Source organism: Alishewanella sp. BS5-314, from assembly GCF_025377695.1.
Taxonomy (GTDB): domain Bacteria; phylum Pseudomonadota; class Gammaproteobacteria; order Enterobacterales; family Alteromonadaceae; genus Alishewanella; species Alishewanella aestuarii.
The window spans coordinates 1-115,343 of the sequence record NZ_JACEHJ010000002.1 but is presented as its reverse complement, the minus strand read 5'-3'; the positions used below and the strand labels follow the sequence as shown (position 1 = coordinate 115,343).

Genomic DNA, 115,343 nt, shown 5'->3' with positions numbered 1-115,343 from the left:
ACCATCGAAAGCGCTACTGCGGCGACCAGCGCGGGTTGTTTGCAGGCACCCGGACGGACCCGGGCCTGTCCGCATAAACTGTACCGGGCTATGCAATTACCCGGTATGACGGCCCCGGCCCTGCGCTGTATTTGCGTCACTGACTTTGCGCCCCTGCTGACAGAGCCCGAAACGCCCGAGCAACGCTTGGCACAGCTGCGTTTAAAACAACAATTATCCGCGCATTTGCAACATGATGTGGAGCCGGTACTGCAGATTATCCGGCGCTAGTGCGCCTGCTTCCCGACGGCCTAATCAGGCCGGTAACAACACCAAACGGCTGGCAAAACTTCCCAGATACTCTTCCTGACCAGCCAGCAGTACCGGGACTAGGTAAAGCTCATTGCGTTCCACCCAGTAAATCGCATTTTGGGTAAACTCTTCTGCCAAAGCAATGCCCAGCGCTTTATCACAAAACACCAACCAGCTTTTTTCCTGAAAACTGTAATCAGGTGCCGCCCCTATCACTGAGCGATAAGGACAACCCAGCTGCTGTAACCGCTGTTGCAGTTTCTTATCCAGTAATTGGTTAAATAGCGTATGGGTAATTTGACCGGCAGGATTCTGGCCGCTGATGATGGCAAAACTCACGCCGGGAGCCAGGCCCTGGTGACAGAGGAAAATCGTTTCTTTATAACTTTGCCATAAATTCATGCTCGGCCTCCGCCCGCCAGAACTGCAACTACTATAATATTGATGGATAAAATTTCCACTTTCCTTTGCGAAAAAGCTGAATTCTGTTTAGCATCTAGTAAGCAGATTGCGAAAGTAAGGACCATCTGGCCGAACATGAGTGGCATCAATCGCACCACTTCAATGAAAACAGCATTAATTTTTTTAGTCATGCTGATTTGCAGTTTAACTTTGGCTGTGGCCCTGATTTTATCCAATGGCCTGGATTTTAAACGCCAACAAAAGCAACTGGAGCAAGAGTTAGCGGCCTTGCTCAATATTATTGCCATCAATACACAGTCGACACTGTTAACCAATAACAGATTTCGCGAAGAACAGCGCCTGGCCGCTTTTGATGCTATTACCGCTATTAAGAATATTCATATCTATAAATACGATGAAGCCGGGCAACAGCTTAATTTCTTCGTCAGTTATAATCGTAAAGATATTGGCCCCTGGCCACTGCAGATTGACCGTATCAGCGAAATCATTACCCAAAAACAACCGATCCGTAAAGGCGATACGCTAGAGTTTGGTCGAGCCGTGGTACTGGATAATCAGTTGCTTGGTTATGTTTATGTTCGCGCCACCGCGGAAGAACTGACACAATCGCAACGTCAACAAACACTGGTCAGCATTCTGATCGCCATTCTCGCTTTACTACTCGGTTACATCCTGGTGTTACAGTTACAAAAGCGCTTTACCGGACCACTTAATGTGCTGCTCGATTTAGTACACCGCGTAGCGCGGGAAAGGGATTACTGTGTGCGGGCGCCGGCCGCTAAGGTGCAAGAGTTTAATCTACTCAGTCGGGCCTTTAATACGATGATGGATCGAATTGAGAGCCAACTGAATAAACGCGCACAGGCTGAAGACGAAATTAAGCAGTTAAATCAGAGTTTGGAGCAAAAAATTGCCGAGCGGACTGCCGCACTGCGGGAGTCGAATCAGGAATTATTAAATACCCTGGCCACCTTGCATCAATATCAAAACCAGATTGTTGAAACCGAAAAAATGGCCAGCCTGGGGCAGATGGTGGCTGGCATCGCCCACGAAGTAAACACCCCCATTGGCTTAGGGGTTACCGCCTCAACACTACTGCAGGACAAGGTTCAGGAAATTGAAAGCGCTTTTGAAAACAAAACGCTGAGCTCAAACCAGTTAGCGCGCTTTCTTAGTGACAGTAAAGAAAACCTGGGGATTATCTATCGCAACCTTGAGCGCGCCGCTGGCTTAATTAGCAGTTTCAAACAGGTCGCGGTTGATCAGTCGAATGAGAATCAGCGCCAATTTAATATGCTGCAGCTGATTAATGAAGTACTGCTGTCGCTGCGACCTAATCTGAAAAAGACGAATCATCAAATTCATATTGATTGCCCGCCGGAACTTACCATCAACAGTAAACCAGGGCCCATTAATCAAATCTTGATTAATCTGATTATGAATAGTCTGCTGCACGCCTTTGACGAGGGCAGCGCTGGTGAGATCAATATTCGGGTCGAGCTCAAACATCACCGCTGCCTGCTACATTACAGCGACAATGGCAAGGGAGTACCTGAGCATATCCGTAAGCGGATCTTTGACCCCTTCGTGACCACAAGACGTGGTGAAGGCGGCAGCGGCCTGGGAATGCACCTGGTCTATAATCTGGTCACTCTGGCGTTAAATGGCAAGATCCTCTTAGAAAGTAGTTTGGGTGAAGGCATTCAAATCGATATTGATTTCCCGGTGGGCAATCTAAGCCCAAGCAAACTAAATAATCGCTAGACTAACCACTTGAAAAATAAAGCAATCAACAAACCAGAAGCATTAGGAAAGACTAATTGTTAACAAAAATCTTGTTAACAATTGGCCGCTTGGATTATAATCAGCTTTAATTTGACACCTGTCAGACACAATGTCTACAGTCTAAATACCTACTTCTTACAACTCCCAAATAAGGTTTAACGCTAATGCAAACACCCGTGATTCTGGTCGTAGAAGACGAAGAAGTGACCCGTTTAAATCTGGTTAGTCTGTTTCAGGGAGAGGGCTATCAGGTTATCGAAGCCATAAATGGTGACGAAATGTATCAGAAACTGGAAACTAACCCAGTTAATCTGATTGTCATGGATATTAATTTACCCGGCAAAAACGGCCTGATCCTGGCAAGGGAATTACGGCAAAAGCAAAATATCGGACTGATATTCCTTACTGGCCGCGACAGCGAAGTTGATCGTATTCTCGGCCTGGAAATCGGTGCCGACGATTATCTGACCAAGCCATTTAATCCACGCGAACTCACTATTCGTGCCCGCAACCTGTTAAATCGTACAGTCGCGCAACCTGTAGTGGAAGAGCACAAGAGTGTAGTGAAGTTCAACGGCTGGACGCTGGATGAAAATAGCCGTAATTTGACCTCTCCAACCGGGATGGCACGTCGTTTACCTAAGGGTGAATATCGTGCGCTGCGCTTGATGCTGGATACACCGGGTAAGATCTTCACCCGTGAGCAATTGATCCGTCATATGACCGGCCGCGAGTTGCGTCCGAATGACCGTACTGTCGATGTCACCATTCGTCGTATTCGTAAACACTTCGAATCTGATGTCGAGAGCCCGGAGTTAATCAGCACCATCCATGGTGAGGGCTATCGCTTTGTCGGCAAGATCGATAAATAATTAAGCGTCTTTAATATATTGCTGCAGAGTAGCCAGATGCTGCTCTGCAGTAAAATGCAGCTCCAGTAATTGCCGTTCCAATAGCGCCCAGTCAGGCTCCTGTTCTTCCAGCTTTCGTGCTTGTTCCTGTAACCAAAGTAAACCGACCGCGGCTGCCGCCCCCTTTAGTTTATGCGCCATACTTTGCAACTCTTTGAATTGTTGCTGCACCGCAGCCTCGAGTAACTTATTAATATAGCCTGGTAATAACTGCGCAAATAACAACACACTACGCTGCATCGCATCCTTACCCAACGTCTGTAAATAATGCTGCAAAATATTGGTATCCAGCACAGCCGGAGCCTGCTCGCTACTCGCCGCCGTCGGCGCGGTTTGCTCCGAGTTTTGCTGCAGTTTAAGAGCACTGGGCGAAAACAGCTCAGCTAATAATAAGTCTAATTTTTCGGTATTCAGTGGTTTGGACAGCACCCCGTCCAGCTTGATATCCGCCAGTTTCTGCTGTGCTTTGCGCACATTAGCTGTCAGCATCACAATGGGCAGTGCCGATAAATGACTTTCACTGCGGATATAACGGGCGATCTGATCGCCATCCATATCAGGTAGCTGCATATCCAGAAGCACCAGATCAATATCGTCCTCTGTTTCAAGCAAGGCGAGCGCATCCTCTCCGGTTTCGGCCAGTAACACTGTATGACCTCGCTGTTCCAACAGCGCCATCGCAATATCGGCATTTAACGGCACATCTTCAATCAACAGAATCGTTAGCGCCGGACAGTTAATGGGCGCGGGTTGTGACGGTGCCTGAGCAAACACGACGGGTAAACTGACGGTAAAACAACTGCCAGCGCCGGGCGTACTCTTTACACTGATCTCACCGGCCATGGCTTCGATCAGCGAACGCGATACCGACAAGCCGATACCCGAACCAAGAATACTCAAGCGCTGGCCATCACGGGATTTATAGTACATATCAAAGATCCGTGGCAGATCATGATCGGCGATGCCAATACCGGTGTCGATCACCTGTAACTGCAGAAACTGCTGTGTTAGCTGACAGTGCAGGGTCACCTGCCCCTGCCGGGTGAATTTAACAGCATTACTTAACAGATTCCATAACACCTGACGTAAGCGCGTAGGATCCAGCAGCAGGTAGCAGGCGGTAGTGCCCTCTGTTTGCAACTGAAAACTCAACCCTTTTTGCTGACAGATTAACTGCGCAAAATTGCCAATATCATCCAGGAACTGCTGTAGCTGTACACCCTGGTAGACGATATCGAGCTCCTGACGGTCAATTTTATCCAGGTCAATAATATCGTTGAAGATATTACCCAGGGTTTCGGCACTGGTAAAAATGGTATTGGCCCAGCTGAACTGTTCCGGCGCCAGTTCACTGCCCAGCAGGCGCCGGCTTAAACCGACAATGCCATTTAGTGGGGTGCGCAGCTCATGACTGAGGGTTGCAATAAACTGGCCTTTGTCCTGATACGCTTTTTCTAACGCCTGTTCAGCCAATTTGCGTGACGTAATATCACGACCAAAGCCCAGTAAACCGATATAGCGTCCTTGTCTGTCATAAAAGGGTAAATGGCGCATTTCAAACCACAGTACATTGCCATCTTCTTTTTTAAACTCGACATCCAGCGTCAGCTCAGTCTCGGGTTCCGCCTGCTCATACTCAGATAAGATTGCCGCCTGCGGACTGTCTGCGGCATAGAGCTGGGTCAGATCCCGGCCGATCAACTCAGCCATTGGCCGCTCCATAATACTCTCGAACATCTTATTACAGCTGGCCAGTAAACCCTTTTCGTCGCGGTAATAAAACAGATCCGGCGAACTATCGACGATGGAGCGGATCAGCAAACTTTGCTCCGCCAATTCCTGCTCTGTTTTACGGCGCTCACTGATTTCTTTCCGCAGTTCTTCGATAGCCCGCCGCTTTGCCTGAAATGCCTTTTTCCGCTCCTCGATTTCAAAGTTAAGCTGCCGGATACTCTGCTGCATGGTCTGATTGAGTTGTTGTTCAGATTGCGTTGAGTTTTGTACAAATGACAAGGCCGCATCCAGCCTGACTACCAGATAACAAATCACAAACACCAGGCAAGCAAACAACGGCACCGTATAAACCAGCAGTAGTTGCAACTCATGAATGACCACTTCCCGGTTAAAAATCGCCGCATAACCGAGATAACTCAGTAGTACCAGCGCAGCCAGCAATAGCACCAGTAGGGTTGCCAACTGCCAACTGCCCCATTGCCGGATGCGGCGGGCCAGTGTTGTCAGCTGCGGTATTGAGGAAATTTGCATAGGTTAACCTTTGAATACTTGCCAATACCCGCCAAAGCCGCAGGCTTGATTCCTAACTAACGCCATGATTTTGCTAAGAGTACCCCTTTGCTGGCTGAGGCACAATCTGGTTGACGCACCGCCTATTGCGGCTTTATTCTGGCAGGCAAGATATAAACGCATAATTATTACTTTTTAATGTCAGCCAGAAATCGGTTCACTCTGGGCTACTCTGCTATTCAGATTTTGACCAAAGCGACTTATTGCCTGGATGCTGACAGCAAGACATTTTAATAGCGCCCGGCAAAAATGCGGCGGAATAGCACCATATACGCGAAAAACCCACTTGCATTTTCTGATAAATCTCGGTATACCTGATACCCTCTATAAGTATAGACGGCTAAAACCTTCGAGTTAAAGACCGCACCACGTTAACCTCTGAGAGACAACCTGGTTTTTGCTTTCAGCAGTAGCACAGACAACAACAAGAATAATAATTCAAATAATATTAATAATTATTTATTTCAGGATAAGTTTGGAGGCGTGTCATGGCGTTGTATCAGCATAGTCAGGCAAGAGAGAACTGTGGCTTTGGGCTGATTGCGCACCTGGAAGGGGTCGCCAGTCACCGCATAGTCAGAACAGCAATAAATGGTTTAGACCGCATGCAGCACCGCGGCGGTATTTCTGCCGACGGCAAAACCGGTGATGGCTGTGGTTTATTAATGCAAAAACCGGATAGCTTTTTCCGCGCGCTGGCCGAGGAACATGGCTGGAACCTGGCGAAAAAATATGGCGTCGGAATGATTTTTCTAAGTCAGGATCCAATTAAAGCGGCTCTGGCAAAAGACATTATTAATCAGGAAATTGCCCGCGAAACCCTGACCCTGGTTGCCTGGCGTAAGGTACCGATCGATGCCAGTGTGCTGGGGCCTTTGGCACTGAGCTCAATGCCACAAATTGAGCAGGTGATTGTTAATGCCCCCCATGGCTGGGGCGATCATGATCTGGAACGTCGCCTTTATATGGTGCGTCGCCGGGTCGAAAAGCAGCTGACCGAAGATAACGATTTCTATATTCCCAGCTTCTCCTCTCTGGTTACTGTGTTTAAAGGCTTAATGATGCCGGCGGATTTACCGGGTTATTATCTGGATCTCGCCGATATCCGGATGGAAACCGCCATTTGCGTGTTCCACCAGCGTTTTTCAACCAATACGATGCCGCGCTGGAAACTGGCACAGCCGTTCCGCTTTTTAGCCCATAACGGTGAAATCAATACCATTACCGGCAACCGGCAGTGGGCCCGCGCGCGTCAGTACAAGTTTGCCTCGCCGTTATTACCGGATTTACAGGATGCCGCGCCCTTTGTTGGTCAAACCGGCTCCGATTCCAGCTCATTAGATAATCAGCTCGAATTATTACTGGCCGGCGGTATGGATCTGTTCCGTGCCATGCGCTTATTAGTACCGCCTGCCTATCAGGGCAATAAGGTGATGGACGATAACCTGAAAGCCTTTTACGAGTTTAACTCCATGCATATGGAGCCCTGGGATGGTCCGGCGGGCATCGTACTGACTAACGGCCAGCATGTGGCCTGTAATCTGGATCGCAATGGTTTGCGCCCCGCCCGCTTTGTGATAACCCGCGACAAGTTGATTACCCTGGCCTCCGAGGTCGGGATCTGGGATTACACTCCGGACGAAGTGGTCGAAAAAGGCCGGGTTGGCCCCGGCGAGATGCTGGCGATTGATACCACCAGCGGCAAGATCTGGCGCTCGGATGAAATCGATCAGGATTTAATGCAGCGTCACCCATATCGCAGCTGGCTGACCGAAAACGTACAGCGGCTGGTGCCTTATGAAAAGTATGAAACCGATCTGATTGGCAAACGCGTCTTTACCGATGACGAAATGCTGGTGCTGCATAAGCTGTTTAACTACAGCTATGAAGAAATTGAGCAGGTGGTGACGGTACTGGCGAAAGATGCGCAGGAAGCCGTTGGCTCTATGGGTGACGATACGCCGATGGCGGTGCTGTCGCGTAAGCCGCGCACCCTGTTTGATTATTTCCGTCAGCAATTTGCCCAGGTTACCAACCCACCCATAGATCCGTTACGTGAAGCCCATGTGATGTCACTGGCCACCAGTATTGGCCGCGAACATAACGTCTTTAAAGAGACTGCAGGCTATGCGCGGCGGATCCAGTTTGAATCCCCAGTGCTGATGTATTCAGATTTAAAACAACTGAAACAGGCGGATGAGAAATACTATAAGCACCAGATCTTCTCATTGAATTTCGACCCGGCACAGCAGGATCTGCAGCAAGCTGTCAGCACCCTTTGTCAGCAAGTAGTGAGTGCGGTAAGAGATGACCAAGTGGTACTGGTTATCCTGACCGACCGGCGCATTGCGCAGGGGTTATTGCCCATTCCTGCAGCTATGGCCGTCGGTGCTGTGCAACAAGCACTGGTTAATGCTCAGCTGCGCTGTGATTCGAATATTATTATTGAAACCGCTGCCGCCCGCGATCCGCATCACTTCGCAGTATTGATTGGCCTGGGTGCCACGGCGATTTACCCGTTCCTGGTTTATGAGACCGTCGAACAGCTGGTCGAGAAAGGCAATATCGCCCTGACCGCCCGTCAGGCCGTGCTGAATTACCGCAAAGGCATCAATAAAGGCCTGTATAAAATCATGTCGAAGATGGGGATCTCCACGGTCGCCAGCTACCGTTGCTCTAACCTGTTTGAAGCGGTCGGTATTCATCCGGATGTGATGGCGCAGTGTTTTAGCGATGTGCCGTCACGGTTAAGCGGCGCTAACTTTGCCGATTTCCAGCAGGATCTGCAGCAACTGGCTAACGTGGCCTGGTTAAAGCGCAAACCGATGAATCATGGTGGTCTGTTAAAATATGTGCACGATGGCGAGTACCATGCCTATAACCCTGATGTGGTACAAAGCCTGCAAAAAGCGGTACGCAGCGGCAACTATGAAGACTACAAGGACTATAGCCGCTTTGTAAACGAGCGGCCGGTCGCACATATCCGCGATCTGTTCCAGTTAAAAGCGGGTACGCAAGCGGTGGCAGTGGCGCAGGTCGAGCCGGCAGAGCAGCTCTATCCGCGCTTTGACAGCGCAGCTATGTCTATCGGCGCCTTAAGTCCGGAAGCACACGAGGCGCTGGCCATTGCGATGAACCGCCTCGGTGGTCGCTCCAACTCCGGTGAGGGCGGCGAAGATCCGCGGCGCTTTGGTACCGAGAAAAACTCGAAAATCAAACAGGTCGCCTCCGGCCGTTTTGGAGTTACGCCGCATTATCTGGTCAACGCCGAAGTGATTCAGATCAAAGTGGCGCAGGGTGCCAAGCCTGGCGAAGGCGGTCAGTTACCCGGCGAGAAAGTCACCGCTGAAATTGCCCGGCTGCGTTATTCAGTGCCAGGCGTGACGCTGATTTCACCGCCGCCACACCATGATATCTACTCGATTGAAGATTTGGCGCAGCTGATTTTCGATTTAAAGCAGGTTAATCCAGAAGCGCTGATCTCAGTCAAACTGGTGTCAGAGCCGGGTATAGGTACTATCGCGACCGGTGTCGCCAAAGCCTATGCTGATCTAATCACCGTCTCTGGCTATGACGGTGGTACCGGCGCCAGCCCGCTGACGTCGGTAAAATACGCCGGTAGTCCGTGGGAGCTGGGCTTAGCTGAAGTACATCAGGCTCTGGTAGAAAACGGTCTGCGTGATCGGGTACGGCTACAGGTCGACGGCGGTCTGAAAACCGGCCTCGATGTGGTAAAGGCCGCTATTCTGGGCGCCGAAAGCTTTGGTTTTGGCACCGGCCCTATGGTTGCGCTGGGTTGTAAATTCCTGCGCATTTGCCATCTGAATAACTGTGCGACCGGTGTCGCTACTCAGGACGCCACCTTACGCCGCGACCACTTTAATGGCCTGCCGGAAATGGTAATGAACTATTTCAGCTTCCTGGCGCGCGAAGTGCGCGAGCTGATGGCAGAGTTGGGCGTGACCGAGTTAACCCAACTGATTGGCCGTACTGATCTGTTGGATTATCGCAGTGCGCAAACGCAAAAACAGGGCAAACTGGATTTAACGCCTATTTTGCAAGCCTCCGGCGTAAGCTCGGATAAACCGCTGTACTGTGTACAAAATAATACGCCTTTTGATCCGGGCGCCTTAAACCAATTGTTACTGCAAAAATGCGAGCAGGCGGTACTGAAAAAAACCGGTGGCCAGCTAAGCTTGCCGATACGTAATACCGATCGCTCGGTTGGCGCGGCCTTATCCGGCTTTATTGCCCGCCAGCATGGTAATCAGGGTATGGCAACCGATCCTATCCGCATTAAGTTTACCGGTACTGCCGGCCAGAGCTTTGGCGTTTGGAATGCCGGTGGCCTCTATCTGTCGCTGCAGGGTGATGCCAACGACTATGTTGGTAAAGGCATGACCGGTGGTCAGATCGCAATTTACCCGGCTAAAGGCGCCAGCTTTGCCAAAAATGGCTTTACCATCGCCGGTAATACCTGTCTGTATGGCGCCACCGGCGGTCGCTTGTTTGCGGCTGGCCAGGTCGGCGAACGTTTTGCGGTGCGTAACTCCGGCGCCGTCGCCGTGGTAGAAGGTACCGGGGATAACTGCTGTGAATATATGACGGGCGGTGTGGTCGTAGTGCTGGGCTGTACCGGGGTGAACTTTGGTGCCGGTATGACCGGTGGCTTTGCTTACCTGCTAGATGAGCAGGATGATTTGGCACTGCGCTTAAATGGCGAGCTGGTGGAAGCACTGGATGTCGAAATGCCGATTTTACAGGAGCATTTACGCAGCCTGCTACACCAGCATGTCGAGGAAACCGGCAGCGATAAAGCGCAGCGGATCCTGAATGATTTCCACAACTATTTAAGCAAATTTAAGCTGGTAAAACCAAAAACCAGCGATGTAAATACCTTGCTTGGTCACCGCGCCCGCTCGTCTGCCGAGCTGCGCGTGCAAGCGATGTAAGGGAGGCGTTATGGCACAGAATGTATACCAGTTTATTGACGTAAAACGGATTGATCCGCCAAAACGCTCACTAACCGAAAGAACGATCGAGTTTGTTGAAATTTATCAGCCATTAAGCGCCACCCAGGCCGAGGGGCAAGCTGACCGCTGCCTGGATTGCGGTAACCCCTACTGTGAGTGGAAATGCCCGGTACATAATTATATTCCCCAGTGGCTCAAGCTGGCGAATGAGGGCCGTATTGTCGAAGCGGCAGAACTGTCCCACAAAACCAATAGCCTGCCAGAGGTGTGTGGCAGGGTTTGCCCACAAGATCGGCTCTGTGAAGGCGCCTGCACCCTGAACGAAGGCTTCGGCGCTGTCACCATCGGCAGTATCGAAAAATATATCACCGACAAAGCCTTTGAAATGGGCTGGCGGCCTGACTTATCTGCAGTGGTCAAGACCGACCGCAAGGTCGCGGTGGTCGGCGCTGGTCCGGCTGGCTTAGCCTGCGCCGATGTACTGGTGCGTAACGGCGTTACCCCTGTGGTGTTTGACCGTTATCCGGAGATCGGCGGCCTGCTCACTTTCGGTATTCCACCGTTCAAGCTGGAAAAGGATGTGTTAAAACTGCGCCGGCAGATTTTCAGCGAAATGGGCATTGAGTTCCGGCTCAATACCACAGTCGGGGTGGATGTTAGCTTCGACAGTCTGCTGGAAGAGTATGATGCCGTCTTTCTGGCGCTGGGTACCTATACGCCGATGAAAGGTGGCCTGGTTAATGAAGACGCGCCCGGTGTTTACGAAGCCTTGCCGTTTTTAATTGGCAACGTCAATAACCTGATGGGCTGGCAAACTGAGCATCCCTTTGTCAGCATGGCCGGTAAAACCGTGGTGGTGTTAGGGGGTGGCGATACCGCTATGGACTGTGTCCGCACCTCGATTCGTCAGGGTGCAGCTAAAGTCAGCTGCGCTTACCGCCGCGATGAAGCCAATATGCCTGGCTCGCGCAAAGAAGTGCAAAATGCCCGCGAAGAAGGCGTTGAGTTTCTGTTTAATCTGCAACCACTGGGGATTGAATTAAACGATGCTGGCCAGGTCTGCGGCGTACGGGTGGTCACGACCGAATTGGGTGCGCCTGATGCCAAAGGGCGGCGCAGCCCACAGCCAGTGCCTGGCTCAGAACAAGTATTGCCGGCTGATGCGGTGATTATCGCCTTTGGTTTTCAGCCTAGTCCGCCAAAATGGTTAATCGACCAGGGCGTAGCGCTGGATAGTAAAGGCCGGGTTTTAGCCAGCGAGCAAAGCCCCTATGCGCTGCAAACCAATCAGCAAAAAATCTTTGCTGGTGGCGATATGGTGTTAGGCTCTGATCTGGTGGTCACGGCTATTGCCCAGGGCCGCAAGGCAGCTGAAGGGATCCTGGATTACTTGCAGGTTTAATTGACACTAGCTACCCTGCTTAATGCCCGCTTATCGCGGGCATTTTTATACCCTGCCCCCGCGGCGGCTGCGACGAAAAATCTGCAACTGCTGCTTGACAGTCTGCAGCTGCCGTCATATAACTGATATCAGATGGCGAAAAAGACATCTGCACTCGTTTCGTACCAGAACTTACAAAGAACGAACTTACAAAGAAGTAGCGATATGTTAAAAAAAGCAATCCAGCTTAGCTCATATCACTACTCGTCATACTACCTCTCTGAGTGGTTTAACGAGTAGAAACGCAACAGGTTGACCCGTCACTGATTGTTTTCGGTGCCGCGCTGCCTGCTTTTCTATTTGTTTGACCCAAAAAAACCAAATAACAATCATAAAGCAAAAATGAAGCCCCAGGCGGCTTCACAGTATCTTGCTATGCATTTTCTGATGCATAGGGCTGTGCGGCTGCCTGCTTATCCAAAGAAGGTGTAACCATGAAACGCTATGCTCCTCTCTCACTGGCTATTGCTACCGCTCTAGCTATGGCAGCACCAGCTGCTGCCCAACAAAGCACCGAACCAACTGACGAAGCGAAAAGCCTGGAGCGGATCGCCGTAACCGGCTCGCGCATTAAAGGCGTTGATCTCGAAGGGGCGCAACCGCTGGTAGTGTTGTCGGCCGAAGATATTAAAAATTCCGGCGCCGGCTCACTCTACGAATTACTGAAGGATCTTGGTCAGCTCCGAGGCGGTAACGGCACCTTCTCTACCTCAGAAAGTGGCGCCACCTCAACCGCAACGCCAGCCGGTCAGGCTGCCGCCTCATTACGTGGCTTAGGCCCGGCTTCAACCCTGACCCTGATTAACGGCCGCCGCGTTGCCGCCTCCTCTTTTGCGGCCGGTACGCAAAACTTTGTCGACATTAACAGTATTCCGATTGCTGCGATTGAGCGCATTGAAATTCTGGCCACCGGCGCCTCGGCCATTTATGGTGCCGATGCGGTCGCTGGCGTAATAAACTACATTCTGAAAAAAGATTATGACAAGGCCGAGGTCAATCTGTCCTATGCCAATAGCACCGCATCCAGTGACGAAGGCACAGCCAACCTGAATCTGATCTGGGGCCAACAGGTGGCGGGTGGCAACCTTACCCTGTTTGCCGATCTGTTTGATCGTAAAGCCTTCCGCGCCACAGATCGCGACTTTACCCGCACGCCAATTTTACAAAGTAATTATTCTTACCTGCCAAAGGGCACACCGAATATTTACTATTTCTCGACCCGCAGCGGCGATGAAATTGCCACACCGGGCTGTCCGACACCACTGGTGACTACTGAATTTGGTGAGCAGATCTGCGCCTATTATCCGAATGAAGATGATGTGCTGCGCAGCCCGATTAAGAGCGCGTCAGCCGGTTTAATGTTTAATAAAGACTTAAACGCTAACCTGAACTGGCAAACCGATTTGTTCTATACCCGTACCAAATCTACCGCTGTATCCAGCCCGGCGCCGATTAACCAGCTAAACGATGCCGAAGGTGCCTGGGTGCCGGAAAATGCGCTGGATATTTTTCCCGGTACCACCCGCGATAATGACTTTATCTACTTTGGCAACGAACGCATCTTTATCGATCCCTTTTTCTCCCCTACTGGTCGCCGGCTCTGGGGCTTCCAGTTCGACGCCCGCTTTACCGAGCCGCGCACCGTGGAAGTTACCACTGAAGCGCTGCGACTGGTATCGGCGCTATCCGGTACTTACCGCGACTGGGATTGGGAAAGCGCCGTCCTGGTGTCACGCTCCAAATCGACTCAGGAAGCCGTAGCCGGTATTTATAATCGCTATAAATATCATGCTGCTATCGCCGGTGAGCTCTGCTCAGATGGCAGTATCGCCAGCCGCAGCGGCAATACGCTAAGCTGTGCTACTGGCACTAATCTGGTCGGCTTGTATAATCCGTTTTTACAAAATGATGCCACGAATGACGCCAGACTGGCGTTAGCACAGGAAGTACCTACCCGTGATGGTTTAAGTACCCTCTATGGTTGGGATGCGCGGATTAGCGGTGACCTATTTGAATTCCGCGATAATATGGTGCGGGCGGCCTTTGGTGCTGAACTAAGACGCGAAAAAATCACCGACGAGCCATCCGAAAACGCCCAGGCCCGCTTCGATAATGGCTATCTGGTCGATGTCTTTGGTTTTGGCTCCAGCTTATCCGCAGCCAGTCGTAATCAGGCCGCGGTGTTTGGTGAGTTCTATGTACCCCTGACCAGTCAGTTAGAAATGCTGGCAGCTGGCCGTTACGACCACTATAACGACTTTGGTGGCACCTTTAATCCAAAGATCGGCTTTACCTACCGGCCAACCGATGAGCTGGTATTGCGCGCTTCCTGGGCCAGTTCGTTCCGTGCGCCTTCATTAACCCAGGCCGGTGTCAAGCTGCGTACCACTACCGCCCGCTATGATTGTTCGGCCAACGACGTGGTAAACCAGTTTTACTGTGGCGGCCAGGGCGGCACCGGCAGTCTGAACGTACTGGAACTGGGTAATCCTGAATTAAAAGCCGAAACCTCAGAATCGGTTAGCGTCGGTTTTGGCTGGAGCCCAAGCCGCAATACTACGGTGACCGTAGACTACTGGCAATTTGATCATAAGAAGCTGGTCGACACCGATATGACCGCTGCTTTGGCACGCAGTATTACTGACGTGAGTCAGCGTCACTGCGGTTTGGTGCCTGAAGGGGCCACTGGTATCGCGCTGAATCCGGATCTGGCCGTTGGCCGTGACCGCTTTAATATCTGTCAGGTACTGGATAGCGAGGGCCGTAACCTGACCAATCCGAATGCCAATATGCAGCAAATTCTGACCAATTGGGTCAACAGCACGCCAGCACGGGTTACCAGCTTGCCGTTATTCCGCGACCATGTGATCCTGCTGGAAAACGTTGGCCGGCAGCAAGTTAAGGGTATTGATACCCGTATCAGCCATACCTTTGACTTAACACAGGGACGGCTGGGGCTAGATCTGGACTGGACCCATTATCTGTCGTTTGAACGCAACAAAGCCGGCTCAGATGAGATTGAGTCGCTGGTAGGCACTTATCGCTATCCGCGCAATATCGCCAATCTGCGGCTGTCCTGGCGGGCAGAGGATTTCTTCACCGGCTTAGGTCTGAGCTATACCGCATCCTATGCCGATGATATCAGCCGCCTGCGTAGCCGTAATATTATTGAAATGGAAGATCTGGGTGTGCTGGATGACAACGGTGAGCGCAAAGTCGCCGCCTGGACCACAGTACGCGGCTATGTTGGCTACGACTTTAAAAACGCCACTGTCAGCTTTAACATCGACAACCTGTTCGACCGCGACCCGCCACGGGTTTATGGTTCAAGCCGGGGCTTCGATTCCATCAATCACAATGCACTGGGCCGTAACTATCGGTTATCCTTTAGCTACTTCTTCTAAACCCAGGGCTGCCGGCCACTGCCGGCAGCCTGTGCACACAGGTTAGTTGTATGACACCATCAACCAAACAACCGGCACAGATGCCGGATGCCTTTGTCATCCTGTTTTTCGTGATGATTTTGGCAGCACTGGCATCTTATCTGATCCCGGCTGGCAGCTTTAGCCTGACGGAATTGCCAGCCGCAACCGAGGGCGCGGTAAAAGCTAAGGGCAAACTCGATCCGCAAAGTTTTCAGTTTGCATCCGAGCAGCAACAAGGTGTACCGCTGTTTGCTGAAGGCGGCGGTATCGGCTTTTTTAACTATGCCTTTGAAGGCCTGGTTTCCGGCAATAAATGGGGCTCTGCCGTCGGAGTGGTAGCCTTTATTCTGTTAACCGGTGGTGCCTTTGGCATCATTATGAAAACCGGTGCTATCCATAATGGCATAGTGGCGCTGATCGAAAAAACCCGGCGTACCGAGTTTTTGTTTATCCCGCTGATGTTCGCGCTGTTCTCGCTCGGCGGCGCGGTCTTTGGCATGGGGGAAGAAGCTATCGCCTTTTGTATCATCCTGCTGCCGCTGATGCTGGCACTGGGCTATGATGCGATCACGACCGTGCTGGTGACCTATGTCGCCACCCAGATCGGTTTTGCTACCTCCTGGATGAACCCCTTTAATGTGGCCATCGCGCAGGGTATTGCCGAGATCCCGCTGTTATCAGGCGCTGAGTTACGCTATGGCATGTGGGCGGTATTTACGCTGTTCGGCATCATTTATACCATGCGCTATGCCGCCCGCATTAAAGCCACACCGGAAAGCTCATTGAGTTTTGCTACTGATCAGCGGTTACGGCAGCAGCAAAGTAGCAGCGTGCAACACCGCTATAACGGTCTGGACAGCGTGATCCTGTTGCTGTTTTTTGCCGGACTGTGCTGGATTATCTGGGGTGTGACTCAGCGCGAGTACTATATTCCGGAGATTGCCAGTCAGTTTTTCACCATAGGGGTGGTCATTGGCATAGTGGCGGTACTGGGTAACAGAATGCGCGTTAACGAAGTAGCCGATGGCTTTAAACAAGGTGCGGCCGAATTGTTGCCGGCAGCACTAATTGTTGGCATGGCTAAGGGTATAGTGCTGATCCTCGGTGGTGATAATGCCGAACAACCCTCAGTACTCAATACGCTGCTGTTTTACTCCGGGCAGGCACTGGGCGATTTTCCGGCTTGGTTATCTGCCTGGTTGATGCTGGTTTTACAATCTATTTTTAATTTCTTTGTCGCTTCCGGCTCCGGCCAAGCCGCGCTAACCATGCCACTGATTGCCCCGCTCTCCGATATGCTTGGCTTATCACGCCAAATCGCCGTACTGGCATTTCAGCTCGGTGATGGCCTAACCAACTGCATTATCCCCACCTCCGCCGCCTTGATTGGCTGCCTGGGTGTCGTCAGAGTGGACTGGAGTGTCTGGCTGAAATTTGCCTGGAAATTACAACTGTGGCTATTTGCGCTGGCGTCGGCTTTTATGCTGCTGGCGGTGGCGATTAATTACCAATAATGAGGTTATCTTGGAACAGATTATTCTGATTAAGGGCGCACAACTCTATGCCCCTACTGCGCTTGGCACTAAGGATCTGCTGCTGGCCGGTAATACGATAGCGGCGATTGCCGATAATTTAATGCTTAATGACACCAACTTACCGATCACGGTGATCGATGGCAGCGGCAAGTTACTGGTGCCCGGCTTTGTTGACTCGCTGGTGCATTATATCGGCGGCGGTGGAGAGGGTGGCTTTGCTACCCGTACCCCGGAAATGCAGCTGACCGATGCCACTTTGGCCGGCGTAACCACCGCCATTGGCGTGTTGGGTACCGATGCCACTACCCGTACCTTAAGCAACTTGCTGGCGAAGGCACATGCGTTGGAAATTGAGGGCATCAGTACCTATTGCCATACCGGCTCTTATGAAATCCCGTGCCGGACGCTGACCGGCAACATTACCGACGATCTGATCCTGATTGATAAAATTATCGGTGTCGGTGAAATTGCCATTAGCGACCACCGGTCGTCACAACCGACTATCAGCGAAATCCGCAAGGTCGCCGCTGCCGCCCGGGTTGGCGGTATGCTGGCAGGTAAAGGCGGCGTGGTCAGTGTGCATGTCGGCAGCGGCAACAGCTTACTGCAACCGCTGTTTGATGCGGTCGCCGGCACTGAGTTAAGCTTAAGCCAATTTTACCCGACCCATATCAACCGCAACGAAGCCTTGTTTAATGCGGGTTTGGACTTTGCGCGCGCCGGCGGTGTGATTGATTTTACCACCAGCACCACCACCTACGATTTGCAGCATGGCGAAGTGGCCGCCGCCGCCGCCGTCGCACGGGCCCTGGCTGCGGGTATCAGCCCAATGCAATTAACCATGAGCTCGGATGGCAATGCCAGTCTGCCGATTTTTAGCCCGGATGGTCGTTTACTCGGGTTGGAGGTCGGTGCAGTGTGTAGCCTGCATCATTCACTGCAAAGCGCAGTGCTGGAATTTCAGGTGCCACTGAGTGCCGCCCTGACCACGGTAACCCAGGCTCCGGCGCAGGTTTTAGGCCTAAAACAAAAAGGCCAGCTTGCAGTTGGCAAAGATGCTGATATGCTGCTGCTCAATAGCCATGATCTGAGTATCGACACCGTGATCGCCAAAGGCCGCTGCCTGGTAAAGGACGGACGGCCACGGGTGTATGGCACCTTCGAAAAACCGCAGCAATTCGCAACAGGAGGTTAGATGCGTCTTTCCTGCATAAAGCTGCTGCTTTTTAGCAGCCTGGTTGGCCTGGCAGTACCGGGCGCATTGGCGGTTGAGCCGCAGCCGGAACCCGCTCAGACAGAACAGCCGTTGGCAGCCGCTGATGCAGCGACGCCGGCAACCGAGGCTGAACCCAGCATTCTGGATATCGCCAGCACGCCGACGCAAGTACTACCGGAGCCTGAATACGATCTGATGTTAATGGGCGGCGGCCTTGCCACCTGTAGCTCAATGTCAAACCGCAGCTGCCTGGAACAAACTCAGTTCAGTGCCCTGGCAAAAACCGGTAATCTGTACTGGTTACAACAGAGTCTGCTGCAAAATTTCGCTACCGCGGAAGTTTTCAGCGCTGAACGTAAAACATTGCAGCAACAGCTGGTGCAGCTGTTTAATCAACTTGCTGCTGAACATAATGCGCTGCTAACCGAACAACAGTTGGTCGGGCTGTGGCGGGCGGCTCCGGCCACAGAGCAAGCGCCGGATGGTGAAACCCTGTGGCAACAGCTTTCTGACCGTGAGTTAAATGTCGTCTTCGATTATCTCGAAGTGCCGACCCTGAGCAGTGATGGTAAGTACCGGTTAACTGAACAAGTCGATTTGGCAAAGACTTCGGATCAACACTCGGCTGAACTGTACCGCGAGTTTGTGCGTCTGGCGGCAACGAAAGCCAGTAACAAAGGGCGCAGTGCGCCAAAACTGCTAATGGTTACCGCCTCATCACGGGATCCTTTTGCCGCGGTGGATTTTTATCTGGATGCCTTTCGCCAGGCTGGCGCAGAGGTAGAGTGGCTGCCGCTGACGGCAGCCTTGCAGGCGGCAATGCAGGCGCAAAATTGTCAGGCGCTGCCGCAATTTTTGTCTGAGATCCATGGTAGCTACCGCCGTGAACAGGTTTATGCCGATCTCTACGCCCTTAAACTGCAGGCCTGTCAGGCTGGCAGTAAAGCCCTGGTTGCAAAAATTGCTGCGGCTGATGGTATTTTCTTTAATGGCGGCGATCAAAGTCTGACCTATCAGGCGCTGCGCTTTACGGACGGCTCTGCCAGCCCGGAGCTGACCGCAATCTTCAGTGCCGTTGCCAACAAGCAGCTGCTGGTTGGTGGCACCAGCGCTGGTACCGCAGTGATGAGCGGCAATCAGTGGCTGGCACCTCAGCTGGCAGCGGTACCGATGATTTCCAACGGCGACAGCTATCACGCCTTACAATATGGCGCGGTAGCGGGCCCTGCGCCCTGGCCGGGATGTCGCAAAGAGAACCGCTGCCCGGATAATTTAAGTGAGCGCCAGCTGACCTACACCGCGGCCGGTGGCCTGGGATTATTCCCGCTCGGTGTGCTGGATACCCATTTTGCCGAGCGCGGCCGTCAGGCCCGGCTCTTAGTGCTACAGCAGGCAACGCAGACCAGACTGGCTTTTGGTGTTGATGAAGCCAGTGCCATGCTGGTCGATCTGGGTCACTATGCCACAGGGCTGGTGCAAATGGCTGCCCGCGGCGCGGGTGAGATCTATGTCAGCGAGTTACTGCCAGAGTCGAGCAAAGCGCAGTTACTGGCGCACACCTATACCCTGACAGCAGGAGATACTATAGTCTGGCAAGCGGAAGCCTTGCCCCAGGCGGAGACTTTGACCCCGGCTGAGGCCTCGCCCCAGGCTGAGAATGTGCCCCAACAGGTGACGCTAACTCTGGTGCCCGCCGCGGCTAAAGCGCCGCTGACCGAGCTGGCCGAGCCGCTGCATAGTAAGAGCCCGCTATTTAGCCGCGATCACTACCGTAGCCTTAGCCGTTCACTGTGCCGCAGCAACTTTCACAGTGCCACCGTCAGTGAGCCACCTTATCTGATCCGTCTGAGTAAAGACGGTGCTTGCAGTGCCGATGCCGAAGGTAACCTCAGTTATCGCCAGCAGCTACGCATTATCAGTCCGGCTGAATAACCGCCACTAAACCGGTCGCCCTGCTGCCTTTAGCGCAGGGCGACTGCACCGCTTGCCAATTCCCACACCTGCAGCAACAGCTACTTTAACACCTGAAACAGATTACTGTGTTGATCGGTCCAGCGCACCTCGGGTCTTAGTGGTGTTGGCCAGGGCCGACTGGCTTGCCGGATGCTGTCTTGTTGTAAAAAACGCTGATTGCGGCTTAGCAGTACCCACTCGGTCGCCGCCGGATTATCCGCATCGGCTGGCGTCGGGATAAAGACCGCTTCCAGTCCCAAGGCCGCAGCCTGATTACGTAACACACTACTGAGATCCAGATAGTTATTCGAAATATGCACAGCCAGCACGCCATCAGGCAACAAATGCTGCCAATACAATGCCAGCGCCTCTGTCGTTAACAGATGCTGCGGAATGGCATCACTGCTAAAAGCATCTAACACCAGCAGATCAAATTGCTGACTGCCCTGTTCTGCCAGTTGCTGCTGCAGCAGCTGTCTGGCATCGCCCAGCTGCAAGCGAATTTCCGCCGGGCTCTGCGCCAGATAACTAAAATGCTGCCGGGCAGCCTCGATCACCGCCGGATTAATTTCATAAAACTGCAGCAGATCGCCGCTGCGCCCATAGGCCGCCAAAGCGCCAGCGCCCAAGCCCACCAACCCCAGATGACGCCGGCTCAGCTGGCTGCTGCTACGTGTCGGATCGGCCGGTAAAAAGTGTGTTATTGCCAAAGCGACCCCAGTACCAGGCCGATAGTAGCTCAGCGGTTGCATGGCTTTACTCTCGTCCAGATACTGCGCACCGTGGCTGGTGGTGCCATCTATTAGTTGGCGCTGCCAGTGCCCGTTTAGCTCGACATCGCGCACAATCAGACTACCGTAAAAATTCCGGCTGCTGCTGATATCCTGGCGCCCCAGTTGCTGTTCAATCAGCAAAAAACTGCCAATAAAGATCCCACCTGCCAATAACGCCGTTGCCGTCTGCCACACCGCCTGTCGGCGCCAATTATGCAGCGTCACCAGCCAGAGGATCGCCAATAGCACCAGCGGAAACTCCCAGTAACGACTAAACAGCAACGGCGCCAGTAGATTAATCAACAGGCCGCCCAGCACCCCGCCGGCAGCCAACAACAGATAAAATGCCGTTAACTGCTCACGGGACGGCTTGCTGCGGGCCAGCTCACCATGACAGAGCATACAACCACTAAACAGCAACATCAGATACAGCAGCAGCTGTGACAGCCAGTCAAACTGCCGGCCCAGATAAAACAGCAGTAGCGCAACAACTAAGCAGATGGCGAACAAATACAACCAGATGGCGCGCTGATACCAGCTATCGCGGTTGAATACCAGGGTAAAACTGAGTAAGTAAAGTGCCAGCGGCACTACCCAGAGAAAGGGCACCGGCGGCACATTTTGCGTTAATTGCTGAGTTACTGCCAACAACAGCACCACCCCGGCGGCAGATAACGCCAGATAACGACCGCTATGGCCGCGCCGCAACGTCAGTGGCGCCGCGGGCAGCAGCTTGCTCTGCGCCAGTGAGTGCCACAGCAGCACCAGAATACAGCCGCTAAACAGGATAAAACCGCCAGTCCAGTATGCTTGCTGCTGCGGTAGCGCCAGATAGGGCTCGACTAAAAACGGATAACTGAGTAAGGCCGCAAAAGAGCCCAGGTTTGACAACGCATAAAGCCGGTACGGGCTTTGCTGTGGGTAACGGGCGGCAAACCAGTGCTGTACCAAAGGCGCGGTGGCGCTTAACAGCAGATAGGGTAAGCCGATCGCCAGTGCAAGATAGCTTAGAATTCCCGACAAGGGTGCAGCTTGCGGATCGGGTTTCGCATCGAGCAATAACAAACTGGCTACCGCCAGCAGCAGTAAACTGCTATGCCAGAAACGCTGCCACGTCAGATTGGCAAAGCGGCTTAGCAGGTGTGCATACAAATAACCACCAAGCAGAGCCGTTTGGAAAAACAATAATGCAGCGGTCCAGACTTGAGCGCCGCCACCAAAATACGGTAGTAGCAGCCGCGCCAGCATAGGTTGAACCAAAAACACCAGACTGGCGCTGAGCAGCACGGTCAGAGCAAATAACAAGGGCCTACTCCGCTTAAAAGGCGTCAGCCTACCCAAAGCGCGCTCTGCCAGCAAGGGTTATCCGCCGCGCTGTATGCTAGTTACGGTAAATTACGCCTGGGCATGTTGAGGTTTGCGGATTGAATTTTGTTGCTCTGGAGCCGCAGCCTTGTCTGATTTGTCGAACCGCGCGTCATAGGTTAGACTTGCAGCGCGCTGGCCGGTAGCAGTGGCGGTATCGCTAACCTGTTAAGCCCTGACGACCTGGCTTTCAGCCCAATATTACTATAACAACACCCTCTATCGCGCCCCGGCGCACTGCTAAGGTTTATTTATGGGAAAGTTTAAAGTTCCGCACACTCTCACGCTACTGTTTAGCATGATGGTGATTGCGATGATCGCCACCTGGATTGTTCCCCAGGGTTTCTTTGCTACCGAGACCATGGCCAACGGCCGGGCTGTGGTAGTGCCGGGCACCTTTAGTCTGGTTGACGAGCGCAGCTATCTGACACCCTGGCAATTATTAACGGCCATTCCACGGGCTTTTGCCTCCGCCCAGGATGTGATTTTCTTTGTGATGATTTTAGGCGGCGTGCTGGCAGTGGCCCGCGCAACCGGTACCGTGGATGCGCTGATTGGCCGCTTACTGGAGCGTTTTGGCTCCCGGCCACAGATGCTGATCTTTATGGTGATCTTCTGCTTTGCGATGGCATCCAGTTTTATTGGTACCGCCGGTGAATATATTCCCTTCGTATTAATTCTGGTGGCGCTGTGCAAAGCCATGCGGCTGGATGCGATGACGGCAGTCGGTATGACGGTGGCCGGTTATGGTATTGGCTACGGCATTTCTGCGGTCAATCCATTTACGCTGGTGATTGCCCAACAAATCGCCGATATTCCGATTTTATCCGGTTGGGAGCTGCGGGCAGCAATTTTTCTGCCCTTTGTGTTAATTGGTTTTCACCATGTCTGGAGTTATGCCAAAAAGGTCGCGCAAGACCCGAGCCAATCGATGGTAAAAGATTTGCCCTGCCCCCTGGGTGATAAGCATGCGGTCGATTATCCGAACTTAAACTGGCGGCATCGCCTGATCCTGGGCAGCTTTGTGCTGACTATCGGTGTGGTAGCCTACAATATCCGGATGAATGGCTGGTATCTGTATGAGCTGGGTGCCGCCTTTATCGCCTGGGGCTTATTTGTGGTATTGGTTGGCAATATCAGTACCGATACTGCCGCGAAAAAATTTATCGAGGGCGCGATGGAGCTCACCACCACCGCAGTATTAATCGGTGTCGCGCGCGGGATTTCACTGATTTTGGAAGATGGCCAGATCCTGCATTCGCTGGTGCATGGTATGTCAATGCCGTTGTCTTTTGTCGGCGCTGAAGTGGCGGCAGTGGGTATGCTGTTTATCCAGACCTTGCTGAACTTCTTTATCCCGTCCGGCAGTGGCCAGGCTTACGTCACTATGCCACTGATGGTACCACTGAGTGATCTGCTGGAAATTCCGCGCCAGGTTGCCGTATTGGCGTATCAGTTTGGCGATGGTTTCTCTAATATGATTATCCCAACCAATGCGATTCTAATGGGCATTATCGGTATTGCCGGTATCCCTTACGGTCACTGGTTCCGCTTCTGTTTACCGCTGATGGTCAAACTGATGCTGGCCTCCTCGGTGGTACTGGTATTGGCAGTGGTATTTAACTTTGGTGCTGATGTACAACCCGCCGATCTGCCATTGCAATCCAAGGTGCAGCAACACACTGAACAGGTTAACTAGCCGCGATACCAGCACAAAAAGGGCTCAATACGAGCCCTTTTTGCTTTTAGCGTTTGCCAGTGACTTAGCTTTCTCAGTAAAGTAGCCTTAGATTTTTTTGCAGCACAGCAGGGCTTATGCATCAAGCACGGCAAATTGCCGAGATTATTTTAAAGGGCTTTCGCAAACACTTTCGTCTGTTTCAGCAGGTCACGGCCCGTGCCCGGCAGCGCTTTGAGCAAGCCGACTGGCAGGCCTATCAGCAGGATAGCTCAGAGCGGATCCAGTTTTATGATTTGCGGGTCAATGAAACCATCAGCCTGCTGCGCCAGCAATTACCCGCCGAGTGTTTAAATGAACCCCTGTGGCAGCAGGTTAAGCAACACTATCTGGAATATTTGCTATTCCACCCGCAGGCAGAACTGGCAGAAACCTTTTATAACTCGGTATTTTGCCGGTTATTTGCCCGTAAATATTTTCATAACCAGAATATCTTTGTCGAATCAACCTTGGATAAGCAACATCTGCCGGCACCTATTGCCTCGGTGTACCAAAGTTATTTCCCGGCACAGGATGGCTTAAAGCAGTCAATTCGCAATATTATTGCCGCCTTTGGTTTTAGTACGCCCTTTATCGATCTGGAACATGATATCCGCTGTGTGCTACGCAGCTTTATCAGTCAGTCCAGTCATGGCGCTTTCCCGGTGCATCTGCTGCGGTTAGATATTCTGCACACCCCGTTTTTTCGCAATAAAGCCGCCTATCTGGTTGGCCGGGTGGTGACGCCGCAGGGCCAGCAACCTTTTATTATTCCGTTGCTGCACGCCGAAGGTAAAGGTCTGTATCTGGATACGCTGCTTACCGATCCGGAGCAAATGAGTATTATCTTCGGCTTCTCACGCGCCTACTTTATGGTGCAATGCCCGGTGCCCTCGGCATTGGTGCATTTTTTACGCGAATTGCTACCGCATAAAACGCTGGCAGAACTGTATGCTGCAATAGGTCTGCATAAACAAGGTAAAACCGAGTTTTATCGCGAACTACTGACCCATCTTGAGCGCTCGCGGGATCGCTTTGTTGCTGCACCGGGGATCCGGGGCATGGTAATGATGGTGTTTACCCTGCCCTCTTTTCCTTATGTGTTTAAAGTGATTCGCGATACCTTTAGCGAAACCAAACAATTTGACCGTGCCACGGTAAAAGCCCGCTATCAACTGGTGAAACAGCACGATCGGGTCGGCCGGATGGCCGATACGCTGGAATATTCCGATGTTGCCTTACCCAAGGCACGCTTTACGCCTGAGTTATTGCAGGAGCTACAGGACAGTATTGCCGGTTCACTGCAAATTGAGGACGAGCTGGTGGTGATTAAACATCTGTATATTGAACGGCGGATGACACCACTCAATCTCTATCTGGAGCAGGCCTCGACTGCCGATAAAGCCAGCATTATGGATGACTACGGCACCGCCATTAAAGAAATGATTGCCGCCAATATTTTCCCCGGCGATATGCTACTGAAAAACTTTGGTGTCACCCGGCATAAAAGGGTGGTGTTCTATGATTATGACGAGGTGCAATATCTGCTGGATGTGAATTTCCGCAGCCTGCCCAAGGTCGATAGTTTTGAAGCGGCGCTGGAAGCAGAGGCAAATTGCTGGGCCGCACCCGGTGATGTGTTTCCGGAGCAAATGGCGACCTTTGTCACACCGGGCGCCGAGATCCGCGATATGTTATTTAGTAAACATCCGGAGCTGTTGGATGCCGGCTACTGGCGACAAAAGCAGTACCGGATCCGCCAGGGCCAGGTGGAAGATATTTTCCCTTATCCGCAAGCCATGCGCTTTTGTCACCTTTATCCGGAATAACCTTATGCCTTTTACTATCTGGGTCGATGCCGATGCCTGCCCGGCCGTCATTAAAGAGATCCTGTACCGCGCCGCAGAGCGTAAGCAACTGCCGCTGGTGCTGGTGGCAAATCAGCCACTACGTACCCCACCCTCGCCCTTTATCAGCAGCCTGACGGTCAGCAAGGGTTTTGATGAAGCCGATAATGAGATTGTGCGCCGTTGTCACCAAGGCGATCTGGTGATTACCGGTGATATCCCGCTGGCGGCTGAGGTGCTGGCCAAGGGTGCGGAAGCGATTAATCCGCGCGGTGAGCGCTATGATCGCGATACCATCCGGCAGAAACTGACAATGCGGGATTTTATGGAGACGCTACGCGCCAGTGGGGTGCAAAGTGGCGGCCCGGCAGCCTTTAGCCAGGCCGATCGTCAGGCCTTTGCTAATCAGTTAGACCGGCTATTACAACAACTAGGCTAAACTGACCTTAAAATAGTGCCTGCTGCGAGACAAAATGCTGCCGGCGTTGACTAAGCGGATCGATAAAACTTAGCTGCTGTGCTAATAGCTGCAGGGGTCGGCTAAAATCACTGGTATTTTTCGGTAATAGCTCAGGATAGTAAGCATCATTTAAGATCGGCATGCCCAGACTCAGCATATGCAGCCTGAGCTGATGGGTTTTCCCCGTCAGCGGCTGCAGCTGAAACTGGCCGATATCCCCATCAACGCCGACCAGCTCGACAATAGACTGCGCATTGGCCTCACCCGGTACAATCTGATTAATAAACCGCGGCTGGGCTTTTTCAATCCGGTTACTCAACTGCCAGCTTAACGGCGGCTGTAAGTTTGTGCTTAAGCGGGCCCGGGCCTGATAGCGCTTTACCAGTTGCCCCTGCTGAAATAGCTGGTAATAGTGTGGCCGGCTTATGCTATTACAGCTAAACAACACTAAGCCGGCAGTATCCCGATCCAGCCGGTGCAGCGGCGCTAAATCGCTGATCCCGGTATCCTCTTTCAGCCGCTGCAACAGGCATTCGTTAACAAAGTCTCCGCCCGGTGTAACCGGTAAAAAATGCGGTTTATCCGCAACCAGCAGGTGCTCGTCCTGATACAGGATCTGATGCAAAAACGGAATTTTCGGCTCTGCCGCGACTTCGCGAAAATAACAGAGCCGGCGGCTGGGTAAAAAAGGCGTTTGCTCGGTAATCGCCTCACCCTGATACCAATAGACCTTGCCGTCGCGGATCCGCTGCTGCCAAAGCTCAGCCGGAATGCGCGGAAAATGAGCACACAAAAATGCCAGTACCGTCGGCCAGCCCTGATTATGCGCCGGCAAGGTAATTTCAGAAGGCTGTTTGGCAGTAATTAACATCACGACGTCTGGCTTAAGCCAACAAAGCAGCAAAAAAGTGGCGGCAGCTTAGCATAAAAGCCGCTAGAATACGCGCCCAAACAGCCAACGCCCGGAACTCCTGCCTATGCATCGCAATGCTATTCTGGCGCTACGACAGCGCGAATTGCAAAAAGCCACCCGCGTTTTTAATGCCAGAGGTAGCAAGGTGCGCCGCTGTGAGCACTGTTTGCTACCCCAAGCTGACTGTATCTGTGCAGCCACGCCAGTGCCGCAGGCAAAATCCGCGTTTTGCTTTATTATGTATACCGGCGAATGCTATAAGCCAAGTAATACCGGGCGCCTGATCTGCGATATTGCCGCCGATAGCCATGCCTTTGTCTGGGATCGCACCAGGCCGGATCCGGCGTTACTGGCGCTGCTGGCCGACCCACGCTATGCGCCCATCGTGGTTTTTCCTACCCAATACGCCGAAGCAGAACGTTGCCTGGCCGATGCAGCTGCGCTACAGCAGGCCAGCGCCGGGCGCACGCCGCTATTTGTGATGCTGGATGGTACCTGGCGCGAGGCGAAGAAAATGTTTAAAAGCCCTTATCTGGCTAACCTGCCGGTGCTGGGGATCCAGCCGACGCAACAAAGTGATTATCTGCTGCGCGAAGCGGCGCATTTGCATCAACTTTGTACCGCGGAAGTGGCGATTGAAGTGCTACGACTGGCTGCCGATCAACCGGCGGCAGAGCAGTTAGCGGAGTACTTTCAGGTATTTCGCAATGCCTATCTAAAGGGTAAGCCGCATTTACAGCTGCCCGATTAAGGCTAACTGTCAGTCGCTGTCACCCGGTCCAGCCAACGGGCCTGCCACTTTGACACAGGCAGGGGTTTATCAATATGGTAACCCTGCGACCAGAGCCCTTGCTGCTGACAAAACAGCGCCTGTGCTGCAGTCTCCACCCCTTCGGCAACCACTCTGAGATTAAGTTGCCGTGCTACAGCGATAATAGTCTCCACCATAGCGATATCATTGGCTTGATCCGGAATACCTTTGATAAAGCTCTGATCAATTTTCAGCTCTTGTACCGGTAAATTGCGAATATAGGACAGCGACGAATAGCCGGTACCAAAATCATCAATCGCAAAGCTAATCCCCAGGGCCGTCAGTTGCAGCATCTTATCAATACTGGCTTGCAAATCATCGACCAGAATACCTTCGGTAACCTCCAGCACCAGTGCTGCTGGTGCAAACTGATAACGCGCCAGCACCGCTTTCACATCCTCGACAAAGCTGGCATGCCGCACATGTCGCGGACTGATATTGACCGACAGGGTATAATTCAGGCCACGGCTGCGCCAGTTGGCTAACAATTCACCGGCTCTGGCCAGTACCCAGTTGTCCAATGCAATAATCAGATCGGAGCGTTCCGCCACCGGAATAAATAATGCCGGCGAGATCAGCCCTTGCTCCGGATGCTGCCAGCGAACCAAAGCTTCAGCGCCGGCCAGCACGCCATGCTGATCGCACTGGCTTTGCAAAAACAACTGTAATTCATCCTGATCCAGTGCCTGACGCAAGGCCTTCTCAATCTGAAACGCCTGTAACGCACTCTGGCTGTCAGTGGGCCGGTAACAGGCGTAGCGATTACCACCCTGATTTTTTGCAACATGCAGAGCAGTGTCAGCTTGCTGGAGTAATTGTTCCGGCAGCAGCACTTCCGCTGCCTGGCTAATGCCAATGCTTACCGACAAGACCAATTGCTCCTCGGCTACTTGTAGCGGCTGTTGTAGCTGTAATAACAGCCTTTGGGCAAGGTCTTCTACCTGCGTCAGACCGGGATAATCAGCTGCCGGTAGCACCAGGCAAAAGTTATCCGCACCTAAATGGCTTAGAAACAGCGATGTTTGCTGCTGTAAGTGCCGGGCGAAGGTAAGTAACACCTGATTACCGTACTCAAAACCACGGGCATCATTGATAAACTTCATCCGGTCAATATTTAATGCCAGTAAGCTGCATCCCCTGCCTTGCTGACGCAGACGTTCGAGCAACGACATCCGGTTAGGCAGGTGGGTTAACACATCATAAAATGCCAGAAAGTGCAGGCGTTGCTGCGCGGCCTTTTGCTCGGAAATATCGCGCTTGACACTCAGATAATGCGTTAGCCGTTCGTAGCGATCTTTAAGCGGCGTGATGGTTTGCAGTTCAGTATACTCACTTCCGTCTTTACGCCGGTTAATAAACTCCCCTGACCAGGCCTGGCCTGACTGCAAATGCTGCCACATCTGCTGATAAACAGTGTTCGCAGTTTTGCCGGCGCTTAACAGGCGTGGATTTTGGCCAATCAATTCGCTGCGGCTATAGCCGGTCAATTCAAGTAAGGACGAATTGACATAGACAATTTCTGCCTGCGGGTTAGTGATCAGGATCCCATCTTTACTCTGTTCTACCGCAGCCGATAATTTTCGTAGTTCTGCTTCATCCGCCATGCGCTGCTTGGCCATGCTCTCCAACGCTAACGTCAGCTGGCCAATTTCCGAACGCCGCTCACCGGGAGGTAGCTGTAAGGGTTTATCCGCAGCGACCTCATTTAGCGCTCTGACTAACTGCTCAACCGGTCTGGCCAGCGTCTGTTGTAAATAACGCCATAACAACACGCTGGTTAATGCCAGTAAAACTAACGCAATCAGTAGCGCGCGCCAGCGATGGTAAAGCGCGTCCTGCCAGCTGCTATGATGTTGGTATTCCAGCAGCAGCATCTGCCGCTGTGGCTGACTGTAAGTGGCACCGGGGGCGGTCAATGGTAAATACAGGACATAACGTTGTGCCTCTGGCAGATACTGATAGGCCAGTAACCCGCTGGCGGTTGTTTGCGCAAATAAGTCAGCTGAGAAGCGGGTTACCACTGCCGTGGCGGCTTGCCCGATATAATCCGGATTATAGGCATCCAAAACCTGACCTTGCTCACTGACCCGCAGCACCCGCAAAATACGACGATGCGCCTGTAGTTCGGTTTTTAGCTCTTCCACTACTTCCGGCAGTTGCATCCGCAGCGCGCGGTTAAAAGACGCCTGGGTTAAACTGCCGATACTGCGCAGCTCCTGCTCGCTACTTTGCAGCGCCTGGCGCTGATGTTCATTAACCAGCGCTATGGCAGCGATAAGGCCCAGTAGCAGAAAAACCGCGATCAGAATTAACGTGATACGGACCCGGATACTGTAGCGGTTAGTTTTCAGCAACTGAGCGATCATTGCGATATTACCTGCATACCTCAAGTTGAGCGGCTTTACTGATATGCGCAGTTTGCAATAAATACTGGTTCATGCTGTCGATTAGCGGTAATAGTTTAGCGGCCAACCGTTGATACTCCGGCTCTTTATCCGGAAATACCATCCCAGCCAATGCCTGCTGTAGTTCCTCTAACGATAACTCGGTGTTACGGCTAAGCAAAGCCAGAGCGGCGGTATCAGGTTGCTGCAACCTTGCCAGCCCCTTAGGCCAGATATCGTTCAGTAATAAGGTGAACAACTGTTGTCGCTGCTGCCACACCTGACGGCGTACCACCAAAATATCTATAATTTCGCCGGGTAACTGCCGGCTATCTAACAGCGTGACCGCACCCGCTTTTAGCAGTTGGCTGACATAGGGTTCATAGGTAATAACCACATCGATTTCAAGATCCAATAGCGCCTGAACATGTCGCCTTGGTACCAGAGTGCGGGCAGTAAACTGTTCTGGGGCCCACCCCTTTAACTCCAGGGTGCGCCTGAGCATATAACCGCCCAAAGCTGTCTCTTCATAACCGATTTGAAAGGCTTTGGCAGGGTCAAAATCCGGTAGCGTCAATACCGCATCGGCACCATTGGAATAACTCAGCACGCTGGCGATACAGATATCAATGCCTGTCTCGCTTTGAAAAGTGAGCGCCTCGTCCAGGGTTAACATAGCCGCATCCAGTTGCCCGGTGCTTAGCAAGCGCAATACCTGAGTGGTCGACGGTAGCATAGTCACTTGCAACTGCTGGTTATCAGCAAGTTCAAGGATACAGTCCGCACAGTCGCGCTCGGCCAGTGCCAGATACAGCGGCTGATAACCCAGCCAGGTATTCCCGGCCAGGTTAACCGGGGGCTGTGCCGGCTGACAGCCGGCTAACAGTATTAGCGCAACAAAAAAAAGTATCCGCATAGCTATTTTCCGTTTAAATGCCGGATTCCGATTATCAAATATTACAGCACAGCGCCTACCAGGCTCCAAATCACATCAACCACTTTAATGCGCCCGATCAATTCAGCTATTACTTAATCAGTCTATTCTTACGCGAAAAGGCCCTGGCAGGAAAGCATTAAATGACTGACCAACAACTGATCCGCGTATTGAAAGTTGTGATGTTTAGCGGCTTTGCCATTTTTATGTTTGGTCATTATTTATGGGCCTTTGCTGACCTACCCGCCAAAATGGGTATTAAAGGCATTATTATTGTCGCCGGCTGCTGTGCTTTCGGCCTGATTCTGTCGCTACCGACCAAAATTTATCTGACCATGCTGCTAATGAAATGGGAAGACGAGGTCAAAAAATCCAGCAAACCCTAAAACCTAAATCCATAAACCCACATACATTATTCGCAACAAAAAAGGGCAGCCGAGGCTGCCCAATGTCAGTTACCTGACCACGTTGCGAAAACTTAGAACTGATTCATGGTGTTATGGGTACCACCGGCTTTTAGTGCCGCTTCACCAGAGAAGTACTCTTTGTGATCATCACCGATATCTGAACCAGACATATTCTGATGCTTGACACAGGCGATGCCCTGACGGATTTCCTTACGCTGTACGCCAGCCACATAACCCAGCATACCGGCGGCGCCAAAGTATTCCTTAGCCAGATTGTCGGTAGACAGAGCCGCGGTATGATAAGTCGGTAGGGTGATCAGGTGGTGGAAAATCCCCGCCTCACGCGCCGCATCAGCCTGGAAGGTCTGAATCCGCTTATCGGCTTCCAGTGCCAACTCTGTCGTATCATACTCGGCGCTCATTAAGGCGGCGCGATCGTAAGCAGACACATCTTTGCCTGCCGCTTGCCAGGCATCAAATACCTGCTGGCGGAAATTCAGCGTCCAGTTAAAGGATGGGCTGTTGTTATAAACCAGCTTGGCACCCGGCACCACCTCACGAATACGGTCAACCATCTCTTTGATCTGACCGATATGTGGCTTCTCGGTCTCAATCCACAGTAAGTCAGCACCGTTTTGTAATGAGGTAATACAATCCAATACCACCCGATCGATACCACTGCCCGGTTTGAACTGGAATAACCCACTGGCCAAACGCTTCGGCTTTAACAGCTTACCATTGGCTTTTACCACCACGTCACCATTGGCAATATCATCGGCACTGCTAATGTAATCGCCATCCAGGAAGCTGTTATATTTATCGCCTAAATCGCCCGGCGCTTTGGTTACCGCGATTTGCTTGGTTAAACCAGCACCTAAAGAATCAGTACGGGCCACGATAACGCCATCATCGACGCCCAGCTCCAGGAAGGCGTAACGCACGGCATTAATTTTCGCCAGGAAATCCGCATGCGGTACTGTGACCTTACCATCCTGGTGACCACACTGCTTCTCATCCGAGACCTGGTTTTCAATCTGAATCGCACAGGCACCGGCTTCAATCATTTTCTTCGCCAGTAAGTAGGTGGCTTCTTCATTACCAAAGCCGGCATCAATATCGGCAATAATCGGCACCACGTGGGTTTCAAAGTTATCAATCTTGCTCTGTACCGCTGCGGCTTTGGCGCTGTCTCCGGCAGCACGGGCTGCATCCAGTTCGCGGAACAGACCGCCCAGCTCGCGGGCATCGGCTTGTTTTAAAAAGGTGTATAACTCAGCAATTAATGCCGGCACTGAGGTTTTCTCATGCATGGATTGGTCCGGCAGTGGGCCAAACTCAGAGCGCAGTGCGGCAATCATCCAACCAGACAGATACAGGTATTTACGCTTGGTGGTACCAAAGTGCTTTTTAATCGCAATCAGCTTTTGCTGGCCGATAAAACCATGCCAGCAACCTAATGACTGCGTGTACTGGCTGCTGTCGGCGTCATAAGCGGCCATATCGGCGCGCATCACCTTAGCGGTATATTTCGCAATATCTAAACCGGTATTAAAACGGTTTTGTAAACGCATCCGTGCCGCATACTCAGGACTGATAGCATTCCAGCCCTGGTTGCTGCCAACAACTTGCTCTAATGCGGCGATCTGATCTTGATAAGCTGTCATGGTAGTTTCCTCTTGGTTTTAACTGTAACCGCTGTGGTGTGCTTTCAATATAGTTAACAAAACAAAGATTCATAAAGCTGATTTTCATGATGCCCATCATTTTTTTAGTGAATGGCAAAAACGGCTATTGGGTTCGCTTTGCAGCAATGCTATGATTCAGCGCAATAATGTACTGACAGCTGAGCATTTCAGATATGAATATCAACAAAATGGACCTCAACCTGCTGGTTTACCTAGATGTGCTGCTACGGGAGAAGAATGTGACCCGTGCCGCCAACCAGCTGAATATCACCCAGCCGGCGATGAGTAATGGCTTAAAACGACTGCGGGATTTACTCAACGATCCGATCCTGGTGCGCACCTCTGAGGGGATGGTGCCTACCGAGCGGGCGCGCGAATTAGCCCCTGTGGTACGCGGTGTTTTGCTAACTCTGGAAGAAACCTTACAACCGAACAAAGATTTTGAGCCGTCACAAAGTCGGCGCGTGTTCCGGATCATGGCCAGCGATTATGCGGCCTCGACGCTGATCCCAGCGCTGTTAAAAAAATTGCGGGTACAGGCGCCCTATACCAGTCTGGATATTATGACCCCGTCCGATGTGACCTTTCATGATGTGGAAAATGGCAAGGTCGATATGGCGATTAACCGCTTTGATCAATTACCGCAGTCGTTTCATCAGAAAACCGTCTGGCGCGATAGTTTTTCCTGCCTGCTAAACCGGCAAAACCCGGTGCTCTCGCACTTTAATCTGGATAGCTATCTGAAAGCGCAGCATATCTGGGTCAGTAAAACCGGCTTTGGTGTCGGCGTCGGTATGGATCCGAAAGATGTGCAAAAGCTCGGCTGGGTAGACGAAGCCCTGGCCAAACTGGGCAAACAACGCAATATCACCGTCTTTACCCGTAACTACCATGTGGCGATGCATCTGGCGGTAGGTATTGACCTGATTGCGACGCTGCCCAGCCGCGCCGCCCGTTTATACGAAAAAGATCCGACGATGGCGATTATGGACCCACCTTTTGCCATTCCGTCAATTGAACTGAAAATGATCTGGAGCCCTCTGCTGCATCAGGATGCCAGCCATATCTGGTTTCGCCGTCTGATCACCGAAACGGCAGATGAACTGAACTGACCTGAACTGGGTTAGACATAACATCGAAAAAGGCGCCACAGGGGCGCCTTGCACATCAGGTTTTTTCAGGTCTTGTTACATCAATCCAGCAGTTGATAAGCTGGCAGGGTCAGGAAGTCCACCAGTTCATCTGCTGTGGTAATGTCCAGCAATAAGGCTTTGGCGCGTTCAAAATTCTGGCTATGCCAGACCTCGGCGCCCACCTCGGCGAACACTACTTCGGCTTCTTGCTCCAGTAAGGTAGCAAAAAATGCTTTGGTGACCAGCTGACCATTACTCAGCTGCTTACCATGTTTGATCCACTGCCAGATCGAGGTTCTGGAAATCTCCGCCGTCGCAGCGTCTTCCATCAAACCATAGATCGGTACGCAACCCTTGCCGCTGATCCAGGCGGCAAGATATTGTAGCGCCACCCGGATATTGGTGCGCATCCCCTGCTCAGTGCGTTCACCATCACAAGGCGCCAGTAACTCAGCGGCCGTGACCGGCGCATCCTGCTCGCGCAGCACATGCAGTTGATTGGTTTTACCGCCAGTTAACACCTGGTCAAAGACCGCATTGGCGGTAGCTGCCAGCCCCGGATGGGCTACCCAGGTACCGTCATGGCCATTACTGGCTTCCAGCGTTTTATCGGCAGTCACCCGCTCTAAAATCGCGGCATTAGCCGCCGGATCCTTAGCCGGAATAAAAGCCGCCATACCGCCCATCGCCAGCGCACCGCGCTTATGACAGGTTTTGATCAGCAGTCGCGAGTAAGCACTTAAAAACGGCTTATTCATGGTCACGACCTGCCGATCTGGTAATACCCGATCCGGATGGTTATTTAAGGTCTTGATATAGCTAAAAATGTAATCCCAGCGCCCACAGTTCAGCGCGGCAATATGATCTTTCATCATATACAGGATCTCGTCCATCTCGAATACGGCTGGCAGGGTTTCGATCAGGATAGTGGCGCGGATGGTACCTGTCGCCACAGCAAACTTACGCTCGGTAAAATGGAAGATATCATCCCACCATTTCGCTTCCAGATGGCTTTGTAATTTCGGCAGGTAATAATACACGCCGGTACCTTTCGCCAGGCGGGTCTGATAGTTATGGTAAAAATACAGTGCAAAATCCAAAATGCTGCCCGGAATTTGCTCACCATCCAGCTCAATATGCTTTTCCCATAAGTGCAAACCGCGGACCCGGGCAATTAACAACGCCGGGTTGTCTTTTAACGCATAGTGTTTACCGCTTTGTGGATCGGTATAGCTGATAGTACCCAGATTAGCATCGCGCAGGTTGATTTGGCCCTCAATCACACCATCCCAGCTTGGCGTTTGTGAGTCTTCAAAGTCCGCCATAAAGACTTTGACATCGGCATTCAGGGCGTTAATGATCATCTTGCGATCCACCGGACCGGTAATTTCCACCCGGCGATCCAGCAAATCGGCTGGTAAGGGCGCAACCTGCCAGGCGCCGTCGCGGATGGCTTGGGTTTCAGGCAGAAAATCAGGTAAGGCACCGGCATCAAATTGCGCCTGCCGCTCTGCCCGAGCTGCTAACAGGGCTTTTAACCGGGGCCGGAATAGCTGTACCAGCTCGCTGACAAATTGACAGGCCGGTTCAGTCAGGATCTGCTGATAGGCATCGCTGATCGGCGCTTTAATGGTTAAGCCGCCACGGGTAATCGCTGTTGTCATGTTGCTGCCTCTGTACTGTTTCAGATGAAGTTACTATAAGCCGGATTTCTCCATAAAAGCCATTAATGGCGACTATGACAAGCATTCTTACAGAAAATATCAAAATCGTGGCGGCAACAATAATTGTGGCACAGCTTATGCTTAGACATCACTACCTTACAGGTCTTGTCAATTTTTCGTCGGAGGATGCATGGAATTTGTCATGCTGTTATTAGTTTTGCTGGTGGTGCTGGTCGCCCTGGTCGCCAGCCGTTTTATTGACAATAGTAATCCATTTCAGGTGCAGGCTAAACCAAGCTTGTTTAGTCCGGTCGAGCGCTCCTTTCTGAGTTTGCTGGAAAAAGCCGCGGCAGCTGATTACAAAATATTGAATCGGGTGAAACTGGCCGATGTACTGGAAGTACGGGACAGTGCTAATGACAAAACCCGGCGCAGCACGCTGTTAAAATTAAATGCCAAGTATCTGGATTTTATCCTGTGTGAGCCTGAATCGATGAAAGTAATCGCCGTAGTCGATCTGGTCAATGTACAGCACAGGGATGGTCATAAGGCGGTACCTGACTGGTTTGTCAGCGGTGCCCTGGAGGCAGCTGGTATCCCCTATCTGCGTATTGCCATTAAATCCGGTTATACTGTGACTGAATTACAGGCTGCGCTGGCGCAAAAACTAGGCAAGCCAGCGCCCAAGGTCGAACCGACGTTAAAGGGTTTAGTGAAAAAGGGGCCAACCCGACCAATCCGCTCGTTAAAGCCCACTACCGCAACCTTAGCAGCGCCTGCCTTGAGGGCAGTACCGGCGCTTTCACACTCACAAATTAAAGCGCAGTCTACTGCGCTGATCCAAGCTTCTTAACGCACAGGAGAAATGAGTCACTCCGCGCTAAGATCGAATGCCGCCTGCTGCAACAGGCGGCATTCACCCTTTTATTCAGCCTGCTATTGTCCCTGCCGCTAAAAATAACTAAAGTTAAAAACAACAACGCCGATATAAGATCGCCGTTAAGCTAACCGGAGGGAAAAATGAGTCAATCCGTTGGCGCCCTGGCGTCTGCTCAGGCCTTTGAGGTACTGGGTGCTGTTATGGCCAAGAAACAACAGAATCAGCAAGCACAAATGACCAATTTATTGGTGCAAAGTGCAATGCAAACTGTTGAACAAACCTCAATGGCACAGCCGGTGGGGAATCTGGGTCAAAATATCAATATCTCGGTATAGTCACCGACAGGTCACGGCGACAGTAAGCTCAGTTTACTGTCGCCGCCCTTTTTACCGGCGTTTAAAGCGCACCACTAATTCGTGTAACTCGCGCGCAATATGCTGCATTTGCACTGTCGTTGCGGCTGATGCATCAGCCTGTTGCAGGCTTTGCGTGGAAAGATCGGCAATATTTACCACCTGCTGATTAACACTTTCTGCAACATGCGCCTGTTGCTCGACCGCTGTCGCCATCTGCAGCGCCATCTGGGTAATCGCATTAACCGCTTCTGAGATACCATTTAGCATTTCGGCCGTTTGCCTGACTTGCTGTAAGCCACTTTCGGCGCCTTCCGTACCCGCAGCCGCCACCCGTACCGCATTGGTCGCTCTGCTACCAAGCTCATTGATAATGCTATGAATTTCTTTGGTAGAATGCTGGGTGCGCTGTGCCAGATTACGCACCTCATCGGCCACAACAGCAAAACCCCGTCCTTGCTCCCCGGCGCGAGCCGCCTCGATAGCGGCATTAAGTGCTAACAAATTGGTCTGCTCGGCAATTTGCTCAATCATTTGCGCCACCGAGGCAATTTTTTGGGTTTGCTCTGATACCTCCGCCACCGAGCTGGCAATCTCAGCCACCGTTTGCCGCAAATCCTCAATCACTTTGCGCGTGGTGCGGGCAGCATCCCGTCCCAGTGCCGCCAACTCATTAGCATGCTCAGCCCGGCCCGCCGTTTCCTGCACGTGCCCGGACACTTCATTGATGGTGGTGGTCATCTGATGCATCGCCGCAGCAGTCTGATCCGTTTCCTGCTGTTGTAAACGGATTTTCTGCCGACTGGCATCGGCTTGTTGTTGCCCCAGCTCCGCTTGCCCGGCAACAGATTTAGCCGCGTCTTCAATCCGGGTTAACACCGCCCCCAAATGCGCTTCCGAACTCATAATGCTGACTTTCAGTGCCCCGAGATCCGGCTCATCATCAGTAAAGGTTAACACCGCTAATTCATGCTTAAAGGCGTTGTGTAACAGGGTCTCCAGACTATGTAACGCGCTTTTTCGACTGTAGTGCGCTACCACGAAATGGCCTACCAACAAGGCCAGCAACAATACCGGGAGACCGACACCCGGCATCAGCCAGTAGCCAAGACCGACCGCGACCAGCGTTAGCAACATATAGGCTTTTTCGGCATTAAAATGCCAATGCCGGGTCGAATATTTGCCGGCATTGATCGCCCGGTAAAGCTTATCAGCGCGCTCAACATTTTGCCGGCTGGGACAGGAGCGAACCGACTCATACCCCACCACCTTACCCTGTTCAGTCACTGGCGTCACATAGGCATCGACCCAGTAATAATCGCCATTTTTACTGCGGTTTTTCACCAGCCCCATCCAGGGCCGGCCGGCTTTTAAATGCTCCCACATAATTTTATAGGCCAGCGGCGGCATATCCGGATGCCGCACTATATTATGCGGTTGGCCAATCAGTTCTTCGCGGGTAAAACCACTGATTTTGACAAAGTCATCATTACAGTGCTGTATCATGCCACGTAAATCGGTGGTGGAGATCAGTTTAACATCGGGGCTAAAGGTACGTTCGTGCTGGGTGACGGGTTGATTGATACGCATTAGTGCTCCTGCTTGCTTAACATCCTGATACCAAGCATAGCAAGCAGGTTTGGCTTCGCCAGTAAAAGCGAGAAAGATTATAGCGTTAAGTTTGTTTTAGCTGCAAAGCCGGCGCCGAAAAGCTCACCCCGGCCCAACCACTACGCTGAAAGTTGCGGATATTCTGGTGGTCAGTACCAGCCGGAGATTCCATTACCTGCCGGTAGTACTCACCGAATAATTGCAGCGTTTGCGCTTCCGACAATTGATGTAATTGTGCAAAGGCCAGAATTTTACAAGAACCGGTATTTTCGCCGGCAGCATTACTAAGCTCACCGTTTTGGAAGGCGACCGGTGTGAAATAATAATGTTGTTCAATTACCGCAATACTTTGCGCAAAACTGATACTATCCGGCTCAGTACTGAGTTGAATAAAAAAATCATCTAGCATGTGGCCCCTCCCGGCAACAATTGCAGAGGGCTCATCTTAAAAGCCTGCCCCACCAACTGCAATGCCCTTGACACTACCTTGGCAAATAAAATCTGGCACCAGCTGACAGAGCAGCAGAGGCTGCTGTCAGTCTGGCGCGGCTTAACTCAGAATTGATAAGAAACGCCAAGACGAAATTCGTTCTTTGCTGCACCACTGTTTAGTGCCAGGCTGCTGCGCACTGCCCAGTCGCGACTAAGATAAAACGCAATACCCGCCCCCAGGCTACCGTAATTATCGGCAATAGTATGATAACTGGCTTCGGTAAAGAGTTCGGCCTGGGGTGTCAGGGCATGTTTAACGCCGGCACCAAAGTAGAGACCGCTTTCATCCGCATCGCCGGAATAAGAATTCACACCCGCCAGCAGATAGGTTTGGCTTTGCGGTGAGAAATCCAGCTTAAAGCCGGTTAAATAGGCCACCCCCAGATCGACAACATTGAAATCAGCCCGGCCCCGTGATTGCCGGCTATAATCAGCACGCAAGACCCAGTTTGGCGCAAACTGCACTGAGCCACCGATATAAGGGCCATCGCCGCCAGCGTCAGTATAGCCGGCACCAATATAATTCCAGCGGACATTTGCTTCAGCGGGCACCAGCGTCAGTGTGCTAAGCACAGTAAGAGCAATAAACGTCTTGTTCATATCACAACTCCAGATAAAGGTTGCTGCGCTAAATTAGCGCTTTACACAGGGACCTAATTTAGCCGGCTAGCCTTAACCGGCTATGAATCGCGGCTAAGTGGCGAGATAGTTCTAGATAAGCGAACAAAGAGTGCCGAATTTTGCACTTATCTTTCGAACGATTATCAGATTTAATAGCACCAACAACTTAACCGGAGGTGACTATGCGTAGCATCAAACAACTGATCCCAGCCGTTACTGTATCGGACGGTGCTGGAGTAAAAATCAAACGTAGCCTGGGACAACAACCGCAACTGCGGTTAGATCCCTTCCTGATGCTGGATTGTTTTGGCTCTGAACAAGCCAGTGACTATATTGCCGGCTTTCCGGCCCACCCACACCGGGGCTTTGAAACGGTCACCTATATGCTGGATGGTCATATGTTGCATGAAGATCACCTGGGTAATAAAGGCCATCTGAAGAGTGGTGGTGTGCAATGGATGACGGCCGGCCGCGGTATTATCCACTCCGAAATGCCACAGCAGGAATCAGGCCTGATGCGCGGTTTTCAGTTATGGCTGAATTTACCCGCCGCTGAAAAAATGAAAGACGCAGCTTATGTCGATATTGCTCCTGAGCAGATCCCGACAGCTCAGCTTGCAGCAGGGATCAGCGCAAAAGTTATCGCAGGAGTCCTTGAACAGCCAGGGCAGCAATGGGCTGGTCCAATTCAAGGCCTGAGCACAGCACCGCTGTATTTTGATTTTACTGTCGAGGCTGGCGCTAGCCTCAGTATTCCGGTACCGGATGGCCACAATGTGTTGCTTTACCCTTTTAGTGGCGAAATTAACGTGGCGGGTAGTAAAGTCAAAGAGCATCATGCTGCGGTGCTGGGAACCTCAGGCGACGTCGAGTTCACGGCACTGACATCCTGCCGGGTATTGTTGCTGGCCGCAAAGCCGCTGAACGAGCCCGTCGTGCAATATGGTCCCTTTGTTATGAATAGTGTGGAGGAAATTGAACAAGCTATCCGCGACTATCAGAGTGGCCGTTTAACGTCCGGCAAGCCGGCGCAGAGCATCCGCTTACATCAATAGACCGTTTAGAAAGCCGGTGCTTTTCCGGGGCACTGGCTTTATAATGTTGTTTTCGACTAATCCGGATTCAACACATGCAACTGATTGGTATTATTGGGGCGATGGAGCAGGAAGTCGCCCTGCTAAAACAACAAATTAACCAGGTTCGTACCGAGCAGCTGGGCGGCTATACCTTTTATTTGGGTGAACTGGCCGGCAAACAGGTGGTGCTGGTGCAATCAGGGATCGGTAAAGTTGCTGCGGCTGTGGCGACGACCCTGATGATTTGTCAGTTCAAACCCGACTGTATTATTAACACTGGCTCAGCAGGCGGTTTTGATCCGGAGTTGAATGTCGGCGATGTGGTGATCAGTACCGAGGTCCGGCATCATGATGTCGATGTCACTGCCTTTGGTTACGAGTTAGGTCAGGTGCCACAGATGCCACCGGCCTTTAGCGCGCATCCGGCGCTGGTGCGGGCCGCAGAGCAAAGCATCAGTACCCTGGGTTTTTGTAAAACCAAGAAAGGGCTGATTGCTACCGGTGACAGTTTTATGTGCGATCCGGAGCGGATTGCCCGCACCCGCACACAATTTCCAGAGATGCTGGCAGTAGAAATGGAAGGCGCCGCCATTGCACAAAGCTGTTATATGCTGCAAACCCCCTTCGTTGTGATCCGCAGCCTCAGCGATATTGCCGGCAAAGAATCGCCGCAATCCTTTGATGCCTATCTTGAAGTTGCCTCCAAGCACAGCTCTGCCATGGTGCTGGAGTTACTGGCAGCAGTTGGCGACTTAACGTTGTAACTGACGGATGGCCGAATCGCTGCTGTTTGCCGCAGCACTTTGCGCGGTCAGTTTGCAGGCTGCCTGGCTGCTGCCGGTCAGCCTGCAACTGCACCCGGTTAGCCTGGTCGCCCGCTTCTGTCAAAAACTGGCGCTGAAAGTCCATCCCGATGCCCGGCGTCCCGCAGCACAACAGCGTCTTGCCGGTTTGCTGGCGCTGTTGTTAGTGCTGAGTCTGCCCCTGCTATTGTGGTATGGCTTCTATCTGATGTCATCCTGGCCCCTGTTACTGGATGCCATTATCTTACTCTGCTGTTTTAGCTGGGCCGGCTACCGCCAGCTGGGACTATCGTTGTGCCGCCAGCTGGAGCAAGGGCAATTGGCCCAAGCCAGGCAACAAGCTCAACTACTGCTATTGCGCGATAGCAAAGCGCTCAGTCAGTTAGGGTTGGTAAAGGCCGCGCTGGAGAGCCTGACCGTACGCTTTCAGCAACAGGTTGTGGCGATCATCTTCTGGTACCTTATTGCCGGTGCCGCCGGCGCCCTGTGCTGTCGCTTATGCCAGATAGCCAGTCAGCAGTGGTCAGTTAAACGGCCTGAGTTCCGGGAATTTGGCCGTGCCGCGGCGCTGTGCAGCCGCCTGTTTAATGTGCCAGCTTATCTACTCGGCGCCATTTTGTTGCACCTGCAAAGTATTGGCCGTCAGGCACAAGCACCGGTCGAACGGACTGAGGGTAAAGCCTTTCCTGTTAGCCGCCGCCTGTTGTTACAGCAACTTAGCCGTACCCTGAAGGTAAGTCTGGGCGGTCCGGCTCGTTATCAGCAACATGAGGTTCGCCGGCCACGCCTACAACAACGCTATGAGCCGGTGGTCGCAGATGTCAGACGGCTGCTGACCCTGCTCGATTATCAGCTCTATATCTGGCTGCTGTTACTGTGCCTGTGCTGTTGCCTGCTATGGTTTGTCGCAATGCCAGGCTAAACCTCTGCGCCGACAGATCACTGAGCGTATCGCGACAGACTGGACAAACCCTGTCTGCTCGTTATATGTTGCTTAGCCGACTCAGGTAGCTTTGCTATCAGCCTGAGTTCGCCGGCGCTGTCTTTTCAACACAATAGCCAGATATCAGAGCAGTGACGCAGCGCCGACCTGACCAGTGAAAGGAACAATTAGTGCGAACAGTCTTTGTTGCCTTGCTACTGCTGATCTGCAGCCAGCTGAGCGTGCAAGCGCAAACAACATTATTGCCATTAACGCCGGAACAAGGCTTATCCAACGGCATGGTCAGAGATCTGCATCTGGATCGCCATGGTTTCCTGTGGATCGCCACGGCCGGCGGTATTAACCGTTATGATGGCAATCAGTTAATCGAACTGCACAGCAAAGACCATCGTCTGTCGGAAATTGCCTTTAACGATATTCTGGAAGATAGCCAGGGCCGGCTCTGGCTAAGTGCGGATCATACCGGTTTGTACCTCTATGACGTGCAAAGCGGTGATTTTGAGCTGTTTGTAAAAGCGCCGCGTGAACCCGGACATCCGGTAGAAGCCACCATCCTCACAGTTACTGAATTAGATGCTGAGCATTTACTATTTGTGGTGAATCAGGCCGTGTACCGGCTGCGTATTAAAGATCGGCAACTGGACAAGGTGTTCGATCTGGCGAATATTGGTTACCCTGCAGGCTGGATCCGTCATCTGCTGGTGCAACAGCAGCAGCTGTTTATCGCCGCTTTTAATGGCCTGATCCACCTGGATCTCAGCAGTGGCGAGCATCGGTATCTGCCACATTTACCAGCAGAGATCGCTACACCAAGCACCGCACAACAACATACCAAATACTTGCTGGCAACAAACGAGCAGCTATACGTTGGTACTGTCAGTGGCCTCTACCGTATAGCGCGGCAGGATATCGACAATTTTCTGCACCATGGTACGCCATATCAGGCACAAACCCTGGTGGCAGAACGGAATATCTGGCATCTACGCTACCGCGGCGATAATCTGCTACTCGCGACAGATAGCGGACTCTGGCAACTGACCTCCAGCCAAAGCGTCCCTGAATTATTACTGTGTTTTAGCCAAAGCAATCAGCAATTACAGGATAATACGCTGGTTGATATCGCCCTGGATAACGAAGGGGGGTTCTGGCTGGCAAACCGGGGGGAAGGCGTATTTTATTATCATCCGCAAACCGATGCCTTCCAGAGCTGGTCTGCGAACACCGGTTTTGCACTTAGCCACCCCAATGTACAGTCAATGACTGAATTGCAAGGTGATATCTGGCTGGCAACCCAGAATGGTTTAAACCGGCTTAATCCGCAAACTGCTGAAGTTAAACAGTACCTGGTGAATACGAATGCCACACCCAGTCTGCACCAGGGCCGGATCCAGAAACTGGTCGCACATGCCGACAAACTGTATTTGCAGAGTTATTATGCCGGCTTGCAACGCTTTAACCCGGCCAGTGGTGAACTAGAACCCATTGCCATTGCCCAGGCCGATCTGCTCGGTCCGGGGTTACATTCACTGTTTTATTTTCAGCGCACTTTTTACTTTGTGCAAAACAAGGCAATTTACCGGTACAACCCTGAACAAAACCAGATCACCGCGCTGGAACAGCTGACTGCCGCGCTACCAATGGAATACTTTGGTGAGTTTCTGGGTTCGGCCGACAATGGCAAAACCCTGTTACTCAGCACCTCAGACAAGCTGTGGCGTTATGACCCTGCCAGCGGAGAGGTAGAACTGGTGTTCAGCCTGCCGGATCAGCGTCCGCAGTTAAACCGCTATGCCTCGACACTGCACCTCAGCGCCAATGGCGTGTTATGGCTTGGGATCAAGGGCGCAGGCTTATATGCTTTTCAACCCGATACTTTTGAGTTACTGAAACATTTCTCAGTGCAATCCCAATTACGCAGTGACGAAATTCTGGCATTGACCAGTGATGCTGTGGGCGATCTCTGGTTTTCCTCACGCCATGGCCTGGCCAGAGTGGATACCACCAATCTACAAGTTGAGTATTTTGGTAAAGCTGATGGCCTGGCATTCTACGATTTTAACCCGGATGCAGTGTTAAAATTGAGTGATGGTCGTCTGGCCTTTGGCGCCAAAAATGGCGTCATGCTGCTCTCCCCGGCGCAGGTGAATTACCAGCAGGTGCCACTTCGAGTCGTTATCACTGAGTTCGCCAACCTCAGTTTGCAACAACCGCTAGCTCAGGGTTTTCTGAACAATCGCAGCTTTACTCTGCCCTATAATCAAAGTGGCGTTCGTTTACAGTTCAGCGCTATGAGCTTTCAGCAAAATCACCGGCTGCGCTACCGTTTCTGGCTCAGCGGTCAACAGCAACAACATACTGCCGAGCAACAAGGCAACCAGGTGATTTTTCCGCAACTGGCACCGGGTCACTATCAGTTTAATGTGCTGGCAATCTCCCCCCTTACCGGTGAACAAAGTGAAGTGGCCAGCCTGTGGCTGACCATCACCCCGCCCTTATGGCGCTCTGTGCCGGCTTACCTGTTGTATACCTTAGTATTGATGCTGACAGCCTTACTGGTTTGGCAGCGCCGGCGCCAGCAGCAACTATTACTAAGACGCGCTCATAAAGAACTGTTAAGCAGCGAACAGCGGCTCAATCAGGCGCTATCGTCGATTAACAGCGGCGCCTTTGAATGGCAGGCCGGTAATAACAGCCTGGAATCTAACCGCCTGCCCAGAATGCTCGGTACCTCAGAGCTGATGAACCGCATTACCTGGCAACAACATTGCTCACTGATCCACCCCGACGATCTGGCCAATGTTGAACAACAGTGGCAAAGAGTGCTGGCCCAACCTGAGCTAATGCTGGATATCACCTATCGGATGCGGCATCAGGATGGCCGCTGGTTATGGTTCCGTGACCGGGGCCGGGTGATCGAACTGGACAGTGCTTTGCAGCCCAGCCGTGTCACCGGCACCTACAGCAACATTACCGAAACCAAGGCCAACGAAGAAAAAGCCCGGCTGTTTGGTGAAGCCTTCCAGCAAACCCGCGACTGGGTGGTGATCCTGGATACCCGGCAACGGGTGTTGGCGGCAAACCAGTCGTTCTGCCAGGCCTTTGGCGGTATCGAACCTTATCTTGACAGCCCGCGGGTGCATCATCTTGGGATCAGTCTGGTACGTCGCCGCTATTACACCCAGTTGCTGAAAACCATGGCCAAAGGCGATCACTGGCAGGGCGAAGAGCAGGTGATCACGCCTGATGGCCGCGAACGTCCGACCTTGATTAATATCAGCGCAGTCGGCGAACAGGACGTCAGTTTCTTTGTACTGGTATTTACTGATATCACCGCGCAAAAGGCAGCCGAAGACGAGTTACGCTATCTGGCCAACTATGATGCATTAACCGGCTTACCGAACCGGGCCCTGCTGATGGACCGCATTCTGCATGCTATCGAGCAGGCCAAACGCGAGCGGCGCTCACTGGCATTGTGCTTCCTTGATTTAGATAAGTTCAAACATATCAATGACTCCCTGGGCCATGATATCGGCGATCTGATGTTAAAAGAGGTTGCCCGGCGCCTGAAACTAACACTGCGCGACAGTGATACGGTTGCCCGTTTGGGTGGCGATGAGTTTGTTGTACTGCTCGAAGGTTATAAGAGTAATGACAATATCAGTCATGTCGCCCGCAAAATGTTGCATACCATCAGTGAGCCGATGCAGCTTGGCTCCGAGACCGTCGCCGTCTCACCCAGTATTGGCATCGCCATTTACCCGGATGATGCGTTAAATGGCACTGAGCTGATGAAGCATGCCGACGTCGCCATGTACCATGCCAAAGAAGCGGGTCGCAATAACTTCCAGTTCTTTATCCGGGAAATGAACGAAAAAGCCCATATGCAACTGGCGCGGGAAACCCGCTTACGTAGAGCCATAGCGCAGCAGGAGTTTGTGAACTTCTACCAGCCGATTATCGACAGCCGCGAGCATAGTATTGTCGGTGCGGAAGTACTGTTACGCTGGCAAAGTAGTGACGGCATGATTTCGCCGGCGGAATTTATTCCGTTAGCCGAAGATTTACGACTGATCGTCAATATGACACAACAGCTACTGGAACGGGCGCTGTCAGATCTGCAGCAATGGCGCCAGGCCGGTTATGCACTCTATTTATCAGTCAATCTGACCACCCAACACTTGGAACAACCGGCACTGGCGGAAACCGTGCTGGCACTACTGAAAAAATACCGGTTACCAGCCCATGCACTGCGTTTTGAAATTACCGAAAGTGCGCTGATGCGCGATCAGCAAAGCGCAATCCGCACCATGCAATCACTGAGTGATGCCGGTATTAAGCTGGCGCTCGATGATTTTGGTACCGGCTACTCTTCACTGAAATACCTAAAAGAGCTGCCACTGGATGCAATTAAAATTGATCGTAGCTTTGTGCAGGACATCGGTATCGACCATAACGACGAAACCATTATTGATGCCATGCTTAGCATGGCCGGCAGTCTCGGCCTGTATTGCGTGGCGGAAGGGGTAGAAACCGAACAGCAGTTGGCATTCTTTAATAAACGCCATTGCTATCTGATCCAGGGCTTCCTGTTTAGCAAACCCTTACCTGCCGAGGCCCTGCTGGCGTTGCTGCAATCAGAACAATTTGCACCAGCGCCTTACAGTGAAAACGAAAACTGGCAGATTTAAACGCTGTTTAGTCGCTGGTTCAGGCTTTTGTCACGATTCAGCGGTATACTGGCGGCTTTGTAATTCGCCGGATGCATTATGGCTCCCCATCTCGTTAAAGGTGCCCTGCTGTTATTGCTGGCCGAGGCCTGTTTTGCCGGCATTGGCGCCGTAGTAAAGTTTACCAGCGCCACCGCCAGTGAAGCCCAGGTGGTGTTTTTCCGTAATTTCTTTGCCTTGCTGCTAATGCTGCCGTTTTTGTTTAAACACGGTTTTAGCCTGCTGAAAACAAGGCGTTGGTATCTGCATGCCAGCCGGGCCCTGACCGGCATTATTTCGATGTACTGTTTTTTCTATGTACTGGCCCGCTTGCCACTGGCACAGGGCATGCTGGTGCTGCTGCTTTCCCCCTTTGTGGTGCCAATCATCGCCCGCTTCTGGCTAAAAGAGCGGCCCTCGCGCATCACGCTGGCCGGCATTGTGCTCGGCTTTGCCGGCGTGGTACTGGCATTACCCACCCCGGATCCCAATCTGAATCTGATCTTACTGGTGGCGCTGGCGTCTGCGATCCTGGTCGCGGTGACCAAAACCACTATCCGCTATATGTCTGATACCGAGCCGGCGGTGCGTATCGTCTTTTATTTTTCGCTGTTAACCGCTGTGCTGTCGGCGGTGCCGGTGCCTTTTTACTGGCAGCCGCTAAATACCGAAGTCTGGCTGGCATTTTTGGGTATGGGGGTGTTGGCAGCGGTGGGCCAGTTAGCGATGACCCGTGCCTATGCCATCGCGCCGGCCAGTGATATTGGCATGTGGACTTACAGCAGTGTGATCTTTGCCGGCGCCTTTGGTTACCTGTTCTGGCAGGAGCCGGTCACCATGAGCTGGGCTGCCGGGGTGCTGGTGATTTTCTATGCTGGTTATATTACGACGCGCCAGCGCTTACTCTGAATGGAATACTTTAGCGTCCCGCTCTGGTACTGCGTCGTCAGACAGGCTAAAATACGCTCCCTTTTTTACAGGCGACAACACAGGCAAGAATAATGGGTAAGAAGCTGCATATTAAAACCTGGGGCTGCCAGATGAACGAATACGATTCATCGAAAATGGCGGACCTGCTGGATGCCACACATGGCTATACGCTGACCGAAGAGGCAGAAGAGGCCGATGTGATCTTGCTGAATACCTGCTCGATTCGTGAAAAGGCTCAGGAAAAGGTGTTTCACCAGTTGGGCCGTTGGCGGCCACTGAAAGAAAAGAATCCGGAGCTGATTATCGGTGTTGGCGGCTGCGTGGCGTCACAGGAAGGCAGTGCCATCCGTGAGCGGGCCCCCTTTGTTGATATCGTATTTGGCCCGCAAACCCTGCACCGGTTACCGGAAATGATCAATTCCGTGCGCGGTGACCGCTCACCGGTAGTTGATGTCTCCTTCCCGGAAATCGAGAAATTTGACCGTCTGCCAGAGCCAAAGGCCGAAGGTCCGACTGCTTTTGTCTCCATTATGGAAGGCTGTTCGAAATACTGTACCTTCTGCGTGGTGCCCTATACCCGCGGTGAAGAAGTCAGCCGGCCACTGGATGATGTGTTATTTGAAATTGCCCAACTGGCCCAACAAGGGGTACGTGAAGTCAATCTGCTGGGGCAGAACGTTAATGCCTATCGTGGTGCCACCCATGATGGCGGTATTTGTCATTTCTCCGAATTACTGCGCTTAGTGGCCGCCATCGACGGTATTGACCGTATTCGTTATACCACCTCGCATCCGGTGGAATTTACTGACGATATTATTGAAGTGTATCGTGATGTGCCGGAGCTGGTAGACCATTTACACCTGCCGGTGCAGTCTGGCTCGGATCGGATTTTAACGCTGATGAAGCGCGGTCATACCGCGCTGGAATATAAAGCGCAGATCCGTAAACTGAAGAAGATCCGCCCTCACCTCAGCATGTCATCCGATTTTATTATCGGCTTCCCCGGTGAAAGCGATGAAGATTTTCAGGCGACCATGGATCTGATCCAGGCGATTGACTTTGATATGAGCTTTAGTTTTATCTATAGCGCCCGCCCCGGTACGCCGGCCGCCGATCTGCCGGATGATGTCAGCGAAGACACCAAAAAGCAGCGCCTTTATATTCTGCAGGACCGGATTAACCAGCAGGCATTGAAAATCGCCCGTGGTATGCTGGGCACGGAGCAGCGGATCCTGGTAGAAGGACCGTCGAAAAAGAATATTATGGAGCTGACCGGCCGCACCGAAAATAACCGGGTGGTAAATTTCGAAGGCTCACCCGAGATGATTGGTCAGTTTGTTGATGTCAAAATCACCGATGTATTCAGTAACTCATTGCGTGGTACTGTATTGCGAACTGAGCAACAAATGGAACTGCGCCGCCAGACTGCCCCGGCACAAATTCTGGCCCGGCAGCCAAAAACCGATGAGTTAGGCGTGACGGCATACGTCCCCTAAGCCTGCGTCTGAACCAATAGAGAGAGCCAGCTTGAACAGCGACAGTAGCAGTATTGAATTACAACTTGAGCCTGCCGACCACCGGCGGCTCACCTTACTCTGCGGCCCCTATGACGATAATCTGAAGCATCTGGAACGGCGCTTACTGGTCGAGATCAGCCATCGCGCCGGCCAGATCCGCATCGACGGTCCCACAGCTAATATTGACGCCGCCGCCCTGATCCTGCGCGAGCTGTATCAGCAAACGCTGAATGGCCAGCAACAAGTGCAAGCTATCAGCCCGGAGCAGGTACATCTGACCATTAGTGAACACTTTGATATTCAGTATCAGGGGCAGGAAGGCACCCAGCGCGAATTTTCACTAAAAACCAAAAAAGGCTTAATCAAACCCCGCAACCCGAATCAGGCTGCCTATGTGGCAAACGTGCTGCAACATGATGTTAGTTTCGGCATTGGCCCGGCTGGTACCGGTAAAACCTATCTGGCCGTGGCCTGTGCGGTGGATGCGCTGGAAAGTGGCCAGGTCAAACGGATAGTGTTAACCCGTCCGGCGGTAGAAGCCGGCGAAAAACTGGGCTTTTTACCCGGTGATCTGGCGCAAAAAGTCGACCCTTACCTGCGCCCGCTGTACGACGCCCTGTTTGAAATGCTCGGTTTTGAAAAGGTCGAGAAGTATCTGGAACGTGGCGTGATTGAGATAGCGCCGCTGGCCTATATGCGCGGCCGTACTCTGAACGATGCCTTTATTATTCTGGATGAAAGCCAGAACACCACCATCGAGCAGATGAAGATGTTTCTAACCCGCATCGGGTTTAGCGCTAAAGCCGTGATCACCGGTGATGTCACGCAGGTCGACTTGCCTCGCGGTCAGTATTCAGGCCTGAAACATGCGATTGATGTGCTTAGTGCTGTGCCGGAAATCAGCTTTAACTTCTTTAATGCCAAAGATGTCGTGCGCCACCCGATAGTACAGCGTATTGTGATGGCCTATGAAGCCTATGAAGCGGCGCAGCCAAAAACTGATGAGCCAGCACGTAGCGGGAGTCGCCGATGAGTATTATCCTGGATTTACAACTGGCCAGCAGTGCCCACGACTTGCCTGACGCAGCCCAGTTTCAAACCTGGCTGGACGCGGCCATCCTGCCGTTTCAGGAGCAGGCTGAGGTCACAATCCGGGTTGTGGATGCCGCAGAGAGCCAGCAACTGAATCTGCAATACCGCGGCAAAGACAAACCGACTAATGTGCTGAGTTTTCCGTTTCAATGCCCTCCCGGTATTGAGCTGCCGCTGCTTGGCGATCTGGTGATTTGTGCGCAAGTCGTTGCTACGGAAGCAGCTGAGCAGGGCAAGCCGCTGGCGTCACACTGGGCACATATGGTGGTGCACGGCTGCTTGCATTTATTGGGATTTGACCATATAAATGACGCTGATGCTGAGCAGATGGAAGCAGAAGAAATTCAGATTCTGCAGCAACTTGGTATCAGCAACCCCTATTTACTGGATGAAATCTGATGTTCAATTGTTATGGAGCTAAAGTTCACTGATGAGTGACGACAATCCCCACTCTAGTCGCGGCTCTGCGTCGCGTAGCTGGTTAGAACGTATTGCCAGCATTTTTAGCGCAGAGCCACAGGATATCTCGGATCTGGAAGACATTATCAGCGAAGCCGCCGTACGCGAGCTGATTGATACCGATACCAAGAATATGTTGCAGGGTGTATTGGACGTATCCAATATGCGGGCCCGCGACATTATGATCCCCCGCTCCCAGATGGCCACGCTGGATATCGAGCAACCGCTGGCCGAAGTCCTACCCATTCTGCTGGAAAACAATCACAGCCGTTATCCGGTGGTAAATGAAGATAAAGACCATATCGAAGGCATTCTGATAGTCAAAGATCTGCTGCAGTATGCACTGGACCCCAGCAATACCGATTGGCAGTGGCGCGATCTGGTGCGCCCGGCGGTCATCATCCCGGAAAGTAAGAAAGTCGATGCCCTGCTGCGGGAATTCCGGCAAAAACGCTACCATATGGCAATCGTCGTGGATGAATACGGTGGCGTTTCCGGCCTGCTGACGATTGAAGATATTCTGGAGCAAATTGTCGGCGAGATTGAAGATGAGCACGACGATGAAGAAGAGCACGATATCAAGAAGATGGCTTCGCGGGTTTTTCAGGTGAGCGCTCTGACGCCACTGGATGAATTTAACGAAACCTTTGGTACCCAGTTTGACGAGGAAGATGCCGATACCATTGGCGGTATTGTGTTGCATGCCTTTGGCCATATGCCAGCAAAGGGCGAAGCGATTACGCTGGGCGATCTGACCTTTAAAGTCAGTAAAGCCAATAGCCGCCGCCTGATGCAGTTACAGGTGATCCGCTCGCGCCCGAGCGAAGCAGAAGGAAGCTAATCATCAAAGCGCTGTGGTCCCGGCCCTGGTTGGTTGCCGTCAGTTTACTGCTGGCCGGTTTAGCCAATACTCTGGCCTTCGCTCCCTATACCCTCTGGTGGTTGCCGCTATTAACGCTGGCCTGGTTTAGCGCAGCCATTGCCAACAGCACCACCCCGCGCCAGGCCGCGGGCTATGGCTTTAGCTATGGTGTCGGTTGGTTTGGGCTAGGCATCAGCTGGGTACATGTCAGTATCGACCAGTTTGGCGGTTTGCCGCTGGCTGGCAGTCTGAGTTTAATGGCGCTATTAGTCGCCTATCTGGCACTGTTTCCGGCCTATACCGCCTGGCTCAGTCGTCGCCTGCTGGGCACTCTCTCCTTACCACTGCTGCTAATGGCGTGCTGGACCCTTAGTGAGTGGCTGCGCAGCGTATTGCTTACTGGCTTTCCCTGGTTATCGCTCGGCTACAGTCAAACGGATTCACTGTTCAGGCACTATGCGCCGCTGCTGGGTGAAATCGGTATCAGCGCCGTGCTGGTTTTTATCGCCGCCAGTCTGGCCAATCTGCTGCAGCGTCTCTCCTGGCCTGCGCGCTGCTGGCCAGCCGTAGTCAGTGTACTACTTTGCCTGCTGAGCCCACTGCTGGTGCAGTTTAAAGGCTGGCACCACAATAACGAGCAGTTAAGTGTGTTGCTGGTACAGGGCAATGTGCAGCAGGAGCTGCGCTGGGTGCCGGAGCAGGAATGGCCGACTATGCTGAAGTATCTGGATCTGACCCGGCCGCATCTGAGTCAACACCAACTGGTGATCTGGCCGGAAGCCGCCGTGCCGCGTATTGAACCTCTGGCCGATGACTTTCTAGAGAACCTGGATAAATCAGCATTCTATAGCGATACCGCGGTGATCACCGGCATTATCGATTACAACCTGAAAACCCAGGAAGCCTGGAATAATCTGATTGTATTGGGTAAACAAACTGCCGACGCCAATAGTGGTCACTATTTCCATGGCCATGCCAACCGCTTTAGCAAACATCATTTACTGCCGATTGGCGAATTCGTGCCGTTTGAGAGCTTTCTGCGCCAGCTGGCACCGATTTTCGATTTACCGATGAGCTCTTTTAACCGCGGCAGCTATGTGCAGCCTAACCTGACTGCCAATGGCTTTCATTTATTGCCCGCGATCTGCTTTGAAATTGCCTTCCCGGCGCAGATCCGCGCCAATCTGACCAGCGAGACCCAGCTGTTACTGACCGTCAGTAATGATGCCTGGTTTGGCGACAGTATAGGCCCGCATCAGCACCTGCAAATTGCCCGCATGCGGGCGCTGGAATTCGGTTTACCGCTGTTACGCGCCACCAATAATGGCATCACCGCGACCATAGATGCCGATGGCCGGATCCGGCAACGCGCGCCGCAGTTTACTGAAGCAGTATTAAGTGACCAGCTGCTGCTGACAGACGCTGCAACCCTTTACCAAAAGCTGGGAAACTTACCGGTTTTCTCCTTTAGTACTTTGCTACTACTGCTCGCCGCTTTGCGCCATTATCGCTCACGCCGTTAAGCCCAGCGGTATCCGGTGAGCGGCCTGTTCGATTATTTTTTTCTGCTGTACCCAGTTTGCCGGTTGCAATTATTGGCAATTCATGACAAAACTTCTGCAGCAAAGTCATTTGCGATAAGTCGCCACTTAGATGCGACAAAAATAATAATAAGGCCCAAGGCCATTACCACAGCAATGAAGGAAGTCTCATGAAAAAAAATCACCTTACCCCTCTGGCACTGGCAACCCTGGTTGCTCTGGGTTTAGCCGGTCAGGCGGTGGCGTCAGATCGTTTTATTATTCAGGTCGATAACGATAAAAAAGGCATCGTAAAAGCGCTGGCAGTACAACTGGGCGGCGAGATCCATGTTGACTCTGACGGCTTTATCGCCGCTACCTTTAGCGGTAAAGATCTGTCCCAGGTTAAAGGCTTGCTCAGAAATCCACATATTAAGCTGATTGAAGAGGACGCCAAGCGTTACCCAATGGCGCTGTATAACGATACCGCCGGCGATCCGACAGTGCAACAATTAACCCCCTATGCTTATCTGCAGTCACAGGCACATCAGACCCCGTTTAACCTGGGCGCCTCACCCAAGGTTTGTGTAATCGACTCTGGTATCGCGCGCGATAGCGGTGAAACCGGTGGTTATAATGCTGACTTTGACTGGGGCAGTATTAGCGGCACCAGTAACTCCGGCACCGGTGACTGGTTCCGCGATGGCGGCCCGCACGGCACCCACGTTGCCGGTACTATCGGCGCCGCGGACAACGGCTTTGGTGTGATCGGGATGGCACCAGGCACGCCGATGCATATTATCAAAGTCTTTAATAACAGTGGCTGGGGCTATTCTTCTGATTTAGCCCATGCAGCTAATCTTTGTGCACAAAATGGCGCCAAAGTTATCAATATGAGTCTGGGTGGCGGTCGTGCCAATAGCACTGAAGAAAATGCCTTTATCAACTTTACCAATAATGGGGGCCTGGTACTGGCGGCAGCTGGTAACAGCGGTAATAACGTTCGCTCTTTCCCGGCCGGTTATCCATCGGTAATGATGGTCGGAGCTAATGATGCCAATGATCAGATTGCCTCATTTTCACAGTATCCATCCTGCACTACCGGCGTTGGCAAAAATCAGACTACGAATGAAGGCCTCTGTGTCGAAGTGACTGCTGGTGGCGTGGATACCTTATCCACTTACCCCTCTGGCGGCGCTGCCTTTGCAGCACTCACTGCAGGGAATAATGGCTACGCCGCATCAGCAATGGAAAACACCGGCGATGCCTCAGGCAGCACCTATTTTATGGGTCTGGCCACCAGCACCAACAGCGCCGCAGCCGGTAAGATCTGTGTTATTGATCGTGGTACTATCTCATTCCATGACAAGGTACGTAACTGTCAGTTATCGGGTGGTATTGGCGCTATCCTGATTAATAACGAACCCGGTATGCTGTATGGCACCCTTGGCACCAGCAATCAAACCAGCATCCCCGCTGTTGGCGCCGCCTTTGAAGATCGCAGCGCTCTGGTCGCTGCAACCTCGGCTTCGATCAGTATCGGTGCATCAGATTATGGTTATATGAGCGGTACCTCGATGGCAACACCAGCTGTTGCGGGTCTGGCGGCGCGGGTATGGTCTAATTTCCCGCAGTGTACCGGTACTGAAATTCGCAATGCCTTAAAAGCGACCGCAGTGCGGCCGGCGGGCGGCGATGCGGTGAAATTTGGTAAAGGTATTGTCAAAGCGAAAGCGGCGCATGATTACCTGACCACCCACGGTTGTGCCGGTGGCGGTTCAGGCGGTGGTGACACTGGCGGCGGCAGCGGCGGTGGCAGCTGTAAGGGTAAAAAGTGCAGCTGATCGCTGTGCCAGCAATTAACTGAACCTGATAATAGAAAGCCGCGATATCGCGGCTTTGTTTTTTACAGGCTTGTTGCAACTCGCCGTTTATTCCTCACTTCCGCCATTAACCAGCTCAGCGATTTCCGCCAGGCGCAGTAACGCCCGACCATTAAGTGATTTTTTCGGATACTGACCGCGGTTATTACGTTCACCTGCGACTTCACCGGTTAATAGCTCCAACGCCTGATCCACGGTTTTGACGGTGTAAATATGGAACTGCCCGGCAGCAACCGCAGTCACCACGTCCTGATCCAGCACCAGATTTAACTGATTACTGGCCGGAATAATCACCCCTTGCTCACCAGTCAGGCCTCGTGACTGACAGAGCCGGAAATAACCTTCAATTTTTTCATTCACGCCGCCTATTGCCTGTACCTGACCATATTGGTTAATCGAGCCGGTCACTGCCAGACTTTGCCGGATTGGAATCTCGGTAATGGCCGAGATCAGGGCACAGACTTCAGCCAGTGAGGCGCTGTCACCGTCAATGTGGCCGTAGGACTGCTCCATTGCAATATTCGCGCTTAAGGTCAGCGGAAAATCGCGGGCATATTTGGCCCCCAGATAACCGGTTAGTAATAATACACCCTTGGAGTGGATCGCTTTACCCAGCTCCACCTCACGTTCGATATCCACTACGCCGCTGGAACCGGCGAATACCGTCGCGCTGATCCGCGCTGGGGTACCAAAGGCGGTATCACCGATTTCCAGTACCGTCAGGCCATTGATCTTACCGACTGCCAGGCCGTCGGTATCGATCAGAATATGTCCTTCCTGAATATCTTCTAAAAACGCCTCACTGATGCGGCCGGTACGGTATTTTTTTCCTGCCAGCGCCTGGCGGACATGCTCACTGGTTAATTGTTCAGCCTGCTGCTGCCGCGCAAAAAAGCAGGCTTCACGCACTAACTCCAGTACATCGGCAAAACGGGCAGACAGCTTACGCTGATGTTCAGCCTGGCGGAAACTAAACTGTAATAGCTGCTGCAAGCCACAGCTACTTAGCGACTGTAAACCCATTTCCCGCAATTGCAGCTGAATTTGCGCTGCCATATCGCTTAAGGTTTGCGGCAAATAAGGCAAATAATGCTCGAAATCGGCTAGTACCCGGAATAACTCATTAAATTCGTCATCGAAATCCTGCACTAAATAATACAGATCACGCGACCCCAGCAACACCACCTTAACGCTGAGCGGGATGGCGCGCGGCGTAATAATAGTCGAGTTCGTTACTGCATGATCGCTAAGGGTATCAATCACCACTTCACCGGCCTTTAATGCCAGCTTTAATGCATCCCACACTGCGGGCTGGGTTAAAAGCCGATCGGCATCCAGGATCAGATAACCGCCATTGGCTTTGTGCAAAGCGCCGGGGCGGATCATCCGGTAATTGGTAAATAAGGAACCACCGGCCGAGCTATATTCCACCCGGCCAAACAGGTTGCCATAGCTGGGGTTGGGTTCAAAAATAATCGGCGCGCCAGACATCGTTTCATGATGTACCAGCACATTAGGCACAAATTCCTCGATAAAGATTTCGCGGCTAACCGGCTCCTCGCCCTTCTCGCCTTCCGACTCATCCGGCAGCAGTTCCATTACCGCTTTCACCAGTTCCGGTCGCATCTCACGCAGGTATTTTAAGACCCCCAACTCGGCATTGTAGTGATGCTCCAGCTTTTTCAGCATCGGCTTAATCGCTTGCTCAATGGTATCTTTGCGCAGCGCCCGCAAATTCTCCGACAATTCCCGCTTCCACTGCGGCAACTCCAACAGCTGTTCGTTGAGGATGGTTTCCAGCTCCGATACCAAATCATAGAAATACTGCCGCTGCTCTTCAGATAGCTTAGTAAATTCCTGATCATCCAAAGGCTTGCCATCAATGATTGGCGAAAAGCTCACCGCACCGTTTTCTTCGTATAACACAACCTGCTTTTCCAGCGCTTTCTTTTCAACCTGTTCGATAGCCTGTTCATAACGTTCGTCAAAGGCCCGGTGAATGGCTTTTTTCTTGCGTTGATAGCCAGGGTTATCAAAGGCGGCCGGAAAGGTATCCAGCAAATCATCAATCAGACTTTCCAGCTTTTTGACCAGTACCCGGCCTTCACCCGGTAGTAAACGCAGCGTAATGGGTACCCGTTCGTCATCAAAATTGTTCAGGTAGCACCACTCTTCCGGCGTGGCTTTTTCACTGGCGGCCAGCTGCAGAATTTCCTGTACCAGCGTAAAGCGCCCCAAAGCCGGCTCCCCCATCACATAGAGGTTATAGCCCGGCATATCCATCCCAATGGCAAACTCCAATGCAGTTCGGGCGCGGTCCTGGCCGATAAAGGCGGCGGGAACAGCAGGTTGCTGCAGAATATCGGAGACCAGTGCTGAATCCAGTTGCGGGCCAAGTTGTGCCGGCGTCAATGCCAGTTGCTGCTCTAATTGCGTCATTTAGTGCCTTAACAATAAAGGTAAGTTTTTTATATAGTAACAAAAAGCCGGTTACTGCGCTGTAGGCTGTGGCTAAAGTTTTCTGCGTTAACGCCGATAAGCTGGTAAGTGCGATAACTGTAAACCGGAGTATCAGATGAACGAGCGCGACTGCCTGCAAAAAATCCGTAACCTGGGGGTTCGCCTGCAGGAGCTGGAGCTGGCCAGACCGCAGCCTGGCAAATCCTATACCTCGTTAGCGCTGGACTTTTTGTTTAAAGAGCACCAGTTAGAGCGGCCGACCGGTGCACCACTGGAGTATACGCTCAGAACCCTGGGTAAGGCGCTGATGGAGCGGCATCAGCTGAAGTTTCAACGCCTGGATGCAACGGCCATCGTCGACTATTTTTGCCGTTTTTATCGCGTGCATTAAACCGTATAACACTAACTGCTACCAATGCCAGAGCCGTCGGCTCAAGCCATAGCCAATGCTGACAACCAGCAGCATAGCCAACAGATAGGCCGTGCTTAAATAGGCCAGCGCATCCACCGGACAATGTAAAGAGTAAACCGTGGCGGCCAGAAAACCCGCTAAACCGCTACAACTCAGCACCAAACGCCAACGATAAAGTGGTTTAGCCCGGCGTAGTAAACGGAACAAACCCAGCAGGCAAAACGATGCCACAACACCAATCCACGCTACGCAGCTCCAGAATGATGGCTCAGCAAGGGCGTCAGTCAGCGACAGCTCTGGTGCTAGCCAACCAATAGCCAGCAAAGCCGCCCCTCCCGCCAACGCACTCAGCGCCGCACCCTGATATTCTCTATAGGAATACTCGGCTGGCTGACTGCTTAATTGGGTGCAGCGCAGCAGCGCAAAGGTGAACGCGAAAAGCGCAACCGTTTTTAACAGCGCCAATACTGACCACTGCGCTCTGAAACCCAAAGGTGCTAACAGCAAAAGTGCCAGCGAAAATGACAATAACAACCCTATCATTATCAGTCTGTCGGTTAGCATTGGGACAACGGCGCTGTGCCGCACCAGCAGCTGGTTGATTAACTGCTCTGTTTTATCCTTCATCTGCGCTCTCCCCCGGTGCTACCGGCTTTTATTTCGTTGCGTAGCAGCACTAACGCGCGATGCACATTGACTTTTACCCATGCCACACTGCGTTGCATCATATTTGCCGTTTCCGCCACTGACATTTCCTCGACCTTGGTTGCGTAAAGAACCTCCGCTTGCAGCTCTGTTAGCGGTAATAATAATCGCTGCAATGCCTCCGCCTGATCCTCGTGATCTGCCACGACTGTTGGATGCCAGGAGTCATCCTCCGGGTAAGTCTCTGCTTGCTGGCGGATCTGTTGGCGCCGGTTCTCGTAAAATTTATGCCGTAAAATACCGCTAATCCAGGGTTCAACCGGCAAACCCGGCTGATAGCTGTGTAACACCCGATGTATCGTTAACAAGCTTTCCTGAACCAGGTCGTCAAGTTGGTCGCTATTCACATAACGTCGCCCACGACGCTTGATAAAGGGTACTGCCTGGCGCAAAAAGCGCTCATAGGCTGCGTTATCCCCTTGTTGTGCTCTAACTAGCAAAGTCGACCACTCATCCATCAGATTTCTCTATTCATTCCCGTGGCATATCTGCCTGTATCGGAGTATTGACCGGTAAACAGCAAAAGGTTACAGACCCGCATAAAATAATTTTCGCTTTTTTTTGTAACCTTTTACTTAGCGTCAGGCAATAACTAGCGACCAGAGCGTGTTCTGGCACATTTAATCTGACTTTCTAAAAGGAACATAGTATGAAGACTTCGTTACTGACCGCGGCTTTAATCAGCACCGTCATCACTCTGACATTCGCTCAGTTGCCTGCTGCATACGCTGGCACTCTGAGTTTACCCGCTTATTCCGCAGACAGTTTTCAGCTGGCTGAAGCAAAAGGCAGTTTTGTGCTGGTTGCGACCAAGCCAGGCTGTCCGGTGTGTAGCAAACAAATTCCAGTCATCGAAAGCACGCTGCAACTGCCCGAGTTCGCTAATCTCACCGTACTGCAATATAACCAGGTTACCGAAAAAGCATTGAACAAACGCTTTGGTGTAACCGGCCAGAGCACCATTATTGTCTACCGGGACGGGGTTGAAGTATCAAGAACCCGAGGGCTGACCGAGGCTGATGCGATCAAAACTGAACTGATGAAAGCGCTGTAAGCGGAGGCACCATGTTACCTGACGTCTCCGTTTTACCTTTGCTGTTTTTGGCTGGCATGCTGATTACACTGTCCCCTTGTATTCTGCCGGTGCTGCCTGTAATGGCGGCGTCAGGGTTAGCTAAACACCGTTATGCACCAGTATTGACCGGACTGGGTTTAGCGATTGGATTTGCATTAATGGGCGCAAGCCTAAATGGCTTACTCCAGTTACTCGATATTAGCATTGCGCAAAGCAGACCTGTCTTTGCCATTATTATCTTATTGCTGGGTGTGATGCTGGTGGTGCCGGCATTTAAAAGCGGCTCTTCTTCACTACTGGCGCCATTAGCGGCAAAAGCGGATAACCTGGCAAGCCGCCTGGAACAGAAGCCCGGTGGGGCCTTGTGGTTGGGGTTGTTGTTAGGTGCCATCTGGAGCCCCTGTGCCGGACCTGTGTTAGGTGCAGCATTAAGTTTTACTCACACCTCGGCATCGATAGTAAGCGCGACGCTACAGATGTTTGTCTTTGGCTTAGGTGCAGCCCTGCCGCTGATTATCGTTGCTTATCTGATGGCAGGCTCAGCACATCGCTTTTTACCCAAGTTTGCTGCCAAAGGTGAGCGCGGCCGCCAGATTTTGGGTTATAGTTTAATTTTGGTGGCGTTGTTAATCTTAACCAACCTTGATCAAACCCTATTGGTGCTCGCGACTGAAAATTTGCCGGCGAGTTGGTTGGAACTGATTACCCGTTATTAACTACGTCGTAACAGCAAACTAAACCGGCGCTGTATTACCGGGTACTGAACAGACTTTTATTTTCTGATGATGGCCAGCGGAAATGCTGGCCAGTTGAACAAACGAGGAAAACGTGATGAATACATTAACCAAAACGCAATTAACTCTGGCGCTGGGCGCCCTTACACTGGGCTCAGGTAATGCCCTGGCGGATAGCAACCCATTTCAGGCGCAACAACTGAGTATGGCCTATCAAGTGACCACTCAGGACAATACCGGGGTTAAAGTTAAGGTAAAAGAGCAAGCCACCGATAAAGCCAAAGAAATGAAATGCGGTGAAGGTAAGTGTGGTGAAGGCAAATGCGGCGCCGAAATGCAGAAAAAAATGGCTGATGCCAAAAAGCAGGCTGCCGACAAAGCCAAAGAAATGAAATGTGGCGAAGGTAAATGCGGTGAAGGCAAGTGCGGTGCCGAGATGCATAAAGCCGATGCCAAAGCTAAGGCCGCTGAAGCTAAAGCTGCCGGTCAGGAAAAAGCCGCTGATGCCAAGAAAAAAGCCAGTGATAAAGCCAAAGAAATGAAGTGCGGCGAAGGTAAATGCGGCTCTATCTAACGCCAAATGAAACCACTCGCTCACTTTAGTAGCAGCAGCGCAGGCCTGGGCCTGCGCCGCGAATTGCTGCCAGAACTGTTAGCAGATAAGCCAGCTATCATCGATTTCTTTGAGGTTGCGCCAGAGAACTGGTTACCTTATGGCGGTAAACTGGCGAAGGATTTCCGGCAACTGACCGAACGCTATGCGTTTTTTTGTCATGGCCTGTCGTTAAATATTGGTGGCCCGGATCCGCTGGATCTGGATTTTTTGCAGCAGCTAAAACACTTTCTCGACCAGCATCAGATCCTGCGCTATAGCGAACATCTGAGTTATTGTGCTGCCGACGGTCATCTGTATGACCTGATGCCGATCCCCTTTACTGAGGAAGCGGTACATTATGTGGCGGCACGGATTAAACAGGTGCAGCAGATCCTGGAGCGGCCATTGATTATCGAGAATGTCTCCTACTATGCTGCGCCAGCACAGCAATTAAGTGAACTGGAATTTCTGTTGGCGGTGCTTACGGAAGCCGACTGCCCGCTGCTGCTGGACGTAAATAATATCTATGTCAATTCCATCAACCATGGCTACGATGCCAGAGCCTTTTTAGCTGCGATGCCAAGCGAGCGCATTGCCTACTACCATATTGCCGGACATTACCAGCAAGCGGCCGACTTACTGATTGATACCCATGGCGCTGCCATTCCTGATCCGGTTTGGCAATTGTTGCGTCTTAGCTATCAGCAGCATGGTGTAAAACCGACCTTATACGAGCGGGACTTTAATATCCCGCCGCTGGCCGACCTTTGCCAGGAACTGTCGCAGATTAAGCAATTGCAGCAAGTTGCCAGCCCGAGACCAGCAGCAGTATGACTGAGCCGACAGCCCCTAACTTACAGCAAACCCAACTGGCGTTCGCCCGGGCCATTCGCCACCCCCAAGAGCCCTATGCGGAGCAGACGGTGCCAGCAGCACGGCTGCAGATCTATCAGCAGCTGTTCTTCAATAATGTCAGCGGCTTTATCGATAATGCCTTCCCGGTGCTCAGTGCGCTATATCAGCCCGATGCCTGGCTAAGCCTGAAACAACGTTTTTTTGCCGATTACCGCTGTCACTCGCCTTATTTCTTGCATATTGCCCAGCAGTTTGTCGATTTTCTGCAGCAATATCAGCCCGCTGCCGCCGATCCGCCGTTTTTAGCCGAACTTGCCCATTACGAATGGGCTGAGCTTTATGTCGGGACACTAGCTGTCACGTCAGCACAGCAGGCCGTGACACCGGCACAACTAACGTCGGCCAGGTTAAAGCTAACCGAAGCCAGCCTGTTAGCCGTATACCAGTATCCGGTGCAGCACCTGAGCCCGGATTATCAGGTTAACGAACCCGGACCAGGCCAGGCCTTTCTGATCTACCGCGATTGGCAGGATGAAGTGATCTTTGTGCAGTTAAATCAGGCCAGCTTACTGCTGTTACATCAGCTGACGGAGCAACCGGGACAAACCTTGCCACAACTGACTGCCAGCCTGGCACCACAACTCGCGCCCTACAGCGCAGCGCAACTGACCGAATTTGCGCTACCCTTACTGACAGAGTTGGCCGTTAAGGGCGCACTGCTGCACGATGGCGGCTAAGTTGGCCTTGTCGCCTTAGCCGGCTCAACTTGAATTTTTTTCATCTTGATTGGAAAAACTTTCACACCAAATGGATAGCTAGACGTCTAAATAGCTGTATACTTATGCTATCAGGTTTTGGAGTAACAGCATTATGGCATTATCACTGGCAGAGAAAATTGCAGATCCACAGCAAGGGGTATATCTGATTGGTACTACTCCACCCAAAGCCGGCACCGCCGCTGATAAAAGCTTGCGGATCGCGGGTAAGTTGTTAGGCCGTTTGCAACAGCTCGAATACGATGGCCTGATTGTCTATGATATTCAGGATGAAAGTAGCCGGGTTGCCACCGAGCGTCCTTTCCCGTTTCAGAGCACTCTGGACCCGCGCGAATACAGCCGGTTGTTACGCGAGCTATCGGCGCAGGATGTCATTACCTATAAAAGTGTGGCTCAGCGTGATAGCAGCGAATTTGAGCACTGGCTTAGTGAAAGTGCCGCAACCTTTGCCCTGAAAAATCTGGTGTTAGTGGGTAGCCCTTCATCACATGGCCAGATCAAGCTCAGTTTACCGCATGCCTATCAGCAGCTCGCCGCCCATCCGGCAAGCTTCTTTTTGGGTGGAGTTGCCATTGCCGAACGCCATGCCAAAAAAGGCGATGAACATTTACGCTTAATTGATAAAGCGGCCCAGGGCTGTCAATTCTTTATTTCGCAGGCGGTATATAACGCCCAGGCGACCATTGATCTGATCACCAGCTATGCCCGCAGCTGCAAACAGCAGGGCCTGACGCCAAAACGTGTGATTTTAACCTTTACCCCGTGCGGCAGTGAACAGACACTGGATTTTATGCAATGGCTCGGTATTTCGGTGCCACAGGCCTCGCGTTATCGTATTCTGGATGCCGAAAACCCACTGAACGAATCGATTAAGATCTGCCGCGATAATCTGACACAGATCTTAACCCACTGCGCGAATTTGGAGGTGCCGCTGGGCCTCAACGTTGAAAGCCTGACTAACCGCAAGGAAGAAATCGATGCCTCTATCCGCTTGTTCCGGCTATTAAAGGCGCTGATGGAGTTACATCTGGCAGAAAAGCAGGTTGCTTAAGCGACCTGCTTTGGCGGCATTTGCTGCGTGCCGTGCTTAACCCAACTTGGGCGCATCGTAGTTGGCAGGTTCATCGCTATAGATACAAACATTCCACTCTGCAGCCAGCCCATCCTCCGCTAAGCAATATTGCGCAAAAAAGGCTTGAATTTCCGCGCGCTGACAGTGAGCTTCAAAGCTGGCCAAATCCGCCCAGATTTCATTAAAGGCAATCGGGAAACTCTTACCGTCAGCAAAAGGACTCTGGATTTGCCGGGTCACCACATACTGTAGACAGCCGTCCTCACGTAAGGTATTTGGCTCCAGGCTTTGCAATACCCGGAATAACTCGGCTTCTTTTCCCACCTTAGGCAAAAATTGGGCAACACAATAGACTTTCTTTGACATCAGCATCCCTTATTAAGCGAGCCTGCCGCATATAGCGGCAGGCAACAGAGTATTAATGGCGGCCAAATACCGTAAACAGCTCGGCATTAAGCCATAAATGACAGAGTACACTGGCGGCGTAGCCCAGTAAAATCACCGGTGCCCATTTTAAATGGCCAACGAAGGTATAGTAGCCTCTGGCCTGCCCCATCAACGCCACCCCAGCGGCAGAGCCGATAGACAGCAGACTGCCGCCAACACCAGCAGTAAGCGTAATCAGCAGCCAGTGACCATGAGACATCTCCGGGTTCATCGTTAATACCGCAAACATCACTGGGATATTATCTACCACCGCCGACATCAGTCCCAGCACCACATTGGCTGCAGTCGGGTTCCAGTTGGTATATAACGCAGTCGAGAGCAGCTCGAGATAGCCGATAAAGCCCAGCCCGCCGACGCAAACCACCACACCGTAGAAAAACAGTAAGGTATCCCACTCAGCCCGCGCTACCCGGCTAAACACATCAAAAGGCACCACTTGCCCCAGTGCACGGATCCGCTCCATATCACCGGCGCGCTCAGCCAGTGCCCGCTTGCGCGCCAGACTGCCCGGTAAGGTTTTACGCAGGAAGAAGCCGAAGAACTGCAGGTAACCCAGTCCGGTCATCATCCCCAAGACCGGCGGTAAGCCGAGATAAGAGTGAAAGGCCACGGCAGTGGCAATGGTTAATAAAAATAAGGTCAGGATCCTCAGTGCGCCGCGTTTTAACTCAACTTCTTCCGCATGACCACCCGGTGAGCGCTTCTCCACAAAAAAGCTCATAATCAGCGCCGGCACACCAAAGTTGACCACAGCCGGTAAGAACAGCGTGAAGAACTCATTAAAGGTGACGATACCGGCCTGCCAGACCATCAGGGTAGTAATATCACCAAAGGGGATAAAGGCACCGCCGGCATTGGCCGCCACGACGATATTGACACAGGTCAGGTTGATAAAGCGCTTATCGCCTTCAGCCACTTTCATCACCACAGCACACATCAGCATGGCCGTGGTCATATTGTTGGCAAAAGACGAAATTGCAAAGGCCAGCACGCCGCTGATCCAGAATAAGCTGCGATAACTAAAGCCAGTGCGGATCAACCAGGCGCGCAGGGCATCGAATAAACGCCGCTCCTCCAGAGCGTTGATATAGGTCATCGCCACCAATAAAAATAACATCAGCTCGGAGAATTCCAGCAGCGTATGGCGAAAGGCCGATTCCGCCTCGGTCGGCATGCCGGCCTGCATATAATGCCAGCCAATCATCGCCCAGATGATGCCAGCGGCCACCAGCACCGGTTTGGATTTACGTAAATGAATTTTCTCTTCGGCCATGACCAGCAAATAAGCCAGCAGGAAAATAACGATGGCAGTGATGCCAAGGGCACTGTCGGTTAACGGCAACGGACCGGTTGCCGCCATAGCAATATTCGGCCAGCACAACAGGCTGAGCAACAAGATAGACGCAACTTTTAAATAAGACATGGTAATCACTGGGATTGGATTAGGCAGAAAGGTCTCTATCGGGCTGATGCCTGATATTGAGCGCATATGATACGCCCTTTTTTGCGCTTTAATAGCACTAACTGCAACAGAATTTGCAGTTAGTCTGATGACTTTAGTCGAATGCGCTCAGCAACCACTAACAACATGCAGCAATAAACAACTAGCAATCACAACAGCAGCTGCCAGCGCCGACTGATTTAGCGCAGTACCAGCATCGCGCAGCGTGCCTTACTTAGCATCGCCGTGGTGGTACTGCCCAAAATAAACTGCCGGATCCGCGAATGGCCGTAGGCGCCCATTACCAGCAGATCAATGACTTGTTCCTGCTGGTACTGGTGCAGCGCCTCGTCCGGCTCGCCGGTCACTATCGCGGTACGGGTATCAAAACCGGCCAGCGTTAGCACACTGGCGGCTTCGGCCAGCTGTTTTTCGGCTTGTTCACTGGGTACTGCGGCCATCACCAGATGTACCGGTAGGCCACGACACAACGGGCTGGCGGCCAGCATTTCCAGACTCTTTTGCGCGGTAGCGCTGCCATCATAGGCCAGCATCACCCGCTTCGGCGCGGAAAAACGCTGCTGCGTCAGTAAAATAGGCTTTTGCATACTGCGGATAATCATCTCGATATGCATCCCCAGTTGCCCATGCGCATCGGTACTGCTTAAGCCTCGCTTACCCAATACCAATAACCGGGTTTCCTCCTGCAGTGCCTTTAATGACTCCAGTAACGGACCGTGCCGCATCAGTTCGCTGATTTCAGCGACTGCGGCGGCAGTAGCCCGGGCATGCGCTGCATCCAGAATATGATGGCCGCGCTGCAATGCCAGCTTGCTGTGTTGTTCATCCAGCTCTGCCAGTTGTTGCAGTAACACTTCCTGCGATCCCAAACCGATACTGCCACTTAAATCCGGCGTTTGGGTATGCTGAGCCCGGTCAATCACATGCACCAGACTAAGGGGCGCGGTCAGCGCCTTCGCGGCCCAGATCGCACCATCACAAACCGCCTCAGCATAGGGTGAGGCATCAATACAGGCGTAGACATGCTTTGTCATCGTTAGTGTCCCATCAATTTTTCGACTGCGTCAGGCTGTTGATGCACAGCAAATTTATCCACCAGGGTAGCGCTGGCTTCATTTAACCCCAGCAGCTCAACCATGGTACCTTCACGGCGGAACTTTAGTACGACCTTATCCAATGAACTAACGGCGGTAATATCCCAGAAATGCGCCCGACTTAAATCAATCTGCACCTTATCCAGTGCTTCCTTAAAGTCAAAGGCGGCGACAAATTGCTCCGCCGAGGTAAAAAAGACCTGCCCGACCACCTGATAATGCCGCTCGCGGCCACCGGCTTGCAGGCTAGAACTGATGTAGAGGATCTGGCCCACTTTATTGGCGAAAAACAAGGCACTGAGTAACACACCAAGCAGTACACCATAAGCCAGATTATGCGTAAAGACCACTACCACCACCGTCGCGATCATCACGATACTGGAACTTAGCGGGTTTTTACGTAAGTCCCGCACCGAGCTCCAGCTAAAGGTGCCAATAGACACCATAATCATCACAGCAACCAGCGCCGCCATCGGGATCATGCCGACATAGTCACTTAAAAATACAATAAACAGCAGCAAGAAAATACCGGCCAGTAGGGTCGAGAGGCGGGTGCGGCCACCGGATTTCACATTAATCACCGACTGCCCGATCATGGCACAGCCAGCCATGCCGCCCAGTAAACCAGAACCAATATTGGCGATACCCTGGCCGACACATTCCCGATTCTTATCGCTGCTGGTATCTGTCAGATCATCAACAATGGTTGCGGTCATCAGTGACTCGAGTAAACCTACCACGGCCAGCGCCAACGCATAAGGGAAAATAATTTTTAGCGTGTCCAGATTTAACGGCACATCCGGCCATAAAAAGACTGGTAAGCTATCAGGCAGCTCACCCATATCGGCGACAGTACGCAGATCGAGCTGGAAATAAACGGCGATAGCGGTTAACACTACTATACACACCAGAGGGGATGGAATGGTTTTGGTGATATACGGAAACAAATAGATAATGGCCAGGCCCGCCGCGGTCATGCCATACACCAGCAAGGTACCATGTTGCCCACTTAATTCCGGCAGTTGTGCCATAAAAATCAGGATCGCCAGTGCATTAACAAAGCCGGTAACCACAGAGCGTGACACAAAACGCATCAGCTCGCCCAGCTTTAGTAAACCAAACAGGATTTGTAGTAACCCGGTTAATAAGGTTGCGGCCAGTAAATATTCGAGACCATGTTCCCGCACCAGCGTAATCATCAGTATCGCCATGGCGCCGGTTGCCGCCGAAATCATCGCCGGCCGACCACCAGCAAAGGCGGTAATCACCGCGATACAAAAAGAGGCATAAAGGCCGACCTTAGGATCGACGCCAGCAATAATCGAAAAGGCAATGGCTTCAGGAATTAAGGCCAGCGCGACCACCAAGGCAGAAAGCACATCGCCCCGCACATTGGAAAACCAGGTTTGGCGTAAGGAATTTAACATAGAGCATCCAACAAGAGTCTGACAGTATCGATAACAACAAAATGGCAGTTGCCTGTCGGCAGTGACTTTACTGTTACCACAGAAATGGCTGCCGGTAGCGACCAGCGAATAACAGCTTTTTCGCTTTAGTGCGTTACAGACATAAAAAATAACTGCACCAGGCAAATTATCCAGATATTGCGTTATTTACACCGGCCCACCCTCGTTGTATTTCAATCAATTAGAAGAGATTCTGCTCGTGCTTATTAGCAGCCGCCTTATAAAATGACGGGGGATTATAGCAGTTTTAACCTCTGAAAACGATTGAAAATCGCCATCTTAGCTTACTCACTGCAACTAAGTGTCCTTTAGCGCAATTATCCCCTGCTTGGCTCTAGCCTGCTAAACCGGCAAGCCGTCGCGGAAAAATTGTACGCCACCACAGTGGCTGCAACTTAACAGCTCGGCCGGGTGCGTATAATCGATACTGTGCTGACATTGACTGCAGCGATAGCGGCCCATGCCAACATATTCGCCCTGATAATACACGCCCTGATGTTGGAAATCGTCAATCAGCTCGGCCCACTCTACTTGCGTCCGGTCGGTAATTTGACTTAATTGCTCCCACAGCTCCTCAGTCCACATCGAAGGTTGCTGCTCCTCGGCAGCTGCTTGCTGCCACTGACTTTTCAGCGTTTCTAGAAACAGTTGCGTCTCATAGGCACTGAGCTCCTTACCAGCTTTCAGATAAGCTTTCAGGGTGTCGGCAACATCCAGCATACTTTGCAGCTGTTCTTGCCCTGCCTGTTGCAGTGTCTGACTCAGGTCTTTAAGCCAGTTGCGGTATTTCGCGTTAAAGTCTGCCATCTTGTACTCCACTGGTAATTTAGCAACGCTATTCTGAGTATAGACAAAGGGTAGCTTATTGTTGTCAAACCGCGGCTAAGGTATGCTATAGCCACTTTTTTTACCCATTTCAGCCTGAGGCTGACGCCGGGTCATCCCCGACTTTTCTGGAAGAGCTCAATGCAACAGCAATATAACCCGCAGCAGATTGAAACCGCCCTGCAGCAGCAGTGGCAGGATCAGAATGTTTTTAAAGTAACTGAAGATCCAAACAAAGAGAAATTTTACTGTTTATCGATGTTCCCTTATCCAAGTGGCCGCCTGCATATGGGCCATGTGCGCAATTACACCATCGGTGATGTGATCAGCCGCTTTCAGCGGATGCAGGGTAAAAATGTGCTGCAACCTATGGGTTGGGATGCCTTTGGTTTACCGGCTGAAAACGCTGCGATTAATAACAAGACCGCGCCAGCTAAGTGGACCTACGCCAATATCGATTATATGAAAACACAGCTAAAACGGCTGGGTTTTGGTTACGACTGGGATCGGGAAATTGCCACCTGCAAACCGGATTACTATCGCTGGGAACAATGGTTCTTCACCAAGCTGTATGAAAAAGGCCTGGTTTATAAAAAGATGGCAACGGTAAACTGGGACCCGGTGGATCAGTGCGTACTGGCGAACGAACAAGTGATTGATGGCCGCGGCTGGCGCTCCGGCGCCTTAGTTGAGCAGCGCGAGCTGGCACAGTGGTTTATTCGTATTACTCAATATGCCGAAGAGTTATTAGAGGATCTGGAACAGTTAACCGAGTGGCCGGAACAAGTCCGCACCATGCAGAAAAACTGGATTGGACGCTCCGAGGGCGTCAATATCCGTTTTGGCGTCGCTGACAGCGACACTGAGCTGGAAGTCTATACTACCCGTCCGGATACGCTGTATGGTGTGACCTATGTCGCGGTAGCCGCCCAGCACCCGCTGGCGCAGCAAGCGGCACTGAGCAACAGCACTCTGGCCGCCTTTATCGAAGATATTAAAGGCAGCAAGGTCAGCGAAGCCGAAATGGCAACGATGGAGAAAAAAGGCTGTGCCACCGGCCTGTACGCCATTCATCCGCTGACAGGTGAGCAGGTACCGATCTGGGTCGCCAACTTTGTCCTGATGGACTACGGTTCAGGTGCCGTGATGGCGGTGCCGGGCCACGACCAACGTGATTATGAGTTTGCCACCAAGTATCAGTTGCCGATTAAGCAAGTGGTTACCGCAGCGGATGGCAGCAGTGTCACACTGGAGCACGCGGCTTATACCGAAAAAGGTCTGCTGATTAACTCAGCCGAATTTAACGGCCTGGACTTTGCCGCCGCCTTTAGCGCTATTGCAGCCAAGCTGCAACAGCTGGGCAAGGGCGAAGTTAAAGTGAACTACCGCTTACGCGATTGGGGTGTATCACGCCAGCGCTACTGGGGTACACCGATCCCAATGTTAAATCTGGCAGATGGCAGCGTGGTGCCGGTTCCGGCCGAGCAGCTGCCGGTACGTTTACCGGAAGATGTGGTGATGAACGGCGTGACTTCGCCGATTAAAGCTGATCCGGAATGGGCGAAAACCCAATATCAGGGCGCAGCCGCGTTCCATGAAACCGATACCTTCGATACCTTTATGGAATCAAGCTGGTATTATGCCCGCTACTGCAGCCCGGATTATGATCAGGCGATGCTGGATCCGGAGAAAGCCAACTACTGGTTACCGGTTGATCAGTATATCGGTGGCATTGAACACGCCATCCTGCACCTGCTGTATGCCCGCTTTTTCCATAAACTGTTACGCGATGTCGGTCTGGTGCAAAGCGACGAACCGTTTAAACGCTTGTTATGTCAGGGCATGGTATTGGCCGAAACTTTCTACCGCGAAACCGACAATGGCGGCAAAGAATGGTTCTCGCCGCAAGACGTACAGGTTGAGCGCGATGAGAAGGGCCGCATTACCCAGGCCATCCTGAAAACCGACGGCCAGCCGGTGTTATCTGCCGGCATGAGCAAGATGTCGAAATCGAAAAACAACGGTATCGACCCGCAAAAAGTTATCGATCTGTACGGTGCCGATACCGTGCGCTTGTTTATGATGTTTACTGCGCCGCCAGAGCAAACGCTGGAATGGTCAGATTCCGCCGTTGAGGGCGCGCACCGCTTTATCAAGCGGATCTATACGCTGATCCATGATGTGCTGGCAGCGGGTGTGCCAGGCGAACTGCAGCTAGACGCGCTAAATGACGAGCAAAAAACCCTGCGCCGCGAGCTACATAAAACCATTGCTAAGGTTACCGACGATATCGGTCGTCGCTATACCTTTAACACTGCTATCGCGGCGGTAATGGAGCTGAGTAACAAGCTGCAAAAAGCCAGTCTGGCCACGCCGCTGGACCGTGCTGTGATGCACGAGGCCTGCAATGCGCTGCTGCAGTTATTAAACCCGATCGTGCCCCATGTAGCGCAGTATCTGTGGGCCGAGCTGGGTAACAGCAGCCTGATTGAACAGGTCGCCTGGCCTGGCGTCGACGAGAGCGCCCTGGTCGAAGACGAGAAACTGGTGGTGGTGCAAATCAACGGTAAGGTGCGCGCTAAAATTACCGTACCGGCTGCTGCAGAGCAGGATGCGGTACTGGCTATCGCCAAACTGGATGAGAATGTGCAGCGTTATCTGGACGGCGTCGCCATGAAAAAGGTGATTTACGTACCGGGTAAACTGCTTAATCTGGTGGTGGGCTAAGATGGCCTGGCGCCTGACACTGCTGGCGCTGCTGTTCAGTCTGCTGAGCAGCTGCGGCTTTCACCTGCGCGGCAATCTGCCGCTCAGTCAGTTTCCGGCCATCTATGTGCAAAGCGAAGCGCACTCTGAGTTGGCAGCGCTGTTAAAACAGCGCTTTAGTCAAAATCAGGTCGAGTTACTGGGCAGTTACCAGCAAGACAGACCGGCGCTGCAGCTGGTGCGCGATACGCTGGAGCGGCGCACCCTGTCGCTGTTTGCCAATGGCCAGGTTGCCGAATATGAGCTGATTTACAAAGTCGAGTATCGGATCCAATTACCCGGCGAGCAGGAACAGTTTTATCAGTTCGAGTTATACCGTGATTATCAGGATGATCCGAATCAGGCCCTGGCGAAAGCCCAGGAACTGGAGCTGCTGTTAAGCGAATTACGCCAGCAGGCTGCCAACCGTATTATCCGCCAACTGGCTCGCCTGGGCTGATGCAGAAGCTGTACGCCAATCAATTGCCAGCCCAGCTGCAACAGGGGCTGGCGCCCTGTTATCTGATTTTTGGCGAAGAGCCACTGCAAAAACTGGAAGCCATCGAAGCGATCCGGCACGCGGCCAAACCGCAAGGCTTTTTGGAGCGGCTGAGCTTTAGCGCTGATGCCCAGTTCGACTGGCAGCAGCTGGATAACGAACTCAGTGCCATGTCCTTGTTTGCCGAGCGGCGGCTGATTGAACTGGAACTGGCACAAGCCAAACCGCCGGCTGCCGTCAACGAACAACTGAAGCAACTGGCTGCCAAACTGCATCCCGATATCGTGCTGGTGGTGCATGGCAGTCGCAGCTTTAGTGAAGTCAGCAAACTGGCCTGGTTTAAACAACTGTCAGAGCAGGCCGTGCAAGTGGCCATTTACCCACTGGATGAGCGGCAACAACTGCAATGGCTGCAGCAACGCGCCCGCCAGTTACAGTTGCAGCTAAGCTCTGATGCGCTGAATTTGCTGCAACAACACTGTGCCGGCAACCTGCTGGCCGCCCGGCAGGAGCTGGAAAAGCTGGCACTGACCCATCCGGATAGCCGCATTGATGCCGAGACCTTTAGCCGCTTTTTAGCCGATCATTCCAGCTACAACGTGTTTCAACTGACCGATTCGGTATTGGCCGGGCATAGTGCCGAAGCCGCACACCGGCTGCAGCGCTTGCTGGAACAGGACACTGAGCCGGTGATTATCGCCTGGCAATTACATAAAGAGCTGAGCATCCTGCAACAGCTGGCCCAGGCGGAGCAACAAGGCCAACTGAGCGCACAGTTTAAACAATTGGCGATCTGGCCGAAACGCCAGCCATTATATCAACAAGCCCTGCAGCGACTTAGCCGGGGTTGGCAAAACTATTTGTTACAGGAACTGGCGGCCTTTGATCGCTTATTTAAAGCCGGCCGGCTGACTAACACCACGCTGGCGTTATTACATCTGGTGACCTTATTCTGCCATCCGGTAGCCAAAACCTTTGCTTTGCAACAGTATGACGCAGACTAAACTAGTAGGGATTTTTGGCGGCACCTTCGATCCGATCCATCTTGGCCATCTGGCAGTTGCACGTTATGTGCTGACGCACTGCGCTTTAGATAGCGTTAAGCTGATGCCCTGCCATCTGCCGCCGCACCGTGCCAGTCCGGGCGTCAGCAGTGTCGAGCGGGCACGGATGGTCGAGCTGGCTATCAGTGCAGAGCCAAAGCTGCAGCTCGAACCGCTGGAACTGAGCCTGCAACAACCGTCTTACACGGTAAATAGCCTGACGCTGCTAAAGCAGCAAGATCCTGCTGCGCACTTGTGTTTTATTATTGGCATGGACTCACTGCAGTATTTTCGCAGCTGGCATCAGTGGCAGCAGATCCTGACATTGGCCCATCTGATCGTACTTAAGCGCCCCGGCTATAGCGCACAGGATGGCGACGCACCAGCGCTACTCACCCAATACGGCATCAGCCTGCCAGAGCTCAGCACACTGCCAGCCGGTGGCATCCTGCTGTTGGATAATCCGGATTTTCCACAAAGCGCAACCTTTGTCCGTGCGCAGTTAGCCGTGGACCCAGCCGTGCAGGCCATGCTACCGCCAGCGGTACTTAGTTATATTCAGCAACACGGGCTCTATGGTTGCGCTGTTTCCGCTGCCAAAGTGTGATAAAATAGCGCCCTTTTAGCTTGCATGAGGAATAAGGGTGCAAACAAACGAACTGGTCGCCTTTGTCGTAGACAAGGTTGATGACATGAAAGCCCGCGATATCGTGACCTTAGATGTCCGGGGTAAATCCAGCGTCACCGAATTTATGGTGATCTGCTCTGGAACTTCCAGCCGCCACGCGAAGTCTATTGCCGGGTACCTGGCGCAAGAAGTGAAAAAACAAGGCGTTCAACCACTGGGCATCGAAGGTGAAGCCTCGGGGGAATGGGTATTACTGGATCTGGACAGTGTTGTCGTGCATGTGATGCAGGAAGAAAGCCGGCATTTTTATCAGTTGGAAAAGCTCTGGGGCGGTTAAGTAGTTATGAAGTTGATCCTGATTGCCGTGGGTACCAAGATGCCTGCCTGGGTACAAACCGGCTTTGAGGAATATGCCCGTCGCTTTCCCCGTGATCTGCCGTTTGAACTGATTGAAATTGCCGCTGGTAAGCGCGGTAAAAATGCGGATATCAAACGCATTTTAGAGCAAGAAGGCGAAAAAATGCTGGCGGCAGTGCCCAAAGGTAGCCGCATCGTGACGCTGGAAGTGCTGGGTCAAAACTGGACCAGCCCGCAGCTGGCCGGCAAGTTACAGGAATGGCAACAGGATGGCCGTGATGTCTGCTTACTGGTGGGCGGCCCGGAAGGTTTGGCGCCAGCCTGTATTGCAGCCAGCGAAGCCAAATGGTCACTCTCGGCGCTGACGCTGCCGCATCCGCTGGTCAGGGTGGTGATGGCAGAAGCCCTGTACCGCGCCTGGAGTATTAGTACCAATCACCCTTATCACCGCGAGTAGGCATGCTGAAAAAACGCGTCACTATGCAGGATGTTGCTGCCGAAGCCCGCTTGTTCAGCCGGCGGGCGCTGACCGCTATGCTGGTAGTCAGCCTGCTGTTTTGCGTGTTAATTGTTAATATGTATCACCTGCAGGTGAAATCCTATCAGATCTACCAAACCCGCTCCGAGGGTAACCGGATTAAAGTGGTGCCACTGGCGCCAAACCGCGGCATGATCACTGACCGTAACGGTATTTTGCTGGCTGAGAACCGGCCGGTGTTCTCCCTCGAGTTGGTACCGGAGCAGGTCGAAAATATGACCGAAACGGTGGCAGAGCTGGCGCTGCTAATCGAGATCCCGGACGAGTTACAACAAAGCTTCCTGCGTGATGTGCGCCAACAGCGTCGCTTTAATAGCATAGCGCTGAAAGAGCAGCTCAATGATGAAGAAGTGGCAATCATCTCGGTTAACCTGCACCGTTTTCCCGGCGTCACTGTCGAAGCCCGTCTTAGCCGCCACTACCCGTTCGGTAATTTGTTTACCCATGCGCTGGGCTATATCGGCCGCATCAATACCAACGACCTGAAACGGCTGGAAGAGAGCGACCAACTGGCAAATTACGCCGCCACCCGCGATATCGGCAAAATTGGCTTAGAGCGCTACTACGAAACCGAATTACACGGAACCATGGGTTATCAGGAAGTTGAGGTGAATAACCGCGGCCGCCTGATCCGGGTATTACGCTCGGTACCGGCGCAATCGGGTAAAAATATTCAGCTTAATCTGGATGTGGGCCTGCAACTCACCGCCCAGCAGTTACTGGAAGGTAAGCGCGGGGCTATTGTTGCAATGGATCCCCGCGATGGTGCCGTGATGGCGTTTTACAGTAATCCCAGCTACGACCCTAACCTCTTTGTGCACGGTATCAGCAGTACCAATTACAATGCGTTGTTAAATTCACCGGACCGGCCGCTGATTAACCGGGTGACGCAAGGCGTATATCCGCCAGCCTCTACCATTAAGCCGCATCTGGCATTGCTGGGGCTGGAAACCAATACTATAACCCCCAGCACCCGGATCTGGGATCCGGGCTTCTTTCAGCTACCCGGCGTCGAGCATCGTTACCGCGACTGGAAACGCTGGGGGCATGGCTGGGTCGATGTTTACAGTGCCATTATCGAGAGCTGTGATACCTTCTTTTATGATATGGGGGTCAAACTCGGGATTGACCGTATTTCTGATTATATGAACAAGCTTGGTTTTGGTGAAAAAACCGGTATTGATATTCTGGAAGAGTCCAACACCAATATGCCGTCACGCGGTTGGAAACGCGCCCGGCATAACCAGCCCTGGTATCACGGTGACACCGTCGCGGTCAGTATCGGCCAAGGCTACTGGACTTCTACACCAATCCAGCTGATGACCACCACCGCCGCCTTACTGAATAATGGCATGCTGCCGATCCCCCATATGGCGAAAACTCTGACGAATGATGCCGGCACCGAGCAGGTCAGTACCGAATTGCAACCGACCGTCAATGTGGTTAACCCACGCAACTGGCAAGTGATCCGCGATGCGATGGAGCAAACCGTCAGTACGCAAAAGGGTACCGCCTTTAACGCCTTTCGTGGCGCCAGTTATAGCTCAGGCGGCAAAACCGGTACTGCCCAGCTGGTAAAAATTGCGCAGGATGCCAAATACGATGCCAATGCACTGGATGAGCGGCTGCGCGATAATGCCATGTATGTCGGTTATGCACCGGCGGTTGATCCAACCATTATTGTCGCCGTTACCGTAGAAAATATTGGCGGTGGTGGCAGCACAGCCGCGCCCATTGCCCGTCAGTTGATGGATTATTATTTCAGTGCCGGAGTCAATAGCAATGAATGACAGTCTGGTTAACCCGAAAACCCGCATCAGCCGGCTGGCGTTTTTTCATATCGATACGCCGCTGTTACTGGGCCTACTGGCGCTGATCGGCTATGGTCTGCTGGTGCTTTACAGCGCCTCTGGCCAGAGCGAGCGGATGGTCGAAGCGCAGATTATCCGCCTGGGTCTGGCCTTTGCGGTAATGATCGGGGTAGCGCAAATCAACCCGCTCACTATCCGGCGTTGGTCATTGCCGCTGTTTATTGTCGGTACCCTGCTATTGGTGGCGGTATTGCTGTTTGGTCATGTCGGTAAAGGTGCCCAACGCTGGCTGGACCTGGGTTTTATGAAGTTTCAGCCGTCCGAAATTATGAAGCTGGCAGTACCAATGGCGATTGCCTGGTTTATTGCCTCGCATAACCTGCCGCCGAAAAAGCGCCATCTGACGGTTGGTTTCTTAATGTGTGTGATCCCGACGCTGCTGATTGCCAAGCAACCGGATCTGGGCACTGCTATTCTGATTGCCGCGGCCGGCATTTTCGTCTTATTTCTGGCCGGGATGAGCTGGAAGCTCATCACCTTTATCGTGGCACTGGTATCTGCCTTTGCGCCCGTGCTCTGGCTGTTTGGCATGCACGATTATCAGCGGCGCCGGGTACTGACCTTTCTCAACCCGGAAAGTGACCCGCTGGGCTCAGGCTATCATATTATCCAATCCAAGATCGCCATTGGCTCTGGTGGCGTGCATGGTAAAGGCTGGTTGCAGGGTACCCAGTCGCAGCTGGAGTTTTTGCCAGAGCGTCATACCGATTTTATTTTCTCAGTGCTAAGTGAAGAATTTGGCCTGGTCGGCGTATTGTTTTTACTGGCTATCTATTTGTTTATTATTGGCCGGGGCTTGCTTATCGCCACCCGGGCACAGGATAATTATGGCAAATTGGTTGCCGGCAGCTTTACCCTGACATTTTTCGTCTATGTGTTCGTCAATATAGGCATGGTTTCCGGGCTGTTACCGGTTGTTGGGGTGCCGTTACCGCTGGTCAGTTATGGTGGCACCTCGATGGTGACCATGATGGCCGCTTTTGGCATTATTATGTCGGTAAGTACACATAAACGCAGTATGGCCCAAACCTGATATGACTAAATTACGCCTCAGCCTGATCACCCTGCTTGCTGCCGCTACCCTGGCGGCCTGTAGCAGCAAACCACCAGCCCCGGGTACACCGGCGGCAAAACCACCATCGATGGTATCACCGAATGCCGGTCGCTATCGTGATGAAACCGACAGCAAACCGCCCCGCTTACCGACCTTGCTGGAAATGACCGACCCGGTACCCAAGGCCGAGCCGTTGAGCCGCGGTGGTAATAACCCATACAATATCTTCGGCCAGGATTACCTGCCGTTACAACAGCTGACCGAGCATACCGAAGTCGGTATTGCCTCCTGGTATGGCAATAAATTTCACGGTTACCATACCTCGAATGGCGAGATCTACAATATGTTCGCCATGACCGCGGCCCATAAAACCCTGCCGTTGCCGTCTTATGTGCGGGTAACCAATCTGGATAATAACCAAAGCGCTATTGTGCGGGTCAATGACCGCGGCCCTTTCCACCAGGACCGGATTATTGATCTCTCTTATTCAGCAGCCCATAAAATCGGCATGCTACAACGCGGTACAGCCAGGGTTAAGGTTGAGCTGATAAAATCGCCGGCGATGCTGGCGCAGCAACAAGGGCAACAAGGCATTCCGATGCAGCGCGCGGCGCCGCCCAGTGCCGGTGAAACACGGATTAGAAGTGCTGAACTACCGAACAGACAATGCTATATCCAACTGTTTGCGATCAGTGACAACAACAGAGCGCGTCAGTTGCAGCAACAAATTGCCAGCCAGTGGTCAGTACCAACGGAGATCCGCTCCGGTAACGGCTTACACCGGCTGTTAATAGGTCCAACCTCGGATAGCCAACTGGCGCAACAATGGCTGAATCAGTTCCGCACCGGCAGCTATCCGCAGGCATTTTTTGTCGATGGTGGTCAGTGCGGCTGATCACTCCAGCTAGTCCCGAACTTATAAGAAAGGTGCTATGAACAGTTATTATCAGGTTTTTGGTGCGGCAACCTTAGCCGTAAGCAGTGCATTTCTGGTAGCGCAAGCCAGCGCACAAAGTGTGATGCCACAGGCACCGCAAGTGGCCGCGAAAGGGCATATTCTGGTCGATTATGATACCGGCGCGGTACTGTCGGAAGAAAATGCCGATATGTCGCTGGCCCCTGCCAGTTTAACCAAGATGATGACCATCTATGTTATCGGTATGGAGCTGAAACAGGGCAATATCAGTCTGGACGATATGGTTACAGTTAGCGAGCGCGCCTGGTCGAGAAACTTCCCCGGCTCTTCGCTGATGTTTATTGAAGTGGGCGCTCAGGTCAAAGTCGCAGATCTGGCGCGTGGTATTATGATCCAGTCAGGCAATGATGCCTGTGTTGCCATGGCAGAACATATCGCCGGCACCGAAAGTGCCTTTGTCGATCTGATGAATGCGCACGCCGAGCGTCTGGGCATGGTCAATACCCGCTTTGGCAATAGTCATGGTTTACATCTGGACGAGCAGTACACTACGCCGCGTGATATGGCCGTACTGTCGCGGGCACTGATCCGGGATGTACCAGACTTATACGCCCTGTATTCTGAGCGGCAGTTCACCTTTAATAACATTACCCAGCACAACCGTAACTCCCTGCTGTGGGATCGCAGCCTGGAAGTAGATGGCATTAAAACCGGTTATACTAAAGAAGCCGGCTTTAGCCTGATCACCTCAGCCACCCGTGAAGGTATGCGGCTGGTGTCGGTGGTCATGGGCACGGCTAATGAGCGCGCCCGCGCCGCCGAAAATAAAAAGTTACTGACCTATGGTTTCCGTTTTTTTGAAACCGTCACTACCCATCAGGCCGGTGAAAAACTGGCCGACGAGCGACTGTGGAAAGGTCAGCAGCCAACGGTTGCGGTCGGTCTGGCGGAAAATGCGACTGTGACCTTACAACGTGGTCAGCGTCGGAATTTAAAAGCAGACATCCAGTTGGATCAGCAACTGATCGCCCCCATTAACAAGGGCGATGTGGTTGGCAAGGTGGTGCTGCAGCTGAACAATGAACAGCTTGGCAGCTACCCGCTTGTGGCCCTGGAAAGTATTGAACAGGCAGGCTTTTTCAGCCGGCTGGTTGATGCTGTGAAGTTAAAGTTTCAATAACGCCACACCGAGATTAAGCTAAGTCCCGGCCTGGCCGGGACTTTTTTATTTTTACTGAGTAAAGCAGATGGTCACTGAAGTTAAAAATACCCGTTTTGATGAGTTTCTGGAATTTCCCTGCCAGTTTAATTTTAAAGTACTGGGTCTGGCCGATGCACGGCTGGTTGACGAGGTGATGATGGTGATCCGCCAACATGCCGACGCCGCCGATTATAGCCCCAGTGTTAAGCCCAGCGGCAAGGGAACCTACCATTCGGTGACAGTACAGGTGACAGTCACCAGTAAGTCGCATATTGAATTACTGTACACTGAGCTTGGCAAAATTGAGCTGGTGCGCTACGTACTCTGAGCAGTTTACGCCGCCAGAGGTACTCGAAATCCGCGACTTATCCAGTATAATGCCCGCTTAAATCAGCACGGAGCTTACCTTGTCTATTACCGAGCAACTGGTGATCCGCCAGCTGGGTCTGCAGGACTACAGCCGGATCTGGCAGGCCATGCAGCAGTTTACCGATCTGCGCGACAGTAACACGCCGGACGAAATCTGGTTGTTAGAGCATCCACCGGTCTTTACCCAGGGGCAGGCCGGTAAAGCCGAACATCTGCTGTTTCCGGGAGACATTCCGGTGGTACAGGTGGATCGCGGCGGTCAGGTCACCTACCACGGCCCGGGCCAGTTGGTGGCTTATGTACTATTGGATATCAAGCGCCGTAATCTGGGCGTGCGCCAGCTGGTCAGCATGCTGGAAAATATTCTGATTGAGCTGTTGCGCCGTTATAACATCAACGCCGAAGCCCGACCCGATGCACCTGGCGTCTATGTTGCGGGAGCGAAGATCGCCTCGCTCGGGCTGCGGGTACGTAAAGGCTGTACCTTTCACGGTCTGGCCTTGAATGTGCAGATGGATATGGAACCCTTTAGCCGGATCAACCCGTGCGGTTATGCCGGTATGCAAATGGTACAATGTAGTGAGCTGGGCGGACCGCTTCAAGTCTCTGAGGCCGCAACCGTCATGGCCGAACTTTTTCAACAACATCTGGCAATTAGCAGCCCGGTGGTTAAAACAGGGTTAGAGAACTAAAATGACCAAAACAGCACGTATGGAACCCGGCGTTAAGCTGCGCGATGCGGAGAAAATGGCATTAATCCCGGTAAAGGTACTGCCCACCGAGCGCGACGAGATGTTACGCAAGCCAGAATGGCTGAAGATCAAACTGCCGAAAAGCACCGAGCGGATCGACGAAATCAAAGGCGCACTGCGCAAACACGGCCTGCATTCTGTGTGCGAAGAAGCCTCCTGTCCCAATTTATCCGAGTGTTTTAACCACGGTACCGCCACCTTTATGATTTTGGGTGCCATCTGTACCCGTCGCTGCCCGTTCTGTGACGTCGCCCATGGCCGGCCGCTGCCACCCAGTGCTGAAGAGCCAAAAAAGCTGGCACTGACCATTCGCGATATGAAGTTAAAGTATGTGGTGATTACCTCAGTAGACCGCGACGACTTACGTGATGGCGGTGCCCAGCATTTTGCCGACTGTATTGCAGCCATTCGTAAATATAGCCCGGAGATTAAAATTGAAGTACTGGTACCGGACTTCCGTGGTCGGATGGATGTGGCACTGGAGATCTTAAGTAAAAACCCACCTGATGTGTTTAACCACAATCTGGAGACGGCACCGCGTCTGTATAAGCTGGCACGGCCTGGAGCGGACTATAAATGGTCACTGACCCTGCTACAGCGCTTTAAGCAATTACACCCGCAGGTGGCGACCAAGTCTGGCCTAATGGTGGGTTTGGGTGAAACCACTGAAGAGTTATTAGAAGTGCTGCGCGATCTACGCGAACATCAGGTAGATATGTTAACCGTGGGGCAGTATCTGCAACCAAGTAAGCACCACCTGCCGGTAAAACGCTATATGCCACCGGCAGAGTTTGCAGAGATCAAAGCCTATGCCGATGAGTTAGGTTTTAAACATGCTGCCTGCGGCCCTTTTGTCCGCTCCAGCTATCATGCAGACCGTCAGGCAGCAGGTGAAGATATCTGCTAAGCTCTGACTTACAACGCTAAATAGTACTCTACAATGCTATTTTGTACTGTACATCGCTATTTTGTAACGCCACTTCGTTGTAATAGCGGAGTGGCTTAATGAAGGGGATTCCACGGATCAAGGAATTCCCATCCGATAATCGTTACTGGCGGCTTGAGTGGTTCGGTGCCGTTCAGCTTGAACCAGACTTGCCCGTGAACCTGCCCCGCAGGTTATCATCCCCCCTTTAAAACGCCTGGTAGCTAAGTGCTCAAGCAAGTTAAGCTTGCTTTAACAGCATCCAGCTTCGGCTTTTGGTTTTAAAGGAACATCTCGCCAAACATCAATAAATTGTAATACTATTACTTTAAATGTAAGCATAATTATACTTTGGATATCTACATATGAAGTTTTTTATAATGTTATTATTGATATCAATGATATCCGGTTGTACTGAACGGCCCGATATCGATGAGCTAAGCCAGATTTTTACAACTCATCGCTCCTCTTTTAATCAGCTGGCCGATACGGGTTGCCAGCTAAAATCTATGCTCAATACTAAGTTTCATCATTATAAAATAGATACCGCCTCAGAGTATCCGGAGCATTTAGCCGAACATGTTTTAAAAATTAATACTTTACTGCACAATATTGATGCAAAAAGCCTGGTTATTCATCAGGACGGTCAACCAGAATGCTCACTTTACGTACCACAATGGTCTTACGGGTTCGCTGGAGATGGCACTGAAATGGGATTTAGCTATCAACCAGCAGCATTGGCCGAGTACCGCCCAGCTATTCATTTAAGAGAGAATCGTAATTTCAGAGAGAAAATGCATTTTACCAAGCCGTTAGCAGACGGCTGGTATATAGAATATGTTAACCAGCCTTAATCAGCATGCTGCTTAGTAATTTATAGTCACGTTGTACTGACGCTACTGCCACGCACAGATCCAGTACAAATGAGCTTTGTAATTCGAAGATATCTGCTAAGCTAATTAAAAACTTAGGGGGTAGTATGGAGCAGAGACATTATAAAAGAGTGCGCTTTTTCAGCAGAGCTCATTTGGACGTTGCTGGCCATAGCTACCCGACCGAAGTACTGGACTTGTCGCTGAAAGGCGCCCTGGTCCGCAGCCCGGCGCAGAGCCTGCCGCTAACGACAGAGCCGATGCTATTGCGGCTGCAGCTAAGTGATAGTGTAGAGGAAATCTCGATGCAGGTGTTAATCGCGCATCAGCATCAGGACCTGCTGGGTCTGTACTGCCAGAAAATCGATATTGATAGTATCAGTCATCTGCGCCGTTTACTGGAGCTAAACCTGGGTGATGCGGCCTTGCTGGAACGTGAGCTGGCCGAGTTAAGCAGTCACGATTAGTCTTCTGCTGCTGCGGCAGCGGCTGTTGTCGTCTGATTAAGCTTACTCAAAGCCCGGATCGCCGGCGGATAACCGAACCCCGCCGCTGTGTGCATCAACTGATACCAATCCAGCCACGCCTCCTGCTGCCGTGCCAGATAAGCAAAATAATACTGTACTGGCATTAACAACGCTGCCTGCTCTAACTCTTGTTGCAACAAGTCAAAATACAGTTGGGGTAACGGGGCTTCAAAATGCCGCATACTGTTTACCGCCGCCACCGGCCGATAAGCCTGCAAGCCCACGGCCTGGCAGGTGTCAACAGCGGTCAGCTCGATATCCTGCGCAGCAACCCGATACCGCTGCCGATAGCGCGCTAATGTGCTGTTATCCGCGCCGACTAACAGATTAGGCGCGATCCGCCCGCTCTGGCAAACGGCGCGGGCAGCCAGCGCAGAGAGCGCATATTCGTCAAGAAAACCGGCAATATGTAAAAACTCATGCCGTAGTAAAGCCAGATTGGCATCTTCTGGCAGTTGGATAATGCCATTATTAAAACTGGCAATACCGCGCCCCCCAAGTAATAACAGCTGTTGAAACTGGCCTTGCTGCACCAGCTGCCGCAATTGCTGATACTCACAATGGATGCGGCTGGCTGCTTGTTCGCTGCAATTTAGCAAGGTTGACTGCACTCTGACCACAGCGGCGAAACAAACCGGCAGTTGGCTGAGTTGCGGATCCTGCTGCCACTGCTGCGCTAACAGTTGATAGGTACGCTCAGCCGCGGCTGAGGTCACCACCGGCTGGATCCTTAAACTACAACTGGCGCCCGCCAGATTTTCCGCCGCGCTAAACTCGGTTTGCGGTGGCATAGCCCAGAGCCCGAGCTCCGCCAGTAACTGGGGTTGCAGCTGATGAGTATAGTCTTGCCCCGCAGCTTGCTGCGCAGTAAGCCAATGAGCCGTCGCCAGTTTACCTTCGAGCCGGACTTGCAGCATCAGCGCATGCTCCAGCGCACCGGGGGCATCCAACGCAGCAGCCTGACGCCACCACTGTAACGCCGCAGTCAGATCATTCTCGGCCAGTCGTAAGCGGGCTAATTGCGCAGCAGCGGCGCCGTCAGTGCTGGCGCGGGAAAGTAGCTGTTGTTCGGTCGTGAGCGCGTCCTGACAGGCGACAACACCAAGCAAAAGAAAAAAGCCAGCAAGCCGGCTTTTTTTAAATACAGTCGCAGCGCTAGTGCTGCTCATGCTGTTCATGGCTCGGCTCATCGCCGCGGATCCTGGCTATTTCCATTCTGGCATAGCGATGTTCGACAAACTCGTAGACATTGGTCGACAGCGTTTTATGGTAATAAATCAGTGCCTGCTCCAGATTACCCCGCGCCTGATGCCACTTCGCCAGGTAAAAATACGCTTCGCATAAACGCTCTGCCAGATGACGCGGATTATTCAGTCCCTGCAGAATGGATTGCAGCAGCGCCTGCTCTGACAGTTGTCCGGCGTAGAAACGCACCAGATTGGTGGCCCAATCATCCGGATCCAGCAAACTCAGCTGTTGCCGCAGCTGCTGCTGCGCCTGCTCAGGTCTGCTTTCTGCCACGCCAATGTACCACCATAACACCCGGTAGGGATCATTGGGTTTTAACTGATAAAACTGGGCAAAGTCAGCTTCTGCCAAATCCAGCCGGCCTGCATAGTAAAAGGCAATGGCACGATTCAGATACGGGAAATCATAATCCGGCGCCAACTCCAGCGCAGAATCAAAGGCTTCGTACGCTTCGCTGAATTGACCGCTCAGGGTGTAATGAATACCCAGTAGATTATAAACTTCCGGCATATCCGGCTTTAAACGCAGGGCGCGCATAAAGTCGAGCCGGGCCAGTGAGCGCAGGCCTACACTGTCGTACATCACGCCACGGTCATAAAATAACTGGGCACTTTGTGCTTCAGTCAGTTCAGCCCGTTGCAGAATTTCAGATAAGCGGGCGATCGCCAACTCATTACGGTAAGGCACCTGCAGTGGCTCTGGCGTCAGCCAGGCCTCTGCCGGTGTTACCGGCCGCTGTGCGCAGCCGGTTAGGGTAATAAGCCCTGCAAGCAGGGCTAGCTTATACAGCGTTTTGGTCACATTAAGCTTCTGTAGCCGCTTCTGCAGCTGGTTTCGCCGTGGCTTCTTTGATGCTCAGACGCACGCGGCCTTGCTTATCCACTTCCAGTACTTTCACTGCCACTTTCTGGCCAACCTGCAGATGATCAGCAACATTCGCTACGCGCTCATCAGAGATTTGTGAAATATGCACCAGACCATCTTTACCTGGCAGCACATTAACGAAAGCACCGAAATCAACGATCCGCACCACTTCACCCTGGTAGATAGCACCAACTTCAATCTCAGCAGTAATAGCATTGATCTTATCGATAGCAATCTGCGCCGCTTTCGCGGTGGTGGCAGCAATCTTGATGCTACCGTCATCTTCCAGCTCGATGGTGGTACCGGACTCTTCAGTGATTTGACGGATTACGGCGCCACCTTTACCGATAACTTCACGGATTTTCTCCGGATTAATCTTCATGGTGTAGATGCGCGGTGCATACTCAGACATCTCTGAGCGGTGCGAGCTAATCGCCTGATCCATCACATTCAGAATATGCAGACGAGCCGCTTTCGCTTGCTTCAGCGCGATTTGCATAATTTCCTGAGTGATACCATCGATCTTGATATCCATCTGCAGTGCTGTGATACCTTCAGCTGTACCGGCCACTTTAAAGTCCATATCACCCAGGTGATCTTCATCGCCCAGAATGTCAGACAGCACGACGAAGTCATCACCTTCTTTAACCAGACCCATGGCAATACCGGCCACTGAGGCTTTGATTGGTACACCGGCATCCATCAGTGCCAGTGACGAACCACAGACTGAGGCCATTGAGCTTGAACCGTTCGATTCAGTAATTTCTGATACCACACGCACCGTGTACGGGAACTCGTCAAACGATGGCATTACCGCCTGCACACCACGCTTAGCCAGACGACCGTGGCCGATTTCACGACGCTTCGGTGAACCCATCATGCCGGTTTCGCCCACTGAGTACGGAGGGAAGTTGTAGTGCAGCATAAAGGTATCGTTTTTGGCACTCAGCAAGTCATCAACGCTTTGCGCATCGCGCGCCGTACCTAAGGTCGCAGTCACCAGCGCCTGAGTTTCCCCCCGGGTGAACAGGGCTGAACCGTGAGTACGTGGTAACACACCGGTCATCACGCTTAAACCACGGATCATTTCCGGATCACGGCCATCGATACGCGGCTCACCTTTGGTAATGCGGCCACGCACCACTTTCGATTCTAAATTGTGGAAAATTTCACCGACTTCCGTCAGGTTCAACGCTTCGCCTTCTGCCAGCTCAGCGGATAATTTCTCAATCAGAGCGGCTTTAATTTCACCAATGCGCTCATAGCGTTTGGCTTTCTCGGTAATGCGGTAAGCATCGCCTAAATCGGCAGTCGCCAGCTCAGCGATTTTTGCGATCAGGGCGTCGTTCTTCGCAGGGGCAACCCAGTTCCAGGCTGGCTTAGCAGCTTCGCCGGCAAATTCAACGATGGCATTGATTGCAGTTTGCATTTGCTGGTGACCGTACATAACGGCGCCTAACATCACGTCTTCTGACAGGATACCGGCTTCCGATTCCACCATTAATACCGCGTTTTGCGTACCGGCAACCACTAAGTCCAGCTTAGAGGTTTTCAGTTCTTCTTCTGATGGGTTTAACACGTACTGGTTATTGATATAACCAACACGGGCCGCACCGATAGGGCCACTGAACGGAATACCAGAGATGGCTAAAGCAGCAGAGGTACCAATCAGCGCCACGATATCCGGTTGAATTTCTGGCTGTACTGACACCACAGTAGCAACAACTTGCACTTCGTTAGTGAAGCCTTCCGGGAACAGTGGGCGAATTGGCCGGTCGATTAAACGTGAGGTTAACGTCTCGCCTTCGCTTGGCCGGCCTTCACGTTTGAAAAAGCCACCCGGGATCCGGCCAGCTGCATACATTTTTTCCTGGTAGTTTACGGTTAACGGAAAGAAGTCCTGACCAGGCTTAGCTTCTTTTTTGCCCACTACTGTTACTAAAACAGCAGTATCTCCCAGGCTGGCCAGCACTGCGGCATCTGCCTGACGGGCGATAACGCCGGTTTCTAAAGTAAAGGTGTGTTGGCCGAACTGGAATGATTTTACGATGGGAGTCACGTGGTGTTTTCCTTTGTCTTAATCGCCGAATTGCGATGTGTTGCTCTGTTTTATTTGCTTGCTTAGTATACTCTGTAAGCTGTGACAAAAGATAGTTCCGTTCTTTTGCCAGAAAAAATTTTGGCCATAAAAAAAGAGGCCCGAAAGCCTCTTCTTTTACTGACGTCGATTAACGACGTAAGCCTAAACGCTCGATCAGGCTGCTGTAACGCGCCAGATCTTTGCCTTTCAGGTAGTCTAACAGTTTACGGCGCTGGCTAACCATGCGCAGCAGACCACGACGTGAGTGGAAGTCATGCTTGTGCTCGGCAAAGTGGCCTTGCAGGTGGTTGATAGAAGCGGTTAACAGAGCAACCTGTACTTCTGGTGAACCGGTGTCGCCCGCTTTAACAGCGTATTCAGCAACGATTTGTGCTTTTTGAGCAGCGCTTAATGACATGGTATGTCTCCAAATGTGAGTGAACTAAGATACGCTAGCCGCCGATCACTCATCCAGCGGCAGCAAAACTGCCGACGCATTGTACAGGGCCGGCCTGTTTTAAGCAAGTAAACTGCTGTCGTCGGCAACTGTCGGTGCTAACGCCGCCAGATTAATCAGCCGCCGGCTACTCAGTTCGCCAGACACAATTTCACCAATACCCAACAACTGACCTGATTCGGCATAAAGCTTTACCACTTCGGCATCAGCGGCGGCAACCTGACAACTCTGGCCATGCATAATGGCTTTTTGCTGCGCAGCATCCAGAACCTGGCTGGGTAAGCCCTGTAACCCGGCATCCATCGGTAACAGTAATGCATCCAACGCCGCCCAGTCCTGCTGTTCATTAAGCGCTTCCAACTGTGCCGGGCTCACCATCTGTGCTGCCTGAAAAGGCCCTACCTGCACCCGGTGCAACCGGCTGACATGGGCACCACAGCCCAGTAGTTCGCCCAGATCATCAATCAGCGTGCGGATATAGGTGCCTTTGGAGCAATGCACAATAAAATCTGCGGTCTGTGCCGTACGTGACAGCAACTCGAATCGATAGATGCTGATCGGCCGCGCTTCGCGTGGCACCTCAATGCCCTGCCGGGCATATTTGTACAGGGGCTGGCCCTGATACTTCAACGCCGAAAACATCGTCGGCACCTGTAAAATATCCCCGCTCAGCTGCTGCATCGCTGTGGTCAGCTCAGGCTCGCTAAAACTGACTGCTTTTTCACTAACGACCTCGCCCTCGGCATCACTGGTGGTGGTACGGATACCAAAGGTGGCGGTCACCTGATAGGTTTTATCGGTATCCAGCAAAAATTGGCTAAACTTAGTCGCTTCACCAAAACAAATAGGCAGTAAGCCAGACGCCATCGGATCCAGCGCGCCGGTATGACCGGCTTTTTGCGCCTGATATAACCAGCGTACCCGTTGTAAAATACCGTTACTACTGACCTCTAACGGCTTATCCAACAGCAAGATGCCATGTACCGGCCGGGCATTCTTACGGGCGCGCATTATTCCAGTTCTTCCGCTTCCGGATTCGGGCCAGCTTGCTGGCGCTTACGCTCGTCATCTTTACGAACTGTATCTACCAGATTGGCCATCCGAATCCCCTCATTCAGCGACTGATCAAAGGCAAAGCGAATATGCGGCACAATGCGGGTTTGGATCCTTTTGCCAATTAAGCTGCGGATAAAACCTGAGGCTTCATTCAGGATCTTCAGGTTGTCTTCAACCTTACTATCATCCATACCAAGGAAGGTCACAAACACCTTGGCATGCGATAAGTCGCGCGATACTTCAACATCGGAGACGGTGATCATGGTATGCAGCCGTGGATCTTTAATTTCACGTTGCAGGATCACCGCCATTTCTTTTTTCATCTGTTGTGACAGACGGTCAACACGAGAAAATTCTTTCATTATCTTATCCTTAGTCTCATGTCGCAGCGCAGCGCTGCCGAGACTTAAACACAACAGGGGCAACCTGTGCCCCTGTTTATCGGTAAGCCGTTGCTATTATAGCGTACGTTCTACCTGGATCGTTTCAAACACTTCGATCTGGTCGCCTTCGCGCACATCGTTGTAGTTCTTCACACCGATACCACATTCAAAGCCCTGGCGTACTTCGCTAACGTCATCTTTAAAGCGACGCAGTGACTCCAGTTCACCTTCGTAAATCACCACGTTATCACGCAGTACGCGGATTGGCGCATTGCGCTTGATGATACCTTCGGTAACCATACAGCCGGCGATAGCGCCAAACTTCGGTGAGCGGAACACATCGCGAACCTGAGCCAGACCAATGATCTGTTGCTTAAACTCTGGCGCCAACATACCGGTCATTGCCTGTTTCACTTCGTCTAACAGCTCATAAATAATGCTGTAGTAACGCAGATCCAGACCTTCGTCCTCAACCAGTTTACGAGCCGAACCATCAGCACGAACGTTGAAGCCGATAATAATGGCAGAAGAGGCCGCAGCCAGCGAGACGTCAGTTTCAGTAATACCGCCTACGCCTGAGCCGACAATCTTCACTTTTACTTCGTCCGTCGACAGCTTCATCAGAGATTCAGTGATCGCTTCCACCGAACCTTGTACGTCCGCTTTCAGCACGATATTCAGCTCAGATACATCGCCTTCAGACATGTTGGCGAACATATTCTCCAGCTTGGCTTTCTGCTGCCGCGCCAGTTTCACATCGCGGAACTTGCCCTGACGGTACAGCGCAACTTCACGGGCTTTACGCTCGTCTTTCACCACTGTGACTTCGTCACCAGCTTGCGGTACACCGGACAGACCTAAAATTTCTACCGGAATAGATGGGCCGGCAACTTTAACTTCTTTACCGTTCTCATCACGCATTGCACGCACCCGGCCGTATTCGAAGCCACACAGCACTACATCACCCTGACTCAGAGTACCTTCTTGTACCAGGATAGAGGCAACTGGGCCGCGACCTTTGTCTAAGCGGGATTCAATCACCACACCACGGGCCAGACCTTTGTGTACCGCTTTTAATTCCAGCAGTTCAGCCTGGTTCAGAATGGCTTCCAGCAGATCATCGATACCCTGACCGGTTTTCGCAGATACCGGTACAAACTGGGTTTCACCGCCCCACTCTTCTGAGATAACACCGTACTGCGACAACTCGTTACGTACCCGATCGGCATCCGCTGTCGGCTTGTCAATCTTGTTCACCGCAACAACCAGCGGTACATTACCGGCTTTGGCATGCTGGATCGCTTCTTTGGTTTGTGGCATCACACCGTCGTCGGCGGCCACGACCAGAATAACGATATCTGTTGCTTTGGCACCACGTGCCCGCATCGAGGTAAAGGCGGCGTGACCCGGTGTATCCAGGAAAGTTACCATACCGCGTGGCGTTTCTACGTGGTAAGCACCGATATGCTGGGTAATACCACCGGCTTCACCGGCTGCAACCTTGGCTTTACGGATATAGTCCAGTAATGAGGTCTTACCGTGGTCAACGTGACCCATAACGGTCACAACAGGTGCGCGTGGCTCCAGCTCGCCCTGACCTTCACGGTCTGACATCACCGCTTCTTCCAGTTCGTTTTCCTTGGTCAGAATAAACTTATGGCCCATTTCTTCACAGACAATAGCCGCAGTTTCCTGATCAATGACCTGGTTGATGGTGGCCATGGCGCCCATCTTCATCATGACTTTGATCACTTCAGACGCTTTGACTGCCATCTTCGCTGCCAATTCGGCAACGGTGATGGTTTCACCAATCTTAACTTCACGCTCTACCGGCTGTGCTGGCTTGTTAAAGCCGTGCTGCATGCTGGTAGGGGTTTTCTTTTTCTTGGCATGCCGGTTGGCGCGGTTAAAGGCCTCTTTATCATTAGCCTCATCTTTACCTTTCTTCGCTTTTGCTACCGGGGCTTTTTTACCTACGCCGCGACGACCCGCACGCTCTTCTTTAGCATCGACTTCATCTTCAGCCTGCTTGGCGAATTTATTGCTGGTCAGATGGTAATCGTCGGCATCAGAACGGGTTGTTTCCTGCTGTGACCAGCGCTCACCATTTTCTTCGGCCAGCTTGCGGGCGGCTTCAACCTGACGCGCAGCTTCTTCTTCCAGCTTACGCAGCGCTTCCGCTTCCTGCTGCTTACGAATACGCTCTGCTTCTTTGCGGGCTTCTTCTTTCGCAGCACGGCGAGCCGCTTCTTCCGGGTCATCTTTATTGACCGGAGCTACCGTTTTTTGCTCTTCGCGCTTCTTCGCTTCAGCAGCACGACGCTCGGCTTCTTCTTTCGCCTTTAACTGGGCGGCTTCACGCGCTTTACGTTCTGCTTCCAGTCGTGCGGCTTCGGCCTGCTCTTCGGCGATACGGGCTTCTTCCTGCGCTTTCAGCGTGGCTTCATCCAGCAATGGCTTTTTGATATAGGTTTTTTGCTTACGAACTTCCACCTGGATTTCACGGTTACGGCCAGCGCCGCCCGCAACGCTCAGGGTGGTTTTTTCTTTGCGCTTTAACGTCAGCTTTGCCGGCTCAGCTGGCTTGCCGCCATGCTGCTTGCTCAGGTGCTCTAATAACGCTTTTTTCTCGTCTTCGGTTACCGTCTGGCCCTGGGCCTTGGTAATACCTGCATCAGCAAATTGTTGCACTAACCGATCAACAGTAGTACCGACATCACTGGCCAGTTTTTCTATGGTGACTTCTGCCATTTGTGTTGTTACCTCCGTTGACTACTTAGTTACTTTCATTAAACCAGACGATATTACGGGCAGCCATAATCAGGGCTGCAGCTTTTTCTTCAGGCATTTCTACAATTTCTAACAAATCGTCGGTTCCTAATTCTGCCAGGTCATCCAGCGTGGTGACACCTTTGCTGGCAATAACATAAGCAGTATGGGTATCTAAACCTTCCAGTGCCAGTAACGCCTCTGACGGCTTAGCACCTTCCAGTGATTCTTCATTGGCCAGGGCGCGGGTAGTTAACACGTCCTTGGCACGACTACGCAGCAACTCAACGGTTTCTTCGTCCAGACCGTCAATCGATAACAGCTCACTGATCGGCACGTAGGCGATCTCTTCCAGTGTTGAGAAGCCTTCTTCAACCAGCACTTCTGCGAAATCTTCATCGATTTCCAGCGCGTCCATAAACTGCTGGCGGACTTTTTCGGTTTCTTCCTGATGCTTTTTCTTCATGTCAGAAACCGACATCACATTCAGCTCCCAACCGGTTAACTGGCTGGCTAAGCGCACGTTCTGGCCGCTGCGACCGATAGCCATCGCCAGGTTAGAATCCTCAACCGCGATATCCATCGAGTGGGCGTCTTCATCAACAATAATGGAGGCCACTTCCGCCGGTGCCATCGCATTAATCACAAACTGGGCGTCATTATCGTCATACAGTACGATATCCACCCGCTCGCCACCCAGCTCATTAGACACGGCCTGCACCCGGGAACCGCGCATACCTACGCAGGCACCGACAGGATCAATGCGGCGGTCATTGCTCTTCACCGCGATCTTGGCGCGTGAACCCGGGTCGCGGGCGGCACCGCGCAGTTCAATCATTTCTTCGCCGATTTCCGGCACTTCGATGCGGAATAATTCCAGCAGCATTTCCGGTTTGGCACGGCTTAAAAACAGCTGCGCACCGCGGGCTTCCGGCTTCACATCAAATAATAAGGCGCGAATACGATCACCCGGACGGTAGGTTTCGCGTGGTAACATTTCTTCGCGCGGTAACATGGCTTCCGCATTGTTACCCAGGTCAACGATGATGCTGTCACGGTTAACTTTTTTCACCACACCAGTCACCAGCTCGCCGACCTGGTCCAGGTAAGCCTCTACCACTTGTGAACGTTCTGCTTCGCGGACTTTCTGCACAATCACCTGCTTGGCCATCTGGGTGGTGATGCGGTCAAACTCAATTGATGGAATTTGCTCTTCGACAAAATCACCAATTTTCAGATTCGGTTCGTCGTACTGTGCTGCAGATAAAGTGATTTCGCGGTACGGATGTTCCATTACAGCGTCATCGGCAACCACTTCCCAACGGCGGAAAGTTTCATAAGAGCCGGTTTTGCGGTCAATGCTAACGCGAACTTCGATATCGCCTTCATTTTTCTTTTTGGTGGCTGCGGCTAATGCGAATTCCAGCGCCTGGAAAATTTTTTCCCGCGGCACGGATTTTTCATTCGACACCGCATCAACAACTAATAATATTTCTTTTGCCATGGTCTATGCCTCGTTCTGATGCTACCCGGGCCAGTTAGAAAACCGGCACCACGTTTGCTTTATCAATGTTATCGACAAGCAAACTAAAGGGTTTGCCATCTACTTCCATTACCAACATATCGCCATCGAGCGCTGTCAGTATGCCTTTGAATTTGCGTCGGCCTTCCTGAGGGACTGTCAGTTTCACCTCGATCTTTTGCCCGACATAGAGTGCGAACTGTGCTTCGGTAAATAACGGTCGATCTAAACCTGGTGAAGACACTTCCAGCGTGTATTCAGTAGGAATAGGATCTTCAACATCCAGCAGAGCACTGACTTCACGACTGACAATGGCGCAGTCGTCAACATTGACGCCATCTGCTTTGTCGATAAAGATCCGTAAGGTGGTATGGCGGCCAGCACGGACCAGCTCGATACCCCATAATTGATAACCGGCTGCTTCCACAGTCGGTGTCAGCAGCTCAGTTAGTTGCTGTTCTTGTTTAGCCAAAAAAGACCTCCGAAACACAAATAAAAAATGGGCGAAGCGCCCATTACTACTTAAAACACGGACTCCAGATGCGAAAACGCCCCGAACGAGCGGGGCGAATCAGTATCCAGACACTAACCATATCGCCAATGATTAATGTTTTAAATTTGGTTGCGTTAGCCGGATTTCGACCTTCGCCCCGCGGTTATAGAGAGGAGCCCGAGGGCTGTCATCTATAACTTGGTATTCCAATTAAGTTGGTTGCGGGAGCCGGATTTGAACCGACGACCTTCGGGTTATGAGCCCGACGAGCTACCAGGCTGCTCCATCCCGCGTCCGTAACTGGCGCACATTATACCGTGCCTGAACTATGTCCGCAAGGCATGCTTGCGTTAATTTGGTGCCGAGAGCGGGACTTGAACCCGCACGTCCGAAGACACTACCCCCTCAAGATAGCGTGTCTACCAATTTCACCACCTCGGCTTGAAAACTTAGGCTTTAAAACTAGTTGCCTACCGGGATGTCGTTCTCGTCATCTTTCTTGGCAGGAGCCTGCTCGGTCGAAACCGGCACAGAGCGGAAGAACTCAGAACCGTCGTCTGGCTTGCTTTGTTTGGCGGTATAATTACCCAGCACAATACTCAGCACGAAAAACAGTGTAGCCAGCACAGTTGTGGTTTTAGTAAGGAAATTACCGGTACCGGAAGAACCGAACACCGTCGCTGACGCGCCCGCACCAAAGGCAGCACCCATGCTGGCACCTTTACCATGCTGGATCAACACCAGGCCGATCAGGGCTAAGGCAACCAGCAGATATAACACGATAAAAATCTCGTACATATTTAATCCTTTGCACTCAGGCAAATCTGGACAAATTCATCCGGCTTTAAGCTGGCTCCGCCAACTAAAGCACCATTAATATCGGGTTGTGCAAATAACGCAGCGCAGTTCTCTGCGTTCACACTACCACCATATAAAATTCTAAGCTGCATCGCAGCGACGGCGTCGTAACGCCCAAGCTCAGCCCGGATAAAAGCATGCGTCTGTTGCGCTTGCTCCGGCGTGGCCGACTCCCCGGTGCCAATGGCCCAAACCGGTTCATAAGCGACCACGGATTTGCTAAGCAATTCGGGCTGCGAAGCATACACCGCAGCTAACTGTTTCGCAAGAACCTGTTCGGTTTTTTCTTGCTGTCGCTCAGTCAACGTCTCGCCAATACAGAGTATCGGAGTTAACCCCTGGCGAATTGCCGAGGCCAGTTTTTCTGCCACCAACTGGTCTGATTCAAACTGGTACTGCCGACGCTCGGAATGCCCGACTAAGCAATAACTGGCACCAGCCTCTTGTAGCAGAGCGCCACTGAGCTGACCGGTATAAGCTCCCGCTTCAGCAACGCTAATATCCTGGCCACCTAACATAAAGTTACGCTGCGCCGGGAAAGCCATTAACAGGGTCGCCGGCGGACAAACCAGCAGATCGGCATCAACCGTCAGTGCGGACAGAGCATCTGTTACTGCCGCAACCAATGCCAGATTACCATTCATCTTCCAGTTGGCCGCGATCAGAGGTTTAAGCGCCATTATGCGTATCCTTTGCTAAAACGCGCCGATAGTAACCAAGCTTGCCGCTAAGGACAAGCTTTTCAGGGTTTAAAACGCTCAGTTGCACAATTTTTAACAGCTTCAGCTGGCAATTTTTACTGCTGCAGCAATCTGTTCGGCGTATTGCCGCACCAGCGTTTCGTCCTCGCCTTCCACCATAACCCGGATCAGCGGTTCAGTACCGGATTTGCGGATCAGCACCCGGCCGGTACCGGCTAATGCCCGCTCCACTTCACTGATACTCTGCTTCACATTTTGCTTATCCAGCGGTGCCGAGCCTTTGGCAAATTTCACATTAACCAGTACCTGCGGCAGTTTGCGCATATCGGCACATAACTCAGAGAGGGTTTTACCACTGCTCAGCATCGCATTCAGCACCTGCAAGGAGGCAATAATGCCGTCGCCGGTACAGGTATAATCCAGGTTCAACACATGACCGGAGTTCTCGCCACCGATGCGCCAGTTCTTTTCCCGCAGCAGCTCCATAACATAGCGATCTCCGACGGCACTGCGGGCAAAGGGAATATCCAGCCGGGCTAACGCCAGTTCCAGCCCCATATTGCTCATCAGGGTACCCACTACACCACCTTGTAAGGTGCCGGCTTCTTTAGCGGCGCGGGCAATGATATAGACAATTTCATCACCGTCCAGCACCCGGCCTTGCTGATCGACCATCATCACCCGATCACCGTCGCCATCATAAGCAATACCCAGATCAGCGCCTTGCGCCAGCACCGTATCACGCAACAGGTCAGTATGGGTTGCACCACACTTATCATTGATATTCAGGCCATCCGGCTTGCAACCAATGGCAATCACCTCAGCGCCCAGCTCTTTAAATACGGAAGGGGCGATATGATAGGTCGCACCATGCGCACAATCGATCACGATCTTCAGTCCGTTTAGTGACAGGTGATTGCTTAAATGGCTTTTACAAAACTCGATATAACGGCCAGAGGCGTCATTAATCCGCTCGGCTTTGCCCAGTTTCTCAGAAGGTTCACAGAGCATCGGCTGTTCCAGCTCATGCTCAATCGCTAACTCAACCTCATCTGGTAACTTAGTACCATCGGCAGAAAAGAATTTAATGCCGTTATCATAGTAAGGGTTATGCGATGCACTAATCACGATACCCGCTTCGGCTCTGAAGGTACGGGTTAAGTACGCTACTGCCGGTGTTGGCATCGGACCTAACAGCCGTACATCAATACCCGCGGCGATTAAACCCGCCTCCAGCGCCGTTTCCAGCAAATAACCGGAAATCCGGGTATCTTTACCAATCAGCACTTTACGCGTACCCCGTTCTGATAGTACCCGACCGGCAGCCCAGCCCAGCTTCATCGCGAATTCCGGCGTGATCGGAAAATCACCAACCCGGCCACGCACACCATCAGTACCAAAATATTTTCTGCTCATTCCTTAAACTCCATAACGTGCAGCGGCGGCCACCCGCACAGCCTGCACCGTAGCTTTTACATCATGCACCCGGATAATCTGCGCGCCGGCATAAGCCGCCAGAGTCGCACACGCCAGACTTCCCGCCAGACGTTCAGTTACCGGGACATCCAATAATTGACCTATCATAGATTTGCGTGACATTCCGGCGAGTACCGGATAACCACTTTGCACAAATTTATCCATCGCTGCTAACAGCTGATAGTTATGCGTCAGATTCTTACCGAAGCCAAAGCCGGGGTCCAGAATTATTTGTGTTGCTGCTATGCCTGCTTGCTGACAGTCAAGCGCCCGTTGTAATAAAAATGCCAACACTTGCTGTACCACATCCTGATAGTCCGGCGCCTGTTGCATGGTACGTGGCGCCCCCTGCATATGCATCAGGCAAACCGGCACCTGCAGCGCAGCGGCGGTTGCCAGGGCGCCATCTTCCTGCAAGGCTCTTACATCGTTAATGATATCGGCGCCAGCCTGAACCGCGGCTGACATCACCGCCGCCTTGCTGGTATCAATCGAAATCGCACAATCAAAGCGGCTGCGCAGCGCGCTAATCACCGGGAGCACCCGCTCTAATTCCTGCTCCAGACTCACCTCAGCAGCGCCCGGCCGGGTTGATTCACCACCAATATCCAGAATAGTGGCGCCATCCTGTAACATTTGGGCTGCAGCTGCGACCGCCTGCTCTAGCTGCTGATGTTTGCCACCATCAGAGAAAGAGTCCGGGGTAACATTCAGTATCCCCATCACCTGGGGGCGGCTTAAATCCAGCTCACGCTGGCGAGGCAAAACTAAACGCATGCAAAAAACCTTAGTCGAACGATCTGCTTATTAAATGACAAACCCCGGTAAACCGGGGCTTGAGTAACATCAGCAACAGCTCTAGTGCACATTGCCTTCGGAGGGTTTATCCGTCACCGTTGGTGCCGGCTTATCTGATTTGGCAGTGCTATCGCCATCATCCTTTGAACCCTTGTCGCGCGGTTCCCAGTTCTCAGGTTGGCTGACCGGGCGACGCTCCATTAATTCTTTAATCTGACGGGAGTCAATGGTTTCATAAAGCATCAACGCATCTTTCATCGAGTGCAGAATATCCATATTCTGTTCCAACAGCTCCTTCGCCCGATCGTAGTTGCGATCAATAATGGCTTTGATTTCCGAATCGATGATTGATGCTGTCTCGTCAGACATATGCTTGGCTTTCGCCATGCTGCGCCCCAGGAAAACCTCGCCCTCTTCTTCGGCATACAGCAGTGGTCCTAATTTCTCAGAGAAGCCCCACTGGGTCACCATATTACGGGCAATCGAGGTCGCATATTTAATATCTTGCGACGCACCGGTTGACACGGCATCGGTACCGTAAATCATCTCTTCGGCTAAACGGCCACCGTAGGCGACGGAGATCTTACTCTCCAGCTTACGACGGCTCACGCTGATAGCGTCTTGCTCTGGCAGGAAGAAGGTGACACCCAGCGCCCGACCACGCGGGATAATAGTGACCTTGTGTACCGGATCATGCTCCGGCACCAGATAACCCACGATGGCATGCCCCGCCTCATGATAGGCCGTCATTTCTTTCTCAGCGTCGGTCATCACCATAGAGCGGCGCTCGGTACCCATCATAATTTTATCTTTAGCGCGCTCGAACTCTTCCATACTAACCACACGACGGTTGCCGCGCGCAGCAAAAAGTGCCGCTTCGTTTACCAGGTTAGCTAAATCGGCGCCAGAGAAACCCGGTGTACCGCGTGCAATCACACTGGCTTTCACATCTTCAGCCAGCGGCACTTTGCGCATATGTACTTTCAGAATTTGCTCGCGGCCACGCACATCTGGCAGGCCTACAACCACCTGGCGGTCGAAGCGACCTGGCCGTAACAATGCGGCATCCAGCACGTCCGGACGGTTGGTGGCAGCGATAATGATAATACCTTCGTTACCATCGAAGCCGTCCATCTCAACCAGCATCTGGTTCAAGGTTTGCTCACGCTCGTCATGACCACCACCTAAACCGGCGCCACGCTGGCGGCCAACCGCATCAATTTCATCGATAAAGATGATACAAGGCGCGGCTTTTTTGGCTTGCTCGAACATGTCGCGTACCCGTGAGGCACCGACACCGACGAACATTTCTACAAAGTCTGAACCCGAAATTGTGAAAAACGGCACCTTGGCTTCGCCGGCAATCGCCTTGGCCAGCAAAGTTTTACCGGTACCCGGTGGGCCAACCATCAGAATGCCTTTTGGAATTTTGCCGCCCAGCTTCTGGAAACGCGATGGGTCGCGCAGGTAATCCACCAGCTCAGACACTTCCTCCTTCGCTTCGTCACAACCGGCAACGTCAGCAAAGGTGGTTTTAATTTGATCTTCGCTCATCAGGCGGGCTTTGCTCTTACCAAAAGACATCGCGCCCTTGCCGCCACCGCCCTGCATCTGGCGCATAAAGAAAATCCAGACGCCGATCAGCAGTAACATTGGGAACCAAGAGATAAAGATGGTGGCTAGCCAGCTGGTTTCTTCCGGCTTAGCACCCAGCACCCGTACGTCGTTATTGATCAGGTCATCCATCAGCTTGGGATCATTAACCGGCAACACGGTTTCAAAACGTTCACCACTGCGTTTCACACCAGTGATCACGCCGCTGCGCTCAATCTTTACTTCGCGGATCAGGCCCTGGTTTACTTCCCTGACAAACTGGGTATAGCTCGTCTGGCGATCCGCACTTTCGTTCGGGCTAAAGCTGTTAAATACAGACATCAGCACCACAGCGATGATTAACCAGACAATCAGATTTTTTGCCATGTCGCTCAAGGTTATAACCTCATCATTAACTAGAAATCGAAATACCGGCCCACTTTACTAAAGTTTGAAGCCGGTCGCCACGATATATGTCTCACGTGAACGGGCACGTGACGATTCGGGCTTACGTATTTTTACCGTATTAAATACTGCTCTAACGTCTTTCAGGAACTGTTCAAAACCATCGCCCTGAAATACTTTGACCACAAAGCTGCCATTTTGCTTCAACACTTTATGGCACATATCCAGCGCCAGTTCCACCAGATAAATGGATCGCGCCTGGTCAGTGGTATCATTGCCACTCATATTCGGCGCCATATCTGATAGTACCACATCTACGTTTTTACCGCCGATCCGGCTCAGTAGCGCATGTAAAACCGCCTCTTCGCGAAAATCGCCCTGTAAAAATGCCACACCGGCCAGTGGATCCATCGGCAAGATATCACAGGCAATTACCGTCCCCTGCTGACCCACCAGACCTGCCACATATTGCGACCAGCTGCCGGGCGCTGAACCCAAATCAACCACTGTCATCCCAGAGCGGATTAACTTATCCTGCTGCTGGATTTCCTCCAGTTTAAAGGAGGCCCGCGATCTTAGACCAAGCTTTTGCGCTTTTTGCACAAAATGGTCATCAAAATGCTCTTTCAACCAGCGGGTTGAACTGGCGGAGCGTTTTTTCTTGGTCATGTTACCACTCTTAAATAGTGTTATGCCTTAGATGGCGCTACAATAGGCATAATTCAAGCTTTTACCGGATATTCTAACCTTATGAGTTTAACCAATAAACAAAAACAGTTCTTAAAAAGTAAAGCCCATGATTTAAAACCCGTTATTTTACTGGGTGCCAATGGCCTGACCGAAGGTGTGGTTGCCGAAATTGACAACGCCCTGAACTTCCACGAGCTGATTAAAATTAAAGTACCCGGCGAAGATCGTGAGCAAAAAGTACTGGTGATGGATGCGATTATCCGCGAAACCAAGGCGGAGAAAGTTCAGGTCATTGGTAAAATTCTGGTGCTGTACCGCCAGTCAGAAGATAAGAAAATTCAGCTACCACGCGGCTAACAGCTTTACCATAAAAAGCCTGCACGCAGTAAGGCCTGCCGTGCAGCTTGCTCATCTGCTGCGGCCTGGCTCACCAGATGCTCTGGCTTAGTGGCAGCCGTTGCCTTCGCAAACTGCCACAACACCATGCTATTGTCGGCGTAGATGGTTTCGACATGGGCCAGATGATGCTGATAACACCACTCGGTATTTTCCACACAGCGTTGGAGCACATCTGCCGGGCAAATTTGCCAATGCCGGATATCCAGTACTAAAGCCCAGGGCTCGACGATAATTGGTTTAACCAGGCTGCGAAATTCCTGCACATATCGCTCAGCAGTGGCACTGGTCCATAGCCCTTGCGCAGCAACCCACAGGACGCGCTGCTCCAGTTTAAGTGCGAAAGGTTTTTTGGCTGGCATGCATACCTCCGGAAAATGCCTTGCTACTATAACCGGAATGTTCAGTAAATACATACCCGGACCACTTAGTTCAGACTTGAAACTGCAAACTGATGATTAAACTGCGAGACTATCAACAACAAGCTGTACAGGCGGCCATCACGCATTTTAAACAACGGCATGAGTCGGCGGTTATCGTATTGCCAACCGGGGCGGGTAAAAGCCTGGTCCTGGCTGAGCTGGCAAGACAGGCCAGAGGCCGGGTGCTGATCCTGACGCATGTTAAAGAACTGGTAGCACAAAATGCCGACAAAGTCAGCGCCCTGACGACGCCCGCGACAGTATTTGCTGCCGGTTTGCGGCAAAAAGATGCTAGCGGTAAAACCGTTATCGCCAGTATTCAATCGGCCAGTGCCAACCAGGAACAATTTAACCAGCACTTTTCACTGGTGGTGATCGACGAATGTCACAGAGTCAGTCAGGACCCGGGCAGCCAATATCAGCAGCTATTGCTGCATATTAAAAGCCTGAATCCTGCGGTAAAGGTACTGGGGCTGACAGCAACGCCGTATCGGCTGGGTAGCGGCTGGATCTATCGCCAGCATTATCACGGTAAAGTTGGCAACACCCTTGATCCGGTATTTGAGCACTGTATCTTCGAATTACCGCTTAGACCGTTAATTAAACAGGGTTACCTGACACCGCCGAGATTATTGGATGGCTTAACGGCCCAATATGATTTCAGCAGCCTGCCAGCGCCTACCTCTGCCGACTATCCGGCCGCTGCTGTCGACTCACTACTGGGTAAAATGGGCCGGGCGACCGAGCTTATTGTGCAACAACTCCGCGCCCTTGCAAAAGAGCGACGGGGAGTGATTATTTTCGCCGCGACGGTAAAACATGCCGAGGAAATTATGCGTCTGCTCAACGGTGAGCCAGCCGCTCTACTAACCGCCGAAACCGCCGATGCTGAGCGCGACAAGCTCGTTGTGGCGTTTAAACAACAGCAGTTAAAGTTTCTGGTTAATGTCGCGGTGCTAACCACCGGCTTTGATGCTCCCCACCTTGATCTGATTGCTATTCTCAGGCCCACGGCCTCGGTGAGCTTATTTCAGCAAATGGTCGGCCGTGGCTTACGGCTATTCCCCGGCAAAACCGAATGCCTGATTATTGATTATGCCGCCAACGGCTATGACATCTTTTTTCCTGAGGTAGGCGCGCCCAAACCACATAGTAAGGCCAAGCCGGTACAGGTGCCTTGCCCCAGCTGTGGTTTTGCCAATATCTTCTGGGGCCTGACCGATCAGGATGGCGATATTATTGAACATTACGGCCGGCGCTGTCAGGGACTTAACCATGAAAGCACAGAGCAATGCGATTATCGTTTTCGCAGCCGCTGCTGCCCGGCCTGCGGCGCCGAAAATGATATTGCTGCCCGCAGCTGTGGCCAGTGTCAATCGGTATTGGTCGATCCGGATAAACGCCTGCGTGAGGTGCTTAGCCAACAACATCATCATCTGTTTCGCTGTCAGAGTATGAGCCTTAGTGATGAGCAGGGTGTGCTAAAAGTCAGTTACTACGATTTAGACGGTAACCCATTTCACCGCTGGTTTAAACTAGAGACAGCCGCGCAGCAAAGGGCGCTCTATGCTGCCTTTATCAAACCGCACAGTAAAGCACCCGGCCTGCCGCTGCCACCATTTCGCACGGCGGCAGATCTGGTGACATTGGCCGGGCATTTTCGGGCACCACAATTGTTAATACTTAAAAAGCAGCAAAAGCACTGGCAGTTACTTGACTGCTATTTCGACTATCAGGGGCGCTATCAGACGGCGGAAATTAAATAAAGATTACAAAAAACCTGTACTACGCTTAAAATAGCAACACTTAGCTAAAAAGGATTTTACTATGCAAGCCGGAGTGGCTTATTGCAATGCGAGTGCAGCCTTTGCTGCTGGCTATCAATTGGCTCGGGACGCTGCCAGCAACGGCGGTATAAGCTGTGTGCAACTGCTATTATTGTTTTGTGGTGGCAACTGTCACTATCAACAGCTGCTAGCAGGCGCCCGCCAATTTTGCGGGCCGGATACCCAGATCCTAGGTGGCTCGACCGTTGGCATTATTACCACAGAGCGCATCGAAACAACGGGTTATCCGGCTATTGCCATGGCGCTGCAAGCGACTGATGTGCAATTTAAGCTAGCGCTGAGCGAACAACTAAGCCGCGACCCGTCTGCAGCAGGTAAAGCGCTGGCGATGCAGTTAGCGAACAGTCTTGATCCTAAGCTATTGCTGCTTTTTTATGACTCTGTGCGCTATGCCGGCAGTGCAGCACGGCCTGCGGTGCTTAATCCCTCTCCGCCACTTTTACAATGTTTGAGCCGCCAACTGGCCAAGCCTGTACCTATTGCCGGTGCTGGTCTGCTGGCCGATTTGCTGTTTTCCAATACGAAACAGATTTTTCAACATCAGGTAACCGACAACGCCGCTATGGCACTGCAATTTAGTGGTAACCTGAAACCCTATATCGTCGCGATGCATGGTTGCGAACCGCTACCCAGCGAAAGCCTGACCATCAGCCGTAGCTTCGGCCAGTTTGTTTATGAGCTGAATAAGCAGCCGGTCTGTAAAGTGCTTGACCGTATTATTGGCCATCAGCGCTGGCGAGACCAAAAGCCGGTCAGTCAGTATGCGCTGGGCATGAGCTATCCCGCGGTTGCCGGCCAGCCATTCAGCACGCCCTATGTTGCACGGTTAATCAACGGCGTACTGCCAAATGACGAAGGGATTATTCTGTTCGAACCAGATCTGACTGAGGGTCAGCAGATCCAACTGCTGCAGCGCAGTGCCCACAGTATTTTAATGGCAACCGACCAACAAACCCGGGCGGTACTACAACAAATTAAGCAGGATGGCTGCCGGGCAGTAGCCGCGATCTATTTTGATTGCGCCGGTCGTATCCATGCCAGTACACCAGAGGCCGTATTACTGCAACAGCAACTGAAAGCCGCAGCGATTCCGCTACTGGGTATTTATACCGGCGTGGAAATTGCGCCTGTTGTAACCAATCATAGTTAATGATAAATAACCAAAAAAGTGGGAATAAATAAAATTTGCCGGGAATAACTGGGAAAGCCGCGCCAGATAAGGGTTAGATAAAAATCGGGGCTATGTAAATAAAAACAAGAATCGGAAATCTGTCCCACTTAATTTGATAAAGAACAAACACCGCAAAAAAGCCTGTCCCACCAAATCTGATAAACAGCAACGCAAATCGGAAAAGACTAAAAGCACTGCCGCTGCGGCTTCCGCGACGTTTCATACCGCCACCAGATCCGATTCTTACCAGATCCGATTCGCCGAGAATCGGATCATCTGATCCGATTCCTTTGCAAGCCACATAAAATAAGGCTTTAAGAGTTAATTAAAGCCATGTTGAGCAAAAGAGAATCGGATCAATCCCCGGTGTCTTTTGCGATGTGAACCACCTCTCCGACCACCTCAAATACACTGTGATCAGCGTGCTTGATTTCTATATGTGGATACAGTTCTTTATTATCACTAATCAGCAGCCAGGAATGAGGCATCACCTGGATACGTTTTACCCATAACGTCTCATCAAAGCGGATAACGAATATCTTGCCGTCGACCAGTTTTTTTCTGCCCTGGTGAATAACCAGTGTATCGTTGTTATGGATCGTCGGTTCCATACTGTCGCCTTTGGCCCAAACGATTACCAGGTCCTTTGCTTCAAACCTTCTAAATTTGAGCCACTTCTTACAGAACGGTAAATATCGACTAGGTGCGTAGTTATCGAACGCCTGGGAACCGTGCCCAGCACTCACTTGCACCGAATAGCAAGGAATCAGAACGAATTCGTCCCAAACATCTTTAATATTAGGCAGCTGGTAGCTGCCTGACTCCGCATTAACAGCATTCTTATCAGGCACAGAGATGTAGTACTCAACTCCAGGCCCCCTTACTCCTTCATGTTTTCGCTTTTGCCATCCCTCGCGTTGCGCTTTTTTATGCACCCCCTGAATCGAATCAGGCATATCAGCCATTTCGGCGATCTGCTTTGGGGTTAACCATTGGTAATTGGGCACAACAACCTCGGTTTATATCTGGTTTATGAAAGTTCAAAACTAAATTTAGTTGCAAATCATAAAGATGCAATTCATTTACCGAAAAACAGAAATAAACCAGTTGATCAATACCGGTTTATATATAAACTAATAATCAATTCTGTTTATCAATACTGATAAATTATAAACCAAACACGGGGAAATGTAATGGCTAAACGGGACTGGCAAAGAGCCGACGTAATGGCAGCGCTTAAAAAGCGCCGCTTGTCGCTTGCATCGCTGTCCAGGGAACATGGACTAAATAGCGGCACCCTATACAACGCCCTAGAGCGGCCCTGGCCCAAAGGGGAAAAAATTATTGCTGACGCCATCGGCGTATCACCAGAAGAGATCTGGCCAACTCGCTACGAAGAAAGAGAGGCCGTCAATGCGTGAATGGTACAGCTCAACTGAGTTAGCCGGCCTGCCTGGCTTACCTGCAACAGACCGCGCAATTAGAATCCGCGCCGAGAAAGACGCCTGGAAATCACAGCCAAAAGCCAAAGGTAAAGGGCTGGAATACCACATTTCAAACCTGCCGGCAGAAACACAAAACCACCTAATCGGCTGCGCACCTAAGTCAGTTGCCGAACTGGTTGTTGCGGAAACTGAGGCCAGTATCCGGCGGGAAGAACAACGCTTATCTGAACAAAAACGTGCAGTTGCTGAAAAATCGCTTTCAGAACTGGCAGCACTAGCACCAGAAAAGCGCCTAATTGCAGAGGCAAAGTTAGCTGTTATAGCGGCATTTAATACCTTTTTACTAACCAATAAAGGCATGCCAAAAGTCGCGGCAATGGCTCAGTACTGCCAACAATTCAACTGCAAAAGTGTATTAGTTGATAATTGGGTTTATGAAAACGTCAGCCAAATATCACCTATCACGCTACGCCGCTGGATTGATACCGTGCGTGCTGGTGGTGCTGCAGCTCTGGCTGGCAAAGCGCGCAGCGCTGGCGAAAACAGCAAAATAGAATCCACTCCTGGATTGCCGGAATTTATCCTGGCATTGGTAACCGCCAAACCTCACCTGATGAAAAAGGCGCGTGAAGTTGCCAACCTTATCGAAGTTAAACGCAAAGAACGTTACCCGCACTGGCCGCAAGTATCGCGCAGTACAGCACAACGCTATTTGCAAAAGCTACAGCTCGAAAATACATCAGAGCTGGCCTATACCACCAACCCGCGCGAGTACAACAACTCGCACCGGCCACTGTACGGCACCATGTACCCTTGGGTAAATCGGCCAAATCAGGTGTGGGAACTCGACTCAACCCCAACAGACGTGCAGCTAAACGTTAATGGCAAAGCCCGCCGTTACAGCATTATTGGCGCGATAGACGTATACGCCCGCCGCCCAATGTTAGTGTTAATGCCAACCTCGAATAGCGAGGGCATTTGCCTCCTATTACGCAAATGCTTTCTTACCTGGGGGGTTCCAGAGCCTGATAGCGTAATCAGAACAGACAACGGATCTGACTATGTTAGCCAGCGCACATCCGGTTTATTTGCTCTGTTGGAGCTTACTCAAAGCAAAGCCACTGCTTTCAGCGGCTGGGAAAAACCGTACATCGAGCGCTTCTTTAAAACGGTCAGTCATGGCCTGCTAGAAAAGCTTCCAGCCTACGTTGGCCACAACGTAACCGACAAAAAACGCCTGCTAGAAATGCGCAGCTTTGCTGAAAGCATTGGCGCTAAACGCAAACAGCGCGATCAAGAACTGCTGGAATTGTCGCTCACGCCAGAAGAGCTGCAAACCGTACTGGACGATTACATTCAGTATGACTACATGCACCGGCCTCACAGCGGCCTGGGTGACAAAACCCCATTTGAGGTTTACACCAACTCAGGTTACCGGCCCAAGATGCCAGCCAATCCGCACAGCCTGGACATTCTGCTGAACTATGTTGGCACGGCAAAAGTGATAAAAGGCAAAGTGAAAGCCGATGCTATTGTCTACAGCGCGCCAGAACTGATGGAACCGAATTGGAACCGCAAAACAGTACGGGTATTCCAGGATCCGACAGATGTTGGCCGCGCCACTCTTTATCCAGACGACAACTGGGGCAGCTATGTCGAGGCCATCAACTTGGATCTGATCGGCCGCGAAATCGACCCAGCCCAATTCCGGCAACGCCGCAAAGATGGTGAAAAACAGCTACGCGCCTTCCGCCGCAATGCGGAGCGCCTGCAGGCAGAGTTCGGTATCGACCAAATTGCTGCAGTAGAACTGGCGCAAAAGAAAATGGCCAACCAAGTACTTACAGGCTTTAACACAGCTGAGAGTAATAGCAGTAACGCAGCTATTGCCGCACTCAGCAAAACAGCCACCGCCCTTACCAAAGACACCAGCAAACCGGCCTATACCGAGGCCGAACTGGAAGCTATTTCAATGCGTCGTGAACAACTGGAGCAGCGCCGGGCAAGCCTTAACGAGCAAGCCAGCAAAGTACTGCGCAGCGAGCATGAGCAGGCGGAATGGTTAACCAGAGAAAGTATGGTCAGGCAACTGACCGAGAAGGAAAGCCAATGGCTTGCCAAGTTCCGCTCCAAGCCTGAATACGCCATGACACGGCGCCGGCTGGACAGGATTTTAGAAAGCGGCAAGCGCGCTAACGGCTAGGAACCTCACGCGCTTGCCAGTAACCGGCCCACCTGCCAGTGGGCCAATCACAACATGGAGTATAACGGATGAAACACACGATCGTTGAAGTTAAAAACGTAGTACGCACCCAGGTCATGTTCGAGAACCTGCAAACTCGCAGCATGATCACCCCTGGTATCGGCCTTATCCATGGCCCTTCAGGTTACGGCAAAACCACCACCGTAACCCACATGTTTAATGAGCTTACCTTAACTGGACACCAACCACTTTACGTGCGCTGCTACGCCACCGACTCGCCCAGTTCTTTTCTGGCGCGGGTAATGGGAGAGCTGGGTGCAGAGCCCATGTATCCCCTGCGTAAAATGGTCGACTACATCGTTCGCAGCATGAACGAAAACAGCCTCGCGCTGTTTGTCGACGAAGCCGACCATATTGTTGGCCAGGCCAAAACCATGGAAACCATCCGCGATCTGTATGACAGCACCGAGCAGCCAGTTGTACTAATCGGCATGGAGGAAATCGCCCGACGCATCAGCCACCGCAAGCAATTATTCAACCGCATTAGCGAGTGGGTGGAGTTCCAGGCGGCAGACCTAGAAGACGTGCATATGTTCGCGCAAACCCTGCTAGACAAGCGGGTACAAGTTGGCGAAGACATGCTGGAGTACATCCGCACTAAAAGCTCTGGCGAAGTCCGCCGGATCCTTATCGCCCTGGAAAAAATTGAACGGGCCGCCATTGCCAGCGACGAGCACTTTATTGACCTCGACGCCTGGGGTGATCGTCCGCTGTTTTTAAGCCACCGCAGATAATCGGAGACGAGCATGAGTAAAGCCGAGTTAGCATGGAGCGCAATGAAGCAAGCGGAATGCTTTACCGTTACCGAAATTGCTAATGCAGCACAGATGGAAATTGAAAACTGCAGACATCTCGTAAAACGCTTGGTTAACCAAGGTTTTATTGAAATTAAAAACGGCATTGGCGTACAGGGGCGGCCTTATGTTTACACCGTCCGCTCCAGTAACGACTCGCCAACCTTTGGGCCAGGTAGCCACAGGGGGCGGCTAATTACCCAAAAAGGCCGCACCGGGCACCAGCTTATCTGGAATGCCCTACGCATCAATTTAACGGTATCTCCAAGCCTAGTTATTGCAGTAACTAACTGCTCCATTACCAGCATCCGGCGCTACCTGCTGGCGTTGGAACGTGCCGGTTATGTGCGTTGCCAACGCATCGACAACCGCCAGGCGCCTGCAGACAAAGCAGGTCTGGAAAACTGCTATCGCCTGATCCGTAACAGCGGCCCCAAGGCACCAATCATCCGGCTTAACCCCGCCGCGATGTTCGACCAAAACACCAAAACTCTCTATCCGATGCAGGAGGCAAAATGAGCTGGCTAGTAATCCTGCGTCAGCAGGTTAAGGATCAAGGACAGCGTAAAGTTGCTGACGCCATGGGCGTCAGTACCACAGTGATCAGCCAGGTATGCAATGAAAAGTACCCTGGCGACATGCAACGCATCCAGGCACTGGTTGAATCGGTTTTTCTCAGTAAAACCGTGCAATGCCCCGTGCTGGGTGAAATCCCGTGGCATAAATGCCACCGCCATCAGCAAAACGAACATACCAGCAACCCACAAAAGCTGCGGCTGTACCGTGCCTGCCGCTCTGGCTGTGAAAACTCCGAGCTGCCAACAACGCACATTATCAAAATTCAGGTTAACGAAAACCGGCCTGATGCCGTGTCGCAATACGACGCAGAGGCAGTAATTAACCGCCTTAAACGCCAAGCATCAACAGATGCCATGAGCTTGATCGAATTGCTGCAAAGCGAACTGATCCACCTTGCAGCCCGCTTTAATCGCTTAAACCGAGGTGCCAAATGAACCCAGCCAACAAACTCGACCAACGCAATGTACCGCTATACCTGCGCGGCCTTGGCTGCCAGGTACTGCGGGTAACCTCGCGCAAATCCCGCGCGGTAATTCAAATCGACCGGCCTATCCCGCAGCTGCAGGAAAAAGCCGCCTCACTCACTGAAAACGTTAACGGCCAGCTGCGCCAGGCGTGGTTCGTCCACGTCGATAGCTGCCTGGTTTACTGGCATTAAATAAGGAAAGCACCATGAACCAAAACACCACTCCAGCCGGTTACTGGCAAGACGCCAAAGGCGCCTTAATCCCAGTCGACAAAATTAAACCTATCGATCGCGCCCGCGACGAACTGGTTAAAGAACTGGTCGCAAAGTCTTACGAGCTAAGCAATTTGCTTGGTGCTTTTAAGCAACAGGCATTTGCCGATATCGCGGCCTTTGTGCAGCTGTCTGCCGAAGAGTACAACGCCGAAGTAGGCGGTAAAAAGGGCAACCTAACCCTGTACACCTTTGATGGCAGCTACAAGATTGTGCGTGCTATCAGCGAAAACATCCGCTTTGACGAGCGCCTGCAAGCCGCCAAAGCACTGATTGACGAATGCCTGAAAGACTGGACTGCCGGTGCCAGCTCAGAGCTAAAAGCCATTGTTAACAGCGCGTTCGACGCCGACAAACAAGGCAACATCAGCACGGCCAAAATCCTTGGCCTGCGCCGGCTGGATATCAAAGATGCGCGCTGGCTCACCGCTATGACAGCCATTGGCGAAGCCATTCAGGTTGTCGGCAGTAAGGCTTATATCCGTGTGTATGAGCGCATCGGCGATACCGACCAATATCGGCAAATCCCTCTCGACCTGGCGGCGGTGGCGTTATAAGCATCGCCCGCACAGTAGAGCAAATCCAGCTGGAGATTGCGGTTGCCACCAGCCTGGAAGAAAAGTACGGCACCAACAACCCCACCAAAACCTATGAGCAAGGCGTCGCTGACGCCCTGCTGTGGATCTTGGGTGGTGCCTTACCGCACAGCCACGAGGAGAACCAACAGATGGAATTGAATCAATCCGATGAACGGGTGCTGGAAAACTGGATTGCCGGCACCGTGAAAGCAGAGATCGTACCCGAGGTGCCGTTAGTGGATGCCGAGTATGAAAACGACCGCCTGGTACTGCTGGCTGCCGAGTCGCCAACCCTTGGCCAAATGGTACGCGACACCCTGGCCGAAATGGACGAATACGGCGACAGCCACCACGCCATTTGGTTGGGCTCATTTGAAGTAGGCCGGCCACGCACTCAGGTGCAGCTGGTAATCACCCAAAACCCTGACCTTTGGGTTGACGAGGACTAAGCCATGAATCGATTACAGCTATGCCTAATCATTTTCTGCAAAAGGGAGATTCTGCGACTGAGAGTTCCTTTTCTAATGGTCGCTGCGCTTGTTCTGTTAGTGGTTAAACATCTAAGTAACTTGGCTTTCGAATGCTTTGACATTGTTTTATTGGCAATAGATAGCTTTTGTAATCAAGGACGGCGGTATTAAGCGAAACGCCCCGAAGTTCGGGGCGTCTGCCGGTGGTGGTTCACCGGTACTGATGAGCAGCCGGAGTAAAAATGAAAACAATACGAGAAGCAATAGCAGAACGAGGCCCCAAATGGGGCGGCTTTTTTGATGCGCTTTACTGGAATGAAAACGAAGGTTACTACTTTGCCGCAAAGGACTACTGCTTAAGTGAATTTGTTTGCTGTCAAAATGAATACGAAGCGGTAGCAAAAGAGCTAAACAAAGAGCTAGCTGACGCCCACAAGCGCAATACAGCACTAATGGTCGAGCTTAATGAACTGTGCCAACAGCATGGTATTGGCAAGATCGGTGATTCAGTAGTGCCAGCGCTTAAACACTACATAGAGCAGAGCAATGAGTTTTTTCAGGCAACTGAGCTTTTACTTATTAGTGAAATTGGTGATTTCTTTGCTGCGCATGGCGGGATGCTTACAGTACGGCAAGCTCAGCAAGAGCTTATAACCCGAGTACAACGGGTATGTACGCTTGTTAAGTTGCAAGCGAAACATAACCCACCTGAGCAAATTTGTGAGGGGATCACTGATGGTTTTGGAACCCGCGACACCTGTAAAAAGTGTGCGAAGTTTAAGCCGGAACTAGCACAAGTTATTACAAATCCTGTTGACCCAGATATCTGCCGCTGGCGAGTTGCCGGTAAATGCTTTGTGCAGTTTAAAGCTAAGGCAGGTGCGTGATGCCACTTAAAAAAGATGAAAGAAAACAGAAGTATATAAGCATTATGAGCCTAATGCTTAAAGGTGAAAACAAGAAAGCTTTTGAAGAACTAGCTTGTATGTGCGGCGAGGATACCGGGCTATTTGTTTTGGCTGATTATGATAAGGCTATTAGTGAAAACCAACTATGCCAGCAGGCCAAGGCAGGTGCCAAATGACAGCAACCAACCCCAATCCGCGTCGCAGCCTAATCACCAAAATCCATATCGCCCGCACTCAGCTGGGAATGGACGATGAGAGCTACCGCGCCAACTTAGCCCACTATGGCAACGGCAAAACCAGCAGCACGGATATGACCATACCCGAGCTGGAAACCGTGCTGGAAGCCTTTAAAAAGCTCGGTTTTAAACCGCTTAAAAAGCCAGGTAAAGGCCGTTTAAGCCCCAGTTCAAAGCAGGGGCCGCAAGACGAGCGCAGCGCAATCCGCGCAATTTGGATCTTTATGCACCGCGCCGGCTTTATTAACGACGGCAGCGAAACCGCCCTTAACAGCTGGGTGCAACGCATGACAGCACAAGAGAACGGCGGCGCCGGTATTGCCGAGGTGCAATGGTTACATGGCGAAGAAGCCGCTAAAACCCTGAATAGCTTAAAGCGCTGGGCCCGGCGCTGCCTGTTTGAAGACCTTAAAAAGCGCGGCTATGAGCCACATCCGCAAGATAGCTACGCTTATTTGCTAAAGCGCTGGGAGCGCATTAACGGGGCCATGCTATGAAGTTAGCCCGTTGCCCTGTTTGCCATTCCAATATCCACCTGGATCAGCTGGTGGCCGATGAAGCGGGCCGCCAGTTACTCGGCCAGTTCGCCCGCATGAACTACAAACTGGGCGGCAATATGGTCGCGTATCTGGCCATGTTTCGCCCTGCCAAGCAGGACTTAAGCAACACCAAAGCGCTAACGCTGGTGCAGGAAACGCTGGCCTTAACCAGCAACCTGCCCGCGCTGGCTGATGCGCTGGAGCAAGCGGTAGCCAGCCTGCAGCAAAGCCGCATTAACGGCACCGGCAAACAGCTGACCAACCACAACTACCTGAAAAAAGTGCTTACCGCCCGCCTTGGCCAAATCGCCGAGCAGCAGCAACGCGACGGCCACAGCACAGTGGAAATTAAAAATCAGGTAATCACCAACGACGACCAAGAGCGCCAGAAGTGGCAACAGCAAATGGAGCGCTACGGGTTAAAAGTAAATAAGGTGCCTAAAGATGACTGAACAGCAACTGGATGCCTTTGCCGACGATGATTTACAGCAGCTGCTAACCGACCTGGAGCAACTGCCACCAGAGCAGCGCAGCGATGCCGTAAACCGCATCCCAGCCCAGCTGCAGTCGCTAATTGCCCTGTTTGAATCCGAACTAAAAGGCCATGTTAAACAGCCAGAGAACATGGCGCAGCGCCTGGTAATCGAACTGGCCCACTACCTGGGCGGTATCCAAACCTATATACCGCGCAACGACAGGCTTAAAACCCTGCTGCGCAATATCGCTATTTACAACGCCCACAACAAGGGCGCCAGCATTCGCAGCTTGGCCGAGCAACACCGTCTAACAGATATGCAAATTTACAGCATCATCAAAGAGCAAACCCAAGTAGAACGCGCCCGGCGCCAATTCAAACTGTTTTAAGGAAAAACCATGTTCGACTTTTTACTAAGCCAGGCATTGCGCCCCAGCGACTTTGAACGCCAAACCGAATTCCTGATCCCAGGCTTTCTGGCAAAGAATATGATTACCCTGGTCTATGCCGACGGCGGCATGGGTAAAAGCTGGCTGGCCTTTGCCGTGGCTAAAGCCTGCAGCAGCCCCCAGAAAGTGATTTACCTGGACTACGACAACCCGCTAAACGTGCTAAAAGACCGTGGCGTACAAGAAAAGCTAATCAGCAATCGCAATATTTACTATGTGCAGCGCAGCAAAAGCGTGATGTCTGCCCCTGAAATGCTCGACGCTCT

Annotated in this window: 103 protein-coding genes, 2 tRNA genes and 1 other RNA gene (1 of these 106 running past the window's edge); 68 read left to right on the top strand and 38 right to left on the bottom strand. The window is 52.0% G+C overall.

What is annotated here, in order from left to right; genetic code table 11:
- A protein-coding gene (locus tag H1D31_RS05010; RefSeq protein ID WP_008608649.1) for a hypothetical protein crosses the window boundary here: on the top strand, positions 1 to 270 show its 3' portion. It extends 84 nt beyond the left edge of the window; the window shows 270 of its 354 coding nt (coding positions 85-354); its start codon lies off the left edge, out of view; the stop codon is at positions 268 to 270.
- Between the two features lie 24 nt (positions 271 to 294).
- Here H1D31_RS05010 and H1D31_RS05005 read toward each other — a convergent pair whose 3' ends face one another.
- Positions 295 to 693 (bottom strand): DUF3293 domain-containing protein, encoded by a 399-nt coding sequence (locus H1D31_RS05005; protein ID WP_008608650.1) that lies wholly within the window; start codon positions 691 to 693, stop codon positions 295 to 297.
- Positions 694 to 828: 135 nt separating this feature from the next.
- On the opposite strand from H1D31_RS05005, the gene H1D31_RS05000 reads away from it, so the two are divergent.
- Positions 829 to 2,478, top strand: a complete 1,650-nt coding sequence (locus H1D31_RS05000) for an ATP-binding protein (RefSeq protein ID WP_261256617.1) — start codon at positions 829 to 831, stop codon at positions 2,476 to 2,478.
- 185 nt (positions 2,479 to 2,663) lie between these two features.
- Positions 2,664 to 3,371, top strand: coding sequence for a two-component system response regulator ArcA (gene arcA / locus H1D31_RS04995; RefSeq protein WP_008608653.1), 708 nt, complete (start codon positions 2,664 to 2,666; stop codon positions 3,369 to 3,371).
- Here arcA and H1D31_RS04990 read toward each other — a convergent pair whose 3' ends face one another.
- Entirely contained in the window at positions 3,372 to 5,675 is a 2,304-nt protein-coding gene (locus tag H1D31_RS04990) for an ATP-binding protein (RefSeq protein WP_008608654.1), read from the bottom strand.
- A gap of 527 nt (positions 5,676 to 6,202) precedes the next feature.
- Here H1D31_RS04990 and gltB point away from each other — a divergent pair.
- The 6 genes from gltB to H1D31_RS04960 all read left to right on the top strand — a co-directional run bounded on the left by gltB (position 6,203) and on the right by H1D31_RS04960 (position 20,236).
- Entirely contained in the window at positions 6,203 to 10,666 is a 4,464-nt protein-coding gene (gene gltB / locus H1D31_RS04985; protein ID WP_261256611.1) for a glutamate synthase large subunit, read from the top strand.
- Between the two features lie 10 nt (positions 10,667 to 10,676).
- Complete coding sequence (locus H1D31_RS04980; RefSeq protein ID WP_261256609.1) at positions 10,677 to 12,089, top strand: FAD-dependent oxidoreductase; 1,413 nt, start codon at positions 10,677 to 10,679, stop codon at positions 12,087 to 12,089.
- 473 nt (positions 12,090 to 12,562) lie between these two features.
- Positions 12,563 to 15,532, top strand: coding sequence for a TonB-dependent receptor domain-containing protein (locus tag H1D31_RS04975; protein ID WP_261256607.1), 2,970 nt, complete (start codon positions 12,563 to 12,565; stop codon positions 15,530 to 15,532).
- A 50-nt stretch (positions 15,533 to 15,582) separates the two neighbouring features.
- Positions 15,583 to 17,067: a putative basic amino acid antiporter YfcC gene (yfcC, locus tag H1D31_RS04970; RefSeq protein ID WP_261256605.1), complete on the top strand. Its 1,485-nt coding sequence runs from the start codon at positions 15,583 to 15,585 to the stop codon at positions 17,065 to 17,067.
- A 10-nt stretch (positions 17,068 to 17,077) separates the two neighbouring features.
- Positions 17,078 to 18,283, top strand: coding sequence for a beta-aspartyl-peptidase (gene iadA / locus H1D31_RS04965; RefSeq protein ID WP_261256603.1), 1,206 nt, complete (start codon positions 17,078 to 17,080; stop codon positions 18,281 to 18,283).
- Positions 18,284 to 20,236, top strand: coding sequence for a cyanophycinase (locus H1D31_RS04960; protein ID WP_261256601.1), 1,953 nt, complete (start codon positions 18,284 to 18,286; stop codon positions 20,234 to 20,236).
- A gap of 80 nt (positions 20,237 to 20,316) precedes the next feature.
- On the opposite strand, the gene H1D31_RS04955 is transcribed toward H1D31_RS04960, so the two are convergent.
- Positions 20,317 to 22,335: a fused MFS/spermidine synthase gene (locus H1D31_RS04955; RefSeq protein WP_261256599.1), complete on the bottom strand. Its 2,019-nt coding sequence runs from the start codon at positions 22,333 to 22,335 to the stop codon at positions 20,317 to 20,319.
- Positions 22,336 to 22,648: 313 nt separating this feature from the next.
- Here H1D31_RS04955 and H1D31_RS04950 point away from each other — a divergent pair, with 313 nt between their 5' ends.
- The 3 genes from H1D31_RS04950 (at position 22,649) to H1D31_RS04940 (ending at position 26,398) form a co-directional block, all read left to right on the top strand.
- A complete protein-coding gene (locus H1D31_RS04950; RefSeq protein ID WP_261256598.1) occupies positions 22,649 to 24,094 on the top strand; it encodes a YfcC family protein in 1,446 nt (481 codons plus the stop codon).
- A gap of 116 nt (positions 24,095 to 24,210) precedes the next feature.
- Positions 24,211 to 25,941, top strand: coding sequence for a bifunctional isocitrate dehydrogenase kinase/phosphatase (aceK, locus tag H1D31_RS04945; RefSeq protein WP_261256595.1), 1,731 nt, complete (start codon positions 24,211 to 24,213; stop codon positions 25,939 to 25,941).
- A 4-nt stretch (positions 25,942 to 25,945) separates the two neighbouring features.
- Positions 25,946 to 26,398 carry a YaiI/YqxD family protein gene (locus H1D31_RS04940; RefSeq protein WP_008608666.1) on the top strand — a complete coding sequence of 151 codons (453 nt, stop codon included), beginning with the start codon at positions 25,946 to 25,948 and terminating at the stop codon, positions 26,396 to 26,398.
- Between the two features lie 7 nt (positions 26,399 to 26,405).
- On the opposite strand, the gene H1D31_RS04935 is transcribed toward H1D31_RS04940, so the two are convergent.
- Positions 26,406 to 27,290 carry a pseudouridine synthase gene (locus tag H1D31_RS04935; protein WP_261256591.1) on the bottom strand — a complete coding sequence of 295 codons (885 nt, stop codon included), beginning with the start codon at positions 27,288 to 27,290 and terminating at the stop codon, positions 26,406 to 26,408.
- A 106-nt stretch (positions 27,291 to 27,396) separates the two neighbouring features.
- Here H1D31_RS04935 and H1D31_RS04930 point away from each other — a divergent pair, with 106 nt between their 5' ends.
- Entirely contained in the window at positions 27,397 to 28,083 is a 687-nt protein-coding gene (locus tag H1D31_RS04930; protein WP_261256590.1) for a tRNA-uridine aminocarboxypropyltransferase, read from the top strand.
- Between the two features lie 2 nt (positions 28,084 to 28,085).
- Here the strand turns inward: H1D31_RS04930 and H1D31_RS04925 are convergent, their stop codons facing one another.
- The gene (locus H1D31_RS04925; protein ID WP_065956491.1) at positions 28,086 to 30,509 is read right to left on the bottom strand and encodes a putative bifunctional diguanylate cyclase/phosphodiesterase; all 2,424 of its coding nucleotides are present in this window, start codon (positions 30,507 to 30,509) and stop codon (positions 28,086 to 28,088) included.
- A gap of 7 nt (positions 30,510 to 30,516) precedes the next feature.
- A complete protein-coding gene (locus H1D31_RS04920) occupies positions 30,517 to 31,443 on the bottom strand; it encodes an ABC transporter substrate-binding protein (protein ID WP_261256588.1) in 927 nt (308 codons plus the stop codon).
- A gap of 161 nt (positions 31,444 to 31,604) precedes the next feature.
- Between H1D31_RS04920 and H1D31_RS04915 the strand changes: the two genes are divergently transcribed.
- Complete coding sequence (locus H1D31_RS04915; protein ID WP_065956678.1) at positions 31,605 to 31,847, top strand: hypothetical protein; 243 nt, start codon at positions 31,605 to 31,607, stop codon at positions 31,845 to 31,847.
- Positions 31,848 to 31,939: 92 nt separating this feature from the next.
- On the opposite strand, the gene H1D31_RS04910 is transcribed toward H1D31_RS04915, so the two are convergent.
- On the bottom strand, positions 31,940 to 33,532 hold the full coding sequence (locus H1D31_RS04910; protein WP_065956662.1) for an isocitrate lyase: 1,593 nt from the start codon (positions 33,530 to 33,532) through the stop codon (positions 31,940 to 31,942).
- A 194-nt stretch (positions 33,533 to 33,726) separates the two neighbouring features.
- Here H1D31_RS04910 and H1D31_RS04905 point away from each other — a divergent pair, with 194 nt between their 5' ends.
- Entirely contained in the window at positions 33,727 to 34,665 is a 939-nt protein-coding gene (locus H1D31_RS04905; RefSeq protein ID WP_008608671.1) for a LysR family transcriptional regulator, read from the top strand.
- An 80-nt stretch (positions 34,666 to 34,745) separates the two neighbouring features.
- Here the strand turns inward: H1D31_RS04905 and aceB are convergent, their stop codons facing one another.
- The gene (gene aceB, locus H1D31_RS04900) at positions 34,746 to 36,350 is read right to left on the bottom strand and encodes a malate synthase A (protein WP_008608672.1); all 1,605 of its coding nucleotides are present in this window, start codon (positions 36,348 to 36,350) and stop codon (positions 34,746 to 34,748) included.
- A 202-nt stretch (positions 36,351 to 36,552) separates the two neighbouring features.
- On the opposite strand from aceB, the gene H1D31_RS04895 reads away from it, so the two are divergent.
- The gene (locus H1D31_RS04895) at positions 36,553 to 37,203 is read left to right on the top strand and encodes a DUF2726 domain-containing protein (protein WP_238534589.1); all 651 of its coding nucleotides are present in this window, start codon (positions 36,553 to 36,555) and stop codon (positions 37,201 to 37,203) included.
- A 167-nt stretch (positions 37,204 to 37,370) separates the two neighbouring features.
- On the top strand, positions 37,371 to 37,565 hold the full coding sequence (locus H1D31_RS04890) for a hypothetical protein (protein WP_008608675.1): 195 nt from the start codon (positions 37,371 to 37,373) through the stop codon (positions 37,563 to 37,565).
- A gap of 51 nt (positions 37,566 to 37,616) precedes the next feature.
- Here the strand turns inward: H1D31_RS04890 and H1D31_RS04885 are convergent, their stop codons facing one another.
- The 3 genes from H1D31_RS04885 to H1D31_RS04875 all read right to left on the bottom strand — a co-directional run bounded on the left by H1D31_RS04885 (position 37,617) and on the right by H1D31_RS04875 (position 40,286).
- The gene (locus H1D31_RS04885; protein ID WP_065955868.1) at positions 37,617 to 39,173 is read right to left on the bottom strand and encodes a PAS domain-containing methyl-accepting chemotaxis protein; all 1,557 of its coding nucleotides are present in this window, start codon (positions 39,171 to 39,173) and stop codon (positions 37,617 to 37,619) included.
- 85 nt (positions 39,174 to 39,258) lie between these two features.
- Positions 39,259 to 39,603: a HopJ type III effector protein gene (locus H1D31_RS04880; protein WP_008608679.1), complete on the bottom strand. Its 345-nt coding sequence runs from the start codon at positions 39,601 to 39,603 to the stop codon at positions 39,259 to 39,261.
- A gap of 146 nt (positions 39,604 to 39,749) precedes the next feature.
- Positions 39,750 to 40,286 carry a hypothetical protein gene (locus H1D31_RS04875; RefSeq protein ID WP_065955869.1) on the bottom strand — a complete coding sequence of 179 codons (537 nt, stop codon included), beginning with the start codon at positions 40,284 to 40,286 and terminating at the stop codon, positions 39,750 to 39,752.
- A 203-nt stretch (positions 40,287 to 40,489) separates the two neighbouring features.
- On the opposite strand from H1D31_RS04875, the gene H1D31_RS04870 reads away from it, so the two are divergent.
- The 11 genes from H1D31_RS04870 (at position 40,490) to H1D31_RS04820 (ending at position 56,059) form a co-directional block, all read left to right on the top strand.
- Positions 40,490 to 41,362 (top strand): pirin family protein, encoded by an 873-nt coding sequence (locus H1D31_RS04870; RefSeq protein WP_065955870.1) that lies wholly within the window; start codon positions 40,490 to 40,492, stop codon positions 41,360 to 41,362.
- Between the two features lie 74 nt (positions 41,363 to 41,436).
- Positions 41,437 to 42,147 carry a 5'-methylthioadenosine/S-adenosylhomocysteine nucleosidase gene (gene mtnN / locus H1D31_RS04865; RefSeq protein WP_065955871.1) on the top strand — a complete coding sequence of 237 codons (711 nt, stop codon included), beginning with the start codon at positions 41,437 to 41,439 and terminating at the stop codon, positions 42,145 to 42,147.
- A gap of 7 nt (positions 42,148 to 42,154) precedes the next feature.
- Positions 42,155 to 43,108, top strand: a complete 954-nt coding sequence (locus H1D31_RS04860; RefSeq protein WP_065955872.1) for a cobalamin biosynthesis protein — start codon at positions 42,155 to 42,157, stop codon at positions 43,106 to 43,108.
- A gap of 191 nt (positions 43,109 to 43,299) precedes the next feature.
- Positions 43,300 to 47,817: an EAL domain-containing protein gene (locus H1D31_RS04855; RefSeq protein WP_261256574.1), complete on the top strand. Its 4,518-nt coding sequence runs from the start codon at positions 43,300 to 43,302 to the stop codon at positions 47,815 to 47,817.
- Between the two features lie 78 nt (positions 47,818 to 47,895).
- Positions 47,896 to 48,744 (top strand): DMT family transporter, encoded by an 849-nt coding sequence (locus H1D31_RS04850; RefSeq protein ID WP_008949858.1) that lies wholly within the window; start codon positions 47,896 to 47,898, stop codon positions 48,742 to 48,744.
- Positions 48,745 to 48,836: 92 nt separating this feature from the next.
- The gene (miaB, locus tag H1D31_RS04845; RefSeq protein ID WP_065955874.1) at positions 48,837 to 50,261 is read left to right on the top strand and encodes a tRNA (N6-isopentenyl adenosine(37)-C2)-methylthiotransferase MiaB; all 1,425 of its coding nucleotides are present in this window, start codon (positions 48,837 to 48,839) and stop codon (positions 50,259 to 50,261) included.
- Positions 50,262 to 50,292: 31 nt separating this feature from the next.
- Entirely contained in the window at positions 50,293 to 51,315 is a 1,023-nt protein-coding gene (locus H1D31_RS04840) for a PhoH family protein (RefSeq protein ID WP_261256569.1), read from the top strand.
- Positions 51,312 to 51,773 (top strand): rRNA maturation RNase YbeY, encoded by a 462-nt coding sequence (ybeY, locus tag H1D31_RS04835; RefSeq protein ID WP_261256567.1) that lies wholly within the window; start codon positions 51,312 to 51,314, stop codon positions 51,771 to 51,773. Before H1D31_RS04840 ends, ybeY begins: the two co-directional genes overlap by 4 nt.
- Positions 51,774 to 51,804: 31 nt before the next feature.
- Positions 51,805 to 52,674 (top strand): HlyC/CorC family transporter, encoded by an 870-nt coding sequence (locus H1D31_RS04830; RefSeq protein WP_065955875.1) that lies wholly within the window; start codon positions 51,805 to 51,807, stop codon positions 52,672 to 52,674.
- A 29-nt stretch (positions 52,675 to 52,703) separates the two neighbouring features.
- On the top strand, positions 52,704 to 54,218 hold the full coding sequence (lnt, locus tag H1D31_RS04825) for an apolipoprotein N-acyltransferase (RefSeq protein ID WP_261256563.1): 1,515 nt from the start codon (positions 52,704 to 52,706) through the stop codon (positions 54,216 to 54,218).
- A gap of 188 nt (positions 54,219 to 54,406) precedes the next feature.
- A complete protein-coding gene (locus H1D31_RS04820) occupies positions 54,407 to 56,059 on the top strand; it encodes a S8 family serine peptidase (protein ID WP_261256560.1) in 1,653 nt (550 codons plus the stop codon).
- 87 nt (positions 56,060 to 56,146) lie between these two features.
- Here the strand turns inward: H1D31_RS04820 and H1D31_RS04815 are convergent, their stop codons facing one another.
- On the bottom strand, positions 56,147 to 58,537 hold the full coding sequence (locus H1D31_RS04815; protein ID WP_261256557.1) for a Lon protease family protein: 2,391 nt from the start codon (positions 58,535 to 58,537) through the stop codon (positions 56,147 to 56,149).
- A 136-nt stretch (positions 58,538 to 58,673) separates the two neighbouring features.
- On the opposite strand from H1D31_RS04815, the gene H1D31_RS04810 reads away from it, so the two are divergent.
- Complete coding sequence (locus H1D31_RS04810; protein WP_261256555.1) at positions 58,674 to 58,949, top strand: hypothetical protein; 276 nt, start codon at positions 58,674 to 58,676, stop codon at positions 58,947 to 58,949.
- A gap of 18 nt (positions 58,950 to 58,967) precedes the next feature.
- Here the strand turns inward: H1D31_RS04810 and H1D31_RS04805 are convergent, their stop codons facing one another.
- Both H1D31_RS04805 and H1D31_RS04800 read right to left on the bottom strand, forming a co-directional pair.
- Positions 58,968 to 59,597, bottom strand: coding sequence for an NrsF family protein (locus tag H1D31_RS04805; RefSeq protein ID WP_065955879.1), 630 nt, complete (start codon positions 59,595 to 59,597; stop codon positions 58,968 to 58,970).
- Complete coding sequence (locus tag H1D31_RS04800; protein ID WP_065955880.1) at positions 59,594 to 60,133, bottom strand: RNA polymerase sigma factor; 540 nt, start codon at positions 60,131 to 60,133, stop codon at positions 59,594 to 59,596. The genes H1D31_RS04805 and H1D31_RS04800 overlap by 4 nt, the downstream gene beginning before the upstream one ends.
- Positions 60,134 to 60,324: 191 nt before the next feature.
- On the opposite strand from H1D31_RS04800, the gene H1D31_RS04795 reads away from it, so the two are divergent.
- The 6 genes from H1D31_RS04795 to H1D31_RS04770 all read left to right on the top strand — a co-directional run bounded on the left by H1D31_RS04795 (position 60,325) and on the right by H1D31_RS04770 (position 64,761).
- Positions 60,325 to 60,729, top strand: a complete 405-nt coding sequence (locus H1D31_RS04795) for a thioredoxin family protein (RefSeq protein WP_065955881.1) — start codon at positions 60,325 to 60,327, stop codon at positions 60,727 to 60,729.
- Positions 60,730 to 60,740: 11 nt separating this feature from the next.
- The gene (locus H1D31_RS04790; protein WP_261256551.1) at positions 60,741 to 61,466 is read left to right on the top strand and encodes a cytochrome c biogenesis CcdA family protein; all 726 of its coding nucleotides are present in this window, start codon (positions 60,741 to 60,743) and stop codon (positions 61,464 to 61,466) included.
- Between the two features lie 115 nt (positions 61,467 to 61,581).
- Positions 61,582 to 62,058, top strand: a complete 477-nt coding sequence (locus H1D31_RS04785; RefSeq protein ID WP_065955883.1) for a hypothetical protein — start codon at positions 61,582 to 61,584, stop codon at positions 62,056 to 62,058.
- 6 nt (positions 62,059 to 62,064) lie between these two features.
- Positions 62,065 to 62,913, top strand: coding sequence for a DUF692 domain-containing protein (locus H1D31_RS04780; RefSeq protein WP_065955884.1), 849 nt, complete (start codon positions 62,065 to 62,067; stop codon positions 62,911 to 62,913).
- Entirely contained in the window at positions 62,910 to 63,671 is a 762-nt protein-coding gene (locus tag H1D31_RS04775; protein ID WP_261256549.1) for a DUF2063 domain-containing protein, read from the top strand. The genes H1D31_RS04780 and H1D31_RS04775 overlap by 4 nt, the downstream gene beginning before the upstream one ends.
- A gap of 133 nt (positions 63,672 to 63,804) precedes the next feature.
- Positions 63,805 to 64,761, top strand: a complete 957-nt coding sequence (locus H1D31_RS04770) for a hypothetical protein (RefSeq protein ID WP_261256547.1) — start codon at positions 63,805 to 63,807, stop codon at positions 64,759 to 64,761.
- A gap of 36 nt (positions 64,762 to 64,797) precedes the next feature.
- Here H1D31_RS04770 and H1D31_RS04765 read toward each other — a convergent pair whose 3' ends face one another.
- From H1D31_RS04765 to H1D31_RS04745, 5 genes are all read right to left on the bottom strand, one after another.
- The gene (locus tag H1D31_RS04765) at positions 64,798 to 65,148 is read right to left on the bottom strand and encodes a putative quinol monooxygenase (protein WP_261256545.1); all 351 of its coding nucleotides are present in this window, start codon (positions 65,146 to 65,148) and stop codon (positions 64,798 to 64,800) included.
- A gap of 52 nt (positions 65,149 to 65,200) precedes the next feature.
- Positions 65,201 to 66,652 (bottom strand): sodium:proton antiporter NhaD, encoded by a 1,452-nt coding sequence (gene nhaD, locus H1D31_RS04760; RefSeq protein WP_261260069.1) that lies wholly within the window; start codon positions 66,650 to 66,652, stop codon positions 65,201 to 65,203.
- A gap of 218 nt (positions 66,653 to 66,870) precedes the next feature.
- On the bottom strand, positions 66,871 to 67,725 hold the full coding sequence (locus H1D31_RS04755; protein ID WP_261256543.1) for a universal stress protein: 855 nt from the start codon (positions 67,723 to 67,725) through the stop codon (positions 66,871 to 66,873).
- Between the two features lie 2 nt (positions 67,726 to 67,727).
- Positions 67,728 to 69,212, bottom strand: coding sequence for a SulP family inorganic anion transporter (locus H1D31_RS04750; RefSeq protein ID WP_261256542.1), 1,485 nt, complete (start codon positions 69,210 to 69,212; stop codon positions 67,728 to 67,730).
- A 381-nt stretch (positions 69,213 to 69,593) separates the two neighbouring features.
- On the bottom strand, positions 69,594 to 70,058 hold the full coding sequence (locus H1D31_RS04745) for a zinc ribbon-containing protein (RefSeq protein ID WP_065955889.1): 465 nt from the start codon (positions 70,056 to 70,058) through the stop codon (positions 69,594 to 69,596).
- A gap of 159 nt (positions 70,059 to 70,217) precedes the next feature.
- Between H1D31_RS04745 and leuS the strand changes: the two genes are divergently transcribed.
- The 15 genes from leuS to H1D31_RS04670 all read left to right on the top strand — a co-directional run bounded on the left by leuS (position 70,218) and on the right by H1D31_RS04670 (position 84,313).
- Positions 70,218 to 72,803 carry a leucine--tRNA ligase gene (leuS, locus tag H1D31_RS04740; RefSeq protein ID WP_261256540.1) on the top strand — a complete coding sequence of 862 codons (2,586 nt, stop codon included), beginning with the start codon at positions 70,218 to 70,220 and terminating at the stop codon, positions 72,801 to 72,803.
- Between the two features lies 1 nt (position 72,804).
- Positions 72,805 to 73,281, top strand: coding sequence for an LPS assembly lipoprotein LptE (gene lptE, locus H1D31_RS04735; protein ID WP_065955891.1), 477 nt, complete (start codon positions 72,805 to 72,807; stop codon positions 73,279 to 73,281).
- Complete coding sequence (gene holA, locus H1D31_RS04730) at positions 73,281 to 74,324, top strand: DNA polymerase III subunit delta (protein ID WP_008949874.1); 1,044 nt, start codon at positions 73,281 to 73,283, stop codon at positions 74,322 to 74,324. The genes lptE and holA overlap by 1 nt, the downstream gene beginning before the upstream one ends.
- Positions 74,311 to 74,970 (top strand): nicotinate-nucleotide adenylyltransferase, encoded by a 660-nt coding sequence (nadD, locus tag H1D31_RS04725; RefSeq protein WP_065955892.1) that lies wholly within the window; start codon positions 74,311 to 74,313, stop codon positions 74,968 to 74,970. The genes holA and nadD overlap by 14 nt, the downstream gene beginning before the upstream one ends.
- A gap of 37 nt (positions 74,971 to 75,007) precedes the next feature.
- Complete coding sequence (gene rsfS / locus H1D31_RS04720; protein ID WP_008949876.1) at positions 75,008 to 75,328, top strand: ribosome silencing factor; 321 nt, start codon at positions 75,008 to 75,010, stop codon at positions 75,326 to 75,328.
- Positions 75,329 to 75,334: 6 nt separating this feature from the next.
- Complete coding sequence (gene rlmH, locus H1D31_RS04715; protein ID WP_008608716.1) at positions 75,335 to 75,805, top strand: 23S rRNA (pseudouridine(1915)-N(3))-methyltransferase RlmH; 471 nt, start codon at positions 75,335 to 75,337, stop codon at positions 75,803 to 75,805.
- A gap of 2 nt (positions 75,806 to 75,807) precedes the next feature.
- Positions 75,808 to 77,676, top strand: coding sequence for a penicillin-binding protein 2 (mrdA, locus tag H1D31_RS04710; protein WP_176714619.1), 1,869 nt, complete (start codon positions 75,808 to 75,810; stop codon positions 77,674 to 77,676).
- Positions 77,669 to 78,790 (top strand): rod shape-determining protein RodA, encoded by a 1,122-nt coding sequence (rodA, locus tag H1D31_RS04705; RefSeq protein WP_261256529.1) that lies wholly within the window; start codon positions 77,669 to 77,671, stop codon positions 78,788 to 78,790. Before mrdA ends, rodA begins: the two co-directional genes overlap by 8 nt.
- A gap of 1 nt (position 78,791) precedes the next feature.
- Positions 78,792 to 79,706, top strand: a complete 915-nt coding sequence (locus tag H1D31_RS04700; RefSeq protein WP_065955894.1) for a septal ring lytic transglycosylase RlpA family protein — start codon at positions 78,792 to 78,794, stop codon at positions 79,704 to 79,706.
- 37 nt (positions 79,707 to 79,743) lie between these two features.
- Positions 79,744 to 80,907 carry a D-alanyl-D-alanine carboxypeptidase family protein gene (locus H1D31_RS04695; protein WP_065955895.1) on the top strand — a complete coding sequence of 388 codons (1,164 nt, stop codon included), beginning with the start codon at positions 79,744 to 79,746 and terminating at the stop codon, positions 80,905 to 80,907.
- Between the two features lie 67 nt (positions 80,908 to 80,974).
- Entirely contained in the window at positions 80,975 to 81,256 is a 282-nt protein-coding gene (ybeD, locus tag H1D31_RS04690; RefSeq protein ID WP_065955896.1) for a DUF493 family protein YbeD, read from the top strand.
- Positions 81,257 to 81,335: 79 nt separating this feature from the next.
- Positions 81,336 to 81,989, top strand: a complete 654-nt coding sequence (gene lipB, locus H1D31_RS04685) for a lipoyl(octanoyl) transferase LipB (RefSeq protein WP_008608723.1) — start codon at positions 81,336 to 81,338, stop codon at positions 81,987 to 81,989.
- A gap of 1 nt (position 81,990) precedes the next feature.
- On the top strand, positions 81,991 to 82,956 hold the full coding sequence (lipA, locus tag H1D31_RS04680) for a lipoyl synthase (RefSeq protein WP_261256523.1): 966 nt from the start codon (positions 81,991 to 81,993) through the stop codon (positions 82,954 to 82,956).
- Positions 82,957 to 83,339: 383 nt separating this feature from the next.
- Entirely contained in the window at positions 83,340 to 83,828 is a 489-nt protein-coding gene (locus H1D31_RS04675) for a hypothetical protein (RefSeq protein WP_261256521.1), read from the top strand.
- A gap of 125 nt (positions 83,829 to 83,953) precedes the next feature.
- Positions 83,954 to 84,313 (top strand): PilZ domain-containing protein, encoded by a 360-nt coding sequence (locus H1D31_RS04670; protein WP_083216285.1) that lies wholly within the window; start codon positions 83,954 to 83,956, stop codon positions 84,311 to 84,313.
- Here the strand turns inward: H1D31_RS04670 and H1D31_RS04665 are convergent.
- From H1D31_RS04665 to rlmE, 17 genes are all read right to left on the bottom strand, one after another.
- Positions 84,310 to 85,563 carry a hypothetical protein gene (locus H1D31_RS04665; RefSeq protein WP_261256515.1) on the bottom strand — a complete coding sequence of 418 codons (1,254 nt, stop codon included), beginning with the start codon at positions 85,561 to 85,563 and terminating at the stop codon, positions 84,310 to 84,312. The genes H1D31_RS04670 and H1D31_RS04665 overlap by 4 nt on opposite strands.
- The gene (nlpI, locus tag H1D31_RS04660; RefSeq protein ID WP_008608747.1) at positions 85,529 to 86,422 is read right to left on the bottom strand and encodes a lipoprotein NlpI; all 894 of its coding nucleotides are present in this window, start codon (positions 86,420 to 86,422) and stop codon (positions 85,529 to 85,531) included. Before nlpI ends, H1D31_RS04665 begins: the two co-directional genes overlap by 35 nt.
- Position 86,423: 1 nt before the next feature.
- Positions 86,424 to 88,544, bottom strand: a complete 2,121-nt coding sequence (gene pnp / locus H1D31_RS04655; RefSeq protein ID WP_008949884.1) for a polyribonucleotide nucleotidyltransferase — start codon at positions 88,542 to 88,544, stop codon at positions 86,424 to 86,426.
- Positions 88,545 to 88,713: 169 nt separating this feature from the next.
- The gene (gene rpsO / locus H1D31_RS04650) at positions 88,714 to 88,983 is read right to left on the bottom strand and encodes a 30S ribosomal protein S15 (protein ID WP_008608749.1); all 270 of its coding nucleotides are present in this window, start codon (positions 88,981 to 88,983) and stop codon (positions 88,714 to 88,716) included.
- 99 nt (positions 88,984 to 89,082) lie between these two features.
- Positions 89,083 to 90,033 (bottom strand): tRNA pseudouridine(55) synthase TruB, encoded by a 951-nt coding sequence (truB, locus tag H1D31_RS04645; protein ID WP_261256510.1) that lies wholly within the window; start codon positions 90,031 to 90,033, stop codon positions 89,083 to 89,085.
- Positions 90,033 to 90,443, bottom strand: coding sequence for a 30S ribosome-binding factor RbfA (gene rbfA / locus H1D31_RS04640; protein ID WP_197408368.1), 411 nt, complete (start codon positions 90,441 to 90,443; stop codon positions 90,033 to 90,035). The genes truB and rbfA overlap by 1 nt, the downstream gene beginning before the upstream one ends.
- A gap of 93 nt (positions 90,444 to 90,536) precedes the next feature.
- Complete coding sequence (gene infB / locus H1D31_RS04635) at positions 90,537 to 93,212, bottom strand: translation initiation factor IF-2 (protein ID WP_261256508.1); 2,676 nt, start codon at positions 93,210 to 93,212, stop codon at positions 90,537 to 90,539.
- A gap of 25 nt (positions 93,213 to 93,237) precedes the next feature.
- Entirely contained in the window at positions 93,238 to 94,734 is a 1,497-nt protein-coding gene (nusA, locus tag H1D31_RS04630; protein ID WP_008608756.1) for a transcription termination factor NusA, read from the bottom strand.
- Between the two features lie 34 nt (positions 94,735 to 94,768).
- Positions 94,769 to 95,224 (bottom strand): ribosome maturation factor RimP, encoded by a 456-nt coding sequence (gene rimP / locus H1D31_RS04625; RefSeq protein ID WP_008608757.1) that lies wholly within the window; start codon positions 95,222 to 95,224, stop codon positions 94,769 to 94,771.
- A 237-nt stretch (positions 95,225 to 95,461) separates the two neighbouring features.
- A tRNA-Met gene (locus tag H1D31_RS04620) sits at positions 95,462 to 95,538 on the bottom strand.
- 63 nt (positions 95,539 to 95,601) lie between these two features.
- Positions 95,602 to 95,686 (bottom strand) — tRNA-Leu (locus tag H1D31_RS04615).
- A 21-nt stretch (positions 95,687 to 95,707) separates the two neighbouring features.
- A complete protein-coding gene (gene secG, locus H1D31_RS04610) occupies positions 95,708 to 96,043 on the bottom strand; it encodes a preprotein translocase subunit SecG (RefSeq protein WP_065956143.1) in 336 nt (111 codons plus the stop codon).
- A 2-nt stretch (positions 96,044 to 96,045) separates the two neighbouring features.
- Positions 96,046 to 96,783: a triose-phosphate isomerase gene (tpiA, locus tag H1D31_RS04605; protein WP_065956142.1), complete on the bottom strand. Its 738-nt coding sequence runs from the start codon at positions 96,781 to 96,783 to the stop codon at positions 96,046 to 96,048.
- A gap of 102 nt (positions 96,784 to 96,885) precedes the next feature.
- Complete coding sequence (gene glmM / locus H1D31_RS04600; RefSeq protein WP_065956141.1) at positions 96,886 to 98,220, bottom strand: phosphoglucosamine mutase; 1,335 nt, start codon at positions 98,218 to 98,220, stop codon at positions 96,886 to 96,888.
- A gap of 3 nt (positions 98,221 to 98,223) precedes the next feature.
- Positions 98,224 to 99,057 (bottom strand): dihydropteroate synthase, encoded by an 834-nt coding sequence (folP, locus tag H1D31_RS04595; protein ID WP_261256498.1) that lies wholly within the window; start codon positions 99,055 to 99,057, stop codon positions 98,224 to 98,226.
- Between the two features lie 81 nt (positions 99,058 to 99,138).
- Positions 99,139 to 101,067, bottom strand: a complete 1,929-nt coding sequence (gene ftsH, locus H1D31_RS04590; RefSeq protein WP_314732991.1) for an ATP-dependent zinc metalloprotease FtsH — start codon at positions 101,065 to 101,067, stop codon at positions 99,139 to 99,141.
- A gap of 48 nt (positions 101,068 to 101,115) precedes the next feature.
- On the bottom strand, positions 101,116 to 101,745 hold the full coding sequence (gene rlmE / locus H1D31_RS04585; RefSeq protein WP_065956139.1) for a 23S rRNA (uridine(2552)-2'-O)-methyltransferase RlmE: 630 nt from the start codon (positions 101,743 to 101,745) through the stop codon (positions 101,116 to 101,118).
- Positions 101,746 to 101,826: 81 nt separating this feature from the next.
- Between rlmE and yhbY the strand changes: the two genes are divergently transcribed.
- Positions 101,827 to 102,123, top strand: coding sequence for a ribosome assembly RNA-binding protein YhbY (yhbY, locus tag H1D31_RS04580; protein ID WP_008608769.1), 297 nt, complete (start codon positions 101,827 to 101,829; stop codon positions 102,121 to 102,123).
- 5 nt (positions 102,124 to 102,128) lie between these two features.
- Here yhbY and H1D31_RS04575 read toward each other — a convergent pair whose 3' ends face one another.
- Complete coding sequence (locus H1D31_RS04575) at positions 102,129 to 102,524, bottom strand: hypothetical protein (RefSeq protein WP_261256495.1); 396 nt, start codon at positions 102,522 to 102,524, stop codon at positions 102,129 to 102,131.
- A 92-nt stretch (positions 102,525 to 102,616) separates the two neighbouring features.
- Here H1D31_RS04575 and H1D31_RS04570 point away from each other — a divergent pair, with 92 nt between their 5' ends.
- The gene (locus H1D31_RS04570) at positions 102,617 to 104,350 is read left to right on the top strand and encodes a DEAD/DEAH box helicase (RefSeq protein ID WP_261256493.1); all 1,734 of its coding nucleotides are present in this window, start codon (positions 102,617 to 102,619) and stop codon (positions 104,348 to 104,350) included.
- Positions 104,351 to 104,411: 61 nt separating this feature from the next.
- Positions 104,412 to 105,581 carry an FIST signal transduction protein gene (locus H1D31_RS04565; RefSeq protein WP_261256491.1) on the top strand — a complete coding sequence of 390 codons (1,170 nt, stop codon included), beginning with the start codon at positions 104,412 to 104,414 and terminating at the stop codon, positions 105,579 to 105,581.
- Between the two features lie 377 nt (positions 105,582 to 105,958).
- Here the strand turns inward: H1D31_RS04565 and H1D31_RS04560 are convergent, their stop codons facing one another.
- Positions 105,959 to 106,609: a helix-turn-helix domain-containing protein gene (locus H1D31_RS04560; RefSeq protein ID WP_261256489.1), complete on the bottom strand. Its 651-nt coding sequence runs from the start codon at positions 106,607 to 106,609 to the stop codon at positions 105,959 to 105,961.
- Between the two features lie 186 nt (positions 106,610 to 106,795).
- Here H1D31_RS04560 and H1D31_RS04555 point away from each other — a divergent pair, with 186 nt between their 5' ends.
- The 15 genes from H1D31_RS04555 to H1D31_RS04485 form a co-directional block, all read left to right on the top strand.
- Positions 106,796 to 107,023 (top strand): helix-turn-helix domain-containing protein, encoded by a 228-nt coding sequence (locus H1D31_RS04555; RefSeq protein ID WP_261256487.1) that lies wholly within the window; start codon positions 106,796 to 106,798, stop codon positions 107,021 to 107,023.
- Positions 107,016 to 109,250 (top strand): DNA-binding protein, encoded by a 2,235-nt coding sequence (locus H1D31_RS04550; protein ID WP_261256485.1) that lies wholly within the window; start codon positions 107,016 to 107,018, stop codon positions 109,248 to 109,250. Before H1D31_RS04555 ends, H1D31_RS04550 begins: the two co-directional genes overlap by 8 nt.
- 68 nt (positions 109,251 to 109,318) lie before the next feature.
- Positions 109,319 to 110,044: an AAA family ATPase gene (locus H1D31_RS04545; RefSeq protein WP_261256483.1), complete on the top strand. Its 726-nt coding sequence runs from the start codon at positions 109,319 to 109,321 to the stop codon at positions 110,042 to 110,044.
- Between the two features lie 12 nt (positions 110,045 to 110,056).
- Positions 110,057 to 110,623: a hypothetical protein gene (locus tag H1D31_RS04540; protein WP_261256481.1), complete on the top strand. Its 567-nt coding sequence runs from the start codon at positions 110,057 to 110,059 to the stop codon at positions 110,621 to 110,623.
- Positions 110,620 to 111,117: a hypothetical protein gene (locus H1D31_RS04535; protein ID WP_261256479.1), complete on the top strand. Its 498-nt coding sequence runs from the start codon at positions 110,620 to 110,622 to the stop codon at positions 111,115 to 111,117. Before H1D31_RS04540 ends, H1D31_RS04535 begins: the two co-directional genes overlap by 4 nt.
- A complete protein-coding gene (locus H1D31_RS04530) occupies positions 111,114 to 111,341 on the top strand; it encodes a hypothetical protein (RefSeq protein WP_261256477.1) in 228 nt (75 codons plus the stop codon). Before H1D31_RS04535 ends, H1D31_RS04530 begins: the two co-directional genes overlap by 4 nt.
- Before the next feature lie 14 nt (positions 111,342 to 111,355).
- A complete protein-coding gene (locus H1D31_RS04525; protein WP_261256474.1) occupies positions 111,356 to 111,979 on the top strand; it encodes a DUF3164 family protein in 624 nt (207 codons plus the stop codon).
- Positions 111,980 to 112,149: 170 nt separating this feature from the next.
- A complete protein-coding gene (locus tag H1D31_RS04520) occupies positions 112,150 to 112,449 on the top strand; it encodes a hypothetical protein (protein WP_261256471.1) in 300 nt (99 codons plus the stop codon).
- Positions 112,450 to 112,639: 190 nt separating this feature from the next.
- An RNA gene (locus tag H1D31_RS04515) (hammerhead ribozyme type II) lies at positions 112,640 to 112,707 on the top strand.
- A gap of 5 nt (positions 112,708 to 112,712) precedes the next feature.
- Complete coding sequence (locus H1D31_RS04510) at positions 112,713 to 113,357, top strand: hypothetical protein (protein WP_261256467.1); 645 nt, start codon at positions 112,713 to 112,715, stop codon at positions 113,355 to 113,357.
- Positions 113,357 to 113,554, top strand: coding sequence for a hypothetical protein (locus H1D31_RS04505; protein ID WP_261256465.1), 198 nt, complete (start codon positions 113,357 to 113,359; stop codon positions 113,552 to 113,554). The genes H1D31_RS04510 and H1D31_RS04505 overlap by 1 nt, the downstream gene beginning before the upstream one ends.
- The gene (locus tag H1D31_RS04500; RefSeq protein ID WP_261256464.1) at positions 113,551 to 114,111 is read left to right on the top strand and encodes a gp16 family protein; all 561 of its coding nucleotides are present in this window, start codon (positions 113,551 to 113,553) and stop codon (positions 114,109 to 114,111) included. Before H1D31_RS04505 ends, H1D31_RS04500 begins: the two co-directional genes overlap by 4 nt.
- A complete protein-coding gene (locus H1D31_RS04495; RefSeq protein ID WP_261256462.1) occupies positions 114,108 to 114,605 on the top strand; it encodes a hypothetical protein in 498 nt (165 codons plus the stop codon). The genes H1D31_RS04500 and H1D31_RS04495 overlap by 4 nt, the downstream gene beginning before the upstream one ends.
- Positions 114,598 to 115,017, top strand: coding sequence for a Mor transcription activator family protein (locus H1D31_RS04490; RefSeq protein ID WP_261256461.1), 420 nt, complete (start codon positions 114,598 to 114,600; stop codon positions 115,015 to 115,017). Before H1D31_RS04495 ends, H1D31_RS04490 begins: the two co-directional genes overlap by 8 nt.
- Positions 115,018 to 115,026: 9 nt before the next feature.
- On the top strand, positions 115,027 to 115,343 hold a 317-nt coding region (locus H1D31_RS04485), incomplete at its 3' end, for an AAA family ATPase (RefSeq protein ID WP_261256458.1).

What these genes read in the sequence shown, in the direction of transcription:
- H1D31_RS04795 (WP_065955881.1), top strand. Translation starts at nt 60,325, where the DNA reads ATGAAGACTTCGTTACTGACCGCGGCTTTAATCAGCACCGTCATCACT.
- leuS (WP_261256540.1), top strand. Translation starts at nt 70,218, where the DNA reads ATGCAACAGCAATATAACCCGCAGCAGATTGAAACCGCCCTGCAGCAG.
- ybeD (WP_065955896.1), top strand. Translation starts at nt 80,975, where the DNA reads ATGGTCACTGAAGTTAAAAATACCCGTTTTGATGAGTTTCTGGAATTT.
- H1D31_RS04860 (WP_065955872.1), top strand. Translation starts at nt 42,155, where the DNA reads ATGGCCGAATCGCTGCTGTTTGCCGCAGCACTTTGCGCGGTCAGTTTG.
- H1D31_RS04915 (WP_065956678.1), top strand. Translation starts at nt 31,605, where the DNA reads ATGACTGACCAACAACTGATCCGCGTATTGAAAGTTGTGATGTTTAGC.
- yhbY (WP_008608769.1), top strand. Translation starts at nt 101,827, where the DNA reads ATGAGTTTAACCAATAAACAAAAACAGTTCTTAAAAAGTAAAGCCCAT.
- H1D31_RS04905 (WP_008608671.1), top strand. Translation starts at nt 33,727, where the DNA reads ATGAATATCAACAAAATGGACCTCAACCTGCTGGTTTACCTAGATGTG.
- H1D31_RS04920 (WP_261256588.1), bottom strand. Translation starts at nt 31,443, where the DNA reads ATGCGGATACTTTTTTTTGTTGCGCTAATACTGTTAGCCGGCTGTCAG.
- H1D31_RS04765 (WP_261256545.1), bottom strand. Translation starts at nt 65,148, where the DNA reads ATGTCAAAGAAAGTCTATTGTGTTGCCCAATTTTTGCCTAAGGTGGGA.
- H1D31_RS04530 (WP_261256477.1), top strand. Translation starts at nt 111,114, where the DNA reads ATGAACCCAGCCAACAAACTCGACCAACGCAATGTACCGCTATACCTG.
- H1D31_RS04775 (WP_261256549.1), top strand. Translation starts at nt 62,910, where the DNA reads ATGACTGAGCCGACAGCCCCTAACTTACAGCAAACCCAACTGGCGTTC.
- H1D31_RS04820 (WP_261256560.1), top strand. Translation starts at nt 54,407, where the DNA reads ATGAAAAAAAATCACCTTACCCCTCTGGCACTGGCAACCCTGGTTGCT.
- H1D31_RS04885 (WP_065955868.1), bottom strand. Translation starts at nt 39,173, where the DNA reads ATGCGTATCAATCAACCCGTCACCCAGCACGAACGTACCTTTAGCCCC.
- glmM (WP_065956141.1), bottom strand. Translation starts at nt 98,220, where the DNA reads ATGAGCAGAAAATATTTTGGTACTGATGGTGTGCGTGGCCGGGTTGGT.
- H1D31_RS04895 (WP_238534589.1), top strand. Translation starts at nt 36,553, where the DNA reads ATGCTGTTATTAGTTTTGCTGGTGGTGCTGGTCGCCCTGGTCGCCAGC.
- H1D31_RS04770 (WP_261256547.1), top strand. Translation starts at nt 63,805, where the DNA reads ATGGCATTATCACTGGCAGAGAAAATTGCAGATCCACAGCAAGGGGTA.
- H1D31_RS04555 (WP_261256487.1), top strand. Translation starts at nt 106,796, where the DNA reads ATGGCTAAACGGGACTGGCAAAGAGCCGACGTAATGGCAGCGCTTAAA.
- H1D31_RS04830 (WP_065955875.1), top strand. Translation starts at nt 51,805, where the DNA reads ATGAGTGACGACAATCCCCACTCTAGTCGCGGCTCTGCGTCGCGTAGC.
- nusA (WP_008608756.1), bottom strand. Translation starts at nt 94,734, where the DNA reads ATGGCAAAAGAAATATTATTAGTTGTTGATGCGGTGTCGAATGAAAAA.
- gltB (WP_261256611.1), top strand. Translation starts at nt 6,203, where the DNA reads ATGGCGTTGTATCAGCATAGTCAGGCAAGAGAGAACTGTGGCTTTGGG.
- H1D31_RS04805 (WP_065955879.1), bottom strand. Translation starts at nt 59,597, where the DNA reads ATGAAGGATAAAACAGAGCAGTTAATCAACCAGCTGCTGGTGCGGCAC.
- H1D31_RS04495 (WP_261256462.1), top strand. Translation starts at nt 114,108, where the DNA reads ATGAAGTTAGCCCGTTGCCCTGTTTGCCATTCCAATATCCACCTGGAT.
- H1D31_RS05000 (WP_261256617.1), top strand. Translation starts at nt 829, where the DNA reads ATGAGTGGCATCAATCGCACCACTTCAATGAAAACAGCATTAATTTTT.
- H1D31_RS04700 (WP_065955894.1), top strand. Translation starts at nt 78,792, where the DNA reads ATGACTAAATTACGCCTCAGCCTGATCACCCTGCTTGCTGCCGCTACC.
- H1D31_RS04570 (WP_261256493.1), top strand. Translation starts at nt 102,617, where the DNA reads ATGATTAAACTGCGAGACTATCAACAACAAGCTGTACAGGCGGCCATC.
- ybeY (WP_261256567.1), top strand. Translation starts at nt 51,312, where the DNA reads ATGAGTATTATCCTGGATTTACAACTGGCCAGCAGTGCCCACGACTTG.
- H1D31_RS04745 (WP_065955889.1), bottom strand. Translation starts at nt 70,058, where the DNA reads ATGGCAGACTTTAACGCGAAATACCGCAACTGGCTTAAAGACCTGAGT.
- H1D31_RS04975 (WP_261256607.1), top strand. Translation starts at nt 12,563, where the DNA reads ATGAAACGCTATGCTCCTCTCTCACTGGCTATTGCTACCGCTCTAGCT.
- arcA (WP_008608653.1), top strand. Translation starts at nt 2,664, where the DNA reads ATGCAAACACCCGTGATTCTGGTCGTAGAAGACGAAGAAGTGACCCGT.
- H1D31_RS04810 (WP_261256555.1), top strand. Translation starts at nt 58,674, where the DNA reads ATGAACGAGCGCGACTGCCTGCAAAAAATCCGTAACCTGGGGGTTCGC.
- H1D31_RS04790 (WP_261256551.1), top strand. Translation starts at nt 60,741, where the DNA reads ATGTTACCTGACGTCTCCGTTTTACCTTTGCTGTTTTTGGCTGGCATG.
- H1D31_RS04785 (WP_065955883.1), top strand. Translation starts at nt 61,582, where the DNA reads ATGAATACATTAACCAAAACGCAATTAACTCTGGCGCTGGGCGCCCTT.
- H1D31_RS04940 (WP_008608666.1), top strand. Translation starts at nt 25,946, where the DNA reads ATGCCTTTTACTATCTGGGTCGATGCCGATGCCTGCCCGGCCGTCATT.
- H1D31_RS04935 (WP_261256591.1), bottom strand. Translation starts at nt 27,290, where the DNA reads ATGTTAATTACTGCCAAACAGCCTTCTGAAATTACCTTGCCGGCGCAT.
- aceB (WP_008608672.1), bottom strand. Translation starts at nt 36,350, where the DNA reads ATGACAACAGCGATTACCCGTGGCGGCTTAACCATTAAAGCGCCGATC.
- H1D31_RS04780 (WP_065955884.1), top strand. Translation starts at nt 62,065, where the DNA reads ATGAAACCACTCGCTCACTTTAGTAGCAGCAGCGCAGGCCTGGGCCTG.
- aceK (WP_261256595.1), top strand. Translation starts at nt 24,211, where the DNA reads ATGCATCAAGCACGGCAAATTGCCGAGATTATTTTAAAGGGCTTTCGC.
- H1D31_RS04540 (WP_261256481.1), top strand. Translation starts at nt 110,057, where the DNA reads ATGAGTAAAGCCGAGTTAGCATGGAGCGCAATGAAGCAAGCGGAATGC.
- lptE (WP_065955891.1), top strand. Translation starts at nt 72,805, where the DNA reads ATGGCCTGGCGCCTGACACTGCTGGCGCTGCTGTTCAGTCTGCTGAGC.
- H1D31_RS04695 (WP_065955895.1), top strand. Translation starts at nt 79,744, where the DNA reads ATGAACAGTTATTATCAGGTTTTTGGTGCGGCAACCTTAGCCGTAAGC.
- H1D31_RS04505 (WP_261256465.1), top strand. Translation starts at nt 113,357, where the DNA reads ATGCCACTTAAAAAAGATGAAAGAAAACAGAAGTATATAAGCATTATG.
- H1D31_RS04670 (WP_083216285.1), top strand. Translation starts at nt 83,954, where the DNA reads ATGGAGCAGAGACATTATAAAAGAGTGCGCTTTTTCAGCAGAGCTCAT.
- truB (WP_261256510.1), bottom strand. Translation starts at nt 90,033, where the DNA reads ATGCGCGCCCGTAAGAATGCCCGGCCGGTACATGGCATCTTGCTGTTG.
- infB (WP_261256508.1), bottom strand. Translation starts at nt 93,212, where the DNA reads ATGGCAGAAGTCACCATAGAAAAACTGGCCAGTGATGTCGGTACTACT.
- H1D31_RS04525 (WP_261256474.1), top strand. Translation starts at nt 111,356, where the DNA reads ATGAACCAAAACACCACTCCAGCCGGTTACTGGCAAGACGCCAAAGGC.
- nhaD (WP_261260069.1), bottom strand. Translation starts at nt 66,652, where the DNA reads ATGTCTTATTTAAAAGTTGCGTCTATCTTGTTGCTCAGCCTGTTGTGC.
- lipA (WP_261256523.1), top strand. Translation starts at nt 81,991, where the DNA reads ATGACCAAAACAGCACGTATGGAACCCGGCGTTAAGCTGCGCGATGCG.
- H1D31_RS04520 (WP_261256471.1), top strand. Translation starts at nt 112,150, where the DNA reads ATGGAATTGAATCAATCCGATGAACGGGTGCTGGAAAACTGGATTGCC.
- H1D31_RS04930 (WP_261256590.1), top strand. Translation starts at nt 27,397, where the DNA reads ATGCATCGCAATGCTATTCTGGCGCTACGACAGCGCGAATTGCAAAAA.
- rodA (WP_261256529.1), top strand. Translation starts at nt 77,669, where the DNA reads ATGAATGACAGTCTGGTTAACCCGAAAACCCGCATCAGCCGGCTGGCG.
- H1D31_RS04565 (WP_261256491.1), top strand. Translation starts at nt 104,412, where the DNA reads ATGCAAGCCGGAGTGGCTTATTGCAATGCGAGTGCAGCCTTTGCTGCT.
- H1D31_RS04980 (WP_261256609.1), top strand. Translation starts at nt 10,677, where the DNA reads ATGGCACAGAATGTATACCAGTTTATTGACGTAAAACGGATTGATCCG.
- holA (WP_008949874.1), top strand. Translation starts at nt 73,281, where the DNA reads ATGCAGAAGCTGTACGCCAATCAATTGCCAGCCCAGCTGCAACAGGGG.
- H1D31_RS04925 (WP_065956491.1), bottom strand. Translation starts at nt 30,509, where the DNA reads ATGATCGCTCAGTTGCTGAAAACTAACCGCTACAGTATCCGGGTCCGT.
- rlmH (WP_008608716.1), top strand. Translation starts at nt 75,335, where the DNA reads ATGAAGTTGATCCTGATTGCCGTGGGTACCAAGATGCCTGCCTGGGTA.
- H1D31_RS04910 (WP_065956662.1), bottom strand. Translation starts at nt 33,532, where the DNA reads ATGACAGCTTATCAAGATCAGATCGCCGCATTAGAGCAAGTTGTTGGC.
- H1D31_RS04750 (WP_261256542.1), bottom strand. Translation starts at nt 69,212, where the DNA reads ATGTTAAATTCCTTACGCCAAACCTGGTTTTCCAATGTGCGGGGCGAT.
- rlmE (WP_065956139.1), bottom strand. Translation starts at nt 101,745, where the DNA reads ATGACCAAGAAAAAACGCTCCGCCAGTTCAACCCGCTGGTTGAAAGAG.
- H1D31_RS04960 (WP_261256601.1), top strand. Translation starts at nt 18,284, where the DNA reads ATGCGTCTTTCCTGCATAAAGCTGCTGCTTTTTAGCAGCCTGGTTGGC.
- H1D31_RS04550 (WP_261256485.1), top strand. Translation starts at nt 107,016, where the DNA reads ATGCGTGAATGGTACAGCTCAACTGAGTTAGCCGGCCTGCCTGGCTTA.
- H1D31_RS04875 (WP_065955869.1), bottom strand. Translation starts at nt 40,286, where the DNA reads ATGAACAAGACGTTTATTGCTCTTACTGTGCTTAGCACACTGACGCTG.
- H1D31_RS04510 (WP_261256467.1), top strand. Translation starts at nt 112,713, where the DNA reads ATGAAAACAATACGAGAAGCAATAGCAGAACGAGGCCCCAAATGGGGC.
- H1D31_RS04870 (WP_065955870.1), top strand. Translation starts at nt 40,490, where the DNA reads ATGCGTAGCATCAAACAACTGATCCCAGCCGTTACTGTATCGGACGGT.
- H1D31_RS04950 (WP_261256598.1), top strand. Translation starts at nt 22,649, where the DNA reads ATGGGAAAGTTTAAAGTTCCGCACACTCTCACGCTACTGTTTAGCATG.
- rpsO (WP_008608749.1), bottom strand. Translation starts at nt 88,983, where the DNA reads ATGTCATTAAGCGCTGCTCAAAAAGCACAAATCGTTGCTGAATACGCT.
- H1D31_RS04800 (WP_065955880.1), bottom strand. Translation starts at nt 60,133, where the DNA reads ATGGATGAGTGGTCGACTTTGCTAGTTAGAGCACAACAAGGGGATAAC.
- H1D31_RS05005 (WP_008608650.1), bottom strand. Translation starts at nt 693, where the DNA reads ATGAATTTATGGCAAAGTTATAAAGAAACGATTTTCCTCTGTCACCAG.
- nadD (WP_065955892.1), top strand. Translation starts at nt 74,311, where the DNA reads ATGACGCAGACTAAACTAGTAGGGATTTTTGGCGGCACCTTCGATCCG.
- H1D31_RS04755 (WP_261256543.1), bottom strand. Translation starts at nt 67,725, where the DNA reads ATGACAAAGCATGTCTACGCCTGTATTGATGCCTCACCCTATGCTGAG.
- H1D31_RS04575 (WP_261256495.1), bottom strand. Translation starts at nt 102,524, where the DNA reads ATGCCAGCCAAAAAACCTTTCGCACTTAAACTGGAGCAGCGCGTCCTG.
- mtnN (WP_065955871.1), top strand. Translation starts at nt 41,437, where the DNA reads ATGCAACTGATTGGTATTATTGGGGCGATGGAGCAGGAAGTCGCCCTG.
- mrdA (WP_176714619.1), top strand. Translation starts at nt 75,808, where the DNA reads ATGCTGAAAAAACGCGTCACTATGCAGGATGTTGCTGCCGAAGCCCGC.
- H1D31_RS04850 (WP_008949858.1), top strand. Translation starts at nt 47,896, where the DNA reads ATGGCTCCCCATCTCGTTAAAGGTGCCCTGCTGTTATTGCTGGCCGAG.
- folP (WP_261256498.1), bottom strand. Translation starts at nt 99,057, where the DNA reads ATGCGTTTAGTTTTGCCTCGCCAGCGTGAGCTGGATTTAAGCCGCCCC.
- H1D31_RS04490 (WP_261256461.1), top strand. Translation starts at nt 114,598, where the DNA reads ATGACTGAACAGCAACTGGATGCCTTTGCCGACGATGATTTACAGCAG.
- secG (WP_065956143.1), bottom strand. Translation starts at nt 96,043, where the DNA reads ATGTACGAGATTTTTATCGTGTTATATCTGCTGGTTGCCTTAGCCCTG.
- tpiA (WP_065956142.1), bottom strand. Translation starts at nt 96,783, where the DNA reads ATGGCGCTTAAACCTCTGATCGCGGCCAACTGGAAGATGAATGGTAAT.
- H1D31_RS04665 (WP_261256515.1), bottom strand. Translation starts at nt 85,563, where the DNA reads ATGAGCCGAGCCATGAACAGCATGAGCAGCACTAGCGCTGCGACTGTA.
- miaB (WP_065955874.1), top strand. Translation starts at nt 48,837, where the DNA reads ATGGGTAAGAAGCTGCATATTAAAACCTGGGGCTGCCAGATGAACGAA.
- H1D31_RS04990 (WP_008608654.1), bottom strand. Translation starts at nt 5,675, where the DNA reads ATGCAAATTTCCTCAATACCGCAGCTGACAACACTGGCCCGCCGCATC.
- H1D31_RS04890 (WP_008608675.1), top strand. Translation starts at nt 37,371, where the DNA reads ATGAGTCAATCCGTTGGCGCCCTGGCGTCTGCTCAGGCCTTTGAGGTA.
- H1D31_RS04500 (WP_261256464.1), top strand. Translation starts at nt 113,551, where the DNA reads ATGACAGCAACCAACCCCAATCCGCGTCGCAGCCTAATCACCAAAATC.
- H1D31_RS04880 (WP_008608679.1), bottom strand. Translation starts at nt 39,603, where the DNA reads ATGCTAGATGATTTTTTTATTCAACTCAGTACTGAGCCGGATAGTATC.
- H1D31_RS04675 (WP_261256521.1), top strand. Translation starts at nt 83,340, where the DNA reads ATGAAGTTTTTTATAATGTTATTATTGATATCAATGATATCCGGTTGT.
- H1D31_RS04535 (WP_261256479.1), top strand. Translation starts at nt 110,620, where the DNA reads ATGAGCTGGCTAGTAATCCTGCGTCAGCAGGTTAAGGATCAAGGACAG.
- H1D31_RS04815 (WP_261256557.1), bottom strand. Translation starts at nt 58,537, where the DNA reads ATGACGCAATTAGAGCAGCAACTGGCATTGACGCCGGCACAACTTGGC.
- yfcC (WP_261256605.1), top strand. Translation starts at nt 15,583, where the DNA reads ATGACACCATCAACCAAACAACCGGCACAGATGCCGGATGCCTTTGTC.
- H1D31_RS04545 (WP_261256483.1), top strand. Translation starts at nt 109,319, where the DNA reads ATGAAACACACGATCGTTGAAGTTAAAAACGTAGTACGCACCCAGGTC.